This window comes from Nicoliella sp. ESL1113 (genome assembly GCF_058509245.1).
Genome location: NZ_CP196388.1, coordinates 287,784 through 403,126 on the forward strand (window position 1 = coordinate 287,784; position 115,343 = coordinate 403,126).

The 115,343-nt window shown below is 37.8% G+C and carries 120 protein-coding genes, 5 tRNA genes, 1 pseudogene and 4 riboswitches (2 of these 130 cut by a window edge); of the genes and pseudogenes, 81 read left to right on the forward strand and 45 right to left on the reverse strand.

The features are described 5' to 3' along the window. From ACSYTJ_RS08060 to ACSYTJ_RS08075, 4 genes are all read left to right on the forward strand, one after another. Positions 1-729, forward strand: partial view of an NCS1 family transporter gene (locus ACSYTJ_RS08060; protein ID WP_491717522.1) — the 3' portion only. 633 nt of this gene lie to the left of the window's left edge; the window shows 729 of its 1,362 coding nt (coding positions 634-1,362); the start codon falls outside the window, past its left edge; its stop codon occupies positions 727-729. Positions 730-938: 209 nt separating this feature from the next. Beyond that, positions 939-1,415 (forward strand): FMN-binding protein, encoded by a 477-nt coding sequence (locus tag ACSYTJ_RS08065; protein WP_491717521.1) that lies wholly within the window; start codon positions 939-941, stop codon positions 1,413-1,415. Between the two features lie 3 nt (positions 1,416-1,418). Beyond that, positions 1,419-2,195 (forward strand): FAD:protein FMN transferase, encoded by a 777-nt coding sequence (locus ACSYTJ_RS08070; protein WP_491720308.1) that lies wholly within the window; start codon positions 1,419-1,421, stop codon positions 2,193-2,195. Beyond that, positions 2,182-3,453 carry a ferric reductase-like transmembrane domain-containing protein gene (locus ACSYTJ_RS08075; RefSeq protein ID WP_491720309.1) on the forward strand — a complete coding sequence of 424 codons (1,272 nt, stop codon included), beginning with the start codon at positions 2,182-2,184 and terminating at the stop codon, positions 3,451-3,453. The genes ACSYTJ_RS08070 and ACSYTJ_RS08075 overlap by 14 nt, the downstream gene beginning before the upstream one ends. 56 nt (positions 3,454-3,509) lie before the next feature. On the opposite strand, the gene ACSYTJ_RS08080 is transcribed toward ACSYTJ_RS08075, so the two are convergent. Next, positions 3,510-4,046 carry an NAD(P)H-dependent oxidoreductase gene (locus ACSYTJ_RS08080; protein ID WP_491720310.1) on the reverse strand — a complete coding sequence of 179 codons (537 nt, stop codon included), beginning with the start codon at positions 4,044-4,046 and terminating at the stop codon, positions 3,510-3,512. A gap of 149 nt (positions 4,047-4,195) precedes the next feature. On the opposite strand from ACSYTJ_RS08080, the gene ACSYTJ_RS08085 reads away from it, so the two are divergent. The 3 genes from ACSYTJ_RS08085 to ACSYTJ_RS08095 all read left to right on the forward strand — a co-directional run bounded on the left by ACSYTJ_RS08085 (position 4,196) and on the right by ACSYTJ_RS08095 (position 6,091). After that, positions 4,196-4,672, forward strand: a complete 477-nt coding sequence (locus ACSYTJ_RS08085; protein ID WP_491717517.1) for a hypothetical protein — start codon at positions 4,196-4,198, stop codon at positions 4,670-4,672. A 17-nt stretch (positions 4,673-4,689) separates the two neighbouring features. Next, on the forward strand, positions 4,690-4,956 hold the full coding sequence (locus ACSYTJ_RS08090; RefSeq protein ID WP_491717516.1) for a hypothetical protein: 267 nt from the start codon (positions 4,690-4,692) through the stop codon (positions 4,954-4,956). 97 nt (positions 4,957-5,053) lie between these two features. Next, a complete protein-coding gene (locus ACSYTJ_RS08095) occupies positions 5,054-6,091 on the forward strand; it encodes a zinc-binding dehydrogenase (RefSeq protein ID WP_491720311.1) in 1,038 nt (345 codons plus the stop codon). Between the two features lie 50 nt (positions 6,092-6,141). On the opposite strand, the gene lepA is transcribed toward ACSYTJ_RS08095, so the two are convergent. From lepA to ACSYTJ_RS08110, 3 genes are all read right to left on the reverse strand, one after another. Next, positions 6,142-7,935 carry a translation elongation factor 4 gene (gene lepA / locus ACSYTJ_RS08100; RefSeq protein WP_491720312.1) on the reverse strand — a complete coding sequence of 598 codons (1,794 nt, stop codon included), beginning with the start codon at positions 7,933-7,935 and terminating at the stop codon, positions 6,142-6,144. A gap of 310 nt (positions 7,936-8,245) precedes the next feature. Next, on the reverse strand, positions 8,246-9,520 hold the full coding sequence (gene glyA, locus ACSYTJ_RS08105) for a serine hydroxymethyltransferase (RefSeq protein WP_491720313.1): 1,275 nt from the start codon (positions 9,518-9,520) through the stop codon (positions 8,246-8,248). A gap of 334 nt (positions 9,521-9,854) precedes the next feature. After that, positions 9,855-10,529, reverse strand: a complete 675-nt coding sequence (locus ACSYTJ_RS08110) for a YoaK family protein (RefSeq protein WP_491720314.1) — start codon at positions 10,527-10,529, stop codon at positions 9,855-9,857. Between the two features lie 239 nt (positions 10,530-10,768). On the opposite strand from ACSYTJ_RS08110, the gene ACSYTJ_RS08115 reads away from it, so the two are divergent. Genes ACSYTJ_RS08115 through ACSYTJ_RS08125 form a run of 3 tightly spaced genes read left to right on the forward strand, consistent with a single transcriptional unit; the run spans position 10,769 to position 12,766 of the window. Beyond that, positions 10,769-11,527, forward strand: coding sequence for a hypothetical protein (locus ACSYTJ_RS08115; protein ID WP_491717511.1), 759 nt, complete (start codon positions 10,769-10,771; stop codon positions 11,525-11,527). A 43-nt stretch (positions 11,528-11,570) separates the two neighbouring features. Then, positions 11,571-12,425 carry a hypothetical protein gene (locus ACSYTJ_RS08120; RefSeq protein WP_491720315.1) on the forward strand — a complete coding sequence of 285 codons (855 nt, stop codon included), beginning with the start codon at positions 11,571-11,573 and terminating at the stop codon, positions 12,423-12,425. Positions 12,426-12,439: 14 nt separating this feature from the next. Then, on the forward strand, positions 12,440-12,766 hold the full coding sequence (locus ACSYTJ_RS08125; RefSeq protein ID WP_491720316.1) for a hypothetical protein: 327 nt from the start codon (positions 12,440-12,442) through the stop codon (positions 12,764-12,766). Between the two features lie 89 nt (positions 12,767-12,855). Here the strand turns inward: ACSYTJ_RS08125 and ACSYTJ_RS08130 are convergent, their stop codons facing one another. Next, a complete protein-coding gene (locus ACSYTJ_RS08130) occupies positions 12,856-15,186 on the reverse strand; it encodes an MMPL family transporter (RefSeq protein WP_491720317.1) in 2,331 nt (776 codons plus the stop codon). A 123-nt stretch (positions 15,187-15,309) separates the two neighbouring features. Between ACSYTJ_RS08130 and ACSYTJ_RS08135 the strand changes: the two genes are divergently transcribed. The 8 genes from ACSYTJ_RS08135 to ACSYTJ_RS08170 all read left to right on the forward strand — a co-directional run bounded on the left by ACSYTJ_RS08135 (position 15,310) and on the right by ACSYTJ_RS08170 (position 24,633). Next, positions 15,310-15,828: a TetR/AcrR family transcriptional regulator gene (locus ACSYTJ_RS08135; protein WP_491720318.1), complete on the forward strand. Its 519-nt coding sequence runs from the start codon at positions 15,310-15,312 to the stop codon at positions 15,826-15,828. A 90-nt stretch (positions 15,829-15,918) separates the two neighbouring features. Continuing rightward, positions 15,919-17,091 carry an aminotransferase class I/II-fold pyridoxal phosphate-dependent enzyme gene (locus tag ACSYTJ_RS08140; protein WP_491720319.1) on the forward strand — a complete coding sequence of 391 codons (1,173 nt, stop codon included), beginning with the start codon at positions 15,919-15,921 and terminating at the stop codon, positions 17,089-17,091. Positions 17,092-17,349: 258 nt separating this feature from the next. Further along, complete coding sequence (locus ACSYTJ_RS08145) at positions 17,350-18,789, forward strand: amino acid ABC transporter substrate-binding protein/permease (protein WP_491720320.1); 1,440 nt, start codon at positions 17,350-17,352, stop codon at positions 18,787-18,789. Then, on the forward strand, positions 18,786-19,514 hold the full coding sequence (locus tag ACSYTJ_RS08150) for an amino acid ABC transporter ATP-binding protein (RefSeq protein WP_491717504.1): 729 nt from the start codon (positions 18,786-18,788) through the stop codon (positions 19,512-19,514). The genes ACSYTJ_RS08145 and ACSYTJ_RS08150 overlap by 4 nt, the downstream gene beginning before the upstream one ends. A gap of 229 nt (positions 19,515-19,743) precedes the next feature. Continuing rightward, a riboswitch (TPP riboswitch) is annotated at positions 19,744-19,850 on the forward strand. Positions 19,851-19,951: 101 nt separating this feature from the next. Next, positions 19,952-21,256 carry a uracil-xanthine permease family protein gene (locus ACSYTJ_RS08155; RefSeq protein ID WP_491720321.1) on the forward strand — a complete coding sequence of 435 codons (1,305 nt, stop codon included), beginning with the start codon at positions 19,952-19,954 and terminating at the stop codon, positions 21,254-21,256. Positions 21,257-21,258: 2 nt separating this feature from the next. Continuing rightward, positions 21,259-22,392, forward strand: coding sequence for a LuxE/PaaK family acyltransferase (locus ACSYTJ_RS08160; protein ID WP_491717502.1), 1,134 nt, complete (start codon positions 21,259-21,261; stop codon positions 22,390-22,392). Further along, positions 22,385-23,857, forward strand: a complete 1,473-nt coding sequence (locus tag ACSYTJ_RS08165; RefSeq protein ID WP_491720322.1) for an acyl-CoA reductase — start codon at positions 22,385-22,387, stop codon at positions 23,855-23,857. The genes ACSYTJ_RS08160 and ACSYTJ_RS08165 overlap by 8 nt, the downstream gene beginning before the upstream one ends. Before the next feature lie 14 nt (positions 23,858-23,871). Then, on the forward strand, positions 23,872-24,633 hold the full coding sequence (locus ACSYTJ_RS08170; protein ID WP_491720323.1) for an SDR family oxidoreductase: 762 nt from the start codon (positions 23,872-23,874) through the stop codon (positions 24,631-24,633). Between the two features lie 60 nt (positions 24,634-24,693). Here ACSYTJ_RS08170 and ACSYTJ_RS08175 read toward each other — a convergent pair whose 3' ends face one another. Next, positions 24,694-25,743, reverse strand: a complete 1,050-nt coding sequence (locus ACSYTJ_RS08175; protein WP_491720324.1) for an NAD(P)-dependent alcohol dehydrogenase — start codon at positions 25,741-25,743, stop codon at positions 24,694-24,696. 228 nt (positions 25,744-25,971) lie between these two features. Here ACSYTJ_RS08175 and ACSYTJ_RS08180 point away from each other — a divergent pair, with 228 nt between their 5' ends. Further along, positions 25,972-27,303 carry an MFS transporter gene (locus tag ACSYTJ_RS08180; protein ID WP_491720325.1) on the forward strand — a complete coding sequence of 444 codons (1,332 nt, stop codon included), beginning with the start codon at positions 25,972-25,974 and terminating at the stop codon, positions 27,301-27,303. 110 nt (positions 27,304-27,413) lie between these two features. After that, positions 27,414-28,292 (forward strand): DMT family transporter, encoded by an 879-nt coding sequence (locus ACSYTJ_RS08185; RefSeq protein ID WP_491720326.1) that lies wholly within the window; start codon positions 27,414-27,416, stop codon positions 28,290-28,292. A gap of 41 nt (positions 28,293-28,333) precedes the next feature. Here ACSYTJ_RS08185 and ACSYTJ_RS08190 read toward each other — a convergent pair whose 3' ends face one another. From ACSYTJ_RS08190 to ACSYTJ_RS08200, 3 genes are all read right to left on the reverse strand, one after another. Continuing rightward, positions 28,334-29,185: an aldo/keto reductase gene (locus tag ACSYTJ_RS08190; RefSeq protein WP_491720327.1), complete on the reverse strand. Its 852-nt coding sequence runs from the start codon at positions 29,183-29,185 to the stop codon at positions 28,334-28,336. 17 nt (positions 29,186-29,202) lie between these two features. After that, positions 29,203-29,622: a flavodoxin family protein gene (locus ACSYTJ_RS08195; RefSeq protein WP_491717497.1), complete on the reverse strand. Its 420-nt coding sequence runs from the start codon at positions 29,620-29,622 to the stop codon at positions 29,203-29,205. 79 nt (positions 29,623-29,701) lie between these two features. Next, on the reverse strand, positions 29,702-30,088 hold the full coding sequence (locus ACSYTJ_RS08200) for a MerR family transcriptional regulator (RefSeq protein ID WP_491717496.1): 387 nt from the start codon (positions 30,086-30,088) through the stop codon (positions 29,702-29,704). A 148-nt stretch (positions 30,089-30,236) separates the two neighbouring features. Between ACSYTJ_RS08200 and ACSYTJ_RS08205 the strand changes: the two genes are divergently transcribed. The 3 genes from ACSYTJ_RS08205 (at position 30,237) to ACSYTJ_RS08215 (ending at position 33,699) form a co-directional block, all read left to right on the forward strand. Then, positions 30,237-31,565, forward strand: coding sequence for an MFS transporter (locus ACSYTJ_RS08205; RefSeq protein WP_491720328.1), 1,329 nt, complete (start codon positions 30,237-30,239; stop codon positions 31,563-31,565). 53 nt (positions 31,566-31,618) lie between these two features. After that, positions 31,619-32,218 carry an NAD(P)H-binding protein gene (locus tag ACSYTJ_RS08210; RefSeq protein ID WP_491720329.1) on the forward strand — a complete coding sequence of 200 codons (600 nt, stop codon included), beginning with the start codon at positions 31,619-31,621 and terminating at the stop codon, positions 32,216-32,218. A gap of 110 nt (positions 32,219-32,328) precedes the next feature. Beyond that, positions 32,329-33,699 carry a pectate lyase family protein gene (locus ACSYTJ_RS08215; RefSeq protein ID WP_491720330.1) on the forward strand — a complete coding sequence of 457 codons (1,371 nt, stop codon included), beginning with the start codon at positions 32,329-32,331 and terminating at the stop codon, positions 33,697-33,699. 78 nt (positions 33,700-33,777) lie between these two features. Here the strand turns inward: ACSYTJ_RS08215 and ACSYTJ_RS08220 are convergent, their stop codons facing one another. Further along, positions 33,778-34,185, reverse strand: a complete 408-nt coding sequence (locus tag ACSYTJ_RS08220) for a MerR family transcriptional regulator (RefSeq protein ID WP_491717492.1) — start codon at positions 34,183-34,185, stop codon at positions 33,778-33,780. Positions 34,186-34,447: 262 nt separating this feature from the next. On the opposite strand from ACSYTJ_RS08220, the gene ACSYTJ_RS08225 reads away from it, so the two are divergent. The 7 genes from ACSYTJ_RS08225 to ACSYTJ_RS08255 all read left to right on the forward strand — a co-directional run bounded on the left by ACSYTJ_RS08225 (position 34,448) and on the right by ACSYTJ_RS08255 (position 42,509). Beyond that, complete coding sequence (locus ACSYTJ_RS08225; RefSeq protein ID WP_491720331.1) at positions 34,448-36,178, forward strand: glycosyltransferase family 2 protein; 1,731 nt, start codon at positions 34,448-34,450, stop codon at positions 36,176-36,178. 87 nt (positions 36,179-36,265) lie between these two features. Beyond that, positions 36,266-36,553: a putative quinol monooxygenase gene (locus ACSYTJ_RS08230; protein ID WP_491720332.1), complete on the forward strand. Its 288-nt coding sequence runs from the start codon at positions 36,266-36,268 to the stop codon at positions 36,551-36,553. Positions 36,554-36,652: 99 nt separating this feature from the next. Further along, positions 36,653-37,951, forward strand: coding sequence for a Y-family DNA polymerase (locus tag ACSYTJ_RS08235; RefSeq protein WP_491720333.1), 1,299 nt, complete (start codon positions 36,653-36,655; stop codon positions 37,949-37,951). Positions 37,952-37,964: 13 nt separating this feature from the next. Then, on the forward strand, positions 37,965-38,342 hold the full coding sequence (locus ACSYTJ_RS08240) for a hypothetical protein (RefSeq protein WP_491720334.1): 378 nt from the start codon (positions 37,965-37,967) through the stop codon (positions 38,340-38,342). 555 nt (positions 38,343-38,897) lie between these two features. Continuing rightward, the gene (locus tag ACSYTJ_RS08245; RefSeq protein ID WP_491717487.1) at positions 38,898-39,122 is read left to right on the forward strand and encodes a transcriptional regulator; all 225 of its coding nucleotides are present in this window, start codon (positions 38,898-38,900) and stop codon (positions 39,120-39,122) included. A 65-nt stretch (positions 39,123-39,187) separates the two neighbouring features. Then, on the forward strand, positions 39,188-41,317 hold the full coding sequence (locus ACSYTJ_RS08250; RefSeq protein WP_491717486.1) for an AAA family ATPase: 2,130 nt from the start codon (positions 39,188-39,190) through the stop codon (positions 41,315-41,317). A gap of 142 nt (positions 41,318-41,459) precedes the next feature. Then, positions 41,460-42,509, forward strand: a complete 1,050-nt coding sequence (locus ACSYTJ_RS08255; RefSeq protein WP_491720335.1) for a hypothetical protein — start codon at positions 41,460-41,462, stop codon at positions 42,507-42,509. Here ACSYTJ_RS08255 and ACSYTJ_RS08260 read toward each other — a convergent pair. Next, the gene (locus tag ACSYTJ_RS08260) at positions 42,506-42,955 is read right to left on the reverse strand and encodes a hypothetical protein (protein ID WP_491720336.1); all 450 of its coding nucleotides are present in this window, start codon (positions 42,953-42,955) and stop codon (positions 42,506-42,508) included. The genes ACSYTJ_RS08255 and ACSYTJ_RS08260 overlap by 4 nt on opposite strands. Positions 42,956-43,193: 238 nt before the next feature. On the opposite strand from ACSYTJ_RS08260, the gene ACSYTJ_RS08265 reads away from it, so the two are divergent. After that, positions 43,194-43,799, forward strand: a complete 606-nt coding sequence (locus ACSYTJ_RS08265; RefSeq protein ID WP_491717483.1) for a zinc-ribbon domain-containing protein — start codon at positions 43,194-43,196, stop codon at positions 43,797-43,799. A 49-nt stretch (positions 43,800-43,848) separates the two neighbouring features. Here the strand turns inward: ACSYTJ_RS08265 and ACSYTJ_RS08270 are convergent, their stop codons facing one another. Next, positions 43,849-45,249 (reverse strand): FAD-binding oxidoreductase, encoded by a 1,401-nt coding sequence (locus tag ACSYTJ_RS08270; RefSeq protein ID WP_491720337.1) that lies wholly within the window; start codon positions 45,247-45,249, stop codon positions 43,849-43,851. Between the two features lie 155 nt (positions 45,250-45,404). Between ACSYTJ_RS08270 and ACSYTJ_RS08275 the strand changes: the two genes are divergently transcribed. Further along, positions 45,405-46,769 carry a glutamate--cysteine ligase gene (locus tag ACSYTJ_RS08275; RefSeq protein WP_491720338.1) on the forward strand — a complete coding sequence of 455 codons (1,365 nt, stop codon included), beginning with the start codon at positions 45,405-45,407 and terminating at the stop codon, positions 46,767-46,769. Between the two features lie 50 nt (positions 46,770-46,819). On the opposite strand, the gene ACSYTJ_RS08280 is transcribed toward ACSYTJ_RS08275, so the two are convergent. Next, complete coding sequence (locus ACSYTJ_RS08280; protein ID WP_491717481.1) at positions 46,820-47,743, reverse strand: AEC family transporter; 924 nt, start codon at positions 47,741-47,743, stop codon at positions 46,820-46,822. 46 nt (positions 47,744-47,789) lie between these two features. After that, positions 47,790-48,770 (reverse strand): ketopantoate reductase family protein, encoded by a 981-nt coding sequence (locus tag ACSYTJ_RS08285; protein ID WP_491717480.1) that lies wholly within the window; start codon positions 48,768-48,770, stop codon positions 47,790-47,792. Positions 48,771-48,885: 115 nt separating this feature from the next. On the opposite strand from ACSYTJ_RS08285, the gene ACSYTJ_RS08290 reads away from it, so the two are divergent. The 5 genes from ACSYTJ_RS08290 (at position 48,886) to ACSYTJ_RS08310 (ending at position 54,572) form a co-directional block, all read left to right on the forward strand. Next, positions 48,886-49,533 (forward strand): DNA-3-methyladenine glycosylase, encoded by a 648-nt coding sequence (locus ACSYTJ_RS08290; protein ID WP_491720339.1) that lies wholly within the window; start codon positions 48,886-48,888, stop codon positions 49,531-49,533. An 18-nt stretch (positions 49,534-49,551) separates the two neighbouring features. Continuing rightward, a complete protein-coding gene (locus tag ACSYTJ_RS08295; protein ID WP_491720340.1) occupies positions 49,552-50,691 on the forward strand; it encodes an exonuclease SbcCD subunit D in 1,140 nt (379 codons plus the stop codon). Continuing rightward, entirely contained in the window at positions 50,688-53,819 is a 3,132-nt protein-coding gene (locus ACSYTJ_RS08300; RefSeq protein WP_491720341.1) for an AAA family ATPase, read from the forward strand. The genes ACSYTJ_RS08295 and ACSYTJ_RS08300 overlap by 4 nt, the downstream gene beginning before the upstream one ends. Positions 53,820-53,823: 4 nt before the next feature. Continuing rightward, the gene (locus ACSYTJ_RS08305) at positions 53,824-53,970 is read left to right on the forward strand and encodes a hypothetical protein (RefSeq protein ID WP_491720342.1); all 147 of its coding nucleotides are present in this window, start codon (positions 53,824-53,826) and stop codon (positions 53,968-53,970) included. A 74-nt stretch (positions 53,971-54,044) separates the two neighbouring features. Continuing rightward, complete coding sequence (locus tag ACSYTJ_RS08310) at positions 54,045-54,572, forward strand: hypothetical protein (RefSeq protein WP_491720343.1); 528 nt, start codon at positions 54,045-54,047, stop codon at positions 54,570-54,572. Positions 54,573-54,719: 147 nt separating this feature from the next. Here the strand turns inward: ACSYTJ_RS08310 and ACSYTJ_RS08315 are convergent, their stop codons facing one another. Beyond that, positions 54,720-55,040 carry a hypothetical protein gene (locus ACSYTJ_RS08315; RefSeq protein ID WP_491717474.1) on the reverse strand — a complete coding sequence of 107 codons (321 nt, stop codon included), beginning with the start codon at positions 55,038-55,040 and terminating at the stop codon, positions 54,720-54,722. A gap of 249 nt (positions 55,041-55,289) precedes the next feature. Here ACSYTJ_RS08315 and ACSYTJ_RS08320 point away from each other — a divergent pair, with 249 nt between their 5' ends. From ACSYTJ_RS08320 to thiW, 6 genes are all read left to right on the forward strand, one after another. Beyond that, a complete protein-coding gene (locus tag ACSYTJ_RS08320; RefSeq protein WP_491720344.1) occupies positions 55,290-56,936 on the forward strand; it encodes a hypothetical protein in 1,647 nt (548 codons plus the stop codon). Between the two features lie 119 nt (positions 56,937-57,055). Further along, positions 57,056-57,349 (forward strand): hypothetical protein, encoded by a 294-nt coding sequence (locus ACSYTJ_RS08325; protein WP_491717472.1) that lies wholly within the window; start codon positions 57,056-57,058, stop codon positions 57,347-57,349. A gap of 111 nt (positions 57,350-57,460) precedes the next feature. Further along, complete coding sequence (locus ACSYTJ_RS08330; protein WP_491717471.1) at positions 57,461-58,648, forward strand: MFS transporter; 1,188 nt, start codon at positions 57,461-57,463, stop codon at positions 58,646-58,648. Positions 58,649-58,884: 236 nt separating this feature from the next. Next, positions 58,885-60,129: a M20/M25/M40 family metallo-hydrolase gene (locus ACSYTJ_RS08335; RefSeq protein ID WP_491720345.1), complete on the forward strand. Its 1,245-nt coding sequence runs from the start codon at positions 58,885-58,887 to the stop codon at positions 60,127-60,129. Positions 60,130-60,529: 400 nt separating this feature from the next. Further along, positions 60,530-61,159 (forward strand): deoxynucleoside kinase, encoded by a 630-nt coding sequence (locus ACSYTJ_RS08340; RefSeq protein ID WP_491717468.1) that lies wholly within the window; start codon positions 60,530-60,532, stop codon positions 61,157-61,159. 61 nt (positions 61,160-61,220) lie between these two features. After that, positions 61,221-61,313: riboswitch (TPP riboswitch) on the forward strand. 78 nt (positions 61,314-61,391) lie between these two features. Continuing rightward, positions 61,392-61,904, forward strand: a complete 513-nt coding sequence (gene thiW, locus ACSYTJ_RS08345) for an energy coupling factor transporter S component ThiW (RefSeq protein WP_491717467.1) — start codon at positions 61,392-61,394, stop codon at positions 61,902-61,904. A 77-nt stretch (positions 61,905-61,981) separates the two neighbouring features. On the opposite strand, the gene ACSYTJ_RS08350 is transcribed toward thiW, so the two are convergent. After that, the gene (locus ACSYTJ_RS08350) at positions 61,982-63,463 is read right to left on the reverse strand and encodes a NosD domain-containing protein (protein WP_491720346.1); all 1,482 of its coding nucleotides are present in this window, start codon (positions 63,461-63,463) and stop codon (positions 61,982-61,984) included. Positions 63,464-63,498: 35 nt separating this feature from the next. Then, on the reverse strand, positions 63,499-63,681 hold the full coding sequence (locus ACSYTJ_RS08355) for a hypothetical protein (RefSeq protein WP_491720347.1): 183 nt from the start codon (positions 63,679-63,681) through the stop codon (positions 63,499-63,501). A gap of 361 nt (positions 63,682-64,042) precedes the next feature. Between ACSYTJ_RS08355 and ACSYTJ_RS08360 the strand changes: the two genes are divergently transcribed. From ACSYTJ_RS08360 to thiD, 8 genes are all read left to right on the forward strand, one after another. Then, positions 64,043-65,128, forward strand: a complete 1,086-nt coding sequence (locus ACSYTJ_RS08360; protein WP_491717465.1) for an ABC transporter ATP-binding protein — start codon at positions 64,043-64,045, stop codon at positions 65,126-65,128. Next, complete coding sequence (locus tag ACSYTJ_RS08365; protein ID WP_491717464.1) at positions 65,121-66,083, forward strand: carbohydrate ABC transporter permease; 963 nt, start codon at positions 65,121-65,123, stop codon at positions 66,081-66,083. The genes ACSYTJ_RS08360 and ACSYTJ_RS08365 overlap by 8 nt, the downstream gene beginning before the upstream one ends. After that, on the forward strand, positions 66,083-66,931 hold the full coding sequence (locus tag ACSYTJ_RS08370) for a carbohydrate ABC transporter permease (protein ID WP_491717463.1): 849 nt from the start codon (positions 66,083-66,085) through the stop codon (positions 66,929-66,931). Before ACSYTJ_RS08365 ends, ACSYTJ_RS08370 begins: the two co-directional genes overlap by 1 nt. An 11-nt stretch (positions 66,932-66,942) precedes the next feature. Continuing rightward, positions 66,943-68,307 carry an ABC transporter substrate-binding protein gene (locus ACSYTJ_RS08375; RefSeq protein ID WP_491717462.1) on the forward strand — a complete coding sequence of 455 codons (1,365 nt, stop codon included), beginning with the start codon at positions 66,943-66,945 and terminating at the stop codon, positions 68,305-68,307. Between the two features lie 16 nt (positions 68,308-68,323). Further along, a complete protein-coding gene (locus tag ACSYTJ_RS08380) occupies positions 68,324-69,022 on the forward strand; it encodes a glycerophosphodiester phosphodiesterase family protein (protein ID WP_491720348.1) in 699 nt (232 codons plus the stop codon). Between the two features lie 141 nt (positions 69,023-69,163). Beyond that, the gene (locus ACSYTJ_RS08385; RefSeq protein WP_491720349.1) at positions 69,164-69,847 is read left to right on the forward strand and encodes a C39 family peptidase; all 684 of its coding nucleotides are present in this window, start codon (positions 69,164-69,166) and stop codon (positions 69,845-69,847) included. Between the two features lie 190 nt (positions 69,848-70,037). Next, positions 70,038-70,535: a hypothetical protein gene (locus ACSYTJ_RS08390; protein ID WP_491720350.1), complete on the forward strand. Its 498-nt coding sequence runs from the start codon at positions 70,038-70,040 to the stop codon at positions 70,533-70,535. Between the two features lie 208 nt (positions 70,536-70,743). Then, positions 70,744-71,556: a bifunctional hydroxymethylpyrimidine kinase/phosphomethylpyrimidine kinase gene (thiD, locus tag ACSYTJ_RS08395; protein WP_491717671.1), complete on the forward strand. Its 813-nt coding sequence runs from the start codon at positions 70,744-70,746 to the stop codon at positions 71,554-71,556. A gap of 34 nt (positions 71,557-71,590) precedes the next feature. Here thiD and ACSYTJ_RS08400 read toward each other — a convergent pair whose 3' ends face one another. Beyond that, positions 71,591-72,121 carry a hypothetical protein gene (locus ACSYTJ_RS08400; protein ID WP_491720351.1) on the reverse strand — a complete coding sequence of 177 codons (531 nt, stop codon included), beginning with the start codon at positions 72,119-72,121 and terminating at the stop codon, positions 71,591-71,593. A gap of 49 nt (positions 72,122-72,170) precedes the next feature. Further along, on the reverse strand, positions 72,171-72,659 hold the full coding sequence (locus ACSYTJ_RS08405; protein ID WP_491720352.1) for a hypothetical protein: 489 nt from the start codon (positions 72,657-72,659) through the stop codon (positions 72,171-72,173). Between the two features lie 269 nt (positions 72,660-72,928). Between ACSYTJ_RS08405 and ACSYTJ_RS08410 the strand changes: the two genes are divergently transcribed. The 4 genes from ACSYTJ_RS08410 to ACSYTJ_RS08425 all read left to right on the forward strand — a co-directional run bounded on the left by ACSYTJ_RS08410 (position 72,929) and on the right by ACSYTJ_RS08425 (position 75,830). Beyond that, entirely contained in the window at positions 72,929-73,990 is a 1,062-nt protein-coding gene (locus ACSYTJ_RS08410; protein ID WP_491720353.1) for a C39 family peptidase, read from the forward strand. Positions 73,991-74,125: 135 nt separating this feature from the next. After that, positions 74,126-74,419, forward strand: coding sequence for an ArsR/SmtB family transcription factor (locus ACSYTJ_RS08415; protein ID WP_491717455.1), 294 nt, complete (start codon positions 74,126-74,128; stop codon positions 74,417-74,419). Between the two features lie 324 nt (positions 74,420-74,743). Further along, positions 74,744-75,175 (forward strand): hypothetical protein, encoded by a 432-nt coding sequence (locus tag ACSYTJ_RS08420; RefSeq protein ID WP_491720354.1) that lies wholly within the window; start codon positions 74,744-74,746, stop codon positions 75,173-75,175. Positions 75,176-75,185: 10 nt separating this feature from the next. Beyond that, entirely contained in the window at positions 75,186-75,830 is a 645-nt protein-coding gene (locus tag ACSYTJ_RS08425; protein WP_491720355.1) for a class I SAM-dependent methyltransferase, read from the forward strand. 27 nt (positions 75,831-75,857) lie between these two features. On the opposite strand, the gene ACSYTJ_RS08430 is transcribed toward ACSYTJ_RS08425, so the two are convergent. Further along, entirely contained in the window at positions 75,858-76,658 is an 801-nt protein-coding gene (locus ACSYTJ_RS08430) for a DUF1003 domain-containing protein (RefSeq protein ID WP_491717452.1), read from the reverse strand. A 452-nt stretch (positions 76,659-77,110) separates the two neighbouring features. Between ACSYTJ_RS08430 and brnQ the strand changes: the two genes are divergently transcribed. Together brnQ and ACSYTJ_RS08440 are read left to right on the forward strand one after the other, a co-directional pair. Continuing rightward, positions 77,111-78,475, forward strand: coding sequence for a branched-chain amino acid transport system II carrier protein (gene brnQ / locus ACSYTJ_RS08435; RefSeq protein WP_491717451.1), 1,365 nt, complete (start codon positions 77,111-77,113; stop codon positions 78,473-78,475). A 43-nt stretch (positions 78,476-78,518) separates the two neighbouring features. Further along, positions 78,519-79,001 (forward strand): thioredoxin domain-containing protein, encoded by a 483-nt coding sequence (locus ACSYTJ_RS08440; protein WP_491717450.1) that lies wholly within the window; start codon positions 78,519-78,521, stop codon positions 78,999-79,001. A gap of 46 nt (positions 79,002-79,047) precedes the next feature. Here the strand turns inward: ACSYTJ_RS08440 and ACSYTJ_RS08445 are convergent, their stop codons facing one another. Next, the gene (locus ACSYTJ_RS08445; protein WP_491720356.1) at positions 79,048-80,448 is read right to left on the reverse strand and encodes an MFS transporter; all 1,401 of its coding nucleotides are present in this window, start codon (positions 80,446-80,448) and stop codon (positions 79,048-79,050) included. 128 nt (positions 80,449-80,576) lie between these two features. Between ACSYTJ_RS08445 and ACSYTJ_RS08450 the strand changes: the two genes are divergently transcribed. The 3 genes from ACSYTJ_RS08450 (at position 80,577) to ACSYTJ_RS08460 (ending at position 82,264) form a co-directional block, all read left to right on the forward strand. After that, on the forward strand, positions 80,577-80,957 hold the full coding sequence (locus ACSYTJ_RS08450; RefSeq protein ID WP_491717448.1) for a hypothetical protein: 381 nt from the start codon (positions 80,577-80,579) through the stop codon (positions 80,955-80,957). A gap of 112 nt (positions 80,958-81,069) precedes the next feature. Beyond that, entirely contained in the window at positions 81,070-81,732 is a 663-nt protein-coding gene (locus ACSYTJ_RS08455; RefSeq protein ID WP_491720357.1) for a nitroreductase, read from the forward strand. A 19-nt stretch (positions 81,733-81,751) separates the two neighbouring features. Further along, on the forward strand, positions 81,752-82,264 hold the full coding sequence (locus ACSYTJ_RS08460; RefSeq protein WP_491720358.1) for a type 1 glutamine amidotransferase domain-containing protein: 513 nt from the start codon (positions 81,752-81,754) through the stop codon (positions 82,262-82,264). A gap of 67 nt (positions 82,265-82,331) precedes the next feature. Here the strand turns inward: ACSYTJ_RS08460 and ACSYTJ_RS08465 are convergent, their stop codons facing one another. The 3 genes from ACSYTJ_RS08465 to ACSYTJ_RS08475 all read right to left on the reverse strand — a co-directional run bounded on the left by ACSYTJ_RS08465 (position 82,332) and on the right by ACSYTJ_RS08475 (position 84,339). After that, positions 82,332-82,916, reverse strand: a complete 585-nt coding sequence (locus tag ACSYTJ_RS08465; RefSeq protein ID WP_491717445.1) for an ECF transporter S component — start codon at positions 82,914-82,916, stop codon at positions 82,332-82,334. Next, the gene (locus tag ACSYTJ_RS08470; RefSeq protein ID WP_491717444.1) at positions 82,913-83,617 is read right to left on the reverse strand and encodes a TenA family protein; all 705 of its coding nucleotides are present in this window, start codon (positions 83,615-83,617) and stop codon (positions 82,913-82,915) included. Before ACSYTJ_RS08470 ends, ACSYTJ_RS08465 begins: the two co-directional genes overlap by 4 nt. Before the next feature lie 159 nt (positions 83,618-83,776). Then, a riboswitch (TPP riboswitch) is annotated at positions 83,777-83,871 on the reverse strand. Positions 83,872-83,928: 57 nt separating this feature from the next. Beyond that, positions 83,929-84,339, reverse strand: coding sequence for a hypothetical protein (locus ACSYTJ_RS08475; protein WP_491720359.1), 411 nt, complete (start codon positions 84,337-84,339; stop codon positions 83,929-83,931). A 207-nt stretch (positions 84,340-84,546) separates the two neighbouring features. Between ACSYTJ_RS08475 and ACSYTJ_RS08480 the strand changes: the two genes are divergently transcribed. Continuing rightward, positions 84,547-85,491 carry a phosphoglycerate dehydrogenase gene (locus ACSYTJ_RS08480; RefSeq protein ID WP_491720360.1) on the forward strand — a complete coding sequence of 315 codons (945 nt, stop codon included), beginning with the start codon at positions 84,547-84,549 and terminating at the stop codon, positions 85,489-85,491. An 89-nt stretch (positions 85,492-85,580) separates the two neighbouring features. Here the strand turns inward: ACSYTJ_RS08480 and spxB are convergent, their stop codons facing one another. Further along, on the reverse strand, positions 85,581-87,401 hold the full coding sequence (gene spxB / locus ACSYTJ_RS08485; protein ID WP_491717441.1) for a pyruvate oxidase: 1,821 nt from the start codon (positions 87,399-87,401) through the stop codon (positions 85,581-85,583). A gap of 128 nt (positions 87,402-87,529) precedes the next feature. Between spxB and ACSYTJ_RS08490 the strand changes: the two genes are divergently transcribed. Then, on the forward strand, positions 87,530-88,174 hold the full coding sequence (locus ACSYTJ_RS08490; protein ID WP_491720361.1) for an HAD family hydrolase: 645 nt from the start codon (positions 87,530-87,532) through the stop codon (positions 88,172-88,174). A 160-nt stretch (positions 88,175-88,334) separates the two neighbouring features. On the opposite strand, the gene ACSYTJ_RS08495 is transcribed toward ACSYTJ_RS08490, so the two are convergent. Then, positions 88,335-88,793: a hypothetical protein gene (locus ACSYTJ_RS08495; RefSeq protein ID WP_491720362.1), complete on the reverse strand. Its 459-nt coding sequence runs from the start codon at positions 88,791-88,793 to the stop codon at positions 88,335-88,337. 99 nt (positions 88,794-88,892) lie between these two features. Between ACSYTJ_RS08495 and ACSYTJ_RS08500 the strand changes: the two genes are divergently transcribed. The 4 genes from ACSYTJ_RS08500 to tenA all read left to right on the forward strand — a co-directional run bounded on the left by ACSYTJ_RS08500 (position 88,893) and on the right by tenA (position 92,449). Next, complete coding sequence (locus ACSYTJ_RS08500; protein WP_491720363.1) at positions 88,893-89,306, forward strand: acyl-CoA thioesterase; 414 nt, start codon at positions 88,893-88,895, stop codon at positions 89,304-89,306. Positions 89,307-89,339: 33 nt separating this feature from the next. Continuing rightward, positions 89,340-90,245 (forward strand): lysylphosphatidylglycerol synthase domain-containing protein, encoded by a 906-nt coding sequence (locus tag ACSYTJ_RS08505; protein WP_491720454.1) that lies wholly within the window; start codon positions 89,340-89,342, stop codon positions 90,243-90,245. 78 nt (positions 90,246-90,323) lie between these two features. Continuing rightward, positions 90,324-90,419: riboswitch (TPP riboswitch) on the forward strand. Between the two features lie 84 nt (positions 90,420-90,503). Further along, complete coding sequence (locus ACSYTJ_RS08510) at positions 90,504-91,781, forward strand: acetylornithine deacetylase (RefSeq protein WP_491720364.1); 1,278 nt, start codon at positions 90,504-90,506, stop codon at positions 91,779-91,781. After that, on the forward strand, positions 91,781-92,449 hold the full coding sequence (gene tenA, locus ACSYTJ_RS08515) for a thiaminase II (protein WP_491720365.1): 669 nt from the start codon (positions 91,781-91,783) through the stop codon (positions 92,447-92,449). The genes ACSYTJ_RS08510 and tenA overlap by 1 nt, the downstream gene beginning before the upstream one ends. Before the next feature lie 40 nt (positions 92,450-92,489). Here the strand turns inward: tenA and ACSYTJ_RS08520 are convergent, their stop codons facing one another. Then, on the reverse strand, positions 92,490-93,053 hold the full coding sequence (locus ACSYTJ_RS08520; RefSeq protein ID WP_491717435.1) for a hypothetical protein: 564 nt from the start codon (positions 93,051-93,053) through the stop codon (positions 92,490-92,492). A gap of 168 nt (positions 93,054-93,221) precedes the next feature. Here ACSYTJ_RS08520 and ACSYTJ_RS08525 point away from each other — a divergent pair, with 168 nt between their 5' ends. Next, on the forward strand, positions 93,222-93,893 hold the full coding sequence (locus ACSYTJ_RS08525) for a DUF6198 family protein (RefSeq protein ID WP_491720366.1): 672 nt from the start codon (positions 93,222-93,224) through the stop codon (positions 93,891-93,893). A gap of 27 nt (positions 93,894-93,920) precedes the next feature. Here the strand turns inward: ACSYTJ_RS08525 and ACSYTJ_RS08530 are convergent, their stop codons facing one another. Further along, positions 93,921-94,433: a hypothetical protein gene (locus ACSYTJ_RS08530; protein ID WP_491720367.1), complete on the reverse strand. Its 513-nt coding sequence runs from the start codon at positions 94,431-94,433 to the stop codon at positions 93,921-93,923. 173 nt (positions 94,434-94,606) lie between these two features. On the opposite strand from ACSYTJ_RS08530, the gene ACSYTJ_RS08535 reads away from it, so the two are divergent. The 8 genes from ACSYTJ_RS08535 (at position 94,607) to ACSYTJ_RS08570 (ending at position 97,776) form a co-directional block, all read left to right on the forward strand. Further along, the gene (locus ACSYTJ_RS08535; protein WP_491720368.1) at positions 94,607-96,151 is read left to right on the forward strand and encodes a hypothetical protein; all 1,545 of its coding nucleotides are present in this window, start codon (positions 94,607-94,609) and stop codon (positions 96,149-96,151) included. 158 nt (positions 96,152-96,309) lie between these two features. After that, positions 96,310-96,392: transfer RNA gene (locus ACSYTJ_RS08540), tRNA-Tyr, on the forward strand. A gap of 7 nt (positions 96,393-96,399) precedes the next feature. Further along, positions 96,400-96,470: transfer RNA gene (locus ACSYTJ_RS08545), tRNA-Trp, on the forward strand. A 16-nt stretch (positions 96,471-96,486) separates the two neighbouring features. Next, positions 96,487-96,559 (forward strand) — tRNA-His (locus tag ACSYTJ_RS08550). Positions 96,560-96,562: 3 nt separating this feature from the next. Then, a tRNA-Lys gene (locus tag ACSYTJ_RS08555) sits at positions 96,563-96,634 on the forward strand. Between the two features lie 6 nt (positions 96,635-96,640). Next, a tRNA-Gln gene (locus ACSYTJ_RS08560) sits at positions 96,641-96,712 on the forward strand. Between the two features lie 68 nt (positions 96,713-96,780). Next, positions 96,781-97,521 carry a hypothetical protein gene (locus tag ACSYTJ_RS08565; protein WP_491720369.1) on the forward strand — a complete coding sequence of 247 codons (741 nt, stop codon included), beginning with the start codon at positions 96,781-96,783 and terminating at the stop codon, positions 97,519-97,521. A 105-nt stretch (positions 97,522-97,626) separates the two neighbouring features. Further along, positions 97,627-97,776 (forward strand): hypothetical protein, encoded by a 150-nt coding sequence (locus ACSYTJ_RS08570; RefSeq protein ID WP_491720370.1) that lies wholly within the window; start codon positions 97,627-97,629, stop codon positions 97,774-97,776. Positions 97,777-97,817: 41 nt separating this feature from the next. Here ACSYTJ_RS08570 and ACSYTJ_RS08575 read toward each other — a convergent pair whose 3' ends face one another. Both ACSYTJ_RS08575 and ACSYTJ_RS08580 read right to left on the reverse strand, forming a co-directional pair. Beyond that, positions 97,818-98,387, reverse strand: a complete 570-nt coding sequence (locus tag ACSYTJ_RS08575) for a hypothetical protein (protein ID WP_491720371.1) — start codon at positions 98,385-98,387, stop codon at positions 97,818-97,820. A 97-nt stretch (positions 98,388-98,484) separates the two neighbouring features. Continuing rightward, positions 98,485-99,840 (reverse strand): glutamate--cysteine ligase, encoded by a 1,356-nt coding sequence (locus tag ACSYTJ_RS08580; protein WP_491720372.1) that lies wholly within the window; start codon positions 99,838-99,840, stop codon positions 98,485-98,487. Positions 99,841-100,004: 164 nt separating this feature from the next. Between ACSYTJ_RS08580 and ACSYTJ_RS08585 the strand changes: the two genes are divergently transcribed. The 5 genes from ACSYTJ_RS08585 (at position 100,005) to ACSYTJ_RS08605 (ending at position 102,695) form a co-directional block, all read left to right on the forward strand. Next, entirely contained in the window at positions 100,005-100,322 is a 318-nt protein-coding gene (locus ACSYTJ_RS08585) for a PadR family transcriptional regulator (RefSeq protein WP_491720373.1), read from the forward strand. After that, positions 100,315-100,935: a DUF1700 domain-containing protein gene (locus tag ACSYTJ_RS08590; RefSeq protein WP_491720374.1), complete on the forward strand. Its 621-nt coding sequence runs from the start codon at positions 100,315-100,317 to the stop codon at positions 100,933-100,935. The genes ACSYTJ_RS08585 and ACSYTJ_RS08590 overlap by 8 nt, the downstream gene beginning before the upstream one ends. Further along, on the forward strand, positions 100,935-101,936 hold the full coding sequence (locus ACSYTJ_RS08595; protein ID WP_491720375.1) for a DUF4097 family beta strand repeat-containing protein: 1,002 nt from the start codon (positions 100,935-100,937) through the stop codon (positions 101,934-101,936). Before ACSYTJ_RS08590 ends, ACSYTJ_RS08595 begins: the two co-directional genes overlap by 1 nt. Before the next feature lie 71 nt (positions 101,937-102,007). Next, a complete protein-coding gene (locus tag ACSYTJ_RS08600; protein WP_491720376.1) occupies positions 102,008-102,529 on the forward strand; it encodes a GNAT family N-acetyltransferase in 522 nt (173 codons plus the stop codon). A gap of 1 nt (position 102,530) precedes the next feature. After that, positions 102,531-102,695, forward strand: a complete 165-nt coding sequence (locus tag ACSYTJ_RS08605) for a hypothetical protein (protein ID WP_491719405.1) — start codon at positions 102,531-102,533, stop codon at positions 102,693-102,695. Between the two features lie 70 nt (positions 102,696-102,765). Here the strand turns inward: ACSYTJ_RS08605 and ACSYTJ_RS08610 are convergent, their stop codons facing one another. Beyond that, positions 102,766-103,392, reverse strand: coding sequence for a DapH/DapD/GlmU-related protein (locus ACSYTJ_RS08610; RefSeq protein ID WP_491717422.1), 627 nt, complete (start codon positions 103,390-103,392; stop codon positions 102,766-102,768). A gap of 278 nt (positions 103,393-103,670) precedes the next feature. Next, positions 103,671-104,711, reverse strand: a complete 1,041-nt coding sequence (locus ACSYTJ_RS08615; protein ID WP_491720377.1) for a PTS sugar transporter subunit IIC — start codon at positions 104,709-104,711, stop codon at positions 103,671-103,673. A 160-nt stretch (positions 104,712-104,871) separates the two neighbouring features. Between ACSYTJ_RS08615 and ACSYTJ_RS08620 the strand changes: the two genes are divergently transcribed. Then, positions 104,872-105,123, forward strand: coding sequence for a hypothetical protein (locus tag ACSYTJ_RS08620; protein WP_491717420.1), 252 nt, complete (start codon positions 104,872-104,874; stop codon positions 105,121-105,123). Between the two features lie 324 nt (positions 105,124-105,447). Here ACSYTJ_RS08620 and ACSYTJ_RS08625 read toward each other — a convergent pair whose 3' ends face one another. From ACSYTJ_RS08625 to ACSYTJ_RS08685, 13 genes and pseudogenes are all read right to left on the reverse strand, one after another. Next, positions 105,448-105,936 carry a hypothetical protein gene (locus ACSYTJ_RS08625; protein ID WP_491720378.1) on the reverse strand — a complete coding sequence of 163 codons (489 nt, stop codon included), beginning with the start codon at positions 105,934-105,936 and terminating at the stop codon, positions 105,448-105,450. Positions 105,937-106,231: 295 nt separating this feature from the next. Further along, positions 106,232-106,678, reverse strand: a complete 447-nt coding sequence (locus ACSYTJ_RS08630) for a helix-turn-helix domain-containing protein (protein ID WP_491720379.1) — start codon at positions 106,676-106,678, stop codon at positions 106,232-106,234. Then, a complete protein-coding gene (locus tag ACSYTJ_RS08635) occupies positions 106,659-106,955 on the reverse strand; it encodes a hypothetical protein (RefSeq protein WP_491720380.1) in 297 nt (98 codons plus the stop codon). The genes ACSYTJ_RS08630 and ACSYTJ_RS08635 overlap by 20 nt, the downstream gene beginning before the upstream one ends. An 81-nt stretch (positions 106,956-107,036) precedes the next feature. Next, on the reverse strand, positions 107,037-107,534 hold the full coding sequence (locus tag ACSYTJ_RS08640) for a hypothetical protein (RefSeq protein WP_491720381.1): 498 nt from the start codon (positions 107,532-107,534) through the stop codon (positions 107,037-107,039). Between the two features lie 164 nt (positions 107,535-107,698). Continuing rightward, positions 107,699-108,526 (reverse strand): GH25 family lysozyme, encoded by an 828-nt coding sequence (locus ACSYTJ_RS08645; RefSeq protein ID WP_491720382.1) that lies wholly within the window; start codon positions 108,524-108,526, stop codon positions 107,699-107,701. Further along, entirely contained in the window at positions 108,523-109,101 is a 579-nt protein-coding gene (locus tag ACSYTJ_RS08650; RefSeq protein WP_491720383.1) for a hypothetical protein, read from the reverse strand. The genes ACSYTJ_RS08645 and ACSYTJ_RS08650 overlap by 4 nt, the downstream gene beginning before the upstream one ends. Next, positions 109,098-109,511: a hypothetical protein gene (locus tag ACSYTJ_RS08655; protein WP_491720384.1), complete on the reverse strand. Its 414-nt coding sequence runs from the start codon at positions 109,509-109,511 to the stop codon at positions 109,098-109,100. The genes ACSYTJ_RS08650 and ACSYTJ_RS08655 overlap by 4 nt, the downstream gene beginning before the upstream one ends. 4 nt (positions 109,512-109,515) lie before the next feature. After that, a pseudogene (locus ACSYTJ_RS08660) lies at positions 109,516-109,947 on the reverse strand (DUF1003 domain-containing protein); the annotation flags it as partial. 129 nt (positions 109,948-110,076) lie between these two features. Then, positions 110,077-112,179, reverse strand: a complete 2,103-nt coding sequence (locus tag ACSYTJ_RS08665) for a hypothetical protein (protein WP_491720385.1) — start codon at positions 112,177-112,179, stop codon at positions 110,077-110,079. An 11-nt stretch (positions 112,180-112,190) separates the two neighbouring features. Next, positions 112,191-112,457 (reverse strand): XkdX family protein, encoded by a 267-nt coding sequence (locus ACSYTJ_RS08670; RefSeq protein ID WP_491720386.1) that lies wholly within the window; start codon positions 112,455-112,457, stop codon positions 112,191-112,193. 12 nt (positions 112,458-112,469) lie between these two features. Beyond that, complete coding sequence (locus ACSYTJ_RS08675) at positions 112,470-112,808, reverse strand: hypothetical protein (protein WP_491720387.1); 339 nt, start codon at positions 112,806-112,808, stop codon at positions 112,470-112,472. Next, a complete protein-coding gene (locus ACSYTJ_RS08680) occupies positions 112,777-113,826 on the reverse strand; it encodes an RNA-directed DNA polymerase (RefSeq protein WP_491720388.1) in 1,050 nt (349 codons plus the stop codon). Before ACSYTJ_RS08680 ends, ACSYTJ_RS08675 begins: the two co-directional genes overlap by 32 nt. Positions 113,827-114,104: 278 nt before the next feature. Beyond that, positions 114,105-115,343, reverse strand: partial view of a hypothetical protein gene (locus ACSYTJ_RS08685; RefSeq protein WP_491720389.1) — the 3' portion only. The gene runs 1,026 nt beyond the window's last position; 1,239 of the gene's 2,265 nt are visible here — the last part of the coding sequence; its start codon lies off the right edge, out of view — the gene reads right to left on this strand; its stop codon occupies positions 114,105-114,107.

Below are 115,343 nucleotides of genomic sequence, written 5' to 3' on the forward strand. Positions count from 1 at the left end.
GCTAAGGGTTCTTGGGGATTAACGTTCTTTGGCTTTATCGTTGCATTCTTAGGTAACTATACAGCGATCTTTGAATCGGCTGCTGATTACTCTAGAGAGTTAAAGCCAGGGCTTAGTAATGGAAAAAGAGGGATTTTATACTTTTTGCCAATTGCATTTTCATATGGGATTACCCTATTAACTGGGGCAATGTTGGCAGCCGTTACTAAAATTTCTAGTCCCGTAAACGCGATGGCACAAATTTTTAATAACAACTTAATCACAATCTTTGTTTCGATCTTCATTGTTTTAGGAGTAATTACAACGAATGCGGTTGCTAATATTATCCCACCAACCTACGTGTTGACTTCCATCTTCAAACTACCTAAGAAATTATCGTTAGCAATCATTACCTTATTATCAGTGTTTACCTTTCCATGGTTGTTGGTTAAGGACTCATCATCAGCTGGTTTAACGATGTTTATCCATGCTTACTCGATTTTCTTAGGACCAATGACAGCGATTATTTTGATCGAATACTATATTGAAAGAAAACAAGTCGTTGATCTCAAGGAATTGTACAGTAATCAATTGAGAAAGAATAACTGGCGTGCATTTGCAGCATTATTTATTGGGGCCATCGTTGCCTTAGTTCAGTTTGATCTTTCATGGTTGATCGGGTTCTTTGTATCAGCATTGGTATACCTATTTCTTAACAGAAATCGCCAGGCAGCTGTTAATAATCAATAGTTAATGATTCAAAAATTAACAATCTGATTGCTCTTACTCATTTTATAATTTGATTAACATATTTAAATCGTAGCTTAAAAAAAACGAACTGTTTTAGACGGTTCGTTTTTTTTTAGTGAAAAGTTATACTTAATTTTAGCAATAATTAACTTTTAAAGATTACAATGTAAGTATTATTAAAATGAAATCTAATTTAGGAGTTGACCGATATGTTAAAAAAAATAAGCGTTTTATTAATATCAATCGCCGTTTTATTGGCGGTAGTGATCGAAGGCTATACCGTCTTTTTCGATAAGAAGAACCAAACAGCGGCTACTAATGGCCAGTCACAAACCGTTAGTCAGAATAACACCAGTAGCCAAAGCGCCGGCAGTGCTAGTAATTCTAGCAGCGCTAACAGTGGGAAGTTCAAAAACGGGACCTACACTGGGGCATCGACCGAAACACAATACGGTGATGTTCAAGTGCAAATTAAGGTGCAAAATGGCAAAATTAGTCAAGTAACCGTCCTAAAGCATCCTGAGGGTGGCAAGTCTAGTGAAATTAATGAACAAGCGATTCCAATCTATACTAAGGAAGCTTTACAACAACAAAGTGCTGAGATTAGTCAGGTCTCTGGGGCAACCGTCACTTACGGTGGCTTCACCGGATCCCTTCAAGACGCAATTACAAAAGCGGAGAAATAAAATATGGAAACTAAGATTAAATCAGTCGTAATTGAATCAATGACGATTCCATTTGTGATTAGCATTGCGGGCAGCGATGAAGCAGTCCTGCAAGCCCAACTTCAAAAGTTAATGCAGCCCGTGAAGTTAGAATTAGAACGGATTAATCAACGTTACTCGACTTACTTAGCAGATTCGTTAGTAAGTAACTTTAGGAATGGTCAAGATGAGCTTTTAAACCAAGATGCAGAGTTTAAGTCTGTTTATGAAGCCTGCCTAAAGGCGCAACGCGACACCAACGGCTACTTTAATCCGTTCGATGATGCTAAGCGCTTCGAACCACTCGGCTACGTTAAGGGGTGGGCGATCGAAATGATATTTCAAAAGTTGATCCGCCCCTGCTTGGATTTACCGACTGTAAGCGGAGTGTGTTTCAACGGCGGTGGGGATTTACAATTTGCCAGTAGCGGTGATTTTAAATGGAATATTGGGATTGAAGATCCTACAGATCTGACAGAGTTAGTTGCTAGTTATCAATTGGCGAATGGTGGGATGGCAACTTCCGGTTACAGTAAACGGGGCCACCATATCCGCATTAACGGAGTAGCTGATTTACTGCAGGTCACCGTATTTGCTGATTCGTTGACCCGTTCTGACGTCTGGGCGACCGCCGGTTTGGCGGCAGGCGCAGCGGCGTTTCGGGAACTAATTCGCAAGCACCGCTTGACGGGCTGTTTTTTAGATCAAGCGCATCACTTAAGTTACTTTAATGGAGGAGAAATAATTGATGTTAAACAATAATCGATACCTGTTAGGGCTATCATGGATGGTAGCCATCGTTTTGATTCCCTTTCCGTTTGTTCAAACGCTGAGTGCGGGACTCCCGGCGTTATATAATCATGATAAAACGATGATCTTATTTGGGACGATCGCTTATTCGTGGATGCTGCTTTCGATGTATATTTCAACGCGGCCCAAGTGGTTGGACCGGTTGATCAGACTCCCCAATGCGTACATGATCCACGGAATCATTAGTTTAGCTGCGATCGTGTTGGCGTACCTGCATAAAAGCAACCTACAATCGGACGGCCTGATCAAATTAACTGGTGATTGGGCGTTATACCTATTCATCGGGTTGGCTATTTACTCAATGGTGTTCATGGCGGGCTGGTTAACCAGTCGGCTGCCGATTCTGTTATGGATCAAAAAGCACTTGGAGCACATTTTCAAACACGAAGTCTCAGTTTTAATCCACCGTTTAAACGTCGTCGCAACTGGGTTGGTATTCATCCACGTCCTTTTGATCCCCTACATTCGCCAGATTGTTCCATTTACGGTGTTATTCGTGGCGGCATCATTATTTGTATTTGGCTCGTATGCAATGACGTTCGTTCATAAAAAACGGGCCACTGCTACTTTGGTTGATAATGTTGAGATTAAGCCGAACGTAAGACAGTTGACGATCCAATCTAAGCACCATTTAAATATTTATCCAGGTGACTTTGTGTTTGCCTCATTTCCAGAAATTCGATTCATGAAGGAACCGCACCCATTTTCGATCGTCAACGCGCCAGATGATAGTAATAAGATTGTTTTAGCCATTCGGGGCGACGGTGATTTTACCCAAGAATTAGCTCAGGTGCCACTGGATGCGAAAGTCGTGATCAACGGCGGTTTTGGGATGTATCAGTCGATTATTAATGAAAACCATCCCGATAACCTGTTGATTGTTGCGGGGGGAATTGGGATCGTACCGTTACTTTCAGTGGTGGATGGGAATCCGAACCTCAATACGACCGTTTTTTACAACGCCAGCCATGAAAATAACCTATTATATCCAGAAAAATTTAAACAATGGCAAAAGCGGAATAATTTCCAATCGTTCCAACAGGTCGGGCGGTTCAACCAGACTGAAATCGCAGCGCATTTACCTAAGGATAAGCATAAAACGGTCGTTTTGATCGGGGGGCCTGATAAGATGGGCAGTTATTGGATTAAGAGTTTGCAGCAGTTAGGGATTCGCCGCTCGAAAATATATTACGAAAAATTTTCATGGTAATAAAACAACCAGCCATAATTGGCTGGTTGTTTTATTATCGTTTGATTTTAGGGACTCTAATTATCCTCATTTTTTACGTATTCAACGTATTCTTTGGCCCGCTTCTCTAATTGATCATCACTCAAGTTTTGCATAACGCCGGTGGTAATGAATGGTTTAGTGAACTTAGCGTCAACGAAATTACTGGTGGCCATAAATGGTGCCAAGATCTCATCGATAGTGTGGCCGAATGCCCCGTATTGATGGTATTTGTCATCTGGGGAACCAGCGGAGACTGCGATCGACATTTGCTTGCCGCGCAGTGAATCGCCATCTGATCCATATGCCCAACCGTATAGAAGGACTAGGTCTTCCCATTTCTTTAGTAGACTGGGCGAGCTATACCAGTATAGTGGGAATTGAAAGATAATGCGGTCGTGTTCTTCGACTAGCTTTTGTTCGTATTCAACGTCAATGTTACCATCTGGATAAACGGCATACTCGTCTCTAACCGTTACGTTCGGCACGTCCTGGGATTTTAGCTCCTCAAGCAACCGTTTATTTACGCGTGATTCTGCAATATTGGGATGAAATAATAGGATTAATGTTTTCATTATTAATCAACCTTTCCAAAAATTTTATTAGCTACCTACTATTAAACCATTGATAGTAGGGTGTAAGGCAAGTAAAATGCATTAAAAATGTTTTTATCCCTAAATCCTGATATGCTAAGGTTAATTAATTAATAAGGGATGACATTAAAATGAAACTATTTATTGCGTGGTTAGGGTTCTTAGGAGACTGGTTGTTATTTGTGTTCCCGCTCTTTCAAGGGATCTTAGACGTCACAGAGGGTAGCGAGATGTTAACAAAGGGTAACGCCACTGGCAAAAAACGGAGTGCACGTTTCGCCAGTCTAATGTGGCTATTGCCACCCATTAAAATTATGCTGGAAAGAAAACGGTTTCGGCAAATTTCCAGGGCGGCTTTGAACCACAATGTAGACTTTGATAAGGTTTATCGGAAACTAAACCTTGCGACCGCATGGGTCTATGTTTCACTAGCTGGGGTGTTAAACGGCGTCGTTGCGACGGAAGATCTGTTAGAACAATACGGCTATGGTGATAATTGGTGGCTTTTGTTAGGCGCTAGTTTCTTGATCATTTTTAGTGGAATCCAAGTTATTAGATACTATGCTAGCCCTGATCGCAAGCAACGCTTTTTTGATGAACTCAATTAATAACGGGGGCTGTACAGATGATCAATTTTTCAAAAACGGAGGCGCTGGTATTAAGCAACGCGTGTCGCGCCTTTAAGCAGACGATGCCAGCTGATAATCAACGGGGCCGTTCCGAGTTAGATCGCATCAGTGATCGGTTACTTGCCAAACAGAATCTCAATTCACTTGGGACGGATTTTACGCTGCTCAAATTGGCGTTAAAAAATTACCGTAAAATCGTTCAATCCACCAACGAATTAACATATATCAATAACCTTATAGTTCGCTTTAAAGACCGTTGTTAAGCGGTTTGTCAGGAGCGATATGTTTGACTTTTGAATAGTGAGCTTATATCCTTTAAAAAGAAACCGAATCTTTTTAAATTTAAAGGGGCCCTAAAATATGAGACAAACTCGATTTGTAAAAGCAGGTAAAGTAGAAGTTAAAGACGTTGAAAAACCGCAAATTGAAAAGGATGACGACGTGATTTTGCACGTTGTACAAGCCTGTGTCTGTGGATCTGATCTGTGGGCATATCGGGGGCTAGATAAAAAAGAACCAAACTCATTGAATGGTGGTCATGAAGCCATTGGGGTGGTTGAATCAGTGGGGAAGGATATCACCACTGTGAAGCTCGGTGATTTTGTGATCGCACCATTTACCCATGGTTGTGGCCACTGTGCTGCCTGTCGGGCCGGCTTTGATGGCAATTGTCAAAACCACGATGATAACTTCAGTCGTGGTTACCAATCCGAATACGTTCGTTACCAACACGCTAACTGGGCGTTGGTAAAGGTTCCTGGCAAGCCAGAAGACTACAGTCAAGGAATGTTGAATTCCTTCTTATCACTCTCCGATGTAATGGCCACTGGTTTTCACGCTGCTAAGACGGCAAACGTTCAAACCGGTGATACCGTAGTGGTTGTCGGTGATGGTGCCGTGGGCTTATGTGGTGTTATCTCAGCGCAACTATTGGGTGCTAAGCGGATCATTGCCATGAGTCGCCATGCTGATCGCCAAGCGCTGGCTAAGGAATTTGGCGCTACCGACGTAGTTGCTGAACGTGGTGATGAAGCCGTGGCTAAGGTCATGGAACTCACCCACAATGCTGGTGCTGATGCCGTGCTTGAATGTGTGGGAAGTGAATTATCCACGAATACCGCATTAAAAGTGGCTCGTCCAGGCGCTCACGTGGGCCGGGTCGGCTTACCACACGGGAACGTAGAATTCCCATTGGCATTTGGGAAGAACGTGGCCCTATCAGGTGGGGTCGCTTCCGTTACCACTTATGACAAGGGTGGCTTATTACAAGCGGTCTTGGATGGGCAGATCAACCCCGGTAAGGTCTTCACTAACAGCTATAATATTGATGACGTTGATGATGCCTATAAGGCAATGGCAGAAAGAAAGGCCATTAAATCAGTTGTGACGACTGATTAATCATCATATATATAATAAAAAGAGGATGCCAGATGGCATCCTCTTTTTAGTTAGTCGTTTAAATTTAAGATACTGTTAAAGACCGACTGTGGTAATTCGATATTGCTTTTGGCAGCTTGACGTTTATTAACGCTTTGCCTCCGCAACAGCGCTTGTTTTTTAGAAACACTGTACTTATTGCCATTCACGGCAGCATTTTTTCTTAACGGTGGAATATCAACGCGGGCAATGACGCGTCCTTCGACAACTGCCTGGGCAGGCATGGGATAGAGGCGTCTTGGAATCGTATACTTTAGTTTATGCACTAATTCCTTGGTTTGAGTGGGTGCATCACTGCGGTGCGTAATAAATGTAAGTGCATCGACCCGTGAGTAGTTAATTTGTACTTCTACTTTCACGATGTCAGCCATTTCATAACCAGCTAGCGTGGTATTGAGGGATGCATAGCCATGGGAGACGGATTTGAGCTTATTAAAGAAATCATAGGCAATCTCAGATAACGGCATTTGATAGCTCAATTCTACTAAGGAGCCTTGGTTACCCATATCAACGAAAACACCCTTATGTTGATCAGCTAGTTTCATGACGGCATTTAATTCCTGCTCGTTAGTCGTGATGACGGCCCTTACAATTGGCTCCTCAACGAATTCGACTTTTTCGAAATCTGGAAACTGGACTGGATTGTCCACGATCATTGGTGCGGCTTGGCCTTTTAAGTGAACCCGATACGTCACGTTTGGCGCAGTGGTTAAAACTGCGATCCCAAATTCATCTTGGAGGCGTTCTCTAATAATTTGGAGGTGAAAGATTCCTAAAAATCCGCCACGAAACCCAGGACCGAGCGCATCAGAAACTTCAGGTGTTAATTGTAATGAAGAATCATTGAGTGCGAGCTTGTTCAGTGCTTCGGCTAGTTCGTTATAATCACCCTGGGGGTAAATCCCGGCGTACACCATTGGTTCGGCAGGTTTATATCCAGGAAGGGGATGGTCAGTGGGCCTTTGTTTATTCGTAAGTGTATCACCAACTCTGACTAGGTGGGGATCCTTGAGGCCAGTCGCGATGTAACCGACATCACCAGCCGATAATTCACGGCTAGCGATTCTGGTGGGTGAAAAGATGCCAATTTCCTTAGCAAGCAAATTTTGATGATTAGCCATTAGGAATAGTGATTGATTAGGTTTAACGCTCCCATCGATAATTCTGATCGATGCAATCACCCCTTTAAAACTATCGTATTCAGAATCAAATACCAACGCCTTAAGCGGTTTATTAATATTCCCATTTGGGGCCGGTAAAAAATGAACAATGGCTTCTAAGACCGCATGGACTCCCTGACCGATTTTAGCGGATATTTGTAAAATTTTGTCGCTAGTGAAGTTTGCATCTAACTCCATTAATTGGTTAGTAGTCATTTCAATTTGTGCATTGGGACTATCGACCTTGTTAATGACAGGTAATATTTTAAGACCCGCTTTAACTGCGAGGTGGTAATTAGCAACCGTTTGCGCTTGAATCCCCTGGGTCTCATCCACTAGTAAGATCACACCGTCACTAGCGGAGAGGCTTTTGGCAACTTCGTAGTTAAAGTCAACGTGTCCAGGGGTATCGATGAAGTTCAGTTCATAATCCTGACCATTATCAGCATGGTATTGATTACGGACGGTTCTTGATTTGACAGTAACACCATGGGCTTGTTCGACCTGCATGTCATCTAACAATTGGTCCTTACGATTTCTAGCAGCCACCGTTTGTGTTAACTCCATGATGCGATCTGCCAGGGTCGATTTACCATGGTCTATATGGGCAATGATTGAAAAGTTTCTAATATTTGATTGTTTCATTATTATTTCTCCATTCTATTTCTTAGTTTCCAGTAATTAGAATGGCTGTATTTTGGATTGGCCATTCAATTAGAATGTCCAACCGACTAGTAAAATTTTACGCATGATTTCACCTCATTAATTATAGTAGTTTTATTCTTAAATCTTATCATAATGGAACTGGATTTACTAACGAATGAGAAGTGAAATGTTAATTTAATTAACAAAAAGGCTTTTATTTACAATTAGTTAGTGGTAAACTTATTTTTGCGAAGAAATAGATATAGTAATAAAAAGCTCCTTCATCATCATTGATGAGGGAGCTTTCTTATTATCGATCAATTGGATGTTCGTCAACCAATTGTTGCACTTGTTTTTGGGCATTACTTAAAATCGATTCATTGTGGGGGTTTTCTAAGATGCTAACGATAATTTTAGCGACCTTAGCAGCATCTGCTTCGTTAAAGTGGCGACTTGTAATGGTTGGCGTTCCGATTCGAATTCCTTCCATAGTATCTCCGGATTCTAATGGGAGAAGTTCCTTGTTGGTTGCAATTCCTGCTTTGTATAGTAATTCAGCAGCTTGATCACCAGTCATGTGGATGGCGTTTAAATCCAGTGTCATTTCATGGTTTTCTGTTCCTCCTGAAACTACTCTGATCAGTTCACTTTGGTTGAATACATCTGCCATTGCTTTGGCGTTCTTAATAATTTGTTTGGCATAGTCTTTGAATTCTGGTTGAAGTGCTTCTTGATAAGCAATTGCCTTTGCAGCAATAACATGCTCTAGTGATCCACTTTGCGAGATTGGAAAGACTGCGTTATCTAATTGATCGGCATACTTAGCCTTAGCTAAGATCATTCCTCCCCTTGGACCACGAAGCGTTTTATGGGTGGTAGAGGTAACTACATCAGCCACTTCAACTGGATTGGGGTGGACACCAGCGGCAACTAATCCGGCAATATGAGCCATATCGACCATTAGGTAGGCACCAACTTCATCAGCAATCTTTCTGAATTGAGTCCAATCAATGATGTGACTGTAAGCAGATGCTCCGGCAATGATTAATTTAGGTTTAACTTCCCGCGCGATTTGTGCGATTTGATCATAGTCAAGTAACTCAGTTTCTGGGTCAACACCGTAGAAGTATGAGTGGTATAACTGTCCTGAAAAATTATGCTTTTGACCATGCGTGAAGTGGCCTCCAGCATGTTCACTCATTGCCAAAATTTTGTCTCCTGGGTTCAAGAATGCTGCATAAACAGCTTGGTTAGCTTGGGTTCCTGAGTGTGGATTAACGTTGGCATATTCTGCATGGAAAAGTTTTTTAGCTCTTTTCCTAGCAACGTTATCAACGATGTCAATTGCTTCGTTACCAGTGTAAACCCGTTTTTGAGGGTATCCAACGGCATACTTATTAGTTAAGATTGAACCTTGCGCTGCTCTTACTGCCTTTGAAGCAATGTTTTCTGAAGCAATTAATTCAATCACATTGTCTTGACGACGGTTTTCCATTTGAATGGCATCCCAAATTTCTGGATCTTGATCTGAAAAATCATACATAGTTGCTGAAGCTTCTGGGTCTTTAGTTTTATAATTGAACATAATTATTCCTCCTAAATTAGACAAAAAAGACGTCCTTGTACTTTTGTACAAGGGCGTCTTTAACACTGTTCCACCTTATTTTATATCAAGCTCACACTTGATACCTCTGAGTCTTAATGCGCATTAAGATATCGATTTCTATTCAAGTTAATTCTTGACTGCCTTCACCCAATACCCAGACATTCCATTTCACCTAACTGAATGTTCGCTAAACTGAGCTAATTGAATTACTACTTTCAAGTTGCCATTAGAATAAACCAAAAAAATATGGATGTCAAACATAAATTGAAAAAATATTTGTTCAAAAATTGAATCCTATTTTTATAACAAGGACTTAATCCTTTTCTGGTAAGGATTTATGATCATATATTTTGACGATAATTAAAATTAAAAATAATGGAATTAGGGTAAGCAAAATGGAAAATTGATCAGCCAATCTGGTCATTAGACTCATGGTGATCGCGCCACCAATAAAACTTAAAATAACTATACAGGTATCTAAAAAGAGTTGCTTAGCAGCTGAATCATGGTCCAAGATGGTCAGATATAAAGTGTTAGAAACTTTACTGAGGTTTCCAGTCATCATTAGGGGGTTAAACGCTTTTCCTCGCAACAGTTTAAATTCCTGTAGATGAGCCGCCGCAGACATATCCAATAAACCAATCGTAATTAAATTAGGGGACCATGGAGCCGTAAGTCCGGTAATAAGGAGCAGTACGGCTTCATACTGAATAATTAATTTTTTGCGGTAATTTTCATCTGGAAAGTGTCTTTGAATGAACTTGACAACGATAATGCCAAAGATAAACAAAGCAATTGCAAAGCATAATCTAAATACGGGATAAAAGTTCAACCGGCCTAAATTAATGCTTAACAAGATGATGTTTCCGGTCTGTAAACCAGCAAACACCCCTCCATGCTCAATATAAGTATATGCATCAATGCTGCCACTGATGACAGCTAATAAAGAAGCGATGATGGGAGTCTCGAAACTATTTTTGAATTTCATGATCTCTACTTTCTTTAAATATTTATAATTTCATTTTATCACATAATGGCTTGCTTTTGATGAAGAGTAATTTAATGATTTAAGGTTAGCTTTTTGGAAAAAGCCAGTGATAGCAAGTGATTCCACGATTATGACAAATTTAGTGGAGCTAATCGAAAAGCTGGTTAAGAATTGATAGACTGAACATAGTAAATAATTTTGATATTTAATTTGAAAACTTTTCTAGGGGGGACATGCAAATGAAATTAGAATCACAAGACGATATCAATAAGCAGCTCGCTGCTAATAACAAGCAGCTGTTGGACGCTAAAAACTTATTACATCAAAAAATTGCTAAATTATCCCAAAAAGTTGATAACGCCAAAGTTATGAAACAGCGTCTTATTTCTGAAATCAGCAGTACCATCATTAACATCAATGGCGGAAAAATTTTTGCAATTGATAAAGATGGTAATAAATCAGATATTACGGATGCTTTGGCTGATCATGAATCAACACCTGAAAGTCCGAAGGGGATGGTGGTTAAAAATTACGCTGGCAGCGAACTCGTTAAATACTTAGTTAATCAAATACTACTGCGGGCCCGCGGAAATGAGATTCAATTATTGATTAACTATCAACACATTAAGGAATTAGACTCAAAGTATGACAAGCTCTTTAAAGATAGCGTAAAGCAGTTGTACCTAAATGTGAATAAGGATACCGAGAGCGAATATATCGATGATATTTTAGCACCCACGATATTTGATGATCCTAGTTATGAACAGCACATCAAGCCGACATTGAAATATATCTACAAAGTGATGTATAACGAGGCCACGCGCCTACATAACTATGGCAAGGACTTATTATTATCAGGGATTTATTTAGTTAAGGCAAAACACTATGCCCCAGATTACGTGGCTAAGATGTTTCGGACACCATTTTTGCAAAAGCATCCAGAAATTAACATTGCCCAAATTACTAGTGAAGCCCAAGCCTGGTTAGCGATTAAATGATGATTGTAAAAATGAAAAGCAGTAATATTATGGAGGTGCAATTATGATTGACAATTCGTTCAATTTAATTTTAGATGTTGATTTCAGTTTTCAAATCCCACTATCTGATTTACCACGGGATGATAACCAGATCGATTGCGTTTATTTTCAAAATGATGGGCATGAACAAAGGGTGGCAATCGATCAAGTCGGCAACGGTAAGTTAACGCCATCATTAGCGAGTGCTTTGAATTTAGCTGCTTATTCCCCAATGGTGTTAACGGTAACCAATAGCGGGAAGTTGATCGTTACTAGTGGTGCTGGTCAACTAGCTAATGACGTTCAAAGGTTAGCGACTAAGTATGGGGTTTCAAATCCGCACCCCGCGCACTACTTTACAACGGCAATCGAAGTGGCGTGGTATTTTCTAGGTCGTTCTGAAATGTCATTTTCGAAGTTGACTCTGTTATTGTACCTCTCCTACGCCCACTTTTTAGTTTTGAATAACGAGCCTAACGAGCGGTTATTTAACGTCGCCCTAGTTGCTACGATCAATGGTCCATGGTGTATTGATTATGAATTAAATTCTGCGATCAAGCGGCGTGGTGAAAATTCCGTAATTCATAAGATGGATTTTGAATGTACTGGCGTTCATTTTGATGGAAAGGTGCAAAGGACTTTGGATTTCATTTGGGCGACCTATGGTCAATTTAGTTATAGGCAGCTAAAAGAGCTAGCTTTACGGGATGGGGTTTGTGAATTTGCGTTCAACGATTTAAATGCAAAGGCCTCTGCCCAGGGATTTGAAATTTCTGATGTTGTATTATTGCAAAGGTATCAAAAGGCCCCTTTTTTTGATAAGGACAACATGCCCAAGGATGATTGCTTAAACGGTGATATTACTGATTTATTTTCATAGATGGAGGACAATAAATGACAGAAAAACAGGATTTTAAACGGTTAAAGTTAGAGAATGCATACCTAGTTGAACAAAATAAAAAGTTAATGGAACAAGAAAAGTTATTGAACCAATCAATGATGTCGATCGCTAAGGATGTTTTGCGGATTAAACAAATTAAGGCCCGTTGCAATGGTGAGGTTAGACGTGCGCTAGTAATTTTAAAAAATGATGCAATTGATGATAATGATATCGATGCCTTGGCCGATCATGAGTCAGAACTGTTAAACATCAAGGGGAAAAACTTTAATGGTTATGCTGGGGGTGCCCTGGTCACCTATTTGGCAAAGCAGGGCCATTGATCGATTAGGACTAATTAAATAGCAAATTAAAAATCATCCCGAGCGGATTTACGCTGGGGATGATTTTTTAGATTGATTTAATGTTTGAACTACGATTGTTTATTTTGACCGGGAAAGACCCAGTTAGCCTTACCAAATAATTTAATCATGGATGGCACGATGATTAATCTAACCAGGAAGGCATCGAAGAAGATCCCGAACGCCAAAGATAAGCCAAGCGACTTGATCGTGGTATTGCTTGAGAGTGCAAAACTACCAAAGACGGCGATCATGATCAAAGCAGCGGTGATAATTACGGGACCACTGCTCTTTAAGCCGACCATAACTGAATGGGCATTGTCCCCAGTTTTTAGATATTCTTCACGGGTTCTAGAGACCATGAACACCTCGTAATCCATTGCGAGTCCAAATAAGATCCCAATGAAAATGACAGGGAGGAAAGATAGGATCGGCGCCCCCTTACTAATGCCTAGAATCGATTTGAACATCCCTTCTTGAATAGTAAGCGTCGTCAACCCGAACGAAGCTAATAACGAAAGGCCGAAACCAAGCATTGCTACTAACGGAATTAAGAATGATTTGAACATTAACATTAGTAAGATGAAGGCCAAGACGATGACGATTCCTGCAAAAAGCGGGGTCGCAGCGTTTAATTTATCAGTGGTATCAATGTTAACAGCGTTCGTCCCGGTTAAGATGATCTTAGTGCCAGCCTCTTTTTGGACGGTCTTTGAATATGCTTTGACCCGATTGGTCAGTGCTTGCGTTTGCACAGCTTCGGCCCCATGCTTTGGAATTAGGATGAACATTGCGTATTTATGGTTCTTGCTAATTTGGGCGGGGATGCGTGCGATTGCCTTCTTTTTAGCCTCAGCTTGAGCCTGTTTTTGGTATTCGGCAGCATATTGTTGAGCTAATTGTTGTTGCTTTGTTTGATCAGTTGCAAGCGTGGGGTCGCTTTGAACGGCAGCTTGCACCTTTGCTTGGACCGCCGCTGTAATTTGTTGTTTGACCTTAGCTTGATAAGCGGGCTGTTTCATCTCGCGGACGGCCTTTTGATTAACAACTGGGACGATCATTTTAGCACCGTCCATTGCTTTGACCTTATTAGTAATTTGCTGAAGCGTTTTTTCCTGTTCGGCCTTAGATTGGTCCTGGTTCAATTCGACCACCCCAATTAATGGGGCGTTGATTCCTTCGCCAAATTGATCTGAGATAATGTCATATGCTTGTCTTTGCGTATTTTGCTTAGGTAGTGAACCGTTATAAGGCATCCCCAGTCGCATGTTGCGAGCGGGAAGGGCCATTGCTACCAAGATGACAATGCTGACCAATGCCGTAACAAGCGGGAATTTAGTAATCATTTTTACAAATATCCCAGGCTGCTCGGATGGTTGTTGACGCTGCGCTGGTGCTGGTTTAATGAACTTGCTGAGCAACGAGATCAAGGCTGGCAAGAACGTAATTGCTGATAAAATAGCGAACGCCACGGCAATTGCTGAGGCCAATCCCATCTGGGTCAAAAAGTCCATTCCAATGATGCTAAGCCCGGCCACGGCAATGATAACGGTCACCCCGGCAAAGATAACGGAGCCACCGGCAGTGGCAATGGCAATCCCCAATGCTTGATCTGGGGCATGCTCCTTTAGTTCATCACGATAACGGTGGACAATAAAGAGGGCGTAATCAATTCCTACTGCTAGACTAAGCATTGTTGCAAGGGTTTGGGCAACGTTGACGATGGTAAAAAACGATGTCCCAATCGTAACAAGCAACACGCCAGAGAGCAAGCCAACAATGGCACTGATAATTGGAAACCCAGCCGTAATAAAGGAGCGAAAGAGGATCAATAAAAGGATAAACGCAATTATAATTCCAATGATTTCTGATGAACCACCAATTTCAAATGGTGTGATCTGCACAGTCCCATCGTATGCGATCTTGGTCTGGGCGTGGTTGCTTACGGCTTTGAACTGCTTTTCGACGGCTTTGATCTGAGCTTGGCTAACCAATTTGGCATCTTTATCAAACGTTACCGTTACATAAGTAGTGGATTGGTCCTTGCTGACCAATTTGTTAGAGTATGGATTTTCGACACTCTTGATGCCCTTTTCAGCTTTTATATTCTTCATTGCAGCTTCAATTTGACGTTTGAGGGCCTTTTGATTTACGCCGTGTTTTTGGTCGTTTTTAATTACGACCTTCATAGTACCGGCGTTCACATCTTGGTTGAACTCGTGTTTCAATGTGGATTGCACATTGGTGGATGGTAATCCCTTGATCGTAAAGTTTTGATTATAATTAGCACCTAGTTTGCTGACTCCAGTGATAAATATCACTAGCACGAATAACCATACTAATAGTGACTTGAATTTATTATGGAATGACCATTGGCCCAATTTGTTAAGCTTTTGATTCATTTTACCTACCTCTTTCTCAGATTTAATTGATAAAATAATTATAAGATAGACAAAAGTCATGTAAAATGGACAATATAGTGATAGTGCACAAAAAATAAACACAGGAGTAAAAATGTACAAAACATGGCGGACTTTAGAAAACAACGAACCAATTTAATTATCTTTCAAGCGTTGAATAACATGCTTGAAAACGAATCATTTACTAATATTACGGTTAATCAGATTGCTAAAAATTCATTAATTCATCGCAATACTTTTTATCATCATTTTGAAGATAAATACGATTTATTGCATCAATTTATTTTATTTGCAATAGATAATGCTAGTTCTGGAATTGATCAATCTGGATTTAGTAGCCAACCGTTTCATGTGATTCATGAACTATACATTTACAATGATTCTTACCAGCGATTGTTCAACTTACAAAGTCGCGATGAAGAATTTATGCAGATCTTTTCATCAACGTTCGTTGAAATTTTTGTGCAAGGGCGTAACGACGTTGATAATATTTGGACGATGGGTAAAATTTCGGCGATTATGACTTGGAATCGCTTGAATGGAAACCGTTACAACATGTTTGCTGATTATATTTTATTAGATCAAATTTTTACGACCCACCAATTTCCAAAAATTAGTAATTAAATATTTATACTAATCATTTGAAATTATTAAAATACGATGTTAAAATAATTAGAAAGATTATTAGTATTACTCTAAAACGAGGGGAAAATAATGATGGATTTAAAACAATTTATTAGTAAAAGTGCGAACGGAATTCAGCCAGATTTAATTTCTAGCTTTAATAGCCAAGTTGCTGGAATCAAGGGTTTGATCCCACTTACATTAGGTGAACCAGATTTTAATACTCCAGAACATGTTAAAGAAGCTGCGATTCAAGCGATTGAACAAAATGAAAGTCACTACTCTAATCCGCAGGGGATTTTTGCACTTAGAGAAGCGGCAGCCAATTATGTTCATGATAAATATGGTTTGAATTACGATCCAGAGACTGAGGTACTAGCTACGTCTGGGGTGAGTGAAGCGTTGCTGTGTACCTTTTTAGCAATTATTAACGCTGGCGATGAGGTAATCTTACCAACGCCAGCATTTCCAGTTTATGAATCTGTTATCAAGCTACCAGGTGGAAAGCCAGTCTATGTTGATACCTCTAATGACGGCTTTAAACTAACGCCTGCTAAGTTGGAAAAGACCTTAAAGGAACACGGTGACAAGGTCAAAGCCCTGTTATTGAATTATCCAAGTAACCCAACGGGAGTTACTTACAGTGAAGATGAACTTAGCGCTTTAGCTGAAGTAATTAAAAAGTATGATATTTTAGTGATCAGTGATGAAATTTATAGTGAGTTAACTTACGACCACGCTCATTTTTCATTCGCTAAACTCCTTCCTGAGCAAACGATTACTTACAATGGCTTGTCTAAGTCCCATGCGATGACAGGTTGGCGAGTTGGGGTAGTGTTTGCAAAGCCCGCAATTTTATCAGAAATATTGAAGATGCACATGTTCGCTAGTTTCTGTCTTACTGCTAATGCTCAATATGCAGCCATCGAGGCATTTAATAATGGACGCGACGATGCTGAACCAATGAAAAAGGTTTATGAACAAAGACGTGATCTAGTTGTCAACGGTCTTAAAGAAGTTGGGATCAATAGTCCCACCCCAGAGGGGGCCTTTTATATCTTCGCTTCAATTCCTGATTCATACAAGACTGATAGTATGCAATTCTGTCTTGACTTAGCGAATGAAGCGCACGTAGGGGTCGTTCCTGGAGTTGGCTTTGGACCTGGTGGTGAAAATAGCTTTAGATTAAGCTATGCTGCTAGTACGGAAGAGCTAGAGGAAGCTGTAAAACGGATTCAGAATTTTGTGAAAAATCATGAATAAACATCAATAAATAGATAAGTAACCATTTGGGATATTTTGACTAAATGGTTACTTTTTTATAATATTTACAAAAAAATAGTAAAATTTAAAAACCGCGCTAAATCAATGTTGGAAGCGATTTATTTATGCAAAACCGCTATTTTTATGTGAGATGATGTAACACGAAATATATACAAATCTTAAAAAAACTGCTAAAATATAATTAATGAAAATTAAAAATGTGTAACCTATTGATGGGTACACGAAGGGGATATTGTCATGAAAAAATTAAAGGGGTTCTTCGGTGCAATGGTAATAGCGCTGTTTGCGTTATTGATTGGTACTGGCTTTTCAAGTCAGACTGCCCATGCAGAAAAGACCTATCAAATTGGGACGGATGTTACATTTCCTCCGTTTGAATTTGCTAATGATCAAAACAAGTATGTCGGAATCGACATTGATTTGATGAAGGCAATTGCTAAGGATCAGGGCTTTAAGGTAAATATTAAACCAATTGGTTTTAATGCTGCGGTTCAAGCAACCCAGTCAGGACAAATTGATGGTGTGATCGCTGGGATGAATATTACTCCAGAACGTGCACAGACCTTTGATTTTTCCAATCCTTACTACAAGTCTGGTGTTGTAATGGCTGTTAAGCAGGGGGGGAGCGTTAAAGACCTTAATCAACTCCGTGGTAAAAGAGTTGCCGTTAAGACGGGGACTTCCGGAGCTGCGTATGCTAACAGCATCAAGAATAAATATGGCTTTAAGGTGGTTACCTTTGATGATTCTAGTAACATGTACCAAGATGTGTTAACTGGAAATTCGGCTGCCTGTTTTGAAGATGAACCAGTTATGAAGTACAGTATCAAGCAAGGCACGAAACTTTCAATCGTTACTAAGCCTGCTGATAGTGGTTCATATGGTTTTGCCGTTGATAAGGGTAAGAACAAGGTATTGCTTGCTAAGTTCAACAAGGGACTTGCTAACCTCCAAAAGAACGGTGAATATAAAAAGATTGTTGATCACTACCTAGAAAGCAAGGGAACCAATGCTGGTTCTAGTGACCATACCTTCTTGGGAATCCTTAAGCAAAACAAGGGCTTCCTTTGGAACGGGTTCTTACAAACACTTTGGTTAAGTATCGTTTCGATCTTCTTTGCAACATTATTTGGAGTAATCGTGGGACTATTGGGTGTATTGCCTTACAAGTTCTTCCAAGACCTATCTAGTACCATTATCTATATTTTCCGTGGGTTACCATTACTAGTGTTGGCACTATTCATTTACACCGGGATTCCAACTTTAACTGGAACTAAGATTCCAGCGTTCATTGCCGGGGTCGTCACCTTAATGTTCAATGAAGGAGCCTATATTGCGGCCTTCGTTCGTGGGGGGATTAATTCCGTTGACAGTGGTCAAATGGAAGCAGCTCGGAGTTTAGGACTGCCATTCTCCAAGTCGATGTTTAAGGTTATTCTTCCACAGGGAATTAAGTTAATCATTCCATCATTCATTAACCAATTTATTATCACTTTGAAGGATACTTCAATCCTATCAATTATTGGAATTCTAGAATTAACCCAAACTGGTAAAATTATTATCGCAAGAAACCTTGAAGGATTTAAGGTCTGGACAATTGTTGCTTTGATTTACTTAATCGTGATCACGCTGTTGACCTGGTTATCTAAATGGGGTGAAAGGAGAACTAGATTATGATTAAAGTAGACGTTAAAAACCTAGTCAAGAACTACGGGAGCAACCACGTTTTAAAGAACGTTGACTTTCAAGTTCAAAAAAACGAAGTGGTCGTAATTATCGGACCATCCGGATCTGGGAAAAGTACGTTATTAAGAACCTTGAATAAGTTGGAAGAACCAACCTCTGGTTCCGTAATCATTGATGGGAAGGACATCGCAGACCCAAAGACCGATATGAATAAGGTTCGTGAAAACATCGGGATGGTGTTCCAACATTTCAACCTCTTTAACAATCTTTCAGTTGGTGACAACATCATGTTAGCACCAGTTGAGTTAAAGAAGGAAACTAAGGAAGAAGCTGCTGAACAAGCCAAGAAACTCTTGGAAGTTGTTAACCTTTCCCAAAAATTTGATGCAAAGGTGCAATCACTTTCTGGTGGTCAAAAACAACGGATCGCCATTGCCCGTGCTTTAGCCATGAAGCCAGACATCATGTTATTTGACGAACCCACCAGTGCCCTTGATCCAGAAATGGTTGGTGATGTTTTGCAAGTAATGAAGCGTTTGGCTAAGGATGGAATGACAATGGTGGTCGTAACCCATGAAATGGGCTTTGCCCGTGAAGTTGCGGACCGCGTGGTCTTTGTTGATGACGGTAAGATTTTGGAATCAGGAACGCCTGAAGAAATCTTTGATCATCCTAAAAATGCCAGATTACAATCATTCTTGGAAAAAGTGCTATAAAAAATAAATAATGAAATAACCATCTTTCGGATTGCGAGGGATGGTTATTTTTTTATGCTTTGATAACAATTTAGATGATGGCTGAACCAACGCTTTATGGGGCGGATTGTTTAGCTCACTAAAAATAAAATAACTTTTTTGTTACTATAATATCCACTATTTTTTGAAACATTTATCTAAAAATGTCACTTTTGCTTGTTGTTTGATTATGCTATACTCAAATTACTTAATTAACTGCAAGGGGAGCCGTTCGGCTGAGACTAGGTTAATCATGACCTTGACCCTAATGAACCTGATCTGGTTAGTACCAGCGTAGGAATGCAGCGGATATTTATGAAAACTATCCAATTCTTTTTGTGGTGCAAACTATCCAATTTTTTGTTGTGAATTGGGTTCTCAGTTTAATTAAGCCAAAATGCTTAAGGAGAGATGTTTTCATGAATAATGAACAGGAAAAGCAAAGTTTGGATCCCGCAAACTTAAAATGGGGGCAAACGTTTCTTGCAAGTATTCAACATATTTTTGTTTCAAATGTATGGTTAGATCCAATTTTTGTGGCTTCAACAGCTGGGTTATCACTGAGCTTATCGACTAATTTAGTTAATGCAATTTTTATTGCATCTGGGTTAGTAACGATTATTCAAGCCACTAAGTTAGTTCGCCTTCCAATTGTGCAGGGACCATCCGCAGCTTTTGATGCGTTGATGATCAATGCTGGAAAAACGGGGACGTTACCCGCAGCTGGCGGATCGATTTTACTAAGTGCGATCTTAGCCTTCTTTTTAGCGGTTACTGGTTTATTGTCCAAGTTAACTAAATGGCTTCGACCAGCAATCACTGGAACGATTATCTTTTTAGTGGGGGTCTCATTAGCTAGTTTTACACTAGCGGAATTTTTAGGTGGGGACCCGACTGCAGCATCATTTGCATCACCCAAGACCTTATTCGTAGCAATTGTAACCGCAGGAATCGTAGTCTTTTTATCGATTTTTGGAAAGGGTGCTTGGCATCGCTATTCATTTTTAATTGCATTGGTAGCTGGTGATCTGATTGCAGGATTGACTGGCATGATCAATCTATCAGCGGTTGGTTCTAAGCCACTGTTCGGTTTACCACACATCCTTCCTTATGGGATGTTGAAGTTTAATTGGACCATCTTCTTAACGTTCTTCATTGCCTACTGTGTGGCGATTATTGAGGCATTGGGAGTATATGAAGCATCGGCTGATGTAACTAATACTAAGGTGGACCAAAAGAGAATGGAAAAGGGAATTGCTGGTGAAGCAGCGGGATCAATCTTGTCATCACTAATTGGTGGGTTCCCAACCACAGCATTTGCTCAAAACTTAGGAGTAATGAAGCTGACTGGCATTCATTCTAGAAAACCAATCCTACTAGCTGGTAGTTTGTTAGTGGTATTAGGCTTTATTCCAAAGCTAGGGGCCTTTTTATCTTTGACTCCCGCTCCAGTAATTGGTGGGATGTTCCTACCAGCAGCGGCCACGTTAATTACAACTGGTTTTAATATTTTAAAACGTGCTGAAAATAATGATACGAATAACTTAATTATTGGTTTATCGATTATGCTTGCAATCGGGATTCCAGCTTATGCTTCTGGCTATACGGGAGCATTAAAGCCATTATTAACTAATAACATTTTATTAGGAGCAATTTCTTCAGTTGTTCTTCACATTATCCTAGTGGCAATTCCTAAAGCATTTAAAAAGCAGGAGGCGGAATAGCAATGGTGCTATCAACAGTTGAAATTCAAAGAGAAGTTTTAGCGTTTATTGATCAATATGCAGTTGCTGATGCGAACGAAAGCGCAGGTGCGTTTAACGAATTAGCGCTTAAAATATTTAACTATCAATTTGAAAATAACTTACCGTTTAAAAAATATGCCAAGAGTCAAAGAAAGACCCCGTTGTTAGTGCGGGATTGGACTGAAATTCCATTGATGCCAATTCAGGGTTATAAACGATTGACCTTATCTGCCACCCCGATTACGGATGATGAACCCGTGTTTATGTCGAGTGGAACGACCGATCCAACCCATCGGAGTCGTAATTATCACCCCACTTTTAAAACTTGGGATGCTTCGATGCGCTTTCCGTTCAAGAAATTTGTAATGCCTGATCATGATAAAATGCGGATCATTGGTCTATTTCCAGGTGAAGATATCAACCCTAATTCTTCACTGTCCAGATACGTTAGTAAGGCAGTCGAATTTTTTGGTGATGAGCAAAGTAAAATCTATGTGGATGAATCACAAATGGATTTTGCTGGCATTATTGCGGCCTTGCAAGCATCAATTAAGGCCAATCAACCAGTAATGTTACTGGGGGCCAGTTTTTCATATGTTCACTTATTAGACTACCTGAAGCAAAACGATTTACATTTCCAGTTACCAACCGATAGTCGGCTGTTTGATACTGGTGGTTTCAAGGGACAGTCCAGAAGTGTCGAATTTCAAACGTTGATGCAAGAAATCGAAGATACGTTTGGCATCGATCGTGATCACTATATTAACATGTATGGGATGACTGAAGTTTGTTCACAATGCTATGACCAAAACATTTATGATTTATATCATGATCAATCAATTAACTACGATAAGGCTGCGCCAGCATGGGTGCGGATCCAAATTTTAGATCCAGATCAATTAACGCCGGTTAAAAATGGTCAGGTCGGGCTAATTGCATATTACGATCTTTCGAATTGGAATTCCTGTGTGGGAATCTTAACCGAAGATATGGGTGTGCAAGATGAAGCAGGCTTTAAATTGTTAGGCCGGGTCAAGGGCGCTGAAGCTAAGGGGTGTTCGATCGCGGTCGACCAACTACTGGCTTCTAATCAAGCTGGTGATCAAATTGACTAAGGATCCCATTCAAATCATCCCGATTGACCTGTTTAGCCTTCCTCGTGAGGTGCAACCAGTTAATTTTAATTACTATTCAATTTCGGATGGTAATACGACATATTCTTTCCGTTATCCTGAGTTGACCGCTGCTGAAATTGCGCAGACTGCTCGGATAATTAAGCACCACCAACATAGTTACCTAACTAAATTAACGCTTGCTGAGATCATTAATGTAATTGATCAGGCGGTGCAAAAATGGACCGACCCAGAATACGAGCAGCGCAAATTGGCAATTAAATTGATTCCTAAAATCACTGGCTATAATTCAGAAACGGTGTTATTAGAAATTAAGCGCTTTGTTCGGTTGTTTAGGAAAAAAGAGCTTTTGAGATTCGTTGATACTGAATTGGATCAACCAGGGATTTTAGATGAATTTCATCCCCAAAGAAGTGGTAGCAACACGAAAGCATTTGGCCCTGACGGCATTTTTCATGTCTTTTCTGGTAACATCCCAGCGCTGCAATTGTGGCCATTGGTCATGGGGCTCTTAGTTAAATCAGCTAATTTGGGCAAAACGTCGCTTGCCGAACCACTGTTTCCAATCCTGTTCATGCAATCGATTGCTAGTGTTGATGCGCACATGGCTGAATGTGTTTCAATCTTGCCATGGCACGGGGGCAACACTCAACTAGAGCAAGCCGCCATTAATAATACGGATGCGACGATCGTTTATGGTTCTAATCAAGCCGTTGATAGCATTCGGCAAATGGTGCCCACTGACAAGAAATTTTTACACTATGGCTATAAGATTAGTTTTTCAATGGTCGGGAAAGAAGCGCTGACTCCTGAATATTATCGCGAGACCACACATAAGGCTGTCGAAGATGTTGCCGTTTATGATCAACAAAGTTGTCTTTCTGCCCAAACTATTTTTGTGGAAAGCGGCGGGGCAATTAGTCCGCGGTTATTCGCTAGGGTAATTGCCAACGAGTTGGCGGACTATCAACAAAAACGGCCGCGCGCCCAACTAACGAATGAAGAGGCGGCTGCGATTAATCGACTGCGCAATGAGTGTCAAATAACGCAAATTCAAAATGGATCCGTAGAGGTAATTAGTAGTGCCCATAGTACCGATTGGACAGTCATATATCACGAAGAACCTGGGTTCGCTAATTCACCATTGAATCGGACGGTGCACATTTTTCAGATCGATGACTTAGCAGCTGTTACTAAGTATTTAGATGGCTATCATTCATTTCTGCAAAGTTGTGGGGTGGCGGTAGCCCCCACGCGCCTTTTTGAAATTGCTGATCAATTAGGCCGAATTGGGGTCGATCGAATTTCAGCACTGGGTGAAATGACTAGAGCTAAGCCTGGTTGGCATCACGATGGCGGCTTTAACCTGTTGAGCCTACTGCATTTCGTGGATATCGAAAGAAGTGCAGAGGACCTAGCAGAACGATACGATCCAGATGTTGAGTAGGGGGAACTTAAATAATGTTACTGAAGAATAAGGTGGCTGTCATAACTGGAAGTAGCCGTGGAATTGGTGCGGCAATTGCCAAACAGTTTGCTGAAGAGGGCGCGATTGTCGTCATTAACTACTTGCATAATCGGCAACGGGCCGAACAGGTCGTAGCTGATATTAGAGCAAATGGTGGCAACGGCGTCGCAATTCAAGCGGACGTTCGGGATGCTAAATCGGTTGCTGCGATGTTTGCGTTAATTAAAGATCAATTTGATGAGGTTGATATCGTTGTGAATAACGCTTTGAATCACTACGTTTTTAATCCCAAGACCAGAAAGACCAGTGCGTCAATTGATTGGCAGGATTATCAATCGCAAATTGATGGGAGTCTAAAGGGGTCCTTTAATATTTGCCATTCTGCGATTCCGATGATGAGCCATAGTGGCCGCATTATCAATATGGTCAGCAATTTAATTGAATCACCATTGATTCCATATCACGACTATATTACGGCTAAAAGTGCGCTACTGGGCTTCACTAGATCCCTGGCTGCTGAAGTTGGAAACCTTGGAATTTTGGTCAATGCGATTGCGCCCGGGTTGACCTATCCAACTGATTCCAGTATTGAAACGCAAAATGATGTTCGTGAATCGATCATTAACATGACACCGACTGGCAGATTAACGGTACCAAAGGATATTGCAGGAACCGCTACTTTCTTAGCATCTAACTTGGCTAGTAACATAACTGGTCAATGCTTATACGTTGATGGTGGCTTAGTAATGCATTAAAAAGCTAAATAAAACAAGCCCGAGTAATTTTCTACTCGGGCTTGTTTTTTTATGGTCTAACTATTTCAATGTGTCCATATCGATCACAAAACGATATTTAACGTCACTTTTTAAAATCCGTTCATACGCGGTTGGCACGTCGTCAATGCTAATCATTTCAATCTTAGCCTTAATATTATGTTTTCCCGCAAAATCCAGCATTTCCTTAGTTTCTGGAATCCCGCCCACATTGGATGCAGCGATTTCCTTGCCACCGTTAAATAGCGCTGGCATATGAAACGACTGGGCCTCGGTGGAAATCCCAACGTAGACTAAGGCGCCGTGGACCCTTAATAGTGCAATATATTGATCAGGTTCAATCGGCATTGCAAGGGTGTTTAGAATCAAGTCGAAATGCTCCTTAAGATCAGCGAAGGTTTGAGGATCGGACGTCAGCCGATACTCATCAGCACCGAGTTGTTTGGCTTCAGCTTCCTTACTAGCAGAATGGCCCAACACGGTCACGTGCGCCCCTAGTGCATGGGCAAATTGCACGGCAATATGGCCTAAGCCACCTAAGCCCATAATAGCAACCCGACTTCCCTTTTTGACGTTCCAACGCTTTAGGGGTGAATAGGTCGTGATTCCAGCACACAACAGCGGAGCAGTCGTTGCTAAATCCAGATTATTAGGCAACTTAATTGCAAAATGATCCTTAACAACGATCGATTGACTATAGCCCCCCTTAGTGATGCTACCATCATTATCCTTGGAGTTGAAAACGATAATGACCCCTTGCTCACAAAATTGTTCTTCACCAGCTAGGCAGTACTGACATTTTCCGCATGAATTGACAAAGCAGCCGACCCCAACATGATCACCGATCTTTAGGTCGGTAACAGCACTGCCGATTTTAGAAACGATTCCAACAATTTCATGGCCGGGAACCATTGGAAATTGACTGTTACCGAAGACGTCATCAACAATGTGAATATCGGAGTGGCAAATTCCACAGTATTTAATGTCGATTGCAACGTCATCTGGCCGTAAGTCGCGACGCTCGATCGTGGTGTGTTCAAATGATGAGTAATTGGAGTTTTTGGCTGCTAGTGCTTTTACTTTAGTTGTCATTTTTTATTTCTCCCTTGTTCTAATCTGTTTTTATGTGCATTTACATTTTTAATGGTTAGTGGGCCGTTAATTGCACTAACTTTTGATGGTCATCAAGGCCAGCTCCCTTCTTTATTGATAACGATACACTTTAAACTTAGCTTTAAGTCAACCGAAAATTAATCCTTGTCTTAAAGCGGGCTTTAAGAATTATGATATGGTTACAAATTAAATCAGGAGTTGATTCAATTGAAAAACAATCAAAAGTTTGGCATCGTGCTACCGATCGTTTTAATTAGCTATTTTATTATCATATTAGATACTTCGATGGTCTTTGCTAGTACGGTAAAGATCGCAAATGATCTGCACATGAACGCAGGCATGATTGCATGGATCACCAATATCTATGCGTTAATGTTTGGGAGTCTCTTATTGCTAGGGGGGAGATTAGGGGATCTATACGGTCGCAAACGGCTCTTTTTACTGGGACTGATAACGTTTAGTATCGGTTCGTTGCTAGTGGGGGTTGCCCCCTCAGCCCCCATTTTAATTTTGATGCGGGCATTTCAGGGGATTGGCGCCGCCATTTTAGCCCCCACTTCGTTGGCCTTGTTGTTGGATACCTATCGGGATGGTCAACGGGCTAGGGCAATTGCCTATTATGGGATAATTGCTGGTCTAGGAGCTAGCGTGGGGCTAGTGATGGGTGGTTTAATCTCGACGTTTACATCATGGCGGTATGGCTTTTTGATCAACGTTCCCGTTGGAATCATCCTAATTATGATGACGATCAAGTTCGTGCCTAGTTCGGCACCTACTAATAAGCAGCCCCTAGATTATCTCGGCGCTTTTTTGTCGGTCCTGGGCTTTTTGGCTCTGGTATATAGTATCGATGGCGGCATTGGCAAAGTCCAATCAGCTGTGCTGGCGGTATTTATAATCGCATTGTTCTTGATCAGGGAGGCCAAAACCGACTACCCAATAATGCCACTGCAACTATTTACTGATCCGGAACGGTTTTCAGCGTATGTTGCGCGTTTTTTCTACATCGGGGTAATGATTTGTTACTTTTTCTTGGTGCCCCAGGTCATGCAACGCTACTATGGATTTACCCCATTAATGGCTGCGGTTGGCTTTTTGCCAGAAACGATCCCCCAATTCATTTTTGGCTATGTTCAATCCAAATTAGCGAATCATTTTAAAAATGCCACCATTTTATTATGGGGGACCATTATAACCGCTATTGGCGTTGGCCTAGGGTGGCTGATCGGCCTTCAAGCGGGGTATTTACTCAGTGTTGCGATGCCAATGGTGGTGATTGGAATTGGTCAGGGGCTTTCGTATGGTCCATTGACCGCATCTGGTGTCGCCAACACCAGCCCCGAGATTGCGGGGGCGGCGTCTAGTGCGGTCAACGTCTTTCACCAGATTGGGAGCTCTGTCGTTTTGTCAGTCGTGATTGCGCTAACGGCTAGTAACCATTCGCCATTGCGTGCGTATCATGAACAAACGATCCTAATGAGTATTCTAATTTTAATTCCATTAGTAATGGCCATTAATATTAAAAGGCTGAACCGCTAGTTTTGCGGATTGCCTTCGTTTCCGACCACTGATTTCACCATTCATGATTTTAACGATTTAGAATATTTTGATATACTAAATTAGGTTAAAACTAAAAATGGAGGGATCAAATGAACAGAAAAAATCTGTTTTTATTAATAATTTCAATTGTGGCCATTTCAGTTGCTGCCATCCTAGTGAAGCTGACCAGTGCACCAGCAACGGTCATTAGTATGTATCGGATGTACTTAGCGTGTCTGTTGTTATTGCCATTCGTGTGGCTTCATCGCAGTGACTTAAAAAAATTATCATTCTTACAATGGCTGTACCTAGCGATTGCGGGGAGCTTTTTGGGGATGCACTTTGGACTGTGGTTTCAGTCGTTAAAGTATACCTCAGTAACGAGTTCAACGATTATTTTATCATTACAACCAATTGTGGCCCTGGTGGGTGGCTTCATTGTTTATAAGGAACGGACGAACTTAAAGACCGTTGGAACGATCGTATTATCAATTATTGGGGTGGTGATCGTTAGTTCCACCGATTTGGGAACCAACAATTCAACCGCGTTAATTGGTGATTTAATGGCGTTCGTAAGTGTGATCGCATTAGTAACTTACTTGTTGATTGGCCAGGCAAATGTGAAGGGGATTTCGTTTTGGGTTTATAGTTTTATCGTCTTTTTATTTGCCGGAATTGCCCTGAACGGCTTTAATTTGATTGCCAAGGTGCCACTAGTTGGGTATAGTCGATTTGACTGGTTAATGTTTTTATCACTAGCAATCTTCCCAACGGTTGCCCACGTCATCTACAATTACCTTTTGAACTACGTTAATACCACTACGATCTCAATTAGCACCCTCGGTGAGCCAGTCGGGGCGACCATCCTAGCGGTGATCCTTTTAGGCGAGCGGATAACGCTCATTCAAGTGCTTGGTGGCATCATCGTTATCATCGGGGTCTTTTTATTTCTTAAGCAACAAAATAGTCAATCTGAATTAGCAGAATAATAAAAGCAGTTGCCAACTTAACATCGGCAACTGCTTTTTAATTAGCGCTTAAAACTAGCGATTCTTCTAATTTGCTCTGGATCGGCGTGGTCAAAGAATTGACTCACGTTGGTATCTAATTTCTTAATTTGATCCATTTCATCATTACTCAATTCAAAGTCTAAGACGTTGATGTTTTCAGCCATCCGACTGGGTTTAACTGACTTAGCCAATGGGATGATGTTTCTTTGGAATAGCCATCTTAAGACGACCTGCCCGACTGACTTATCGTGGGCAGCCCCGATTGATTGCAAAACGGGGTTTTCAAAGAGGTGGTTGCGGCCTTCAGCAAATGGAGCCCACGCTTCAACTTGAATGCCCTCGGATTGTAAGAATGCCACTTGATCATTATTTTGGAAGAACGGGTTAACTTCAACTTGGTTGACGGCCGGCTTCACATCATTGAATTCGATTAAATTGGTAATCTGGGCGTTATTAAAGTTCGAAACCCCAATATATCTGACCTTACCAGCCTTTTGAGCATCTTCCATTGCCCGCCAAGCAGCAAAGACATCGTTGTATGGTTGGTGGATCAATAGTAAGTCGAGGTAGTCGAGGTTTAACTTCTGCAGGGATTTATCAATCGCACCGGCCGCGCGGTCAACGGTAACGTCTGAGACCCATAGTTTGGTGGTAATGAATAACTCATCGCGGGTAACCAATCCAGCATCGATAACTTCCTGGATGGCTTCTCCGACCCCAACTTCATTTTGGTAGGAAGCGGCAGTATCAATTAAGCGGTAGCCAGCCTTTACGGCATCGATCACTGCGGCCTTAGCATCTGATTGGTCTGGGACTTGGAAGACCCCGAACCCTAATTTTGGTATTTCGTTTTGAATTTTCTTTTCTGACATTTTAAAAATTCCTCCTGTTAGTTGTGAGCAACTTGGACTAATTGCATATTAAAGCGTCGGGCAACGTGTTCCCAGACATGTTTGATGTGGGGGATGGCATCTGAAGGCTCCATCCCGTCAATGACGAGTGAGAGTTTTTTACCTGCAAACGGGTTGTTAGGCCCCATTACCTGGGTCATTCGGTCGATTAAAATTTTCATGTATGCCGACATTGACGACCAATAGACGGGGGTACCAACGATGATGGCATCCGCTTTCGCCACTTTTTGGCAAATTTCCTGAAATTGATCGCCAGGTCTTTGTTCCTGACCAAGCGGATAGATCAAGTAATCCACTAGGTTGACGGTTTCATAATTACTAATGTGCAGTTGTTGTTTGACCAGCGTTTCCGTTAAACCATGGGGATCCTTACTGGCGTTAATAAATAGTTGATGCATTGCGAAAACTCCTTTCATTTAGGATAGTTGCTATTTTAAACCTTTAAGTCGACTTGAATGCAAATGATTATACTTAGAATTACTCTAAATGTTTTAAATTATTTTTTTCATACTGCAGCAGGTGGGTACCGTAGCGTTCAATTTTATTGTGTAGGTAGTCACGGGTTTGGGTCAATTCGTTAATTTGTTGGTTGATTTTGTCCTCTTGGGCTTTTAGGATGGCCTTGCGTTTTTCGATCGAGCTATCACCCTTAAGGATCAAGCTGGTGTATTGCTTTAGCGTCGGGATCGAAATGTCCGCCCTTCTTAATGCAATAATAAAGTGAATCCATTCTTCATTGAATTGTGTGAAATTACGGTAACCATTTTGATCTCGTGGTACGGGTGGCATTACCTGTTCTTTTTCCCAGAACCGAATCGTCGCCTTATCAACATGGTACTTTTTACTAACCTCGTTTATGTTCATTTATAACACCTCAATTAAGTTTTAATCTTATTTTATTCCTTAAAGTGAACTTGAATGCAAGGATTTGAAATTAAAAATTAGTGCTTGCATTCAAGCAGACTTTAAGGTTTAAAATGTCCACATACTTAATTGATGGAGGACAATGATAATGAAAACGAAAAGCAAATTTGGCATCACTTTGCCAATTATATTGATTAGCTACTTTTTAATTTTACTTGATAATTCAGTGGTGTTTACAAGTACGGTCAAAATCGCTACTGATTTAAATATGACTAAGGCCGATGTGAGCTGGATCACTAACATCTACGCATTGATGTTTGGGAGTTTGCTACTGTTGGGCGGTCGGTTAGGTGATTTGTACGGTCGGAAGTTACTCCTTATTATCGGGATTGCAATTTTTACCCTCGGGTCGTTACTAGTCGGCAGCGCCACTTCTGGACCAATGATTATTTTAATGCGCGCCTTTCAAGGAATCGGTTCTGCAATTTTAGCACCGACAACGCTTGCGTTGCTGTTGGATAGCTATCAGGGGGAGACACGCCAAAAAGCAATCTCTTATTACGGAGTGACTGCTGGAATTGGTGCTAGTATTGGAATTATTGTTGGTGGGGTAATTACGACGTATATTTCATGGCGCTGGGGCTTTTACATCAACGTGCCAATTGGAATCGCGCTCATTATTTTATCCGTTATTTTTCTACCAAGCAGCACCACTAGGAAAGCGCACTTAGATTACTTAGGCTCATTCCTATCCGTAATTGGGCTATTCTTGTTAGTTTATAGCATTAACGGGGCTAGTTATCGCCTCTTGGCATTTGTTTTTGCAATCGTAGTATTAGCAATGTTTGGCATCGTAGAAAAGCGTAGGGCCAATCCATTACTACCATTTAAACTCTTCCAAGATCCTGAAAGAAGATGGGCCTATACCGCCCGCTTTTTATTTGCAGGGATCGCCATTGCTTATTTCTTCTTGGTGCCGCAAACGCTTCAACAAGTGTACGGCTACACGCCATTAATGTCGGCACTGGCGTTTATGCCCGAAACGATTCCGCAATTTATCGCTGGGTTGTTTCAATCCAAGTTGTCAGAAAAAGTTGCTAATAGCACCTTGTTATTGATTGGAGTCACGATTACCGTTTGCGGGGTCATTTTACAACTGTTAATTGGCTTACAACACGGCTACTGGTTAGGAATTGCCGTTCCAATGGTTATTTTTGGAATCGGTCAAGGACTAGCATTTGGTCCGTTAACATCTGCGGGGGTGGCCCATGCTGATGATGAAATTGCTGGTGCAGCTTCGAGTGCGGTCAATGTCTTTCACCAACTAGGTTCATCTGTGATCTTATCATTGGTGGTAGCGTTATCAACGAGTTTATCGACTCCGATTGCACAATATCACCATGAGTTTGTAATGATTAGTTTGATTGGAATTTTAACTTTAATTGCAGCTATTTTCGTTAAAAAAGTATCGCGTTAAAGTTGACTTAAAGTTCACTTTAACGCCTATAATGTGGTTAATGAGGTGATAAAGTGAAAAAGATACTAATTGTTGGTGCAACGGGTTCACTAGGTCGGACACTAACGAATCAATTAATTAATAATGATGATTATCAACTGACGCTGTTTGCGCGTTCTGCTTCAAGCTTAAAGCTAGCTGCTAGTAATGTTAGGCTAGTCGATGGCGATGTCTTGAACGCCACTGATTTAGAAGCGGCATTCAAGGATCAAGATGCCGCGTTCGTGGCGCTAAGTGGTCCGATGGCAAAGCTAGCGACTGCAGTAGTGACAGCAGCTAAAAAGGCGCGGCTTGCCAAATTGGTCTTTATTAGTTCGATGGGAATCTATAACGAAATTCCGGCATCCGTTGGGGCAAATGGGAATTTAAAGCACAATCCGTTTTTGCAACAATATCGCGATGCTGCTGATATCGTTGCTGCCAGTGGCTTGAATTACACCGTCATTCGGCCGGGCTGGTTCGATAATGGTCCCGATAACTATGAAGTAACGGCTCAAGACCAACCATTTGGTGGTCACGACGTTTCTAGAAATGCAATTGCTGATTTAGTAAAGCGGTTGCTTGATGATTATGAATTATATGCAAGGACTAGTATCGGCATCAATAGGCCTTAATCTAAAGGGGTTCCAGCGAATTTATTTTGCTGGAACCCCTTTATTTTGTTATTGATTGGGCGTATATTTGTAGCGGTAATAAAACAATAAAGTTAGGGAGCGATAAATTTATGCAAAAATTTTCCAAAAAAATGACGGTGCTATTTTCAGCACTCGTCTTAGGTGGTTTCAGTGTTCAACCAATTTTAACGAACGCCAAAACGGTGCATCATCATTCAGTCAAAGTAAAGCACAGTAAGAAACAGGAGCACCATGCTAATAAGAGTAAGGAAAATAAGCATAAATCTAGTCAGAATAAACAAACCAATAAAAAAAGCCAAAAGCAAGCACAAGGACAAAATAATCAAAATGTAAATACCGTTTCGGGTGCAGTGGGCTACGGATCTAAGGCTACCGGGGGCACCAATGCAACGAGTGCCAATACATTTCACGTAAGTAATATGCAGGAACTAAGAGCAGCCTTGTCATCTAAGGTTAGTGGTCCTAGAAAAGTCTATATTGATAGCAATATTGACGGGAATAGTGGCAATACAGAAGCTAGTTATGCTCAAGGAACGGGCTATGACTTAAATGCTTACCTAACTGCTTATAATCCAGCTACTTATGGAAAGACCAAGCCATCAGGGACCCAAGAACAAGCCCGCCAAAAGGCCGAAGATAATCAGGGCAAAAACGTTAAGGTAGCTGTTCCTAGCGACACTACGATTATTGGTGCGAATGGGGTCACACTTTCAAACATCAATTTCATGGTCGAAAGTAACAATGTAATCCTCCAAAATCTACACATGATTGCGCCAGTTGACTTCTTCCCTCAATGGGATCCAACTGATGGAAGCACTGGAAATTGGAATTCTCAATACGACGCCGTTTCTTTGAAGGGTGCCACCAATGTTTGGTTGACCCATGATCATTTTGAAGATGGCAGTACTTCCGATGCGAATGCCGCTACTTACTATGGGCGGCAATACCAACAACATGACGGCTTGGTTGACATTACCGATGGTTCAGATTATGTGACTGCGAACTACAATATCTTCGCTGATCACGATAAGACGATGTTGATCGGTAGTTCAGACAGCGATACCAGCGATAGTGGCAAGCTCCATGTAACGATTGCTGATAATTACTTCTTGAACGATATCCAAAGAATGCCACGGGTAAGATATGGAGTAGTGGACGTTGTTAATAATTACTATCAAAATGATGGTTCCAGTGCTTATAAGTTTAGTTATGCCATTGGTTCTGGATATAAGTCCACAATTCTAGCCCGCAATAATGTGGTTGATGCTAGTGGAATTGAAAGTCATCACTTTGTTGAAAATGACGGTGGTAATAATTTAACTAGTATTGGGAACGTCTTTAATGGCCAAACGCTTGCTACGACGCAGGGGAATGATAGTGCTGTTAATGATAATGTGACTGCAATTAGTACAGATCAAGTTAAAAATAACGTTTTGAACAATAGTGGAACTAGTAAATAATAAGGATTAATATTAAATCAAAATAACGGAGCTTAGGAATTCCTAAGCCCCGTTATTTTTGATTTTATAGTCCTAAACTTATTTGTCTTTAGAATTGCTGTTTCTCTCTAATTCCCGAAGCTCTTTTTCGGCCTCAAGCATATGATCATCAAAATGACTGATTTTATATGTTAGGTGATCAATGGCTGCTTGAATGTCATCCCGTTTTTCTTCCATAATCTCTTTTTGTTGCTTTAATAGATTAAGCTGTTCTTGCTCACTATCTTGGACTTGGTCGAATAGGTAAATATAATGCTTTAAAGTATCAATTTCCATTCCAGCGGCCCGCATTGTTTTTGCAAAGTTGATGCGTCGAATTAAGTGTTCATCAAAGTTACGAACTCCTGAATGATTTCGCTCAACTGATGGAATGATATGCTCCTTTTCATAATAACGAATGGTCGATGCTGGCACCTTAGTAATTTCACTTACTTGTTTAATATTCATAATCTGCTTCCTTTCTTTATTGTCAATAATACTCTTTAAACCTAACTTTAAGTCAACTTAAAAACAATGAATACTTTAAAGTGCGTGATTGAACCAATAATAAAAATAAATAATAAAGGCTAATTATTTAACAGTGTTAGCATAAATGATTAAAATTATAATAGTAATTTTTAGTTTGATGGTTCAGCATGATTATATACTACATAAAATAATAATCACCGAATTCAAATATTTATATTAATGATTGGAGGAGGTGCTTTCTTTGAATGAGGCACATTTACCCGTTAAATTAAACTTTAAACGGATTAGTTATGAAGATTTAAGCGGTAAGTTATATTGGACCATTATGACTTCATGGTTATTAATAATGACGGTTTTTGAATACTACACCATTTTAGACGGAATCATTCCTAATTTTAAGAGCCATAAACCCATAATGGCAATGTTATTAATTCTGAATCAAATATTTGTGGCGATTTTCTTTTATTATGGTTTGTCTAATTTATTTTTACCTCTATTTTACATGCGGGTGAAAAGGTTTGCGGTCGATCGCGAAAAGTATATTCAGTCAAAACCATTTCCGAGTGGTTTTAACCCACGGGTCCAGTTATTATACACGACTTATAATGATTTTATTCCATATGCTTTGAATCAATGCCTACAACAGACCTATGAAAATGTTCAGGCGGTCATTTTGGATAATTCGACTGAGCAAAAATACATTGATGAAATCGCTCAATTCGTTAAGGTTCATCCGTATGTTAAATGGGTCCGTGATGTTCCTAATTACCATGCTAAAGCTGGTAACTTGGATAACTATCTTTGCAATGAGGGGAAGGGGACTTATGATTATTTCGTGATTTTAGACAGTGATGAATTACTGGAACCCACCTTTGTAGAAAAGGCGCTTAAGTATTTTTTGTACAATCCCAATTTGGGGGTTCTGCAGGCTAATCACATTAGTGGACGGAATGAAAATAGCTTTATGCGAATGTTTTCTAACTCTGGAAATACTTTTTGGCCCGTTCAGAATACGGTTCGAAGCCTATATTCAGGAGTGAGAACCACTAATATTCAAAGTAAACAGCGGCAACCAAAAATAGTTAAAAATGGTGATACCGTTTGTATCGAACTGGGGCATGGTGTGATGTTTAGTAGAGAATGCTTTGATGATATTGGTAAAATGCCATTCATGGTGGCAGAGGATCTATGTACGTCTTTTGAGGTGTTGCTTAAGGGATGGGACATTGAATTTGCGATTGCGCTTTATGGGAATGAAGAGTTCCCAGTAAATTCGGCCGCATTAATGGTTAGATCCAGTAAGTTTTGTTCTGCTAATTTCCAATTCATGCGGGTCTATGGAATGCGACTATGGAAGACTAAACTTTTTACGAGGCGTCAGAAATTAGATTTATTAACCTTTACTTTGTCAACGCCGATTTTCGCTTTTGAATACATTAGTTTGATTTTATGTAGTATTATCCTACCACTAGGCCATGCGCAAATGGGTTACCAATCGTTTATGGTAGTTCCAACACTAGTTTGTTATTTTAGTCAGATGTTACCCGATGCGATTTTTGAATTACAAATGGGAATGAAGTTATCCAAGGTTGTTAATTATGAATTTCAAACGGCACTACTATATGGATCAATGTATTATCTTACCGTGCGGTGCACCTATTTAGCATTGATTGGGAAACCCGCAAAGTTTAACGTAACCCCTAAGGAAAATGAACGATTTACACTTTGGGATGCATTAAAATTAAACGGTTCGGGAATGATATTTTCGATTATCACCATCTTAGCTAGCATTCTGTGTTCAAGTAGTTCGTGGGTGTTACTATCCTTTTTGCCAGGTTGTTTGGGTTTTATTATGACAATGAAGTCTAATTACCAAAATAATGATGATAAAAAGAAAATGGCACTTTTAACACGTGCTAACCATGATGCATTGACTGATGGAAGCAAGAAAGCGGTCCCTTGGACAACGTAGTTAAAGGGTTTCAATTGAGCGCTTAATGGTAATTTTGATTAATGAATATTGAATTATGATAAAATGGATTTGAGGAGATGAAGATTAATGATTGTTGTAAACGTTAGAATTACGATTGATCCCGCTAAGCGTGCTGAATACCTACCCTTTATTAATGATTTGGTTACTAAGTCATTAAATGATGCAGGTAATTTAGCCTATGGGCATTATCAAGATCAAAATGATGAGAATCAGTATTTAATTTTGGAACACTGGCAAGATCAAGCGAGCTTGGATTCTCATTTGAAGACGCCCCATTTAATTAACTTTAAGGATCATATTGCAGAATATGTTACCAAACAACCAGAATTATTATTTTTAAATTCACAACAATAAAAATTTCAACGGTCGCCAGCTTTTTATGGCGGCCGTTTTAATTTTGATTGCATTTAAGAACATTTGTTCGTATAATATGGATGAAAGGAGGGGAAAGCGATGGACTACAGCAAAGAACCGCATGGTGTTTTTATGGTAATTGATAATAAATCATTCTATGCGAGCGTTGAGAGTGTTAAATTGGGCTTAAATCCAATGAAATCAATATTAGTGGTGTTATCAGAAAATGATAATACCAATGGTGGATTAATTTTAGCAACTTCTCCAATGGCTAAAAAACTATATCACCTTAAAAATGTGGATCGTAAACGTGATTTACCCCATGATAGTCGAATGATTATCGTTCCCCCACGGATGAATTTATATATCGAAAAAAATCTGGCGGTGAATAATATCTTTCAGCGATTTGCAGCAGAACCAGACGTTTACCCCTATTCGATCGATGAGTCTATTATTGATATGACTAAGTCATGGCACTTATTTGGCAAGACCCATCAAGAAGTTGCTAGACGAATTCAGTTAGCGGTTAAGGCTGAATTGGGACTCTATACCACCGTTGGGATTGGTGAAAATCCAATGCAGGCTAAGTTGGCATTGGACATTTTGGCAAAGCATGATTATGAAATGATTGGTGAGTTGAGTTATGAAACATTTGGTCAAATGATTTGGCCGATTAAACAATTAAGTTCTGTGTGGAGCATTGGCAAAAGAACTGCTAAGCATTTAAATGATATTGGAATTGAGTCGATGTATGAACTAGCACACACGGATCCATATTACTTACAACAAGAATTTGGTGTGCTCGGAGGACAGCTATTTGCATTGGCTAACGGAATTGATCGAGCCCAATTAGATCAAATAGTAAAAACAAAGGCTAGTAGTGTTGGAAATTCACAAGTTTTAGCTCACGATTATCATCGCTCCGAAGACATCAAGGTTGTAATTAAGGAAATTGGGGAGCAAGTTGCATCCAGATTACGTCATCAAAAGAAACAGGCAACCAAGGTTTATCTACACGTAGGATTTAGTTATGCCGCCCAAGCAGATGGATTAGGGACTGGGTTTGCGCATTCTCAAAAAATTGATGTGACTGACAATACTAATGAATTAATTGGTTATTTATTACGAATGTTTGATAAGTATTGGAATGGTGAAAGTGTTCGGAATATTGCAATTAATTATGGTGGGTTAGTTGATGGATTTAGTGAACAAATGAACCTATTCGATTCACTAGATTCGCAGGTTAAGCACCATGATTTAGAAAGGGTAGTTGATGATATTCGGGATAAATTTGGAGTGAATTCAATTATGCATCCCTATGATTTAAAACGGGGAGCTACTCGAAAATCAAGAAGTAAACTAGTAGGTGGTCATAATGGTGGTAATGCTTTTAAGTAGGAAGGAGTATTAAATGATTAAGCATCCAGTAAGTGATGAAGTAGCGCAAAAGTTTATTGATAATGATTTTCATGATCGAGGGATGATGAAATGGCAGGGGTTTATGTTGAGTGACCATACTGCCTATATTGAAAATGAAAAGCATTCAAATGCATTGGTAACTCGTCGTCAACAATCAATTAATGTTATTCGAGACTTGATTATAAAATCGATTGATGAACACTTATTAGTAATCATTCAAGTTAACTCCTTAGAGAATAGTTCCCCCTTTGAATTTCGGGGTCAAATCAAGGGAGTTCAGTCTGAGCAATTGTTTATCCATACTAATAACGGAATTGAATCTTTTGCATTAGAACTAATTCGCAATATTAGGACTAGTTTAAATATGTGATACTTTTTTGAATTTGGTTTACAATTAGATAAGCGGATTAATTCAAAGAGAGGTGAATTTCGATGAGAAGGTATATACTATTGTCAATAGCACTGATTTCACCCTTTGTATCTTTATTTTTATTTTTTACTGCAAGGGTGGATTACAAGAACTATTATTATCTAAAGCATCTATACCCAGGTGATTTAGTGTCCCAAAATATTGGGACTCCATCGGAGAATGTTTTGAAAATGTGGGTGTCATTATTTTTTGCAGTTGTATTAATAATCATCTTTATCGTGTCACTTGTTAAATATTTAAAAATGAATTACGTTAAATAGCCTAATATGACAGTCTTTAATTTGAAGACTGTTTTTTTATTAAAAAAAATCATTTTTATGAGCTTTATATTTGTGTTATACGAAATAAGTGATATATTAGTATATGTAAATTAATTATAAACAAAAGCTAATAAAAAATATAATCAATTTACGAGAAAAAATTTAATAATTGCTGATTTACACTTGTGTTATGTGTGAAATATGTTATTGTATAGTCGAATCGAGGCGGATAATTATGAAAATAAATATCAAAGCATATCTAGACGATAATAAACTATCAATTTACCGGGTTGCAAAAGAGTCCGGCTATGGATACACAACACTGCATAAATCATTTAATAAGCATCAATCAAGTGCAACTTCTATAAATATTAGAGACTTGAATGCAATCGCTAGCGTTCAGCACCTAAAGATGTGGCAAGTTCTCAAAATTCTTGAGGAAAGTTATCTGAAAATGTAATCAGCAATTAAAACATTGTAAATTTAAATTAAAAATTAATTTTATATGAAATGAGGAATGTTTTTATGGCTAGATTTTCAAATGATCCATTCTCAAATGATGGATTTGACGATATTTTTAATCAATTTTTTAACAATCATAATGATGGTGATGTACAACGCCGTTACTCAGTTAATGGACAGGAATTAACTCCTGAACAATTCGCGGAATTACAAAAAAGCGGTCAACTAGGTCAACAACCACAACAAGGTGGTAAAGATTCTAAGGGAAGTATCCTTGATAAATTAGGAACTAACTTAACTCAAGAAGCTCGTGACAAGAAATTAGATCCTGTTATTGGTCGTGAAAAAGAAATTCAAGAAACTGCTGAGGTACTTTCACGTAGAATTAAAAATAACCCTGTACTAGTTGGTGATGCAGGAGTTGGTAAAACTGCGGTGGTTGAAGGATTAGCTCAATCAATTGTTAAGGGTGATGTCCCTGCTGCAATTAAAAATAAGGAAATTATTAGTATTGATATTTCTGGCCTTGAGGCGGGAACTCAATACCGTGGTAGTTTTGAACAAAACATTCAAAACCTAATCAAAGAAGTTAAGGCAAGGGGTAATGTCATCCTATTCTTTGATGAAATCCATCAAATTTTAGGAGCCGGAAATGCTGGAGATGAAAGTGGGTCGAAGGGCTTAGCTGATATTATTAAACCAGCTTTATCTCGTGGTGAAATCTCTATTATTGGGGCAACGACTCAAGATGAATATAGAAACACAATCATGAAGGATGCAGCTTTAGCACGTCGGTTTAATGAAGTACAAGTTAAGGCACCTTCAGATGAAATCACTTTCAGAATTTTGGAAGGAATTCGTCCACTATACGAAAAGCACCACAATGTTGAACTACCAGATAAGGTTTTAAAGGCTGCGATTGACTTTTCTAATCAATACATCCCACAAAGACACTTACCAGATAAGGCGATTGATTTAATTGATATGACTGCTGCTCATTTAGCTGCTCAACACCCAGTGGTTGATCAAAAGCAAATTGAAGCAGATATCAAGAAGGAAACCACCGCTAAACAAGCTGCTGCTGATAAGGAAGACTATGAAGATGCATTGAAACATCAAAATAAGATTGAATCTTTGAAGGAACAACTAGATAATAGTAGTGATGAAAAGAAGGTTACCGCTAGTGTCGATGATGTTGCTAAATCTGTTGAAAGATTAACGGGGATTCCAGTTGCTAAGATGGGTTCAAGCGACATTGAAAGATTAAAGACAATGGATTCTAGACTTCGTGGTAAGGTCATTGGCCAAGATGAAGCCGTTGAAGATGTTGCTCGTGCGATTCGGCGGAATCGGGCTGGATTTGACGAAGGCAATCGTCCAATTGGTAGTTTCTTATTCGTTGGGCCTACTGGTGTTGGTAAGACTGAATTAGCAAAGCAATTAGCTTTAGACATGTTCGGAAATAAGGGTGCAATCATTAGATTGGACATGTCTGAATACTCTGACACTACCGCTGTTTCAAAATTGATTGGTGCTAGTGCTGGGTACGTTGGTTACAATGACAATAATAATACTTTGACCGAAAAGGTACGGAGAAATCCTTATTCCATCGTATTATTAGATGAAATTGAAAAGGCTAATCCACAGGTCTTGACGCTCTTACTTCAAGTACTAGACGATGGGCGTTTGACTGATGCGCAGGGAAACACCGTTAACTTTAAGAATACCGTTATCATTGCTACTTCTAATGCTGGATTCGGAAATGAACAACTTACTGGTGATAAGCAAAAGGATGATGACATCTTAAAGAAGTTAGCACCTTACTTCAGACCAGAGTTCTTGAATAGATTTAATGCTATCGTTGAGTTCTCACACTTAACTAAGGAAGACTTGAAGAAGATCGTTAACTTAATGCTAGATGATGTTAATAAGACCTTGGCTAAGAAGGGAATGGATGTCCATGTCACCGACGATGCTAAGAATCTATTAATTGAACATGGTTATGATGAAGCGATGGGTGCACGTCCACTTCGGCGGGTCGTTGAACAACAAATTAGGGATAACATTACTGACTTTTATCTTGATCACATTGATGTTAAACACCTACTTGCATCCGTTAAAGATGGTAAGCTAGTTATCAGTGAAAGAACTGATGCTCAACCTAAGAAATCAACTGATAAGAATAATAAGTAATTAAGATTTAATTATTTTAAAAGGTACTGACTGTTAGTCAGTACCTTTTTTTACATACTACTGCGCATTTTTAATTAAAATGTAAAATGTTAAATCATTGAAAAGCGTATAATAAAGCGGTATACGTTTGGGAGATGAAGTAATGAAGCATATAAATGTGTGGTTGCTGTTTTTAATTGCAATTACTTTATTTATGGTAATTGATTGTCAGAATGTTTCTGCAATGACGATCCGAAATCAAAAGCAACCTGCTGTAACAAGGACAAACAAAGTAAAGGTGGTTGATAATCCTAATATCACAAGGCTAGTCCCAAGGGTCTATTCGAATGGTTATTATCCTAATTCTGGGCGAATCAACCATATGCGGGTTAATGGTGGCGTTAAAAAGGTAACGTTTTCAACTAGCTATTTTTTATCATATGATAATTCGGCCACGTGGGCTGCACCACAAAGTGCTGCTAGGGTAGGGCGGTATGTCTATGTGATGTATAACTATAATGGTAGTCCTGATGATCGACGTGATTTTATCGTAAGGTATGATACTAAAAAAATTAAGCGACATGGAATTCCCTTATCCCATAAAGATTCGAAACTAGATGGTGTAAAAGTAGGTCCAGTATTTAGAGGCGGGCATGGCCAGTCATTAGCTTATAATCCTAAGAATAAGCAGCTATGGTTTATTAACGTTGGGCGGGGCTCTTATTATCATGCGAGTGCAGAGCGATTAAGTATCAAGACCCTACGTCCGAACTACAAAATTAATTTTAAGTTTGCATATAACAGTAGCTTTATTGATAATACGCTTGCCTTTGATAAGCATGGTCGGGCGTATACCAATGTGAGAAGTGGGGGTGGAAACGTTGTGAAGGGAGCATATAAAATTTACTATGGATCCATTTCTACGCACCGCGTTCATTTTCGATTAGCTAGACGTGCGATTCGCCACGCAGCTGGTCCAATTCCACAGGGGATGGGATATAATCCAAAAAGTAATCGCCTTTATTTTGTATCAGATGGCTGTATTTTATCGATTCCTGCCAATAAAATTAATACCCTCAAAAGACAAGATATTAAATATGTTCATGTTAAAACTAATCGAGAATTTGAGGGAATTACATTTGATAGAAAAGGGCATGGATTACTATTGGCTATGCGACCAGCTGAATTAATGAAGGTTTCAGGAAGCTTTTAATTATTCTTGAAAATATCACAAATGGTGATGATTAAGTTGGTAGCATCGACAAAAGCGCTTAATTGAATAAAATCTACCCCTGGCAATCCATTTGCTGATTGAATTAGGTAAAGATTTTCTGGAACTAATTCGGTATCCCTAATTTGTTCGGCAACTTCATGGTTTCTTTGAACGTATTGACTTCTGTTTTGTCGATATAGTTCTAAGAAGAATTGATCGTTATTGAGTAACGTAAAATGAACGTTATTTTTATTCTCTTCTTGTTGTTCTGCGATTAGTTTTAATTCAAAGTGGGATTTGGATAACTTACCTTCTAGCGTAATGTTAATTTCGGGATCAGATTTTGATGGGTCAATCTCAATTTCCCTTATTCGAACTAAGCTAAATTTAGTATTCATTTCTGATTGAACGATTTTAGCCATTTCAAATCCAGTGATTTTAGTCATATTGATAAACATTCCTTTTTGAATTGATAAATTGATGTCATGACGTCATAAGCATTATAATAGCTTATAACCATGGGGATTGATGCTCTTTAGAACTGATTAGGTGAATCAAAATAGATGTTAAATCAGGCAAAATGTAAATGGGACAGGTATTTGGCCGGTCCCATTTATTTTATTGTTAGTATCTAGTATGAACATGTTATCATTAAAATAATAATAGTAATAATGAAGGTGAACGATGATGATTAAAAATAAAAGGTGTCCTGAATGTGGGACAACGGTAACGGCTAATGATATGGTCTGCCCTAACTGCGGTTTTAGTTTTAAAGCGGTGAAAGCAATTGGTGCGGGGAGTAATTTTACTAATCATGAAAATAATTACAATCTAAGTGTTAAGCTACCAGAGATTATCTCTAGTAGCTTAGATGAAGATATCCAAGTTGACCAAATTTCATCATATAAGAAGGCCATGGGTTTTTCTGATCGAATTGACAATATTGTTTTCGCTCAAAATTATAATCGAAAACAATCGTTGGCTTTAATATGGGACTTATTAGTTGCTAAGTCATACATATTATCGTTCGAAAAGAATGGCATCTTATTTATAGGCATTGGGGCCTCAGGCCAATTAACTGGAAAGAATGCATATTTAGATGATGCTGAAATTAAAGAATTTGATTTTAGATACGGGTTTGGGAAAAGGGTATTAACAATTCGTTCAACTAGGGGCGTATTAAAAATGACTTGTCCCTTAACGATTAAACACAATACATTTCAAAAGAAAAATTTAGTAAATTTAGCTGAATTAACTGATCAATACAATACTTGGATTGATGAAAAATAACAGGATTATATAATTGAAAAAGCCACGATGATGAAGTGGCTTTTTTAATTTAGTTAATTTTTTGTTTTGGATTTAAAATGTGCATTGGATCTAATAGTGATTTAATCTGTTGTTGAAGGTAGTCAACGTTAGCGCCAAGTTGAATTCGAGTCCATTGATTTTTTAACAATCCCACTGAATATTCCCCAGTAATGGTACCATTTAGTTCGATTGTCTTTTGGTAAAGTTTTTCAACTGCCATAATCACATCATCAGGAATTTTAGGCGCATCTTTAGACCAACCAATAATCGGATGGACTGTTCCATCACCAGCATATGCGGATGTAAAAAGATTGACGGATAATTCAGTCCTTAGCTTGTTTGCATAATCCATTAGGGTAGTAAATTGGCTTAGTGGGACGGTTAAGTCAGACATAAAAAATTGACTATTTTTATCGGAATAAATTGCCGGGAACATCGCCATCGCTATTCCAGCAATCTTTTTAGCTTCATTCGGATTAGAACTAACTTGAATTTTTTTACCATCATACTGCTCAAAAATATTTGTGAGCATTTTTTCGGCTTCTTCGTTACTGCCATCAATTTTAACGATCAACATGGTTTGTCCATCCTTGGTGTATTGGGATCCGTTTAATTTATCCATTGCTGTAAGGATGTTGACATCGAAAGCCTGCATTAATGAAGGATATACGCCTGATTTTCTCACTGCAGTGGCGACTGCATTTAAGGTCGATAGATCCTTGAATACTGCTGAGCCAGCCACTGTTCTTCCCAATGGAATGGGAAATAACTTCACGGTAATCTCAGTTACAATTCCAAGGGTGCCCTCAGAACCAACGAATAAGTGGGTTAAATCATATCCAAATGAATTTTTATGGGTTTCGGTCCCAACATGAATCTCGCGGCCATCAGCTAATACAACGGTGAGCGCTAATACTGAATCCTTAGTTGTTCCATAGCGAAGGGCACTGGCACCACCTGCATTGGTGTTTGTATTTCCACCAATCGATGAGAACGTCCTTGAACCTGGATCAGGAGCATATAACATTCCGACCTTAGCAGCTTCCTTATTTAATTCATTATTAATTACCCCTGGTTGGACAACTGCAATTTGATCATTTGCATCAACTTTTATAATTTGATTCATCTTAGCAGTTGAGATCATAATTCCGTTTTCAACAGCATTGGAACCAGAAACAACGCTAGAACCAGTGGTCTTTGGGATAACTGGGAGGTGGTACTTTCGAGCAACGCTCAATACGTTTTTGACATCATCTGTATTAGATACGTTCACCAGTGCAATTAAATGATTATTGGTGGATACCAATCCATCAGAATCACTGCTTTGTGCCTTGAGTTTATCTGCATCGGTAATTATTTCAGAATCAGCAACGCTACTTTTTAAATCGTTGATAACATCACTTTTTGAAAAAGCTTTAAAAATTCCCATAATGTTCCTCCTAAAAACTAATTATACTTTAATTTTAATGCTTTTTTGATTTTGCACAATCAATATGCTCACATTGATAGCTATCAATTGTAAGTCTTTGTTATCTGTTATAAAATTTACCTAATATATTTATTATATGAAAGTCGGTGAAGCAAATGTTTAATGAAATTGGAGACGCAATTATTAAAAATCAGTTAGTAGCTGAAGCTGCTAAAATTGGAACCGGAATCGAAGTAGAACGTGATCGAATTGATGAAAATGGTCATCTAAGTCAGGCACCATATCCAAAAAACATTGGAAATGAGGCTAGTAACCCCTGGATCACCAATGATTTTTTGGAAACGATGTCTGAGGTGGTTACGCCACCTGCTAAGGATGATTTAGATACGCTCCACTATTCGTACGCAATTACATTAGTCCTTAGAAAGGCGCTTGCTAAGGGAGAGTTATTGTGGCCATTGTCAATGCCTCCTGTATTGCCTACTGTAAAGGATGAATCATTATTAGCGAAAGCGAGCCCTAAGAAGCGAAAGTATATCGAGGGTTTGTATCATCGTTATGGAGTTTCTAGACAAACGCCCAGCGGTGTTCACATTAACGTAAGTTTAGCTCCGCAATTGATTGATTTTTTGTTACATCACTTTAGTGACAAGTTTAATAGCAATGTCGATGTTCAAAACTATGTGTATCCAATCGTTGCGCAGGGATTTATTAAATATCGGTGGCTATTGACCTACCTATTTGGGGCTAGCCCAGTTGCTCAAGCTAACTATTTTGAAAATGGTGAGGGGCCTAGTCATCCGATTCGAAGCATTCGGCAAAGTAGTTATGGGTACCCAACTTCTTTTGCGGTTGATTATTCAAGTGTTGAAAAATATGCTGAAAAAATTATGAATGCTGTTAATGATGGTAAGATCATGTCAATTGCTGAATTTTACGGTGCGGTGCGGTTCAAGGGTAGTAAGGACTTGAACGAATTAGTTGAAAAGGGAATTAAATACTTAGAATTAAGAATGTTTGATTTAGATCCCACTACTGACGTTGCTTTGAGAACTACGACGTTGAGGTTTGTTCGACTATTAATGATGTATTTTGTGATGGTCAATCCAGTGAGTGCTGATGCTAACGTTGAAGCCGAATTGAAAAAAGCCCAGTTAATGAACGAGCATGTGGCAACCGAAAATCCTGCTAATAAGTGTGAATATGAAAATGAGGCACGTGAATTTATTGCTAATTTACGCCAATTTGTTAACTACTTGGAATTAGGCCCTGAGTATTTGGAAGTGCTTGATAGTGTGCAAGATAAGATTGATGATCCTAATCATACCCTTAATGGTTACTTAGTTACTAAAATTAAGGACGGATCCTTACTAGATTTTGGAATTCAAAAAGCAAAGCAATACCAAGAAGACGGCCTAGAAGCTGATTATTCCTTCGATGGATTCAAGGGGACTGACGGCAATGTTGATATCCATGAATTAAAACAAGGGTTATTCGATGGAAATTGGCAACCGAAATAAAAAAATCCCACTACTTGATAAAAGTAGTGGGATTTTTAAGCAATTCAGTTTTAGATACCTCTAATTAACATAATTGCTGCTAATGTGAAAATGGAAATAACGGTTGAGAAAAAGAGCGTAGAAACCATTTCTTGTTCAGCAACATGGTATTGATTAGCAAAAGTTGTAATAATTGCAGCACTTGGGATTCCAGTTGTAACTAAAATTTGAGTCATTACTGGTTGATTAGTATTTGTAAGGGTCATTAACAAGAACATGATGATTGGAACAATGATCAACTTTAGAAATACATTTTTAGCAACATTGAACGACATACTTGGCTTGAGTCGTTGTAGAATAATTCCTGATGAGAATAACGCCATACCACTCGTCGTCCCACCAAGAACGGTAAATACCCTAGCCCAGACTGGATCGATAGTAAAGCCTAGTAATACCAAGATAGAAGCAATAATGGGTGCAAAAACAACAGGTTTCTTAAATGCAGCAGCAAAGTGGCTGAGATAGTTAGTATCGCCACTTTTATCCATTGAAATTAAGATGATAGTAACAGGCATTTGAAATAGATTCAAAATAATTCCACCAAATGAGATAATGAGGGCACTTTCCTTTGGAAATACTGCTCCCAAAATGATTGGACCCACATAAACGATTGATGGACCATTAATTGCCAATGCTCTAATCCCAGCAATACTAATTGGTCTTTTAAGTAGATAGTGTGAAATGGCAAATGTGATTATATATCCACCAATCATGGCAACCATTACCCAAAAACCGACTGCAAGGTTATCAATGATTGTAGCACTTTTGATCGAGATGATGCTTCCAAATAAACTGAACGGAAGTGCATAGCCCAATATAAATGAATTGAACTTAGTGGCATCGTTTAAGTCGAATTTTTTTCGATAGGAAGCATAATACCCAACCAATAAGGTTACAATAATAGGACAAAGAGCACTAACTACTTTATTTAACATAATAATTTCCTCCTGTGTTGAACATTAGATTTTTTCAGAATATTAATTAGCTATTCTGGACATGTTCAACATAGGATGCAAGGTCAAAGTTTCCGGCAAATTCTGCAAGGTGAACTAAGTTACGTAAGAAATCATGAGTTGAAGCTTCATAGTGATACTTAACACCTAAATCATAGATGTAACCATTGATGTAATCAACTTCGGTTGGCCGCCCCTTTGAAAAGTCTTGGTACATTGATGGATAGTGAAGGGGATTTCCAACTTCACTAACGTACTTAACCGTTTCCCATTCATCTTCACGAGTCCCTAATAGTTTAATGTTTGCTCTTTCACAAACATCGTATGCTTCGTTAATTAATTGACGGGATAACTTTTCAGCAGTTGGTGATTGAATGAATTCACCCATTGGAATCTTCATCATCGTACAGAGGGTGTTAACAACTGAGTTAAAGATGATCTTTGATAATAAAGTCCCCATAAAGTTAGTGGTTAACGTTGGGTTTAAGTTCGCTTTTTGAAAATCATCCATAATTTGATGGGTAGTATCGTCAGGCTTTTCAGTTTGGTTAGCGAAGTGCATTGAACCCGCACCAGGCTTACCAATAAAATCAACATCCCCAGGCTTGTTAAGAACGGTTCCGATTAGAGCAGTTCCACCGATCACCTTATCTTCGGCGAAGTATTTATCGAACTTTTCGATATGCCCCATTCCGTTCATTCCACTAACGACGTATTGCTTGTCTGTGAAGAAATGAGCACATCTTTCTAACATCTCAGACAAGCCCATCTGCTTAGTAAATACTATGTATGCATCAGGATTGCCCTTATATTCTTCAGGGAAGTAAATATTAACTGGAACTAAATGGCGTCCTTGACCGTCTCTTGAGACATAAACGCCACCTTGTTCCTTAATCTTGTTTACTTCTGGTTCCCAATCATCGACAAAGTCAACTGGAAAACCAGCCTCCTGTAGTAAAACACCGATTCTTAATCCCATGGCTCCAGCGCCTAAAACTGTATATTTCATAAAAGTCACTCCAATCTAATTGATTTTTAATAATTCTATCACTTTCAAATTAAATTGCAACCTTTTTATTAGAATGAACTTTATATATAATAATTAAATAACGGAGGAATTGGTTATGAAATCTAATCAAATTGATTTAGTTAAGCACTTTTTTGGCGATCGGCCGACAGAGGCGATCACTGAAGATTGTCTGGGGCGTAAGTTAATTTATAACGGGCCATTTGGTATGGTTTCCGTATATATTGTTGAAGCTGAGGCGTACCTTGGTGAAAATGATTCTACTGCACACGCTTATCAAGGGCGAAGGACGGCTTCTGTTGAACCGCTATATGGTGAACCTGGAACTGTCTATATTTATTCCATTCACGGACGGTATTTATTTGACGTGGTTACCCAACAAAAGGACGTTCCACAGGGGATTTTGATTCGTGCTGGAGAACCATGTTCTGGAATCGATATTATGAATAAGAATCGAGCTAAACACGGCAAGGACTTAACCAATGGCCCAGGCAAGTTGATGGAAGCATTTGGAATTCAAGATATGAAAATGAACCAGTTATTTGTAAATGATTGTCCCATCAAAATCGATCTAAATGATCGAAAAATGCCGCAAAAGATAGGAACGGGTGCTAGAATTGGAGTTAACCAAAACGGTCCCTCCGCTAAGTTACCGCTTAGGTTTTATGTCGCTGGCAATCCATATGTTTCTGGAATGTTAAAGCGGGATGTTTTACCTAATAACGGTTGGCAAAAAAATAAATAAATTAAGGAGAATTGATCAATGCGATTATTACACACTGCAGATTGGCATATCGGAAGGCGTTTGCATGGATTTGATCTAGAAGCAGAACAGCGCAATGCGTTTGCTCAAATTGAACAAATTGCAAGGGATGAGAAAGTTGACGGCATTATAATTGCTGGTGATTTATACGATCGTAGTTTACCATCAGAACAATCAGTTCAATTGTTGAACCAAATGTTGAAAAAGTTGAACCTAACCGATCAGCTCCCGATTTACGCAATTTCAGGAAATCATGATAGTGCAACACGTTTATCGACGGGTAGTGAATGGTTCAGAGATACTAATCTGTATATCAATACTAAGGTGGCTCAGGCTTTTTCCCCAATCGAGTTTTCAGACGTGCAGTTATTTTTATTACCCTTTTTTGAACCGTTTGAAGTCCGTCAATATTTTAACGATGATTCAATTCAACATGTTGACCAAGCTTTCGCTGCAATTATTGATGAGATGAAAAAAAGTTTTGCACCTAATAAAAAACACGTCTTAGTTTCCCACTTCTTTGCTGCGGGTAGTGCGACCACTGATTCTGAGACTCGGTTAACCGTGGGGGGCTTAGCAGCAGTTCCGACTGCAATGCTTACCGATTTTGATTATGTAGCATTAGGCCATCTTCATGGGAAGGATGCAATTCATGAAGCGCGGATTCAATATAGTGGGTCTCCTGTTAAATTTTCGCTGTCTGAAGCTAATCAACAAAAGGGAATATTTATCGTTGATACAAATGATGTAACCAACCGTCAATTCTTTCCAATTTCACCATTGCATGATGTTAAACAGTTAACTGAATCTTTTGAAACATTAATGGATCCTAATTACTATCAAGATATAAATCGGGATGATTACATTGGGATTAGCATTACTAATCAAAATCAAATTGCAAATATGATGGCGCAGTTACGGAAAATTTACCCCAAAATTATTGAACTAAAACGTCAAAATGGTTATGAGATGGCCTTTAAATATAGCGGTGAAAGTGCTAAACAGATTAGATCCGCCGATCCGTTAGAATTGATGAAGCGATTCTATCGTAAAATAGCTAAGCAGGAATTAACTGAGAATCAGTTGAAGTGGGCCCAAGCGGCCCTTAAGGATGTTCAAAATGGGGGTAAGGATAAATGAAACCATTAACTTTAAGATTAAAAAATTTTGGACCATATGAAGATGAATTGATTGATTTTACCCAACTGAATAAATCATTACTTTTTTTAATCTCGGGACCAACTGGTAGCGGAAAAACGACCATTTTTGATGCAATTACATTTGCACTCTATGGTGCTGGCGCTAGTGATGATCGCTCTGTTGAGCAAATGCGTTCTGATTTTGCTAATCCTAATTTAGAGACTTCTGTTGATTTTAAATTTGAGCATCAAGGAACGGTGTATTTAGTTCATCGCGAACCAAAACAGTTACGAAATAAGAAACGTGGAGACGGACAAAAAGAATACGGAGCGCTAGGGCGCTTAAAAATTTTTGAAAATGGTATTGAAAAAGCCGAGATTACTAAGCTACAACAAATTAACCTCAAATTAAACGACGTATTACAGATTAATCGCCAACAATTCATTCAAATTATTCTATTACCACAAGGAGATTTTAAAAATTTCTTAGATGCTGATAGTGCTGATAAAGAAACCGTCTTACGGCGGATTTTTAAGACGCAATTATATCAAAAATGGGGGGATAATTTAAAAGAACGATTAAAGGTTGAAGCTAATCAGAATAAAGAATGGGAATTAGCGATTGAAAAGGACCTTAGTAGTATTGATTGGCAAACTGCTGATAGTGAATTTCAGGAACTAAGTTTTGGACAAAAAATTGAAATTTTGAAGCAGCAAAGGACATCTGAATTGGGGAAACTTAATGATGATGAAGTTAAAATGCACAATGCGCAGTCGGATTATGATGGTTTAAATCAGAAAATAAATGCTGCCAAAAAAATTAATGAACAGATTGAAGAATTAAATGATTATGAACAACAAAGAGTAGCCCTGTATGCCAAAAAAGCTGCTTTTATTCAAATAGAACAGCAAATTAGTGAATTGGAATGGGCTAAGAATCAACAACCTACCAATCAAAGAATCAAAGAAATGAAAGATCAGATTGATAATTTAAACCTGAAATTGGCTAGCGTAGATCAAGAACTAACAACGAAAAAGCAAGCACGAGCAACGCTTGATTCTGAAAGCCAGGAATTAGCTAATGATTTGCAAGATCAAAAAAGACGAACTGATCAGCTTTCCATTTATAAACAACAAAGGCCACTTTTTGAAAAGCACCAATTGAAACAAAACGAGCTAAAATCAGCTTTGGCAGAAGCAACAAAAATCCAATCAAAGATTGATGAATTATCCGATCAGCAAAAAGATTTAACTCAAAAAAGGCAAGCTAATGCTGAAAAAACAAGTAAATTAAATACATTAAGGGAAGATCAACTCCGAATTGAAAATCGAATTAACCAATTAAAGCCGCTTGTTCCAAGAGTTGCGCAGTTAAATGCCCAAATTAACGATTTAAATCGTTTACAAAATGAACTCGACCATAATCAATCTCAAATTAAAGTTGCGCATACCAATGTTCAAAATTTAAAAGCCCATTACGAAGCATTGAATAATGATTTTATAACTAATCAAATCTTAGTTCTTTCTAGCAAACTAAAGGATGGGGTTCCCTGTCCGGTTTGTGGTAGTATTCAACATCCTCGTCCCGCTGAAGATGTTGAAAATAAAAATATTACTGAAGAGTTAGTGAATATTGCTAATGATGAGTACCATCAAGCTGAGCAGAAATTGACCGAACTTAAATCTAAGGTAAGCGAGCAAAGTGGTCAGGTTGCTAAGCAAAATGATGCTATTGAAAAGATTAAAAATGGAATAATTAGTGAAACTAGTCGGCTGACTACAATCCAGAATACTATCACTGGAACCGAGTTAGATACTGTAATCAATGAACAATTAAGGACAGCCCATCAATCCCTTAATACCAATCTTGAACAGATACAGGAATTAGATCAATTAACTAAATTGGATTCTAAAATGCAAATAGAGCTTTTACAATTAAATGATGAGTATGATGAATTTGTGCAATCTAAAAATCAAAGTGATATGGAAATTCAAACTATTCGAACGCAATTAATTGATATTAATAGTAGTATGCCTAATGAAATTAAGGATTTAGATTCATTGGATGCTAAAGTAAGTGAATTAAAAATTGCCATTGATGATTATCAAAACAAAGTTAATCAGCTTAATCAAAGAAAAACTGATAATCGTGAATCAATCGTTTCATTAGAAACACAATTAAAAAAACTGCAAGATGATGTTGATGGTTTAAAAAAGGATTACCAAAGTAAAAAAGCGTATTTGGATGCGCAAATTTTAAAATATTTTAAGGATAATGATTATGACAAATTCATTCATTTATTAAGCCAGGTAGATGAATTAAGTATGTTACAAGCAAGGGTTACCAAATATCACCGTGACGTTGATTTGGTCGAAAATAACATCGTTACTTATCGAAAGCTAGTGGGGAATCAAAAAACCGTTGATTTGATTCAAGCGAATGCAAAGTTAACCCATTTAAATCAGATTGTAGTTGATTTAAAGAATCAATATCAGCAAAAACGGGATGCCTTTAACTTAAATGACACGCTTTTAAATCAAGTTATTAATAGCTATAACCAAATTGGTAGCCAAGCACAAAAACTAAATGAATTAACCCTTCTTTCCGAAACTGTCAATGGGAAGGGGGATGCTAAGTTAAGCTTAGAACGATATGTATTAAGAGCTCAACTAGTAGAAATTTTATTAGTAGCGAACCAATATCTGGATGAACTAAGCTCGAATCGCTATCGATTAAATTTACATGAAGGAATCGGTGCTAGTCAAAAAGATACGGGCCTTGAAATTGATGTTTTTGATGATAATGTTGGTCAATCACGTGGGGTTAGTACGTTATCCGGGGGCGAAAGTTTTATTGCGTCTTTGAGTCTGGCATTAGCATTAGGAGAAGTCATTCAAAATGAGTCTGGTGGAATTAGTATTGACACCTTATTTATTGACGAAGGATTTGGTTCTTTGGATCGCGAAACATTGCAGACAGCAATGGAAGCACTTGCAAATATTGAATCTTCAGACAGAACGATTGGGATTATTAGCCACGTTGCCACTCTTCAAGAACAAATTCCAGTTCAACTAAGGGTAACACCGCTAGGGCAGGGACGTAGTAAAACTAACGTTGTTATCCCGTAAGGAGATGAATACTATTAAATTACTACTTTTCTTTAGGCAACAATTGCATGGCTATACGTTAGATAACCGAACATTATGGTTATTGACGGGGACGATCTTAATTGCTTCGATTGTTACGATCATCATTATTTTATTAAGGAATCGAAAATAGGCATTAATTTGTAACTACATTGAAACACTATTATTTAATGATTAGGATTAGAATATAATGGGGTGATTATATTAATGAAAACTAAATTGATGTTAACTGTACTTGGAATGTCCATTTTATTAGCAGGATGTTCGAGTGAGAGTAGTGACGGTCAATTTTCTGGCCACTCAAAGGGGATTACAGTTGCAGTTAATCGTTCTAAAAAAGAGGCTAAAAGTCAGTCTGAAAGAAATAATAATATGCTTAGGACTGCTGATTATCAAAAAATTGATTCCGCAACGATTCAAAATGCGTTGAATAAAGATCAAATTGCTAGTGCCAAGGCGCAGATTGCCAATAAAAAATTGATTATCAATGGAGCGGTTAAAACCATTGGTAAGGTTAAGGATAACCAAAAATCAATGGTTATTACTTCTAAAGATCAAACATACCTAGTATATGGAAAACCAGTTGTTTTCAATAAGATTAAGCTAGGTGATCATGTTAAAATTTATGGGAATGGATTAGCTTTAATGAATAGTAAAGCTAGTGAGTTTGGGATTAGCTCTGAAAATATTAATAGCAAGACCCTACTTTTTGATGCTAATCAAATTAATAAATAAGTGATTTTATCTCCACTATTCTATGTATAAAATCCTTAATCCATACTTTGACTTTATGGATTAAGGATTTTTTGGTGAATATTTAATCATATTTTAAATGACTTTGTTCGCATTAACTTTTTTCAACATCAGTGGACCACTGAGAGGTTATTTTTCCTCGTAATTTTTAAATGATAGATACAATTGCATAATTGGGAACTTGATAATCGGAATCCCAACGGTAATTAAAATTATAAACATGCCCTCTAGTAATAATGGCTTATTAGTAAGAAATTTAACATGCACACTCCACAGGGCGATAAAGGCAATCGTTAGGATTAATGTTCCTAATAATTGGGCTTTCCAGAAGATCCAATTAAATTTTTGTATTTGATCAAAGCTATACCAACCGATGATGAGGTGAGAAAAACCAGCAGTTAACCAGATTGCTGAAGCAACAACGCACAGATTGATTATAAACATCCTCATAATCATTCCCCCTTAAATTTACAATTTTTTTACATTTCATTGATTTAATTATAGTATGGATAATTGTATAATTAAATGATTGAGTTAAAAATAATGAAAGGAATCAATAACTTGCGATTAAAAAGTGGTTATCCATACATAATAATACTAATAATTGCATTAGTGATTTTGTACCCGCAAGTGCATTCACATGCTTTTATTTATGGAGTAGATTCTGCGTTTCATATGAATCGATTCTATGATACAGCAATGCAAATAAAAACGGGTCAATATAGTTATTTTCAATCTTTTTTTGGCTTTCAACAATCTGGTCGTGTTGTCAATGCTCTTTATGGTCCCTTATTTGCTTATTTTAATGGATTGCTATTGTTATTAGCAAAGACTTGGTATCGTTACCAAATTTTAAGTTCCTTCCTAGTTTTATTTATTAGCGGTAGTTTGATGTATCGTTTAGCAGTTAAAAATAATATTAAGAACTATGTTGGGATTTTTATTGCGGTAATTTATATGATGTCTGATCCAGTAATGGCGTGGATCGTTGGACAACAATTTACTGGATGGGGAGCAGCTATTTTGCCGCTATCTTTATTAATGGGCACTGAAATGGTTCGTAAAAGGCGAATATCAGTTATTAGATTAGCAATTGCAATGGCACTTTTATTACAGATCCATGTTATGACATCACTGATGGCAGCGTTAGCCTTGATTCCATTTTTCTTTGCAGCTTTGTATTTATCAACACAGCGCCTAAAGTTGATTTATCAGTTATTGTTATCCATTGGTTTAACACTAATATTAACTGCAAATGTTTGGGGTGGAATGTTAGAATTATCAACCTCTAATAATTTGTTACCAGTTGCACCTGGGATTAATGTAAGTGTTACTGCACCACGGATAGCTGGTCAATCACAGGCAGTATTGGCAAGTGCTGCTAGTACAGGGGTTGGTTCTGGTTTAAATACGCTTGGTGTTAGTGCAGCGTTTTTATTTATTTTAATATCGATTGGTTTATACTTAGTGTTTAATTTTAAGCGGGTGCAGGGTTTAGTATGGTTAGTTACGGGAAATGGAATTTTATTTTTGTGGATCGCTTCAGATTACTTTCCGTGGCACCATTTAGCGGATTGGATTCCTTCCGTTGACTATATCCAATTTCCATCACGATTTTTGGTAGTTGCAACGGTCTTATTATTACTAGCGTTTGGGATGTGCTTATCTAATCTGAATCATTCTATTATCGTTAATTGTGGTAAAGTTATTTTTGCAGTTTTTATTCTTATAACTTTCAATCGAAATGTGAACCATGAAATTCAAAACGGAGTGAATACCTATCGGTCCAAGCAAGTGGTATTACCAGATCGTAATTTAACGGTTAGCCCCGATAAGCCTGCTAAACTTAGAGCCATGTTTAATGATGATAATTTATCTGATGCCATTAACGCTTTTAATAAACCCACTCCTGATTACCTACCGTTTTTTGTTAAGATTAGTCCAGATCAGTATTGGGTGTACCATCCATATCACCTTTATAAATCACAAATTTTGACTAATCTATCCGTTCAAGATAAAAAAACTAAACAGAAGATGGCACCCATTAAAAAAACTGTAAACAATAATGCGCTAGATATTTCTTGGACCAATCCACTGGATCATAAGTGGTGGGTTTCCATTCCAGTTATCAAGTATGCTAATACGATAGTAGAAATGAATGGCAAGAAGGTAAGCGTTGATACATCAACGATCGGTAAAATATTTATTGATTCTAAGCCAGGAATTAATCATGCTAAAATTTATTATCAACCAACCACATGGTTCAACATGGCAGTGTTGATGATGGGATTCGGTTGGGTGGTTTTGATTGGTTATCTAATTTTGAATTGGATCAAAAATTATTAAAAAAAAATAAAAATAATTCAAAATTAGATTGATTCTAATCAAAAAATTTTGTAATATATGAAATAAATGAGCCATATTCATTTGAAATGTTACTGACATAGAAAGGTTGGTATTTAATTATGAAGTTAAAGGATTTTAAATCACACATTATTAAAATGATTGGAACCCCTCTCAAATTTAAACGGACCAAGAATAATTTTTTAATTATTTCTACTAATTCTGGAATTATTAACGACAATTCACATACTTTACTTACGATTAACATGAATAAAAAAAATAAATTTACAATTATTGAAAAATTGAGTAATGACATTAGCGAATACATGGCAATTGTTCAATTAGTCGTCATGTTTGCTGATACAGAACCAAGTGATCGAGAAGATGTTACTAAAAATATGAAACTAGTTAATTAGTTCCTAGTGGTTAAATTAAAAGCCAGCCTAACTTAAGGCTGGCTTTTTTAGTTTAAAATAACTGTGATATACTAACTTTCGTTACTTAATTTTAGAAAGCGGGCCTTAATAATGAAAAAAGTCGAATACTGGCGAAGAAATTTAAACGTGTTGTGGTTCGGTAATTTTATTGCTGGTATCGGGTTTAGTTCTATCAGTCCCTTTATTGCACTGTTTATTGGTCAATTGGGGCATTATGGTAATGAACAAGTATCTTTGCTAAGTGGATTGGCTTTTGCAGCCCCATTTATTGTAAAAATGTTTGTGTCTCCGCTGTGGGGAATATTAGCTGATCGGTATGGCAGAAAGCCAATGTTGTTAAGGGCATCATTAGGGATGGCCATTGTGATCGGTTCGATGAGTTTGGTCACTAATGCGTATGAGCTAATTGGTTTAAGGTTGTTACAGGGGGTTTTTGCAGGATTTATTAGTAATGCAATTGCATTAGTTGCCGCAGAAACACCATCTGAGCATATTGGTCAAGCTTCTGGTAAGATATCGACTGGAAATGTATCTGGAACTTTAATTGGACCATTGATTGGTGGTTTGATAGCAACTAGTTTTGGCTATCGATTTACGTTTTTAATTACGGGTCTTGCAATGCTATTAGCATTCTTACTTAGTTTATTTTTGGTGCATGAACATTTTAAACCGATTGCTAAGGGTGCCAATGAGAAAAGTCCTCATTTCTTACAGGGCATTTCAACAGCTAAGGTAATCATTGCGATGTTTTTAACGACCTTATTTGTTCAGGCCACTAATAACTCTATTTCCCCAATTTTAAGCTTGTACGTTAAACAACTACTACCTACTTCCACATCAATAGCCTTATTTGCAGGGGCTATTCAATCAATTAACGGAATTACGATGATCTTAACTGCCCCATTCTTTGGTAGGCTCGGCGATAAAATTGGTGCTAATAAAGTATTGATGTTTGGATTATTCTTTGCCACGGGGGTGTTCTTAGCTACTTCGTTAACCCAAAACATTTGGGAACTAGGCATCTGTCGTCTTTTAGTGGGGGTATCAGATGCCGCATTACTGCCAATGGTTCAAGCAATGTTAGCAAAAAGCAGTCCAAAGGATAGGATCAGTCAGGTATTTAGTTGGAACCAGAGTTTTCAAGCCGCTGGTAACGTGTCTGGACCGATGATTGGTTCTTCAGTAGTATTATTTGGTGGCTATCGAGGTGTTTTTATCGCAACAGCAATCATAGCTAGTGTTAATTTATTAATAGTTCGTAAACTTAGTAATGGTTAAATGGTTATTCAAATTTAATGATAAGTTTTTTACCTTTAATTTACTAAAAATTTACAGTAATTATTGTATAATAATAAATGATTTAATTTAATCCCCTGGGGCGTAGACTTTTTGGTTTACGTCCCCTTTTTGATTGCTAAAGAATTGACATTTAATATAACGAGACTAGAATATTAGCTAATAATTATGCAATATTATGTTTTTTAATCATTATGGATGGAAGGGGTGATGATTGCGTGGAACAAAGAGAGCAACTAGATATTCTTAAACACTTAGTTAACACTAATACCGTTGCTGATAATGAGGCGATGATTGCTAAATATATCAAGGGCATTTTTGATAAGCATGGAATTAAGAACCAATTAGTCGATCAATTTTCTGGGAGAGCGAATTTGGTAGCTGAAATTGGGAATGGCCATGGCCCTAAGTTGGCTTTTGCAGGGCATGAAGATACCGTTCATCAGGGGAACGATAGCGATTGGCAAACGCCACCATTTGACGCAACGGTTAAGGATGGGGTTATATATGGCCGTGGAGTGACTGATATGAAGGGTGGTTTGGCTGCTCAAGTAATTGCAATGGTCATAATTGCAGATTCTAATGTTGAGCTAAATGGTACTTTAAGATTTATGGCAACGATTTCAGAAGAATTGACGCAAGGCGGTGCGCATTTATTAAGTGAAAAGGGGTATGTTGACGATTTAAATGCGATGATAATTGGGGAGCCGACTGGTGTACCAATTAAAGATCTTCACAGCTATTTTAATAGTGGTGGTAATAATACGAACTCTGAAAATCTAAATTTGTTAAGCGGCTCTTCGCATTTTGAACAACACTTTATCGTCGATGCGCATAAGGGAGCATTAATTTATAAAATTGAGAGCTTTGGTAAGGCTGCCCATAGTTCTACTCCTAAGTTAGGAGTTAGTGCAATTGATAATTTATTTGAATATCGTGTTGCTGAACACAAACTATTTGATAGTTTGAAATCGTCAGACGATGATTTAGGATCAACTATATATACTCCAGATATTTTTGTTGGTGGCAAGCAAGTAAATAGTATTCCTGACTATGCTTATCAAGAGGTAATGGTTCGGACGATTCCGCAATTATCTAATGATCAGATTATTAGTAAACTAAGAACGTTAGTTAATTTATTTAACCAACAGTTAAATTTCAAATTAAAGTTAACGGTTGAATTTAGTGGCGATCCTGTCAAAAGCAATTCCAATGCTGAGATCATAAAAATTGCAAGGCAATTTGCGAATAATGATTTAGCGGAGCAGTTATCATTACCCTTAATGCAAATTTCAATGGGGACCGATGGCTCTCAATACAAGAAGCGCAACCCAAATTTGGACCTAATTGTTTTAGGGCCCGGTAATAACACTGCGCACCAAGCAAATGAATGGATGGATCTAGATTCATATTATCGATTCATTAAATTATATTATGATATTGCTGTAGCATACTTAAAGTAGTTTATGATTGGAAGAAAGTAAATAAGATATGAATGAGATGGAAGCTAAACATCACGCTAACTTAATACTTAAGCGATTGCAACCTTGGTTCAAAGGTCTTTTTAATACTAGATATCGTTTAATTTTGGTAAATGATCAATATGATCGTTGCTATAATTTTTATATGGAAATTAGCCGAAATCAAACGCTTACTAGGGTGGTTCCACTTCATGAAATTGATGATTACGACATGAATGCGTTGTTTTTAATTTTAAGATTTTTAAATCAAGAGTGTCACCTGTCGATTGAGTTTCGTAATTTCACAGCTCAAGAGGTAATCATTTTGAAACACTACTTCCACTAGGATATTATTAAACTGATTTGATATAATGGAAATAACTATTTAATGGGGGTGATCTTAATGATTACATTAGCTGGTACAGTTGGTTCTGGTAAAACATCATTAGCGCAGAAGCTAGCAGAACATTTAGATACGGATGCTTTTTTGGAACCCGTTGAAAGTAATCCAATTTTACCAAAGTTTTATGCAAATCCAAAAAAGTATGGTTTTCTTTTACAAATTTATTTTTTGAATAAACGATTGGAAATGATTAAAAAGGCGCAGACTCATCATAACAATGTTTTAGATCGTTCAATTTATGAAGACTCCGTTTTTACAGATGTTAACTATAAATTGGGTAATATTAACTTAACTGAAAAGAACGTTTATGATAGCCTTTTGAACAATATGATGCAAGAAATACCAAATTCCAACCGTAAGAAAAAACCAGACTTATTGGTTTTCATTGATATTGATATTAATCACCAATTAGAGCATATTAAACGGCGGGGCCGTGAGTTTGAACAGGTTAATAATAATCAACATTTATTGGATTACTATCAAAAATTACAGTTAGCATATCAACGTTGGTATGATAGTTATCGTGAAAGTCCTAAAATGAAGATTAATGGTAATCGTTATGATTATGTTAATAATCCTGATGATTTAACTGAAGTACTTAGACAGATTGAATATCACGTTGTTAAATAATTAGTTTTGACTAATTTTATGCATTATAGTAGTATTGATTACGTTATAATAATTTAAAGTATAAATATTAATGGGGTGCCGATTGTTGGCTGAGATTATACCCATGAACCTGATCCAGGTAATGCTGGCGATAGGGATTAATCATAATTCAACCATAATAATCTCTATCTATTTAGATAGGGATTTTTTATTTTGGGACACTGTTATTTATTTATACACAGGAGGATGAAGAATGGGTCAACAAAATCGAATTCAAAAGGTAACGATTTTGGCAATTATGATTGCATTGGATTTTGTGCTATCACCGATTTTCAGAATTGAAGGGATGGCACCAATGTCTAGTGTCTTAAACGTTACTGCTGCAGTAATGATGGGGCCAGTTTATGCAACGGTTATGGCAGTCGTGTGTGCATTGATGAGAATGTTATTTTTAGGAATCCCACCATTAGCATTTACTGGGGCTGTCTTTGGAGCATTCTTAGCTGGAATATTATACTTATATAAGCGTAATACCTGGATGGCAATTATTGGGGAAGTAATTGGCACTGGGTTAATTGGCTCACTAGCATCATATCCAGTAATGGTTTGGTATACCGGTACACATAGTCAATTGTTTTGGTTTGTATTTACACCTCGCTTTTTTGGTGGGGCAATTTCAGGATCAATCATTGCATACTTGATTCTCCTTAAGTTAGTAAAAACAAATCAATTTAAAAGGATTCAACGGTTATTCTTCAAAAATTAATTGCATTAAAAATTAAAAGCGTAGCTATGTCATTCATAGCTACGCTTTTTTGATGCTATTTAATTTGGTGTCTACCATTAATTGACAATTGGAATATTGACATTGGTATGGTTATTACCATTTTGAAATTCATCATTGTTAATTGAATAGAGCACCTTGTTATTACTTGCATTTCCGTTGATAACAACCTTGGAGTTTGATGTAGCTCCGTCAATTGTATCTAATTTAATCGTGTTATTATTGCCCCCCATAATTAACTCACGGGTGGCCTCAGATTCTTGTTCTGAAGTGAGGTGATTTCCTTGAAGGACATTATTATTTCCTGAGATGTAAACATCTCCGATTTTTTTATCAAAGCCCTTTGGATTGTCCTTATCACCACGAATATAAATCGAGTTATTAGATAGGGTGTTATAGTTCCCAGTAATATAGATTGCCCGACTATAGTATGATTGAATGTTATTGTTTGAAATCATAACATGATCACCGTTATTAACTTCAACATTGGTGAATCCATCTGGATAAATGTTGTTATTGGAGATATTTGCAGCATATGGATTGTCTAATTTAACAGAAATACCACCAGGTTGAGCACCGATAAAGTTATTAACAATTTTAGCTTGCTGTGACGCTCCTAGCAATTGGACACCATTGGTCAACTCTGAAATCCAGTTATCTCTGATATCTGGAGTATCGGCACCATTTAAGGTAATTCCGTAGGTAGCGTTTTTCATTGCTATATCATGAATTTTTAACCCATCAGAATCTTGTGGACCGCTTATTAGCGTTTGAATGCTGTTAGGATTATTACTACCGATCATATTGAGATGGTCAATTTCGATTCCGCTGATTCGAGGTGACTTGTTAGCAACCCCAATTTGAATCCCCGTCGTGTTACCATCAGCGATGATTAATCGACTACCACCCCCTGTAACCAACGTACCGTTTTGAGAATCAACATTAGAACGTAATCCCGCATTGATTCCTTTGATGCGAACATGGTTACTATCAATAACTACTGGTGTTTTAAGATAAAAGTCACCATTTGGAATTAAAATGGTTCCACCAGAAGATGGCATCTGGGAAATAATCTTGTTAATGATTGCTCCAGAATCAGTATTGGTATCGCCGCTTTTAACGCCGTAATCAGTTAATTTGTAGTAAACATCAGATAGGGCATCTTTACCATTTTGACCAGGATCACCCTTTGGGCCTTGAGCACCAGTGTCACCCTTTGCCCCATTTGCTCCAGTATCTCCCTTTACTCCTGGAGTACTCGTCCCAGCAGCACCGATGTCCCCCTTAGGGCCTTGTAGACCAGTTGCACCGATGTCTCCCTTAGGGCCTTGTAGACCAGTTGCACCGATGTCCCCCTTAGGGCCTTGTAGACCAGCAGTACCAGTGTCACCCTTAGGCCCCTGTAGTCCAGTAGCCCCGGTATCACCCTTAGGACCTTGTAGTCCAGCAGCCCCAGTATCACCCTTAGGCCCCTGTTGACCAGTCGCACCAGTGTTACCCTTAGCGCCTTGTTTACCTGTATCTCCCTTAGGTCCCTTCAAAAGTTTGATATTGGGGTGGTTATGTCGGGCTTTTTTTACCTTCTTTTGCTTATGATTTTTTTAACAGCTTTTTTAGCTGATTTTTTAGGTTCTTTCTTACTGTTTTTATGGGTTGCAGCATTAACGGAATCACCGTTACTATTTAAAGTGCCTCCAAACATTAAGAATGCAGTGGTTGTTGCTAACAATGTAATTATTTTTTTGACATTATTATTCAATCGCTGTGTTCCTCCATTTTTCATAATTAGTATGTATTGATCAATACATACTAATTATACTATTATTATAATTTAAAAGATATAATTATCTTTAATATTATTTAAACAATTGCTAACACTGTAGTACAATTTTGGATCAATTTATTAAATAAACAATACTTAATTTAAACTATTATATTAATAATAATTAGCCGTTCTTTTACCAAAAATTTACATAATTGGTTCTAAAATTAATTTTTGCGCATTTATTTTTACAAAAAAAACACATTTGTTTTACAACTTATCTAAATTAGAATGTTATTCTTGAAATCGTTAAGAAAAGTTAATGAATTTAACAATTCCATAAGGATAGGTGAGAATATTGTCAATTCAACTAAAGCATCTTGAAAAGAAATACGAAGGATCAGATACACCAGTTTTAGAAAATGTTTCTGCGCACATCGAAGATAATGAATTTTTTGCAATCGTTGGACCATCAGGTTGTGGGAAAAGTACATTACTTAGAATGATTGCGGGAATTATTCCCATCACTTCAGGAAGCCTGTATTTAAACGGTGAGGTCGCAAACGACTTAGAACCAAAGGATCGGAAATTATCAATGGTATTTCAAAGCTATGCTTTATACCCATTTTTATCTGTTTTTGATAACGTTGCGTTTGGCCTAAAGGCTCGTAAGCAACCAAAAGAAGAAATTAAAAAACGGGTTGAAAAAGCATTATCATTAGTCAACCTTAATGACTACAAGGATCGTAAGCCAAAGGATCTATCAGGTGGTCAAAGACAACGGGTAGCATTAGCACGTGCAATTGCCAATGAATCTAAAATTTGTTTGATGGATGAACCACTATCAAACCTTGATGCCCAATTAAGAGCTAAGATGAGAATTGAATTGAAAGAACTACAACGGAAATTAGGTTTAACTGTGATTTACGTTACCCATGATCAAGTGGAAGCAATGACGATGGCTGATCATGTAATGGTTCTTAACAACCACCATGTTCAACAAATCGATACACCACTAGGTGTGTACCAACAACCAGCAAATGAATTCGTTGCTTCATTCTTTGGAACGCCACAAATTAACTTAATTAGTGCTACTTATGAAAAGGGTTCCCTTAAGATGGATGAAGACTTCATTTTGGATACTGATGATTCATTAATCGAAGGCCACAAGTACAAGGTTGGAATCAGACCTAACCAAGTTAATATCAAAATTGATGTTAACAATGGAAACGCACAAGTAGTCAATGTATCACAACTTGGTGATCGGACCATGGTCGAAGCATTATTGGGGAACCAACAAGAAATTAGAATCGTTTTAAACGGTCAAGTTGATATTCGCCCACAACAATTTATTCAAATCGAAGGTGCAAATGGATACTTCGTTTTCGATGCTGATGATCGCAGCTTAGTGAGCGTTAAGAAGGGAGTTTTATTAAATGCTTAAGTCGTTTGAAGGAAATAATTTTAATAATGATGATGAAGTTAATAATTCTAAGACTTCCGAAACTTCAACTACTAAAAAAGCATTAAAAAAGCACAGTGATGCTTTATATGCCATCTTATTCTTGGGGCCTTCGATCTTATTGCTAGGGGTATTTGTTTTTTATCCAATGCTCAAGACCTTATATATGAGTTTGTTCTTGACTAATAACTTTGGGCAAACGACCATCTTTGTGGGGTTGAATAATTACATCTCACTGCTGAAATCAGCATCGTTCATTTCTAGTTTATTATCAACGTTTGTTTACGTGATTGCAGTCATGATTTTGACCATTGTTTTTGGTTTAGCATTAGCAGTTTTTGCAAATCAAAAGCTTCGTGGGATTCAGTTCTTTAGAACGATTTTCTCATCAACGATGGGGGTTTCAGTTTCCGTTGCAGCGATCTTCTTCCTATTTGTTTTCAACCCCACAAGTGGATTGTTAAATCAATTTGCAGGATTGGTACATTTACCACAACTAAATTGGATGACAGATCCTAATCTAGCAATGATTACCGTTATTGTCTCGACCGTTTGGATGAACCTTGGATTTACGTTCTTAGTTTTATTTGGAGCTTTACAAGCCGTTCCTCAGTCACTTTATGATGCAGCAGATATCGAAGGGGCATCTAAGCCATACCAATTATTTAAAATTACCATTCCAATGATTTCACCATCACTCTTTTTCGTCGGGATCGTTACGTTGATCGGGGCTTTCAAGAGTTTTGGGTTGATTGATTTAATGACGGCCGGGGGACCTAATAACGCCACTAACCTTTTGGTTTATAGAATCTATCAAGATGCATTCTTAAATGGTAACTATAGCCAAGCAAGTACTGAATCAATCGTATTGACCATTATCATTGCGGTTATGACCATTATTCAATTTAAAGTCTTAGAAAAGCGGGTGAACTACTAATGGATGTTGCAAATAATAGTCAAACAGACAGTAAACGCAAATTTAAGATTAGTAATGTTTTTCAATATTTACTTTTGATTATTTTAGCTTTGATCGTGATTGGGCCATTTCTATTAGGCCTTTGGACTAGTTTTCTACCTACTGATAGTATTACAAAGGGGTCATTAGCTGGTAAATTAACTTTTGATAACTACGCTACTGCGATTAATACAACTCCAGTGCTTAGATACCTATTAAATAGTTTTGTTGTTTCAGTAATTAGAACAATTGGCGAAGTCTTCTTCTGTTCACTAGCTGCATACGCATTTGTGTTTCTTAAATTCAAAGGTCGGAACTTCCTTTTCTTTGTTTTCTTAGCAACCATGATGCTACCATTTGAAGCTGAAGTAATTCCCAATTTCATGACTGTTAAGTCAATGAACCTATTGAACACTTACTCAGTAATGATCATTCCATTTTTGACATCAGCATTTGGGACCTTTATGTTAAGACAAGCATTCCTCCAAATGCCTAAGGATTTAAAGGAAGAATCAGATATTGAAGGCTTATCACACCTTCAATACTACTGGCACGTTGTATTACCATACTCTAAGATTTCATTATTAACCCTGGCAGCTTATAGCTTCTTATCGAGTTGGAATGAATATCTATGGCCAATGTTAACCACTTTTAGTGATAAATACAGAACCGTTCAAGCTGGTTTGAGACAAATGCAATCCACTGAAACATTTAATAACTGGGGAATGATCATGGCTAGTGCCGTTATCGTAGTTATTCCTACACTTATTATCCTATTCGCTGGTCAACATTTCTTTAAGTCTGGCTTAAACGATGGATCTGTAAAATAAGGAGGATTAACATGAAAAAGCGGTTATGGATCATAGGAGTTATTGGAGTTATTTTACTAGCCATCTTCGGAGTAATGGCTAGTTCCAATTCAAGTGCAGATGAGTCTGCTCAATCTGGAAATAGAACCAAGATTATTTTCTGGCACGAAATGACTGGAGCTGGTGCAGCTCAAATTCAACAATTTGCCGATAATTTTAACAAAAAGCAAACCAAGTATGAAGTTATCCCTGAGTATGAAGGAAGTTATAACCAAGCGATTCAAAAGGTATTACAAACTCACGGTACGAATGCTTCACCTGCAATCTTCCAATCAATGGACGTTTCAACTGGTCAAATGAGAAATGCAAACATCACGACGCCAGTTCAAAAGTTTATTGATCAAGATAAGTATGATATGAGCAAGATTATGCCCGCTGCACGTGCTTTTTACAGTAAGGGTGGCGAACAATTATCAATGCCATTCAATACTTCACAACCAACGTTATTCTATAATAAGGCAGTTTTTCGTAAGTATGGGGTAAAAGACTTACCAGTTGATCCTTCTTACGATGATATTGAAAAAGCGGCTAAAGAACTTACTGAAAAATCTAAGGGGGCCGTTAAAGGGGCAACCGTAGATGCTTATGGTTGGTACTTTGAAGAATTCATGGCTAATAGTGGTCAATCCCTTGCCAATGAAGAAGATGGTCATACTGGTTTCCCAACCAAGGTAAACTTTACGAACCAAGCAACCGTTAATGCAATGAACTGGCTTCAAAGTATGAATAAAAACGGTTCATTCATTAGCTTTGGCTCAGGAAGTACCTCAGCTTCAAACGAAATTGCTTCATTCCTTTCAGGAAAGCTTGGCATTATGCTACAATCTTCTGCATCAATGGGTCAATTACAATCTGCTTCCAAACCTGGTGACTTAGGTGTAACATACTACCCAAGACCAAATGGCCAAAAGGCGAATGGGGTTGCAATTGGTGGTGCTTCGATTTGGATTTCAAATGATAAGGATTCTACTACCCAACAGGGAGCATGGGAATTCATTAAATATCTAATGGAACCTGAAAATCAAGCTGACTGGCAAAAAGCAACTGGTTACATTGCCCTTAACAAGGATTCACAAAATGAACCAGTGTTGAAGGAACTTTACAAGCAACGTCCTGAATCACAAGTTCCAAGCAACCAACTTGCCAGAACTAAGCCTAACGCTACTAACTCAGGAATTTTAATGGAAGGGTTAGTTCAAATGCGGACCATTACGCAAAACGCAATGCAACAAATTTATGCTGGCCGAAATGTTAATGATGCATTGAAAGATGCTGAAAACCAATTTAATTCATATTTAGCACAGCATAATAAGGCTAACGGCTACACTAATAAATAGTAAAGAGGGAATTTAGATGAAAACAATGGTTTTTGCCCATCGTGGAATTCCAGTTCAAGAACCTGAAAACTCATTAAGTGGCTTTAAGTACTGTTTAGAAAACGGTGCCGCTGGGTTAGAGTTTGATATCCATTTAACTAAGGATAATGTTCCAGTCATCATGCATGATGAAAAAATTGATCGAACAACTGACGGTAGTGGATTGATCAATTCATATACCTATGAAGAATTAAGTCAATTTAAGCTTGCAAATGGTGAAAAGGTGCCAACCTTAGATGAATTTATTGAATTAGTTGAAAATAAGGATATCTGGTTGAATCTAGAGTTTAAAACCAATAAGATTCATTACCTGGGGATTGAAAAGATTGTTTTACAAAAGATGAATGCAGCGAAGCTTAAGCACCACGTCATCTATTCGTCCTTTAATATTGATAGTCTTCGTATTGCTAGAATGTTAGACGAAGACCAAGACTATAACTTTTTATTTGAAAAGAAGTTGAGTGATCCGCAACTTACCATGAAAAAGGAACATTTGAATGGTTTGCACCCCGGTTATTACATTCCAGGGCTTGAGGAACATGAAAGAATTTGGACGATTGATGATGCCGCTGAACAAGCTAAATTGTTTAAAGCAGGAGTGGCTGGTATCTTTACTAATGATTTTATTAGTGCTGAAGCATTAAAAAAGCAGCTCTTAACTGATTCAGTTCAATAATAGTTTGATTAATAACGATTCCTATTAATTTGGGATCGTTATTTTTTATGATAAAATAATTGCCAATAAATAGATTCCTGATATTACTTGGAGTAGTATAGGAAATACATCGTTCAATAATCTATTAGGTAGGCGTTTATTTTGAAAAAAAAGCAAAAACTATTAATTACATTCGGATTAGTGTTAATTACTGTCATTGCAATAACTAAAACCATCTCAATTAAAAGCAAGGGCCAAATTCCAGGAACTTATGTCAACGAACCATTTGAAATTAATGCCAACTCTGTTCAATTAAATGCTCCATATATCAGTCAAAAGGCGATTAAGGCATGGAATGGCTGTGAGGCAGCTAGTTTGTTAGCTGGATTGCAATCCAAGGGCGTCCTTTTAAAAACAGATTTACGAACTTTTTTGAAGCAAATGCCAAGAAGTAAGGACAATAATCCTTATAATGGATATGCAGGATCACCATATATCAAGCTGCAATCCAGCATTTTTCAATCAATCTTTCCCAAAGCACTTGCTAAGTGGGGGAATCGGTATCATTCCGTGAAGGATATTAGTGGTGCTTCTATAGATGAACTTAAGCATCAGGTCAAAATTGGCAATCCGGTTGTAACCTACATTGTTAGTTACTATTGGAAACCTAAGTTTCAGAAGTACTTTTGGGGAACTGGAATTACAAACAGTCACGTAGTATTGTTGGATGGATATGAAAAAGGGTACTATCATGTATCTGATCCAAACCGTGGCAAATATTGGGTTAAGGCTAATTTATTTGAACGCTCATATCAATATAAAAAATATGCTGTTGCAATTCAGTAAGGAATGACTGGGAATGGTCATTCTTTTTATTCCGACATTATTAGGTAAACCTAAAAAAATATTATGATATACCTTATATTGTGCCTCGTTTTATGTTATATTATTAGCGGTACCAGATTGTTTCTATCGATAGTTTGCTGATTTGTTAGTTAGCCATCTTGAATGGCTATGGATAGAGAGGATGATTAGAATGACAAAATCAATCTTAGCTGCTTTTGAAGATTGTGTTGATGTTAGTGCGGACGTACGTTCCGGTTTATCTAAAAACGTTTATTCATCAAAGTATTTGGGAATGTTCATGACAATGATCAATGATTTTGATAGTGGATATCGAGTGGTTGGCACTCAGTATTTTTTAGAAGATGTTGCAGCAAGGTACGCGCACAGTGATATCAACAATGAATCTGGAATTCGAAAAGGCTTGCTTGATTTGTTCGATCAATATTTTACTGACCGTCGAATAATCATTTTCGATTTGAATAAACCGTTTTTCCAAATGGTAGACCATTACTATTCTGATAACTTAGGCGGTCATTTTAAGCCTGCTAAGTATCGAAATTACGTTAATGGTTGTTTGCTAACCGATGCAATTAATTCTAATCAAGATCTTGAGTCAGCCATAAATAATTCCATTTTTCATGGGAATGCTAGTTGTCAGGATATTGAGGATCAATTAATTACGAATTAATTGAGGTCTTGAAATAAAAATGGGGGTAAAACTGATCGATTCATCAGTTTTACCCCCGTTTTTTATTATTAATTTAGAATCTTAAGATTATATTTTACGAACTAAAATATAAAATTAGTTTATAAATGAGACGATTGTTCGTATTTATAGTTGTTTAAAACGTTTAATTAGCATATAATGTTAGTAATTTAATGATAGGGGTGTTTTAATTATGAATCAATATCCACAAGCTTTAACTATTGCTGGTTCAGACAGTGATGGAAGTGCCGGAATGCAAGCAGATTTACACACTTTTCAAGCTTTAAAGGTACATGGAACGTCTGTGATTACAGCATGTGTTGCAGGAAACTCTTATGGAATTCATGATAGTGTTACAATGCCAACTTCATTTATTGCGAATGAATTTAAAGATTTGGCTGATGATTACCAAATTCGAGCATCAAAAACAGGGATGCTGAGTGATAGTGAATTAATCAACACGGTGGTTGAAAATTATACTAAGTATGATTTTGGACCACTGGTTGTTGATCCAGTAATCATTACTAAGCATGGCGCAATGCTTTTAGAACAAGAAGCATTCGATACTTTAAAAGAAAAACTGATTCCATTGGCAACAATAATCACTCCTAACTTTTATGAAGCCCAAAAGTTAGCTGAAATGGAAATTAACAGTAAGGACGACATGCTAACTGCTGCTAAAAAGCTTCGTGAAATGGGTGCTAAGAACGTAATGGTAAAGGGACGTCATGATAGTGACGATCAAGATGAAGTTACTGACTTAGTATTATTAGAAGATGGTAGCCATTTCTGGCTTACAGGGAAGTACTTTTCTACTGATCGTAAGAATGGAACTGGTGATACCCTTTCTGCTGGAATTACTGCAGAATTGGCTAAGGGGACTGCGATCGAAGATGCGATTCGCATTGCTAAAGCATATGTTGATCGTGCGATTCAAAATGAAATTTTAGTAGGTCATAAATATGGTCCAATTAACCATTGGGCAACTGATGATATTAAATAAAAAAAGATGATGACCATTATGGTCATCATCTTTTTTATTTAGCAATGGTGGAACTAGGCCGATTACCAAAATCTAGCGAATCGCCAATCCCCATTCCAATTATTGAAACTTTTGTAAGATCTTTTTGAGCATTAACGTTTCCTCTAATTTTTCTTAAATTATCGGAAAGCTTATTTCCATCGTCACACTGGAAACTATGATTAATGTTTTTATAGAAAATACGGTTAAATTTAAGATAAAACATAGCATTTGCCCTAGCATCATTTGTTGATTTAGCAGCATCACGATCAGAATATACACTAAGTTGACTTCCTAGATCACTTAAAGAGCTAGGTCTACCATCTTTAATTAGTGCATTGATTAAGCTAGTCTTAGTAGATTGACTCAATAGTTTCATGTACTGGTTAACTTGGTAGTTAAAATACTTTTTGTTTTTAACTCCAGCATTATTAGTAACTCTGGCGGTTGCATCAGCACGTCCGTTGATCGTTGGTGATACGAAAAAACTAAATGCGCCAGTCAATAATACGGATGTCAATATAGTTTTGACAAATATTTTTTTCATTTTTAAAACCCCTTTAATTATTTTAGCTTCCGATATTAACATTTAAATTTTAAAAACTAATTATGAAGAAAACAACAATCGAAACGATGACAATAGCAATTGATTTTAAGTTAAAGGTTGCATTATGAACATTTTCCTTAGAAATGTAAGCATTTTGGTAATGATTAACTTTTTTATTATTTTCCTGAATAGCAGTATTTAAGTCACTAGTTTGATCTTCCACTTTTTGCTTTTTATTAATCCATTTACGAAGGGTCGCATCTTTCGAATTTTTCTTATTAAATACTTGCTTGTAGTGATAGTTAACAATGATTTTATCGTGTTTTGCAGCAGTTAAAGCCTTAGAGAGCTCCTTTTGCTTCTTGAGTAATGGTGGCAATATTTTATTAACAGTTGAATTATTATCCTGATAATTTTGTGAAAGTGCCTGTGAAACAGCATCATAACCGATCCTCGTTGCAAATAATACAATAATAATTAAAACCAATTTAATTAGCATCTTGAATGAAAAGATTGATCGAATGCTTTCATTTTTCATAATTATACCCTCTTGTAATCATTAATTTCAATTCTCAATTATACGCTGAAGTGGAATTAGTTTTAACCAATATGCTCAAAACTAAAGTCTTGCTTAAGCGATTGTTTAGAGTAAAATATAATAAAAGTTATTTACTCTTATTGAGAAACGGAATTTTTCAAATGTTAAGGGTTTATATCATTTACGTTAAGAAAAAGTTAATTACCAGACTTACTTACTTGTTATTAGTATAATAAAGATATTAATTATTAAGGAAAGGGTTTAAAGTTATGAAAAATAAGACCAAAAAGATAATTGGTTCATTGCTTTTCTCAGGGATGCTAGGTTTTATGACGCTATCTGCTCCCTTAAAAACTAACGCAGATAATACTACTTCAGGAAGTAGTGCTGCCTCAAGTGTTATTTCTAGTTCAAGTAGCTCCAGTAGTAGTGGATCAAGTAGTGCAGCTAGCAGTGCTAGTTTTAGTTCAGCTAGTTCTACTTCATCTAGTTCGCAGGCTAGCAGCACTAGTTCTTCATCTAGTAGTACCTCTTCAAGCAGTAACAGTAATAAAGTAACTTATACGGTTAAGACAGTTAATAACTATGTAATGAGAGTTATTAATAATGATTCTGTTAAAATTTGGGACACACCATACACATCTTCAAGTAAGGTAAGCAATAGAACTACTAATTTGAAGGGTAAATTGATTAAAATCATTCAAACAGCCAGTGGTTCTGATGGAAGTCTCTATTACCATATTACTTATCAAGGTCAAGATTTGGGTTGGATTTACAAGAGTTACTTAAGCTACACTGATGATTATGAAATGCCATATGTATATACTAGTCAGCTTTACCCCATTTATGCACCAAGTGGATGTGAAGCGGCAGCTTTGAAGATGGCATTAAGTACCAAGGGTGAAGCACTTAACATCCCACTAGATAAATTCATTAACTTAATTCCAAGAAGTTCTGACCCTAACAAAGGTTATAAAAACGATCCTTTTACTAAGGGTGCTGGAGCAACTATTTACCCTAATGCATTAGCTAATTTTGCTAAAAGATATGCTAGTGGATCAAAAGACATCACGAATACCAGCTTAAGCAATATTATTTCCAATGTTAAGCGGGGCAATCCGGTCGTGTTCGAAGGTTCTTGGAGAATGATCGTTAATTCTAAGTCCGATCACGTATTAGTGATTCTGGGTTACAAACCAGGTAAATTCTTAATCGCAGATCCTTACATGAGAAAGAATTCACCAAACAAGGTATTTTGGACTTCAACTAGTGATTTTCTAAAAATTTGGCATACTTCTAAACGTGGTAGCCGTGCAATGACTGTTATTTAATAATATGTCTTAGTTTATTTTTAGATTTTGTAATAAAATATTTTAAAATTAATAATAAAGAGACCAATAAATCGGTCTCTTTTTCATTTATATGCTAAAATAATATTATTAATATTATTGAAAGAGGGTTGTAGAGTGGATAACGATTATAATCAGAAATTATATCGAATCACTCGGGCGTTAAATCATCCTGTTCGAATTCAAATTTTATATTATCTATCTGAACACGGAAAAAGTAACGTTACGAATTTAGTTAATCAAGTGAATATTTCGCAACCAGCTGTTTCTAGACACTTGAGAATTTTATTTGATTCACAGTTGATTACCAGTAAGCAAAACGGTAAGGAAAAGGTTTATCAATTAACTGATAATCATGTCAAAGAACTGCTCCAAGTTCTTCATAATCATATTGAAGAACAAATTGATTAATCTTTTGCTTGAAAAATATATCAAAGTATGGTTATATATAACTATGATGATTTATTAAATAAAAAAAACTAATTACCAGGGCAATGGTAATTAGTATTATTATCTTGATTATAGTTCTGAAAACCAATTAACTTGCTTTTGGGGGCAGTAATTAAGTTATTTATACAGATGATTAGTTATTACGACAAACCAAGACGGTATTATTATACCATAATTTTATAATGTTTACCTAAAAGTCCGCAATTTTGCGGACTTTTTTGTTTTTTCTGATTTTATTATTAAACCATGATATTATTTAAGTAATAAGAATTGGAGGAATTATAAATGAAAATTGATTTTGATCTAAATCGCATAAAAGCACTACTCAATGAGAGTAAAGAATTACATAGTCAAGTTCGGATTTCTGATGATTTGATCGATCCTTTTGATCCTGAGATGCCTCATTTTAGAGTTGATGTTGATGGATGCTCTATTTTTGTTGGTAGTGATGAGGAAGATGAAAGTGTATTTACTTTTAAGGAGTTTGAATACCTTAAATCAATTAATTTTAACTTATTATCCAAAAATACTGAAAAACTTAATTTTGCTAAAAATATCCTTAGTAGTGAATTTGGAATTGAAATCGGTGAATTAAATGATGCTACTAAGTATGTAGATCAATTTAGCGAATCTGATGTTGTTAGTGGAATCTTACAAATGGTTGATGGCTTTGACTGGGTTCATCACTATGTAATGGCAAACGAAAAATTAATGTAGGAGCATTTAGATGGCTAGATCAAGAAGGGAACGTAAAAAAGGCAATCAACGATTCTCAGTTTCAATTAATGTTAATCTACCAACCGTATCATTAGTACTATTGATATTTTCGATAGTTGGTTTTTATATTGCTAATGATAGCTTGTTGATTATTTTAATTAGTTGGGGGATGTTGATCAGTGCCTTGATTTATTTAAATACATTTTGGCTAGGTGCAAAGGAGATTTTTGCTCAGCAGGTCGTTGATTTGAAAGTTAAACCTGATAGTTTAATTTTAATTCTTAATGGTAATTCTGAGCTCTTAATTGATCAAACCATCCAAAAATTAAAACAAAGTAGTATGGTTTCACTAGTTAACGAAAACTTTACGGAGCTACCATATGATAATGAATCATATGACTTTGTAATTGTAAATAATACATTTCAAGATATTAGACCACATGTGAAAAAAATGAAAGCTCTTCAAGAAGCAGCACGAGTGATAAAAAAAGGGGGACGGATATTGATTATTGAGCGGGGGTTGAATTCAAATCAATATCGTAGTTTTTTAAAACAGGCTGGTTTTAGTCGGATTTTAATTAAGAATGTTGGGCCCCTAGGTTGGTGGGCAGGACCTTGGTGTCCGACTAACGCCATTAAAGCTCAAAAATGGTAAAAAAAGGATGCAGATTAATCTGCATCCTTATTTTTTATCCTGGTCATTGTTATTTTGATTAGTGTTTTGATTTAATAGATCATTTTGACGCTTTTCTTCATTGAGCAATTCGATTCGTTCATTGTGAATGATGTCCAATTCATTCCTGATTTCGCCTAAAATTTCTAATTGCAGTTTTTCAATCTCAAAATTATGTGGCATTTGATTTTGATTTAATTGATCAAGTTTAGCATGCAGGATTCTTAATTCATTTTCTGACTTGATATTAACGTGGTAATCGTTATCTGCGCCTAAATGGTCACGGTGACTAGAACGATTTTGGCTCATCATGATGATTGGTGCCTGAATAGCAGAAATACAACTTAGTGCTAAGTTAAGTAAGATGAATGGATATGGATCAAAGTGAGCCCCAAATAGGTGGAACACATTGATGAACATCCAACTTAGTAAAAAGATGATAAAAGTTAGGATAAAGCTCCAGCTTCCACCGAACTTAGCAACTTGGTCAGCAACTTTTTGCCCAAATGTTTCTGAAGAATTAAGGGCTTTATTGATATCTCTAATTTGATAATCATTATCACGAATTGTTTTAGTTAATTTACGATCGATTTTTTCATTTCGGTGTTCATCATCGCGAATTAACTGATTCACCATTTCAACTTGGTACTTCAATAAGTGCTGATTACAAATAAAGTCACCATCGCTAGCTTTAGTGTAATCATGCTTAATATGACCAAGAATGGTTGAGTCGAGATCTTTTAGCAAACGCCCCTCATTTGATAGATATTCCTTGTTATCTACTAAACATTTTTTGACATTATTTTTCATTTTTTTCTCACCTAATATTATTGAATTATCACCATTGTAACACACATTAAATCTTTTTATGATTTCATTTTAAATGATTTAAATAAAAATTGTTGTTGACATTTGAAATATTTTAAATATAATTAGAAATATAAATTAAAGACCGATTAAAAGACAATGCGTGGAAGAGTAGCGGTTGGAATCAATTAAGTGAACCCTGTTAAGTGCGAAAGGGGATTGACGAATATCGTAAAAGTAATCCACAAGTCATAACCATGAATTAATTAGTGGTTATTGGGAGTGCGCCCATTACAGCAATGAAGTCTTGCTCTTTTTTGAGCAGTACTTTTGGAGCCTACTACTGTGAGGTAGTGGGGAAAATAGGTGGTACCACGTCTCGAGCGTCCTTAGTAAATATTTACTAAGGGCGTTTTTTTGTTGGTCATTGCATTTTATTCGAGGAGGAAATTAATATGAAAACAGATAAATTAAATGCAAAGCAATACATTATTTTAGCATCATTACTTTTTGGGTTATTCTTTGGGGCTGGGAACTTAATTTTCCCAATCTTCTTAGGACAGGCGAGTAGTACCAGTTGGCTCCCTGCAGCATTTGGCTTTTTAATTTCAGCAATTGTTTTACCGTTATTATCAATTTTAGCAATTAGTTATACTGAAAGTAGTAGTTTATATGATTTAGGGAAACCCGTTGGTCATTGGTTCGCGCTGATCTTTCTAGCAATCGTTCACTTGTCACTAGGGGTTTTGATTGCATCACCAAGAACAGCAACGGTTACTTTCTCAATGGGGGTTCAACCATTTTTGCCAAAGGCTGATTCGCACATTGCTTTGTTCATCTTTTCAATTTTCTTCTTTGGTTTAGCATATGCATTGGCTTATAACCAAACAAAAATTACCGAATACGTTGGAAAAATTTTGAACCCAATTTTCGTTATTATTTTAGCAGGGGTTTTCATCCTTGCATTCTTCATCAAGGGTGATTTAAGTCACATTAATTTATTACCAACCACTAACAACTCCGGAGCTAGCATGATCAATGGCTTCTTACAAGGTTATAATACAATGGATGCCGTTGCTGGGCTTGGGTTCGGGGTTACAATTATTGCCGCTCTTAAGCAATTTGGCTTGACCGATAAATTACAACGGTCTAAAGCAGTTGCTAAGGTTGGAGCCTTAACAATGGGCTTTGAAGGGCTTATCTATATTTTCTTAATTGCATTAGGAGCATCAAGCTTATCATACTTAAAGCCAGCAGCAGATGGTGGAACTGCGTTTACCCAAATCATGACCCACTATACTGGACTAGCTGGAGCTGGAATTTTAGCAGCCCTTACATTCTTAGCATGTATTACCACTGAAATTGGTTTGATTACATCCCTGGCTCAAGACTGGGGAGATCGTTTTCCAAAGCTAGGTTACCGTTTCTTCTTAACGATTGCAGCGCTTGGATCGTTCATCATTGCTAACTTTGGACTTGAACAAATTATTTTATATTCATCACCACTACTTAACTTTATCTACCCAATTGCAATCGCAATTATTATTTTAGGGTTACTTAACAAGTGGATTGGTAAGAACAAGATTATTTACAGAACGACGATCATCCTTACATTGATTCCTGCCATTTTAGATTTTATTCATAACTTACCACCATTTTTTGCTAAATTACCATTATTACAAGCAATTAATGGTTGGGCATTGAACACCATCCCACTATATAATGAAGGACTTGACTTTATTCCATTTATTGCGGTTGGCTTAATTTTAAGTATCATCTATGTTCAAATTACAAGCATTAAAGCTACGGAACAATCATAGTTATGTTAATATATAGGCAAATATAGGAATTGGAGTTGAGAATATGAGTTTAGATTTATCAGATAAGGATACGCTTACTTTTGGAGATGTTAACGCCCCCCACGAGGTAACGGTGATTACTAACATGGCATGTCCATTCTGTAGAAAGTGGTATGAAAACAATTTTGATAAATTACAATCTGAAGTTCAATCTGGCAAGCTTCTCGCCCACTTTAAATTTCTAGACAAGGATAAGCTAGATTTACAAGATGGTAATTTAGCACATGAATATATTGATTATTCAAATCCTGATCAAGCAATTGAATTTGTTAAAAAGGCTTTTGACATTCAACCAGAATGGCATCGGTTGCCAAAGGATGATGCGCAAGCATTTCTAACTGATCACTTTGCGATTCAAAAAGTAAATGATGCTGAATTCTTAGCAGCTGTTAAATCAAATATTGAATCAACTGATGTTCCAAGTGTTCCAACCATTATCTATGATGGTGATAAGCACTCTGATAGTAATTTTAATTTGCCTGATTAATATTAGTATATGAAAAGAATCCCGATTTATTTTATTCGGGATTCTTTTATTTTGTGGAGCGATTATTCTTCAATAGCCACCACAACATGATAGTAACGCTACCCATGATAATGGCAGCAATCCAATACGTAAAGTGCATGCCGAAAACGAACCAGTCATCATGACCAAATGGGTATGTTGTGATTTGATGGTTTGCCTTGAGGCTCATTCCAGAATAGAGCATTGAAGTAGCTAGTGATAGTCCGATCGCAAATCCGATGTTTCGACTGAGGGCTAAAATCGAACCAGCGATTCCCTGTTGATCCTTACTGGCGTGTTCCATCACCATTGGATTGTTTTGGAACAACCCGTTGGCGGTTGCGAATACGATGAATCCAAACAATAGAAACGCTAGTGACCAGGCTGGCTGAATAATTGCGAAAATTATTTCTGCGCCTACGAAAATGATGGATGCTCTAAATGACATGTGCACGGCACCATAGCGATCGCATAGAACGCCCCCTAAATAAGCGGTAAAGACGTTGACAATGGGGAGAATACTCATAATTAAACCCATTTTAGATGGTGAGAACTTAAGGGTGTTTTGGATGTAAAAGGGTAATAAGACGTTATTAAAGTAGATGATAATGTACATGAACATTAATGAAATAATACTAATCGTAAATCCTGGATTTTTAAATAGTTCAAGGGCCAGAATTGGTTCGGCAACGTGATTTTCGACCCAGATAAAAATGGCGATTAAGATGGCGGTGGTGATAAAGCCTGCGATGATAATGGGTTGGTTAAAACCGCTTTCTTGGCCAATGAATACAGCTAAGAAGAAAATCATAATTAATGTGGCTAAAATCGTGAAGCCTAGCCAATCAATATTGATTTGAGAGGCATGTTTGGTTTGCTTAGGGTATACGAAGTGCCCGAACCCAAATGCAATGATTCCAATTGGGACGTTGAATAAAAAGATCCAATTCCAATTGGCAATTGAGAGGATCAACCCAGCAACTGCGGGGCCTGCAATGTAGCCCAGTTGACCAATCGTGGTATTGATGCCCAGAGCACGCCCACGGATCTCAAAGGGAACTGAACTAGTAATGATACCGAGATTAGTGGCCATCGTCATTGATGCCCCAAGCCCCTGGAGTCCACGGGCAATTAATAAGACGACTAAGTTGGTGCTTAATCCACATAGTAATGAGCTCGCGGTAAATAAGAGGGTCCCGAGTTGAAAGATTTTAACCTTACTAGTTTGATCACCTAACTTACCAAAAAGAATCAACGACATACAGATTAAAATGAGGTAGGCAGAAGAAATCCATTCAGCTTGATTCATTGGAATGGCAAGATCTTTTGATATTTGTGGAAGGGCAGTATTGACGATACTCATATCGACAGTTCCTAAGAATGATACGATTGCAACTGCTAAAATAGTAAATAACGATTTACGGTTCATATAAAAATCCTTTCATTATGTAAAATTAAACCACTTTATATCATATCTAAAATTAGTTAAATTGAAAACTAATTTTTATTTTGGTTTAAAATATTATATTATAGACTTAAATGTCAGGAGTGATAGCTGTGATTCAATGGTACGTGAAGCCATTCAGTGAATTAACGTTAGCAGAAAACCAATCAATTCAAAATTTTATTGCTGTCAATGGTAATAATCTTGTTGATCGTAAAGCATACCATGTGTGGGCATGTGTTAATGGCCAAATGATTTCATATGTTCGGATCTATGATCTAGAGGGTGATTTAACATTCGATCGTTTACGGTTTAACAATTTAGTTGACCCTGAACGATTAGTTTATCGAGTCCTGGAAGTTGGGAGTCGGTTTTTTGATTGTCAATTTGCCAAAGTGGCAAAACCCTTTGATGAAAATCTGCTTAGTGTTTATGATCGAATTGGTTTTAAGGAACAAGATAATGGTTGGTTGAAGATGAGTTATTATCATTAATTTGATTGAAATTGATTTCGATTATTTTCTTCTATAATATAAATAAGCAAATCTTTTGAATTTGGGTTTTTGATGTGTTACTTTTTAGTAGTAAATTAAAGGAGGGATGAAATTGGTTGACGCAAAACAGGCGATTTTAAATCGCCGTGCGGTGAGGGCGTTTAAGCCAACGCCACTTAGTGACGAACAATTAACAGAGATTGTTAAAGTGGCGCAAAAAGCGCCTTCTTGGATTGATTCTCAACCTGGTCGGGTAGTGATTGCGACTGGTAATAAATTAGAAGCAATGCGTAAACGGCATCAGGAATTGAATGCTGATCCAAATGTCCACACTAACTCCGATGTTCCATTTATCCCGATTGCTGAGTGGGATGAGGAATCGCAATTCAATATGACCACTCGGGGGGCGACTGGGCCTAAGATCTTTGGTCCAGATAAGTGGAATCAAATGAAGAGTAGTCAATCTGCATTGCTTTTCAACGCCCCCGCAGTTGCCTATCTAACGTTGCCAAAACAATACACACCATGGTCATTATATGACTTAGGTGCATTTGGTGAAGCGATAATGGTTGCTGCTCAAGCGCTTGGGATTGATTCCATCCCTGCCTTTGAATTTATTAAATATCCAGACCTTTTACGCGAAGCATTATCGGTTTCAGATGATCGTGATTTTATTGTTGGGATTGGCCTTGGCTATGCCGATGATAATGACCCCATCAATCGGATCAATGCTCCGCGGATGGATTTAGATCACGTACTAAAAATTATTAAATAATATTTAGGAGGATTTAGTTATGAGTAAAGTTGCTGCAATTGTTACAAGTATGTATGAAGATGTTGAATTAACATCCCCTAAGAAAGCCTTAGAAGATGCTGGTAACCAAGTTGATATTGTTGAAAATGAAGCAAATGGAACCATTGAAGGTAAGCATGGCGACAAGCAAAACGTTGATAAATCAATTGATGATGCTAAAGTCGAAGATTACGATGCATTACTAGTTCCTGGTGGTTTCTCACCTGATCAACTTCGTGCAGATGACCGTTACGTTAATTTTGCTAAAAAGTTCTTATTGAGTGGCAAGCCAGTATTTGCGATTTGCCATGGTCCACAATTATTCATTCAAACGGGCTTAGTAAGTGAATTAACATTGACTGCATATGTAACTGTTATGCCTGATTTATACTATGCAGGTGGTAACGTTAAGGATGAACCCGTAGTGGTTGATGAAAAGCATAACTTAATTACTAGTCGGACTCCAGATGATTTAGATTACTTCAATAAAGCAATTGTGGATGCCTTAAAGTAATTGATAATTTAAAATCAAAATGACTGATCAGGATAAGTCCTGGTCAGTCATTTTTTAATTGATATAATTAATTGTTTGTTTTAACATCTGATTTTTCAAAAACGCGGTCAAATTGCATCGTAATCAATTTAACTAAGACGCCATCTAATAGGAGGCTTGAAATTGTAGAAACGATAAAAATGGCAATGACCATTGCTGGTTTGTAGCTACTGTATCCTGAAGTGAATAGCATGTATATAAATGCGATAAAGTTTGCGCCAAATGCACCTAATAAGCAACTAGTCCATGAAAATCGTTGGTAGTTATGTGGGAAGAAACCAAATTCATTCCCAAGTCCTTGAATCAATCCGAAGAAGATCGTGAGCGCTCCCCATTGTCCACCAAGGAACATTTCAAATGTAGCAGCAATCGTTTCACCGATGATACCAGCTCCCATGACAGGTACGAAATACATACTTAGTGGGGCAGCAATGAACCAAAGCCCTGTGAAAATACTGTCAACAAAGGGGCTTAATCCAACTGGCGTCAATGCCACTTTGGCGAAGTTATAGAGGGAGTTAACACCATAAGCATAGATAGTCCCACAGATAATCCCGACGAGTGTTACGATAATAATTTGTTGTAAATTCCAGTGTGGAGTTCTTAATTTCATAGTAAGTTACCTCGACATTGGTTTTCTAATACGTTTTTGTTCCAATCAGCCCAAGTGGTTTGCTTGAATGAAGCATCAAAGAAGTACCATTCGAACATACAGCTTCTTAAGAAGCTTTCCTTGATTTCAGCTAACTTTTCTGGGGAGCATTTTTCAGCTTCGCGGTCCATGACTGCTAAGAAACCATCTGATACTTGTTGATAATCATCACCTTCAAGACAGTCTAGCCAACCATGGAAGGGGTTGTCCTTAGTCACTTTGTTCGTACTAGCAAGGTACTTGATCAATTCTACATATACCCAGACCCCAGCTTCAAATGGTGCCAAAATTTCAATGGCATTTCTAGTTTTAATTGGGTCTAAAAGGTGGTGGGTGTATAAGTATGTGACTGGTTCCATCTTAGCAGTTTTGATGGTATCCCAATCTTCATCGGTCATCCCTTCGAAAACATCTTCATCGATTCCCAAGTGATCACTCAACAACTTAGCAAAATCTTTTTGATCGGTGAATTGATCGCTATAGATAATTAAGTATGCTTGGACGATCGTTTCAGTGTTACCGTATTGAAGGTCTTGAGAAACATAGTAATCCAATGCTTTTGGATCTAGATTGTTATCCAATACTCCTTGGATAAAATCACACTTTTTGATTGATTCTAGAAATGGTTGTGCTTCTTTGATTAATTCTTGTGAAAATGACATTTTATCAAACTCCCTACATTAATTGATTGTGTTTAACTGACGTTTGAAAATACTATTTTTATTAAATCAAAAAGGACCACTCCTATTCTTTTAATAGTTTGCGGTCCCTAGTCTTTTTAGTAGTAATAAAAATAGTATCTAACACGATCAATCGTGTAGACAATGACTAAGCGGTCTCCCTTCGTCAGTACTAACTGCATCAGGTTCCATGAGTACTTCTCAGCCGAATTTAATCAGCGCCCCAGACCACATATTTAATTTACGAGTTAATGATATTATTAAATGATACGAATGTCAAGATACTTTTTATTTTATAAGTGAACGGAATCAGTTTCATCCAAGTATTCTTCAACCATATCGTCGATGATTTTGAAAATGATTTCCTTATCTTGAACACTAACTGGAACGATGTGGATATTTTGCACATCATCCTTAGTAATTGATTCCAGGTTAATTGGTTGGTTTTCACTTTCTAAAACGACTTTATATAGTGCTTTTTGATCTTGTGATTTAAATTTTAATGATAAATTGATTTGTTTAAATAGTTTAATTAAATAGTCTGCCGTAGCGTAGTGATCATTGATGATATCAACGTAGTTAGTATTCAAAACACCGTGATGATCTGCTTGAAAGTAATTAGCGTAAGCTAAGGCTTCCTTGATATATTCACTTGGTAGCGTGTTATTAGTCAAGTTTGTCTTTAATTGTGTATATTGACTCATAATATTACCTCCCTTTTATTCTATGTATGCTATATGCTAAATTATTTATCCAGTATAGCTCATTCAATTTTAAAATTCAAACATTAAGACGGTTTAAGTTTAAAATTGGTTCGGTCTAATTTGAAATGTGGTTGCATGAAATTGTTTATCGCTGTACTTTTAAACGGTGACTGGATTATACTTTAAACATATGAAAGGATGATTGAAATGACTAAAAAAATATTGATTACACCAGCAATTAATCGTTTTGTGGGTCAAGAAATTAAGGATAAGGGTTTCGAACCAGTCGTTGTTGATGGTCAAGATGCTCAGTTAATTTTAGATAAAGCTAGTGATGTTGATGGAATTATTTTAATGGCAGATCCGTTTCCGAATTCGATGTTCGCTAAAATGCCGAATTTAAAGGTTTTAGCTCGACAAGGCGTGGGGTATGATAATGTTGATGCTAAGTTTGCTGCTGAAAACGGGGTTTGGGTTTCAAATACCCCTGGTGGAAATGCAGTGGAAGTGGCTGAAAATGCGATTGCCGATATGCTAATTTTATCTAAGCATTTATTTACGATTTCCACTAAAATGCGTGAGGGTGATAGCTCTTATGGTGAAAAGCAGATGGCAACACAAATTAGTGGGAAAACCCTTGGGATCGTTGGTTATGGTCATATTGGTCAACAAGTTGCTAAGATGGCATCTGGATTTGGGATGAACGTATTAATTTACAATCGGACGCCACGGGAAACTAAGTACGGTAAAATGGTTTCTTGGGATGAATTGTTCAAGCAGTCTGACTTTGTGTCACTTCACTTACCAGCAGTTCAGGGAACGATCGGGAGTGTTGCAAAGAAAGAATTTGACATGATGAAAGATTCAGCATACCTAGTTAACCTAGGGCGGGGGCCTTTGACTAACGAGAATGATATGGTCGATGCGCTTAAAAACCATCACATTGCTGGCGCTGCATTGGATGTTTTTGATAAGGAACCATTGCCAATGGATAGTCCCATCCGTCAATTAGACAATGTTTTTATTACACCACATTGTAGTGGGAACTCCGTTGAAGCTTGGAATGAAATGGCCCATGCAGCCTTGAACAATATTTTGAACGTATTTGCCGGTAAGCAACCAAATACACCAGTGAATGAAGTTAAAGATTAAATATATACAACAAAAGAGCTCTATGACGAATGATTATCGTCATAGAGCTCTTTTAAATTGCTATTAATTGTTCAAGAAAATAGCAAGAATTATAGTTCAACGTTAAATTCATCAAAGAATTCGGGTAATGTCTTAAGATTATCACCATTGTAACGTTTGAATAGTTCCTTTGGTGTATAGTGAACATCCGCAGGTTTATCGTCAAGGTACTTAGGACTAACGGATTCATCTAATTTACCATTAACGATGCTTAATTGAAGATCTTCAACTGGAAGGCCTCTTTGATTGCCAATTTCGACATCAACTAAAAATGGCTTGCCAGCCTTAACTGTGGCAGCTGCTTTTTCAAAAGCTGGTTTTAATTCAGAGACCTTAGTAACGGTTACTGCATCAATCCCAAATCCTTCTGCGACCTTTGCAAAGTCAATTGGTTCCAGATCCAATCCAAAGATTTGCATTGGGGCATCTTCTTGTTCCCCTTCAATAAAGCTGAGGTCATTGTTGGAGGTAACCACATTGATTACTGGAACCTTGTATTTTACAATGGTGGCAAGGTCTTGAAGCACCATTGCTAGGGCTCCATCACCAGCAATATTCCAAGATTGTCTATCTGGATATTCACGTTTTGCAGCGATTGCACCAGGGAGCCCACTCCCCATCGTTGCAAAGAGGGCAGAAATCACCCACTTGTTTTGCTTAGTAAGGTCGAGGTATCTAAAGGTATTGATAATGTTATCCCCAACATCAATTGAGAAGGAAGCATTATCATCTGCCACTTCATTGATCGCCTTATACATCTGGCCTGGTAATAATGGCGATGCATCTGAATTTTTCATGATTTCTAGATATTCTTTCCAGTTCTGCATGTCAGCGACAGCAGCCTTAAAGTAGTTCGTGTTAGCGACCTTAGTGCTTCTTTCAATTGCTTTTTCAATAAATTGGGTTGCATCTGACCAGATACCAAGGTCTAAGGTATGATGACGCCCTAACATACTACGATCGTTGTCAACTTGTACATAGGTAAATGGATGGCTAGCGTAGTAGGTGTTGGCAAATGGGAAGTCACCACCAATTGCGATCACAAGGTCTGCGACTGACATAATTTCATCTGCAGCCTTGGATGCAGCACGGTTAGCAGTTCCTAATAGGCCTTCGTAGTCTCTAGGAACCAATCCACTTGCTAATCCATCGATAATAATTGGAATTTGTAATTTTTTGGAAAGCTCAACTAACTTTTCGCCGCCATCCTTGATTCCACGACCAGCGTGGAAGACAGGACGTTTAGCTGATTTAACTAACGTCAAGAATTTGTCGACTTCTGAATCGGTTGCTTCAGGTTCTGGAGCAACCTTTTCATCACTTAAACTCGCTGAGGAGTACTTCTTTTCTGGAATCTGTTCATAACCAAAGTTATTAGGAATGACAACCACGGCCACACCATTGTTTTTATAAGCAGATTTGATTGCTTCATCGACCACGTGGGGGAGACTTTCGGGCGTCATCACAATTCGGTCATAGCATGCCACATCCCTAAAAACAGGGGTTTCAGGCATTTCTTGGAAGTAGTCATAGTTCATATTCGTATTAGGAACTTGTCCGACTAGCGCTAAAACGGGAGCATGATCAGCCTTCGCATCGTAAAGTCCGTTCAACAGGTTAACTGCACCAGGACCAGCTGAGCCAAATGCGACCCCAATCTTACCAGTCAATTTAGCATGGGCTGCGGCAGTAAGTGCTGCTACCTGCTCGTGGCGAACTTGAATGAAGTTAATATTTTTTTGTTCAATTTGTAACCCATCTAGTAATGAATTAATTGAACCACCAGGGTATCCATAAACGTCCTTTACGCCCCATGATTCGAGGACCTTTAAAAGGGCCACACTGGCCTTGATCGTTTTTTTATTTTCCATTAGATAATCCTCCTGATCCGAAATATAGTACAAAATTTTGATATACGTTCATTTTACCACTTTTCAATTTTTTATCATGTTATAACACCTTTTGATTTGTTATAGTATAATAACTAACGGGGTGATTTATGATGAAGTATAAAGCAGTAGTTTTTGATGTAGATGGGACTTTAATTGATAGTTTTCCACGCTATGCAGCAATTATGAAACTGATTACGCCTAAGTATGGAATTAAAGATATATCCGATGCTGAACTGCATGCGACGTTCCCATTAACTGCGGTCCAGACAATCGATTATCTGGGGATTCCCAGTCGATTTAGTAACCAAATGGCAATTGACTATACGATCGCAGCAGCTCAATTGAACCAAAAACCTGTTTTATATCCAGGGTTTGATGAATTTTTCCAACGGCTACAAGATAGTTATCCCGATGTGGCATTGGGAATCGTCACTTCTGGAAGTAATGAAGATATGCAAAGTTTAAAGGATCATTTTGCTTTTATGAAACAGGTATGGGTAATTGTGACATCCGATCGGTTACCTTATCATAAGCCTGCTCCAGAACCATTGTTATTTGCAATCGATCAAATGGGGGTTAGTCGCAACGAAACGTTGTATATTGGTGATTCTTTTACTGATGAGGGATGTGCTAAGAACGCACGGGTCGATTTTGGATTAGCTGGTTGGGGAGATATTGATCAAGAGCTAAGAAATGGTTATGCAAAGTACGATTTTAAAACTCCTCAAGAAATTTTGAAATATTTTTCCTGAAATGGTTGTAATTAGGACTCACTTCTGATAATATTATTAAGTATTCTTTTGAGTCGGTAGCTCAAGCAGAGCACTCGGTCCTTTTCCGAGAAGATGTTAGTTCAATCCTGGCCCGACTCATAATAAAAGCTGAGACAATTTGTCTCAGCTTTTTTCGTATTTAATTATTATTGTGATACTGTTCCAATAATCTTTTGACCTGGGTCTGGACTAATTTAGCGTCATTGCCAGAAACTTTATGTAATGTGATTTCATGGTTAGCGACCAGGTCTTGAATCTCATCATCATTGAGGGGCTTTTCATCATCACCGAGGGTAATCGAGTATAGTTGATTGCTTTTGGCACTGTCGTTAATTTTATCACGGAGCTGATCAATGATACTGAGTAAGAAATCATCATTATCAAATTGGTTAGCGATCAATTTAAGTCGTTCACTACTGGTCGGTCCATTACTGTAACGATTATTTAGATCATCATATACATTTTGATCAACTTGATTGGATGCCCATTCCAATTGATTAATAAAATTAAGCGCGTTATCAATATATTTAGAAGCGGTAATTGAATCCATTGCTGTAAAGTCAGCATTAACTTGAAAATTGGGTCTTGGCTCATTCATTGTAAGGACTCCCTTATTGCAATTTAATTTAATTATATCAAGAAATAGCTGGTTTATGATAAAATTACTATGGAATAATTTAGAGAAGAGGATATTAAAATGGTTAATCCATATTTTCATAAGGTACAATACTATGAAACTGATAAAATGAAAATTACTAGTCATACGAATTACATTCGGTTCATGGAAGAAGCGCGTAGTGATTTTTTGGAACAAATTGGGTGGGCCTATGATCAATTTGAAGCTAATCAAATTATATCGCCAGTGTCTAAGGTCGTTGCGGATTATAAAAAGACGACTACCTTTCCTGATGTAATTAAGATTGAGACCCGTGTTGCCAAGGTCAGTAAGCATCGGTTGGTATTAAGTTATCTAATGACGGTCAAGGACCAGCTAGTTTGTCGGGCTAGTAGCGAGCACTGCTTTTTAGACATAAATGGTAAGATTATCAACATTCAAAAGCAATTACCCGACTTTTATACTAGGTTAACAGAATTGGTTAATGATAACTAGAAAGTGGTGAGTTAGATTAAAATTATTGATAAGATTGCAGATGCTTTTTCTAGTTACTCTAACGTTATTAAACGGATTTATGTAGTATTGATTTTAGTTTTCGTGGTTTATTCGATCCACTCCATTTTTGAACAAATTTCTTGGCATAAGTTAGTACATGCTAGTCATTTACTTTCGATCGGCAGTTTAGCTACATTGATAATCTTAGGAGCGCTTTCGATCATCCCAATGATGATTTATGATTTTACTTATACTCGCAAGGTCAAAATGGATATTTCAATGCCAGAGTTGATCACCAGTAGTTATGTAATCAATACGTTCACAAACATCGGGGGATCTGGCGGATTGGTCGGGGCGAGCCTTAGGATCTTTTTATTCGGCAGCGTTCAGGAAAATAATAAAGAGACTGCTAAGATTGTTACTCAAATCGCCTTGTTCACGATGACGGGCTTAGTCGTTAATGATATTCTTGCAATACTGCTTAACATTGATCGCTTTGGAATGGAACCACTTTGGATTAAGGCAGTGTGCCTATTGTTCCCGCTTTATTTATTAGTTCCGTTCATTGCCAAAAACGATACATTGAATCGTCGCGATCTATTCCACCTCTTGATTGGCTCAACTTTGGAGTGGGTGTGTTGTTTAGCATTCTTTTTGAGTATCGGTTACTTCATGCACATTCATTTTGATGTACGAGCAGCTTACTTAGGGCTAGTCTTTGCTGGAATTGTGGGAGCGATGTCATTAATTCCTGGTGGAATCGGTTCATTTGAAGTCGCATTAACATTTGGTTTACAAAGAGCGGGGATTTCAACTGATATTATTGTAATTTGGGCCTTGATCTATCGGATCTGTTATTACTTCATCCCGTTTTTAATTGGAATGGTCATGTTGATATTTAAATACTTGAGTAGAAATCGCAACAAACTGATCAATTAGGGTGTCATTTTGATTGGACATTTTAGTTTGATTAAAAAGCAGCTTTAATTTATAATTAAGGCGTTAAAATTAAAAATAAACTGTCACTAGGGGAGCTATTTAGCTGAGAATTAATTTGACCCTTTGAACTTGAATCTGGTTAGCACCAGCGCAAGGAAGTGGCCCTTTGAAATTAGCTAATGGTTTGCGAATTTAGGGGGGATGCTTCTGTTTGAAGTATCTCCTTTTTATTATAGTGACAAATAGGGAGCTATTTTAATGGTAAATGATATTAAGACGTTGATTAACGATGTTGATCAAAATAAAGATCAGTTATTAGCAATATTAAGTAAGCTAGTGGCATTTCCCACTCCCGCTCCACCGGGCAGAAACTCAGATGATGCTCAGGCATTTGTTAGGGACTTTCTTGAACAAAATGGGTTTAATGTTGATCAATGGGATCTTTATCCTCATGATTCAATTGTTGTTGGGACGAAACCAGGATCTGATCAATACCAAAGTTTGATTTTAAATGGGCATATGGATGTAGCCTCGATTCAATCGGATGAAAAATGGCATTCAGATCCGTTCAAGATGGTCATTAATGATGATATAGTCATCGGTCGCGGGGTAGCAGATATGAAGGGTGCCCTTGCTGCAATGCTAATGGCAATTCAATTGTTGAATAAGTCTGGTCTAGAACTACCTGGTGAATTAAAATTCGAATCAGTTATTGGTGAAGAAAGTGGTGAAGCCGGAACTTGGGATGCAATCAAACATGGTCATAAAGCTGATTTTGCGATTGTCGGTGATATTAGTGATTTTCATATTCAAGGCCAAGGCGGAGTAATTACTGGTTGGATTACGATCAAAAGTGATCAAACGTTTCATGATGCTACTAGACGCCAGATGATGAATGCTGGTGGAAAGCTACGGGCTGCTAGCGCAATTGAAAAGATGGCAAAGGTAATTTCTGGTCTCAACGAGTTAGAAAGAGATTGGGCGGTCAATAAAAGTTATCCTGGAGTAGAACCTGGTTCTGATACGATTAATCCTGCTGTAATTGAAGGGGGTCGCAATGCCGCTTTTATTGCAGATGAATGTAGACTGTGGGTAACGGTTCATTTTTATCCAAATGAGGACTATCGAGATGTAATAAGAGAAGTTGAAGATCACATTGATCAAGTTGCCAAGGCAGACCTTTGGATGAAGAATCACATGCCCATTTATAAGTGGGGTGGCAAGTCAATGGTCGAAGAGCGTGGGGAAGTCTTTCCAGCCCTTGATCTTGATGCGAAATCAAAACCAGTTGAATTACTAAGAGATGCTCACTATCAAGTAACGAACGAACGACCAATAGTCGATGTTTCACCAAGTGTTACTGATGGGGGATGGTTCGGTCATGCTAATATTCCAGCTGCTATTTATGGACCAGGCACGATTGATGAAGCTCATTCTGTAGATGAATCACTAAAAATTGATGATTTAGTTCAATATACCAAAGTCTTACTTCAATTTATTTATGAATGGTTAAATACCAAAAAGGAGTCCAATTAATGAAATTTAGTGAACGGTTAGTAACAGAATTAAAACCTGTTTGGGAAGCCAATCATAACCATCCATTCGTAAAAGAACTAGCGGATGGAACATTACCAGTTGATAAGTTTAAATTTTATATGATTCAAGATTACATTTATTTAATTGATTATGCGAAGCTATTTGCTCTAGGAGCGCTCAAAGCTTCTGATTTAAAAGTAGAGGGAAAGTTTGCTGAGTTGCTCAGTTCTACTTTGAACACCGAAATGGGTTTGCATCGTAAATACGCTAGTGAATTTGGCATCAGCGAAGCAGAGTTAGAAAATACTCAACCGACTCCTGTAACTTTAAGTTATACAAATTATATGCTATCAGTTGGCCAAAGTGGGGGCTTAGATAAGGTCTTAGTTGCATTGTTACCATGTATGTGGAGTTATAATTTAATTGGCAAGCAGCTATTGAATACACCAGCAGCCAGCCATCCACTGTATTCGAATTGGGTATCAATGTATAGCGATGATGAGTACACGAACTTAACTAATTGGACGATTTCCTTATTAGATGAATTGGCATCTGGTAAGTCTGAGTCTGAATTATCAGAACTGAGCCAAATTTTTCTAAATACGACTCGTTATGAATATTTATTTTGGGACATGGCTTATTATCAACGCAATTGGCCAATGGCTTAATAAAAAAACGACTTTGATTAACTTCAAAGTCGTTTTTTTATTAGTGTTTATCTTTTCGCTCTTGATTATCATTTAGGTGGGTTTCCAACCAGTCAATGACCTCATGGTTATTTTTATGAATCAAGTCTTGGACTTCACCTCGATTTAAATGTTTGTGTTCCCTTATAAAATGATCGGTCTTATCAATTAATTCATTACTTTCGACTGGATGTGCAAATACATAATCGAACCAAGCCCAAAGGCTAAGGTATGCGATGATTGAAAATACGGCAACCAATGCATGGTTATTATTAATAACCGTTTCTAATGTATAGATCGTACCAATTACCAATAGGATCATTTTAACGTTACGTGTTTTTAAAACTACTGTAATATAACGATGCGCAAATCGGTATGTAAGTAACCAAGTTAAAATCCAAATGATATTGATCACTAATAAATCAATTACTGCCCATAACCCAGGTAGTGATGCGGACTTGCTATTAACTAATCCTGCAATTTTACTAATCAACATTGGCATTAGAATCATGATCTCGACTAGTAAACAAACAACAGTAATTATCTCTGCGCGCCCCTTGGGAATAAAACGTTTTTTATCTTTCATAATATAAGATACCCCTTTGATGTTATCATTTTTATTAAGAATAGCACAAATAATAAAATTGTCCACTTACCATTATTTTTATTATTTATAATTACTAATAAATAACTAATTATAAAATCATAAGATTAATTTCTGGTATAATTGTTACTTATAAATGGGGTGATTGAATTGAATCAAAATTATAATTCTTTTAAATTAAGAATGTTTGCATTGATCTTAGGACTTTTTGTTGATGCCTATGGGAATAGTCTGACGATTATGACTAATAATGGGAATGGAATCTGGACGGCGGTAGCAGTTGATTTTAATCAGTTGTTTGGGCTGTCAGTTGCATGGACGTTATTTATATTTGGAATCATTAATATTGTTTTGAATCAATTTTTAGTTAGGCGTATTGACTGGTGGCGAATCATTAGTGGCCTTATCTACATGGCCTTTTTCAGTTATTTTATTGATATTTTTAATAAATTTAACCTTGCCATGGGAATAACCAATTTGAATAAGTGGCTAAGCCTGTTAGTTTCAATTCTAGGAATTATTTTAATCGGGGCAGCGATTTCTGTATATCAACGTGCTAACATTCTCATGCATCCTAATGATGATACTACTAATATCTTACGATTTAAGTATTTTCACGGAAGTGCAATTAAAGCTCAGTTTGCAGATATGGGGTTTATTGCAATTATTATTTTCATATGTTCAGTTATTTTAAGAAGCATTGATTCAATCGGTATCATTACAATTATTGGATTCTTTCTTCTTGGCCCGATTATTCAATTTTCTGATAAATTGATTTTACCTAGGTTAAAACATAATTTTAGTAAAAATGATCAAATATAAAAGGAATGGATTTATCCATTCCTTTTATTATTTATTGAACCAATGTTGATAAGCAATTGCATTAATGAGAAGGTACAGTTCCATCCAGCTTAATTTATTTGCGTATTCTGGAAGTTCTTTATGCTCGATTAATTTTTTAACCGGTTCATCAATATTGTTAATATCATCAATAACTGCATTAGGAGTAAGTTGGTTATTGAAGTATTGCTGAATTGTTACATATTCTTTTAAGTTCGCTTTATTATCCTTGGGAGTGAGATGGAGTAGATCGGCACTTTGTAAATTTAAATCATCATCAAAGTTATTTAAAGCTGCTTGGTATTCCGAAATAAATTTATTATTTAAAACATTAAGATAATTTTCAATCCTTGATTGATCATCTTCACTAAAGGCATCCCGATTATCTTCTTTTGACCATAGTTCTAGAAAATGAGTGTATAGCAGAACGTCCTCATAATAATAATTTTTTGTTTCATTGTTTTTTTGAGCACTTTCGCTGATTGATCTAATTTTATTTAAAGCGGTTTGATTTGAATTCAAATTAAAAATCCTTTCGTATTGTATTTAAGTTATGTAGACATATCATAGTTCAACTTGTTTTTATATTATCATATTTTATAAAAATGATTACTATATTTAGCCTTATTCTCAAAAATAAAAAAATAAAATTAGGTAAATTACGAATATATATATTAACGGAGGTGTTAAACAATATGTTTAATAAAAATATAAATGAAAAAAAGAAATTACGAAAGGTAAAGAAGCGCTGGGTGGTATTTACTGTAGCATTAGCTTTTGCAACTACTTGTGGATATTCGATCAATTCAAACCAAACTGCTAATGCTGATTCTGCAAACACCCAAATTGATAATTCGATTGGAAACGCTAAAGATTTTGTGAATGCAATGAACAACGGTTCTCTAAAACAGATTAAGTTGTCAAACGATATCGATCTTAGCGAACTTAACTTAAATCAGCTTGTAAAAGACGGCTATGATGTATCTACTAAGACTAATCGAATTAGAATTCCAGGGCGTGAATTATTAATCGATTTAAATGGGCATCAGCTCAATTTTGGGATGCTTCAATTTAGAGTGAACCTAGAATCTGAAAATACCAATATTTCATTTTTTAATGGTAATTTGTTAGGAACGAATAAAAATGGATTGTTTAGCTTTGATATTATTATGGGGAATGAATTGCAAGTTCATTTAAATAATACTCAACTTTCTGGGACGCGGTTAGTTGAAAATGAAAATAATGAAGCTACATCCGAATCAACAGTTGCTGAATCATCAGCGTCTGCACCAAGCTCATCAAGCAGTGCGGCTGAATCGTCAGTATCAGAACCAATTGCATCGAGTAGTGCAGCTGAATCATCAGTGGCAGAACCAATTGCATCGAGTAGTGCAGCTGAATCATCAGTGGCAGAACCAATTGCATCGAGTAGTGCAGCTGAATCATCAGTGGCAGAACCAATTGCATCGAGTAGTGCAGTTGAGTCCTCAGTAGCAGAACCAATTGCATCGAGTAGTGCAGCTGAATCCTCAGTAGCAGAACCAATTGCATCGAGTAGTGCAGCTGAATCCTCAGTAGCAGAACCAATTGCATCGAGTAGTGCAGCTGAATCCTCAGTAGCAGAATCAATTGCATTGAGTAGTGCGGCTGAATCATCAGTGGCAGAATCAATTGCATCGAGTAGTGCGGCAAAATCATCATTGATAACTAGCTCACATAGTAGTGCATCGAAATCTTTGACCCCAAATTATTTTTTAAATAATATTCAAAGCGACAGTAACACTGGATATAAAAATAGTTATGGAATAATCAATTCATCCGCAAACAAAAATGATCAATCAAATGCTTCAAAATACAATGAAGATCACTTCCAAAAAGATAATAACTTAGGAAGTGTTAATAATGCGATTAATAATTCACAATCGATTGATAATGATTCAAAAAAGAAAACAGACATAAATAGTCAAAACACTAATCTAAAAAAATCAGAAATTAATAATGTTAAGAAAAATAAAAAAAGTAAGGCCATTAAGTATTTTAAAATTAAACACTTAAAGGCAGTCAAACTTTATAGTAATGCTAGTGGAAAGACGATTAATTTAAAAAATAGTAAGAAATTGAAAGCGAATAAAAAATATAAAATTTTGAAGCAACTAAAGAATCGAAATGGAAAGGTAGTTTATAAAACATCCTTAGGGTATTTGGTAACTAGTGCAAATAATTTAAGGCTAACTAGATAGGGATAAACTCCAGATAAATAGATTATCTGGATACATACAAGTAATTTGTTTGTTTTTACTTTAACTATATAATATATAAAACAAAAAAAGGTTGACTAATTAATGAGAATTAGGTATCATATTAATTGTTGTTTTGATATTTATATCAAACAGATTTCGGAGGGGTAGCGAAGTCTGGCTAAACGCGGCGGACTGTAAATCCGCTCCTTCGGGTTCGGTGGTTCGAATCCACTCCCCTCCATAGTTATAGGGATATAGTTCAAAGTTAGAATACCGGTCTCCAAAACCGTTGATGTGGGTTCAATTCCTACTATCCCTGTAATGATGAAGTCTTGGCGGTATTGGTGAAGTGGTTAACACATCGGTTTGTGGATCCGACACGCGTGGGTTCGATTCCCACATACCGCCCTCGAGTTGTTAGCTTAATTGTAAAGCCCTGGACTCTTTATTCAGGAGATGGTGGTTCATATCCATCACAACTCATATTATTGGGCTATAGCCAAGTGGTAAGGCAACGGGTTTTGATCCCGTGATGCGCTGGTTCGAACCCAGCTAGCCCAATCTTAAAAAAGCGACTAACGTAAACGTTAGTCGCTTTTTTCTTGTATAATTTTAGTAGGAGGTAAATTATGAACCCAAAAATAAAGAGAATCATCTTAGATACACTAATATATATTTTCATTTTCGGCATTTTTATTGTTGGACCACTGTTAATTTTACACATGATTTTCCCGAAGGAAACCTCTCCAGATATCTGGTTAACCTTTATCGGGAGTTACCTTGGCTCGATTGTTGCCGTTATCGGTACGGTAATCATTACGCGGATGCAGATCAAAACTGAACGGCTAGATAGCCTAAATAATTCATTATTCATTGAGCATTACCAGATGTTAAATTCATTGTTGAATGACCTTTATCACATTAAGAATGTTTCACTCGATTATGGAAGAAGGGTGAAGGTCATTAACCGCTATTTTGAACAAAACCATAATTTAGTTGAAATTGAGAAATATACCCAGAATTTTATCGATAGCTTCGATTCTAATCAATTTACTAGTTTTTATAGTTTTGCCAGGAATCGATTAATGTCATTAGATATTGATAGTAAAGCAATTGATAGGGTGGACAAAATTGATTCTGCGTTATTCAAAAGTAACCGCGACCTGGTGGTTGCCTACCGTAAAATTAGTAAATTCTTCAACGATGCGAAGGATAATCAGCAACTGAGTAATGATCTGATCGCTCAATTTAGCGGTGGTTTGAACGATGAAATCACTGCTCTCCGTGAAATTAAGCAGCTCTTGAATCAACTGGACAAGACGATTCAAGATATTCTAAGGAGTAATCACGACTCGATTATTTCAAAATAATGGGTGGAGCAGGGGAATTAATAGCATCCCTAAACATCCTGTTTCTTTTCTTTCATTTTAATATATACTAAAATAAGACTATTAAATAGATTGGGAGGCTTTAGTATGTGGGGAGTAATAATTACAATTGTCGCAATCATTTGCGCCACTTTAATTATCATTGATAAACATCACAGTAGGGATAAGCACGACGATTTACAGCAAAAAGTGGCAAAATTAGAACAAGAAGTAAACGATCTTAAAAATCAAAAATAATCAAAAAATCCTAAACCATAGAATTATGGTTTAGGATTTTTTTAGTTAGAACTGGCGTTACTAGTACTATCTTCATTTTTAAAATCATTATAGGCAGCCAACAGGTTCCCATTTGCAATCTTGTCCCGTAGTTCTTGATTATTTGCATTGAACCATTCTGATTGTGCAGCTTGAATATATTGTTGCGGAATTTGATTATTGGTAGCAATCTGATTAAACAACGCTTGGTCATTAGCAGCTTTTTGAAGTTCGCTTAACGGAGTGGTTTGAATAATCTTGATCACCTGAGGTTTGACCTCCGTTGGGACTTTTTGTTCCGCAATTTGTTCTCCCTGCTTTTTGATCACCTTATCCAATGTGGTATCGGTCTTTCGTTGTGTATTGCTGAGTTCATTAATTTGATGGCCAACGTTAAAGATGCCAATGACTATCAACACGGCAATAATTGCAGTGATCCATCTTCCATAGTGATGTTTTCGTTTCTTAGCATTTCGCGGATTACGTTGACGGGTATGGACTTCATCATTACCATCTGAATTGTCGGCTGAAATCGAACGCCGATAATTTCGGTGCAATTGTTCACGGATTTCTGGTTCATGATTTTGATTCATAGTAGATACTCCCATTGATAAAATTTGCTTACTATAATATCACGATAAATGAATGGTTTGTCGCAAAATTAAGAAATTTTAAATGATATTTTAGAATCTATTTCTGTGGTAACCAAGAACCATTGAATAAACCTTGTCTTAATTCAGCTGCTGAAATGTTGCCATCGTTTTGCTTAAACCCATCATAACTAAAATGCCCAGCTAGCGCATCTTTTTGGAAACGCTGGGCCTGCTTTAATCCGTATTCGAGGAGTGAATTATCCTTAACTTCATTCATTAATCGGCCACTGAGCGTCAAGGTTGGATCTTCGATTTTTGCAGTTACAGCATCGAGGACCTCTAAGTATTCAGGACCAAGGACTAGCTGGTTAGTAAACTTACGCAAACGACTAATCAGTTGACGCGCATCATCAACATATTCACAAACTTGATCTGGCTTTTCCATTGACACTCGTTCATTCATCTGGTCAGCATGGTCAAGTTGCTTGATAATATCACCATTCAACGTTTCACCATCGGTCATCAAGAAGTAGGCAACCAGAAGTCGAATAAACCGCAACGTGGTATCTTTGATTGCAACATCCACGGTGGGGTCAAGATCGAACATTCTTAACTCTAAGTACTTCACACCGTTTGTTTTTAAATCGGGAAGCTGCTTGCCACCACGAAAACGCACGGAACCGTGAAATTCGGATACCCCAGCAATTTTTCCGGACCGAAATGCTTCCATAATGCGATCGACGTAGTTATCAACACTTGAATAGTCAACATCGAATGAATCAATAAATCCAAAGTGACTCTGTCGAATGCTCCGAATCGGATGACTTGGACCACTATTTTGATCAAAGTAGTTCGCTTGAGCAACAGGGCTGGCACCAAACAAATAGGTCAGTAGCCAGCGGTATTTAATAAACCCCTGTGCAATTCGCGGATAAACATGATTACGGACCGTTACAATATTGGCATCCCCGTCATCAACGATACTATTCATCACCTCATCACTAATGCTTAAGTTAATATGCACTCCACAAGGTGCACCACGAGTAATTCCATACCGTTCACAAATGCTTTCAAAGTAGGCTTGCTTTTCTGGTGGTTCAATCGCTAGTAGTGATTTATCCTTTTGCTTTGGTAAAATAGCGGGCATTGAAAGCGGCCATAGTAGTTCACCCGTGGGGAGAACTTTTCTTAATACGTTCGTCAATGCTCCGTCAAATTGTAAGGTGTCATTAAGGTTGGCGGGGGGCGTCACAATTTCAGTCATCGATTCAAGGTAATCCTTGGTAATCCATGGATTTTTAAACGGACTCCCCGCGCCACTCGGGTGGGTGGTCAGCTTCATATTGCCACTCTTATCACAACGCATTCTCTCAATTTCGATTCCAGTTGAAATATTTAATAGCGTGTGAACAAGGCGCTGCTTAACAATTTGATTCCCGATTTTATTCAACAAGTTAATCACTTCCCTTTTTAATTTAAATCTTTTTAAATAATGCTTCTAATTTAAATTATAACTACAATACCACCATTTGACTCATAAATACATTTTTTTATCCATTTGGATTTTAAAAATAATACTATTCATCATATACCATATAATATTAGAGGGGCGATAACATGGCGATTAAAATTAGTACTGATTTGCTTGATGGTTGTGTACTGGGCCTGCTCAGCCATGAAGATTTCTATGGCTATGAGCTTACGAAACGGGTTCAAAAGTCAATAACGGTTTCCAACTCGACGATGTATCCAGTAATGAGGCGTTTAAATAAAGATGGATTGGTAACAACTTATGATCAGCCTTATAAGGGACGGAATCGTCGCTATTATAAAATCACCGATTTAAGGATTGAACATTTAAAAATGATTCGATCTGAATGGATTGATTTTAAAACGGGAATTAATGAATTAATAGGAAGTGATGAAATTGAATAGATATATTGAAGAGTTAAGAAAACTCCTGGGTCGGTTAGATGAGTCTGATTTGGTCGATAGTATTGATTACTACCAAAACTATTTAGCAGATGGGGGCTTCGATAGTTACGAAGATTGCGTTAAGGAACTAGGCAGTCCCAAAGCGTTGGCAAATAAAATCTTAGCAGATGACTATGTCAATACCGATACTGATAGTCGGATGGCCACCAGGAGGGAAACAAAGGGTAGTTCAACACCATCGATTTGGTTAATAATAATTGCGATCGTGGGCTCGCCAGTCTGGGTGCCATTAGTACTGGGGGCATCGCTCACAATCCTGGGCCTATTATTAGCAGCATTCGTCTTACTATTTGGGCTAGCTGTAATCATCTTTGCCGGAATCGTTACGTTCTTTGCGGTACTTTTCTGGGCACTTACCCACCTGTTGACCTTCTTTACAGTTAGCATCTTGTTGATTGGTGGGGGATTAATTGTTTTAGGAATCTCACTAATTTTAATTCCGTTTGCATTAATGTCTCACAAAGCGTTGGTCGGGGGGATCAAAAGGTTCAGCACTTGGCTTGCTCATAAGACGATTAAAAGAAACGATGCAGAAAAGCAGAAGAGGGGTTAATGATGAAAAAATTTACGATTACAGTATTAATATTGCTACTCTTTGGCATCTTGATCTCAGTATTTGGGCTTTCACGAGTTGGGTTCAACTGGCACAATTTACATAATGAATTCGTTTCAGTCAGTGAAAAATCATACGGTAAAGCATCTACCAAGCAGTTAGCCGCCTTTGATCGCATTCGGGTGACTGAAAAGGCACACGTCACTATTAAGCAGGGGGATAGCTATCAAGTCAGTGGTGCGGACGCCAACGGGTATCACACTAACTATGCGGTCCAAAACGGCGAGTTAGTAATTAGCGGTAGTAATAAGGAAAAGGGCGGTTTTAACATTATGGGTTGGACCACGCCCCAGTATAATGCCAAAATTACGATTACCATCCCTAAGGATAAGGCATTAAGCAGTTACCAGCAGGCAAATGTAAATTCTGATTTAGTGATGGATAATATTAAGATCACAAATAAGTTATCATTGACTGACATTAGTGATGTCACCTTGAATAAAGTTAGCGCCGAGGGAATTAACATTGATTCTGCAGATGGCGATATTAACGTTAAGAACAGTCATTTTAGTGGCAACAGTAGCATTGAAACTACTGATGGTGACATTAAGCTGACTTCCAACCAGTTCAACACTCTAAAGATTAGTTCAACGGATGGGGATATCAAGTTGAACAATAACACTACTAAAAACGGGATTAGTGAAGTCGGCAGCACTGATGGTGATGTTACTTTGGGTCAAAATAAGTGGGACGACTTAAAGGTTAGCAGCACTGATGGTAATGTTACATTCGACCACCAGGACGTTCAAAGCTCCATAAGCATTAAAACCGAGGATGGCGATATTGATGGGGTGGTTGATCGCACAGACAATGCTAAAATTAGTGCTCACGCAAGCGATGGTGACATCTCAATTGATAAGGGTTTGAAAGATACATTTGCTAATAAACCTTATCGGCTTGATTCAGTTGATGGAGATATCAAAATTAAATCTAATAATTAATCAAAAAGGGTGCATTATTGGCGGTTTTTAACTATAATATAAGGTATTAAGTCAATGGGAGGATTTATAACATGAACTTAGATGATGAAAATATCGATATTGAATTTAACGCCGCTACTAAATCAGATTTGCCATACATTGTGGATGTATATAACGAATCAATTCCAGGCAGAATGGCAACCGCAGATCTCGAACCAGTGTCAGTGGCTGATCGTGTTGATTGGTTCAGACAACATGATCCTAACCACCGTCCGTTATTAATAATTAATTACGACGATGACAGAGCTGGCTGGCTCAGTCTAAGCAGTTTCTACGGTCGGCCCGCCTATGAGGAAACAGTCGAAATCAGCATTTACATTAATAATCAATTTCAACACAAGGGCATCGGAAACGCGGCTGTGAACCACGCTGAAAAAATCGCTGCCCGCCTGGGTGTGAAAAATATCGTTGCATTTATCTTTGCTCATAATGATCCAAGCCTCCATTTATTCCATAAGAATGGTTATGAAGACTGGGGCCACATGCCTAACGTTGCCGTAATGGATGGTAAGCAACGGAGCTTAAATATTTTAGGCAAGCGGATCGTTGATTAGTATGAATAGTCAAACTCAAGCATTCTTAATCTTACTTTCATTAGCCATTTTAACGTGGTTGCTGATTTTCATTAACCATGATCCAGACAGCCGACGAGATCATCGGTTAATGGCAATTGCGATGACGGTGGCAGTTGTTATCTTTGGAATTGTTATATTAATATAAAAAGCAGGGCCAGGGGCTCTGCTTTTTAATATGTTAAAGGGAACGATAGTAACAAGTTCACTAAATCCTATTAATCATTAATATGTTTAGCAACAAATTCATCAATCGGTAATCTAAAGTCCAAGTAGTATTTTTCTAATTTTTCTCGCGACCAATCCCACCAGGCGATTTTTGCTAAGTCAGTCTTGATTTCATCAGGGAATCGATCCTTAATTTTCTTACCAGGAACCCCACCAACAATTGTGTATGGTTCAACATCATGGGTCACGACTGCACCAGCACCGATTACAGCACCATCACCAACGGTTAATCCGCTTTGGATCAATACACCGTGCCCAATCCAAACATCATTACCAATCTTAGTTCGGATTGCCTTACGCTTAGTTAGGTATTCTTGATCCTTAGGCTCAAACCCATAGGCACCACCGTTATAAGAAAAGATGTGCTGAGCGGCACGATCATAAGGATGATTAGTAGGGCCGATTCTTACCATTGCGGCAATACTATTAAACTTACCTAGATCTGTGTTTTGCATAAAACAATATTGACCAGTGTAATCATAGTCACCAAATGTACAGTTATCAATTAAGTTACTTTCACCAATTTCAATCCATTGACCGAACTGAGTATCCTTAATTTTACTATTTTCGCCAATTGTTGGATTATCCTTAGATAGTTTAGGAAAATTAATATGCATTTATTAGCACCTTCTTGTTTATAAATTATGTTAATTATAAGACGATTATACTAGAAATGATATCATTAACATGCTTATTTTTAAAATGGAAAATTTGAATTATAAATTTAACCATTAATATGATATTAAGTTGTTGTATTTAGAATTGACATTTTCCTATTAAATACAACTTCAGATAATAAATGTTATGTAAAGTAAATACAAATATCATTAATTCTCAATTCCCTAACTTGCTTTTAACAAAAACATTCCAACTGATTCAGTTGGAATGTTTTTCATTATTTATAATTTAAATAAAAATCATCAGCAGACATGTAATGGATTTTTGTCATAAAGATATACTTACTCAGGTAACCAATAACAATTGGTACGATCAAGAATGTAATAATAATGATCATAATTTCAGCACCGCCTTTAAGGGCGTTAATTGGGCCTACCAATCCAGCTGAACCAAATCCAGCACTTAAGGGCGTTCCCTTAATTTCAAAAAATGCACTAATTCCACCAGCGATTCCAGCATTAATGGCCAATGGCAATAATACTTTGGGCTTTTTTAAAACATTAGCCATTTGAATCTTAGGAGTTCCGATAAAGTGTGCAATACTGGTACCAAATGAATTAACTTTACTACCATAAATCGCTAATGCAATTGCGGCAGCAGTGATTCCAATATTTGCAGATCCTGACGCAATACCATTTAGTGATATTGCGGTAGCAACTCCTACTGAAGAAATGGGACTTAAGATTAGGATTGCAAAGATAATTCCAATTACAGTTCCCATTATAATTGGCTGCAGTTCAGTTGCAGATAATGCTAGATCACCAATTAATTTTGTAATCATTCGCACTGGTTTAAGGGTCAATAGACCAATACCACCAGCAATAATAATTAATAAAGTTGGTAATAATAAGACATTATAACTTCCGAGCCGTGGACTAATTAACTTAATTATAATCACCCCAATTGCAATGGTGAGCATAATGTTGATTACATCACCAGTTCCCTTTACAGAAAAGCCCCCTGCTGGACTAATCATCCAGTTACCAGCTCCCATCGCTCCAACTAATGCTAACGATGCACTTTCTAGTGGCTTCATTTTAAAATACATTGCGACACATAATCCAGAAATAGCTGGTAGCAGGACCATTGCAAATGAAACTAATGAATTGATAATTGATAAACTCGGAAAAAAGCGTTGAGCGTAATTAAGAATTTCATTTAACAGCGCTGCAGGCATTAGGGTAACCACTACTGCGATGCTGACACCGTTTAGGACGTTTAAAGTCCCCTCTTTAATTGCGTTTGCGTTTTTAATCATATATTAACTCCTTATTTTATATATTTTAATATCATACCATATTAAACATCTAATTAAAATCTAATACTAATTTAATTAATTTATCTTAGTGATTATTTTAAAGCCCTTTGAATCAACTGTGTTAAAATTAGGCTAATATTAATTAAGGAAGGTGAACTATGTGGATAAGCAAAAGTATGTTGAAGCACTAAAGCACGAATCACCTGATGTAGTATTGGGTAGCCTCATGGATGAACTTGGTTATCCTGATATTAACGGAATTGCGGATGCATGTGATGTTGCTCAATCAACTAGCAATCAAGATGATTTAGACCAAATCGAAACGAATCAACCGATGTTTTATAATTACAAATCACATCGTCTAGTAAATAAAGCTGATGTGTTAAATATTCTTAATCAGCTGAAAAAATAAAATAAGCACCTGATCAAAAGCAAATTGATCAGATGCTTATTTTATTTGTAAATTATTATTCAGTTTAATTGAACAACTTCGTATGATTATATAGCTATAAAGGCGAAGTCAATCACTGAGCGCGTCTCAGTAACAGACAATAAATCATCCAAATTGGCTTGTATATCACGGTTACTATATAATAGTAGGTGCTGATAGCAAGCGGTTTTAAGGGGTTTTATAAGCAAGTAAAAGGTTAGTTTTTTAGATTTAAGTATTCATATAATTTCATATGATGACTTGCAGGGGTAGTCATCTGGATAGTCACAAAAAGGGAAGCTAGTTTTAATCACTAGCTTCCCTTTTTCCGACAAATTTGGTCTTTATCCGCTTTCCATGAGTGCGTTGATCTACAGGTCTGACTAAGGCATCATCCCGATCACCGCTTCGATAGCGATTTCGGATTGTTGATGGTTTGATGCCATACTTGTAGCCAAGTTCATAGTAGTCAGTATCGTGTCCTTTAAACTGGATAACTTTCCGATGTCCAACTTGCCGAATTGGTCTTACCAAGTCATCGTCACGGTCTCCACCGTTGAAGTAGCGCGTCCGCAATGTTTCGACAGGAAGTTGATAGACATCAGCGATTTCTTGAAAGGTTGCTTCACGCCCCTTAAAGCCAATCGTGCCAACCGTTTTAATTGGCTGCACTACTCGGTCATCACGCAGACCTTGACTATAGTAGCGATAGTTTAGATTATCAACTCCGATGCTCTTGCCGTAGATACTGATGACCTGTGCCATACTGATAGCCTTGCCGTTAACTACTAGCATGTCATGCTCTGGATCACGCTTTTTTCTTCCGCTACGGATCAGTTCTGCGCCTCTTAGCCCTCGATAGTGTCTACTAGCTACTGTGGTAAGCGGAAGATGATACTTCTTTGATATTTGATCAAGGGATAGCCGTTCGCCTTCCACTTCAACAAAAATTTTGTTCGGAACTGGATCTGAAACTAGCTTTTCTCCACGTATACCTTGATTATAGCGATAGCGAATGGTATGAGCATCGATGCCAAACCGCTTACTGAGCTCAGCAAAAGTCATCAGCTTACCTTCGAACTCAACTTTCTTAGCCATCAACTACTACCCACTTGTCATCATCGTATACGAACTTAGCATCTTCTAGTGATTTTGCGTTAGTTACTTCAACGGTTTGAGATGCGTTATCAACCTTAAAATCAAGCGCTGGGGCGTTGTCTTTGAGCCAGTCTTGTACCTCTTCGTTACTATCGTTAGCATCATAGTTATCTAAGTATGCTTGTTTTTCTAGTTCTACTACTTCATCAAAGTTCTTCACGTTATCTTCTCCTTTATAGTACCGTGCTATCTTTTCTACTGTGATCCATGAAACGTTGTATGGATCGATACGCCCGTTCTTTACATCGCTGATATAGCCTTGGCTCTTGCCAGTCTGTTGGGCTATCTCATAGTTGGTTGGCTTTCGTGCCTTTAAAACGCTTAGCATCTTTTGAACTGAGTCGATGCTATCACCTCCTTTAGTGGTACTTAACAGCATCTAAGATGCCGTCGACTTCAGCGCCATCGATCAAGATGTACTCGTCATCTTTGGTCAAGATGTAGTAGCTATCTTCATCCTTGCCGATTAGGTCACCCGAGACTGGGGCATCTTCAAAGATAAATTGGTCTTGAATGCGGTTGAACTTGTCGCTGGATGCGTCAAAGTTGTGTTGCAAGCCTAGTAGTACGTTGATGGCTTGGCTTGGTGTGATAAGTCCGTGGTTCATGTTTTCCGAGATGTCCTTAAGTGCTGCATTAAATTGGTATTTTTCCATGATAATCTCTCCTTTGGTTTGCTTGATCTTTATTACAACTACAGCATACTACTTTTAAACGAAGTAATCAAGTATAAAAAATTATTTATTCATGATTGACTTAGGTACCCACATACTTAGGCCTCTGTCGATGTAACCAGTGAAAACATCGATCCCGATTTCGTCGAAGACTTCGGCTTCGTCAGCATCAAAGATGAACTTGACGAGAACCGCTCTTTCGGTTTCCTTTTCAACAATCGTGCCTTCTGCTGCGTACTGTACTGCGATGGCATCGCGTTTGCTACGATCTTCGGCAATCTTCCAAACAGGTACACAACCAACAAAGTCGCGGTCGAAACTGAAGTAACCTTTGTGAGCGTAGAAACGAACTTCGCTTACAAGGTCTTGCAACCATAGCTCTTTGAGCTTGTTGTAAGGGTAGACGTTCTTTTGGGTGTAATACTTCCAACTTACCTTAAGTGCGAGTGACATTGCCATCTGGTAGTCACCGTAGTCTTCCTTTAAATCTTTGGCGATAAAGACTGCTAGACTCATAACTCTTCTTCTTAAACGGTTTGCCTTACTTCTTCTTTTCATCATTTTAATTACTCCCTTTCCTTTACCTTGATTAAAGTATACTACGTTTAAACGAAGTATACAAGAGAAAACACTAAAAATTCAACTTTTTTCGAGCAAAAGAAAAAATCCTGCCACCAGTTAAGGTAGCAGGATTTTTAGACATTTATTGATTTAAAATCTATAAATTATTTAATTCTTTTAACTAAAGCCACACTAGCTGAGTAATAGTGCCCTTCAGTAGTAACAATGCGTGGATAAGAACCATCTAGAATGATATGCCCGAAAATGTTATATCCTTTGGAACGTTTCTTACCAGATTTATTTTTCAAGTGTTTATCAACGTATTGATTAATTTGAGACCTAACTTGAAATTGAGAACCAGATTGATAATAGTGTGGTTTGATTTTCACTTCTTTGCGTTTTGTTTCATAGCCAATCAATTTACTATCGTTGAAAAGGTAGTTAAAGTCAGTGCTAAGTCCATGACCGTTGTCAGTGTATTGCCAGATATCAGTATCGTCAACACCTGGTTGGCTAACGCCGTAATTAGCTATCCAAATAAGTGGTTTATGGTGAAGCACGTCCTTGTTGATACGTCCTTCTATGAACCAACTAGCAGGTCCGTAAACAACTAAATTATGCCATCCAGCATTGTAGACTGCGTCTAACCATTCATTGACTAGTCCAGTTGTGGATTGAGGAAGGCTTGCATCTTCTACATCGATCGCAACTGGAGTCGTTTTGTCGAGCTTAGCATCTCTTCTAACAAAGTAAAGAAAATATCCAGCTTGACTAGTGGCACTCACTCCACCAACCAGATAGTGATAAGCACCTACTTTTTCCATTACTTTAGAAGCATTATAAACTTGGAGTTCGGCGCTAGCGTTGTGATAGTTAGTAGCCTGGGACTCTTTAACAAAGACAAATCGAGCTCCTGCAGCACGCAATTGGTCCATGTAGGATTTAGTTGCACCTTGATAGCTCGATACGTCTGCGCCTTGCGTAAAGCTCATAATTTAGCCTCCTTATCAGCTTGCAGAATATTTTTGACTTCTGCTTGAACCATGCTTTTTAATTCATCTGAACTATTTTGGCTGGAGCTAACTGAACTTGAAACTGTAACGCTAGCGTTAGAAGTAGTGGCAGCTGAATCAGGAGCTGTATCAGCAGACAAGGCAGCTTTGATAGCTTCATCAGCAATATTAGTGGCCTTGGCTTCGCTAAAACCACCAAATTCTTTTTGAAAGTAGTCGATTGCAATATCTGCAGCATTGCTAATTTCGCTATTAGTTACGTTGATCGTTCTAGTTTTATGGTTCTCATTGTAACTAGCTACTGCAGATTGTACTCCACTAATGATTGCAGACTTTATTTCAGTTGTTGGAATATTAGGATTACGATTGACAGCATGGGCATAGTCCTTAGCAGTTCGTTGGATAAAGTCTAAGTCGGCAGCAGCGTTATCGTCAGCATGATGTTGACGATAAGTTTTTAAAGCTGCGCCAGCGATCGCAGCAACGATCCATGCTACAACCCCGACATGATTATCAGTAGTAATCCAATTGAATACTTCTATTAAATAATTCATTCTTTATCGCCCCTTAGTTTATCCTTTAGATAGTTAATGTCTTCTTCATTATCTTTGATGCGGTTTTCATGATCTTCAAGTGAATCATCATCGCGTTGGAGCTTCAGGTCATGTTTAATTAAATGTTTCTCATGCTCAGTATAATGTTCTTGTTCAGTCATTCTAAAGCCTTCGACCACCTGCTTAAATTCTTTAATTGCAGCTCCTAAGTTATCTAAATTAAGCTGTAATGAAACCATTTGCTTGTTATTGTTAGCATTTACTTCGCTAGCAATGCGCTTAACGTGTTCATCAGCAATCTTTTGTCGAGCCTTCTCATACTTATAGAAAGCTCCCCATATAGTTAAAGCTGCAATTAGTAGACCAGCAACTGCTTGCCATTCGGTCACATCGTAACCATCAAAATGCACACTATCACCCCTTTTTATCTAGTTGATCAACTTTTCTTTTGAGCTCTTGCAAGTCTTCGACAATCCCTGTTAACAGGTGAAAAGCATCTTCATTGCTTTCATAGGCATGGTCTTGCTTTTCCATCACTAAGTCTTGTTTCGCGTTGGATTGCATGTTGACCTTGCTGTCGTTGTCTGCTTTTAAATCACTACGATCACCTGCACGGTTTTGACTCATCATGATTATAGGGGCTTGGATTGCTGCAATCGTCGATAGAGCTAAGTTAAGCAAAATGAAGGGATATGGATCAAAGTTAGCGCCAAAAAGATGCACTACGTTAACTAGCATCCAAACCGCCAGAACAGCCACAAATACTAGGATAAAAGTCCAACTGCCTCCAAATTTAGCCACTTCATCAGCAATCCTGTCGCCAAAAGTGTAGTCGTCGTTTAGCTTGGCTTTATGATATTTAGACTTGCTCATCTTTTTTGCTCTTTCTGCTTTCTCTGAATCATGAATGTTAACGTGCTTACTATGTTCGTTCATGATTTTATCAAATCTTTTTTTGTCCATCGTTTATCTCCTCTATCCAGAATGCCAGACGGTGTCGCTGATTCGATACCACAAGATGCTTCCATCACTTTGCACAATAAACTGGCCACGGTAACTACCGTAACTGATTACGTAGATTGCTCCGCCTTTTTTAATCGTAAACGTTGGTAGTCCCCAAGCTTGCGAAAAGACAAGAATACTAATGTCGCTGGTTGCGTTATAGACTCCGATAGGCCAGGTATTGTACATGTCTAGCAGCCCCATGCCAGCAGCTAAATCTGCTTGTTTAGGAAAAATCATTTTAGCCCAAAGAGCTAGTTGGCTGTTGATCGCATTCGTGTCAGATTTATTTGCAATCGTCCCTAAAAAAGCGTCGAATATTCCTTGCAGGCCTTCGACATCTGAAGAATTAGCTTTGGTAGCAATCGCTGAACTAGTAGCAACTGAATATGCACTAAAATCAGACGAAGTTGTATAATCGCTCAAAGAACCTATCGTTGCAAAGCTAGCTAGCTGAGAATTAGTAGCATAGTTAGCCGCACTACTAATTGTCACAAAATTAGATAGTTGTGATGTTGTAGCAAAAGAGCTGAGTGAACCCACAAAGCTATTAACTGAATTGCTTAAATTGGTTAGACTAGCAGCGTCCGCTTTCATGCCGATTGCACTAGAATTGGCATTTGAATATGCATTGAAGTCAGAAGTGGTTGTGTAACTACTCAAAACATCAACGTTTACTAAACTAGATAATTGAGAGCTGGTAGCGTAATTTGACATGCTACTAATCGTTGCAAAGCTAGATAACTGTGAAGTTGTGGCAAGCCCTGCAATTTGGCTTGTAGTAGCGTAGCTAGATAGCTGCGATTGGGTAGCATAATTACTGGCTCCATTCAGCAAAGCTCTTACAGAACTATTTAAAGTATTGATTGAACCACTTAAATTAGTTACTGAACTACTTAAGTTATTTAAATCAGCAGTGCTGGCTTTTGTGCCAATCTCACTAGTGACAGCAGATGATAGTTCATTTACTTGCGATTGAGTTGCTAAACTTGACAGTGCATTATTCGTAGCAAAATTTGGTAGCCCACTAACCACTGAATTTACAGTTGCGTCGTTACTAGTAGCATACGAATTTAAAGCCGAACTTGCACTGGAGGCGACGTTGCTTAAGGCAGAAGCAGTGCTGCTAGCATCGTCACTACTTACAGATGAAAGGTAATCAATCGTGGCATAACTAGCTAAACTTGCTTGTAAATCGCCTTGCTTAACCGTGCCAGTTAAATCGTTAATTTTAGCAAAGCCAACTAATTGGTCAGCAAAACTGCTGGCAAGTTGGCTGGTAGTGACAAAGCTAGATAGTTGATCAAGTGGTACGTAGCTTTGTAGCTCAGTTCTTGATGGATAGTCAGACAGCATCGTTGCGTCAATTTTGCTTGATAACCGCAAGTCAGCTGAACTAGCGATTGATGATAAGGCAGAACTGTTAGTGCTTGATAAGGTAGCTAAATCAGTGCTTAAGACATAGTCGCTAAGCTGACTAGTTGTAGCATAGCTAGCAGCGTCCGAATAGCTGATTTTAGTTGCTAAACTTTCAGCTAAACTAGTTGCGACACCACTTAATTCAGAACTAGTCACATAGCTAGATAGCATAGTCACGTCTGCTTTTAGAGCGACTACGCTATCAGTGTAACTAACAGCACTCGAGAAACCGTTGTTGGCTTGTGGCATATGAGCAACTGCTTGTGAAACCACACTGTTTAAATCATCTTTAGTGATTATATCGGCACTAACAGCGTTCACTGATAGCTTCTGCAAAGCGTCCACGTTCATTTCTGCATGCAGGTCGCCAGTGGTATCAGCTACGCCAAGCAAGAACTCAGCGTCTGTTTTGGCAAAGATGAAGGCACTGGCTACCGTGAAGTTAGCAGTACTGGTAGCTTGGACTAGCGCATAGCCAGTGGTAAGTAGCGCAGTCGTCGGCTCAACCGTTTGTAGGTTAGTCCCTTCCACAGTGTTGATTTGGCGTAGTTCTGGATCGCTGTACTGGGACAGGTCGAAGTCGCTGAAGACTACCTTCGTGATTTCAACCGTCCCGTCAGCTTGAAACTTTGCCTTGCCTAAGTTAGTAAGCAACATAAAATCGCCCCCTAAGCTTGGTTTGAAGGCGATTGTTGTGGAGCTTGTGATTGTGGTGCAGCAGAAGATTGAGCTGTTTCTGAACTAGCAGGAGCTTGCGATTGCGTTGTGGCGCTAGCTGATTGAGCAGGTGCAGCACTTGGTGCTACGTAATCGTTAGCCGAAGGAAGTAACCCTTCATATTCTTCTTGCGTGATCCATCCGGCTTCTAAGAAGACTTTCAAGTCAGCAGTTGCATATAGTCCCATATCAGTATAGATTTTAACAGCATTGTACATAGCGATTCCTCCTTATTTATTAGCTAATTTAATCATAAGAGCAGCGTTAGCAGTGTTGGCTTGTTGCACTGATAGTTGTAACTTTGATAGTTGCCCCATCAGAGCAGCATTAGTGTTAGCGGTGTTTTGATTATCGTTAAAAAGCTGAGTGATGTTGTCATATTCTGGCGTTTTAGTTTCATCGACAACAGAAACCGTCTTGTCTTTACCGTCATCACCTTTGACAGTTTCTTCTTTTAAAAACACTCGCTTGCAACCGTAGTAATCGATATCGCCGATTTGAATCATTGGCATTTGAACGATCATCTCTAAAGCGTTGTTAGCGGTCATTCTTGCGTACATTTCTTGCATTTTTTAGTACCTCCTTACAGGTCCTTACAGAAATTTTCGGTTTGATTTGTTCGTTATAAAATTGGAAACTGTTGGAATTTTTGATCCAACCAAAGTAGCTAAGCATTGAGTGAGCATCGTTTTCGCTTGGGTGTGATTTCTTGCTAATTTTAGTAGCTTTGCGTCTTATTCTCAGAAAGTTACGTCTACGGATTGTAGTATGGTCACGGTAGAACTTGAAACCCAGAAAGTCTATCGGCCGACTAGCAACTTTAAAAACTTGCCAGTTGTCTTTAACCGCTAGCTTATCTTGGTTTAGTGACTGCTCAATCTTCAACTTCATCTTGTGGAGTTTCTTCTTGTTGTTGCCAAAAATAACGATATCGTCCATGTAACGAATATAGTGTTTAGCATGGTACTTTTCTTTGATAACATGGTCCAAACTTTCTAGATAGAAGTTAGCGAACCATTGCGAAGTATATAGGCCTAGTGGTAGTCCCACGTGATAGCAGTCGATGATACTGTACATTAGATTTAACAGTCGCTTATCCTTGAAACGGTTAGCAAGCTTAGTCTTCAGCACGTCATGGTCGATTGACTGGTAAAAGTGATGAACGTCCATCTTCAAACAATACTTCGTGAACTTGGTATCGTTACGCAACCATTTTTCAACCGCTTTCTTGCCAACCGCACCACCACGGCCTTTAACTGACGCTAGACAGTAGTAGTACATCGACTTATAAAAATACGGCTGTGCTACCGTTATCAGTGCCCAGTGGATAATTTGGTCTGGAAAGAATGGCGATGACGTGATTATGCGTTCTTTCCCACGCTCATGGATAACGACTTCACGGATATGTGAAGGCCGATACTCTTCAGAAAGCAACATATCTTGAATTTTCATGATGTATAGTTCACGATGGTTCAGGACCCGTTGTACATCTTTGCGACGCTTTTTGCCTTTAGCAGCTTGGCTGATCGCATAGTTGATCACTTCATAGTCAGCTACTTTTTCATACAAGTTTCCATATCTATGCATAACAAATCCTTTGCTTTATTATTAATCTTAACGACGTTCGATTGTCTACTAGCCGCTACCTTTACCGACGAATTTTGAGCAAGCGCTCAGCAGAACATAGTGCAATTTCTTTAGTCAAATCATTAATATTCAAGCGGGCACCGTCATTACCATTCGAATTAGAAAACGGGTAGTTGAGGTTGGAGTTGAACAGACCGTTGTTCGAGTTAGAACCATAACCGCAAGCACTATGAACCGCTATTATTTTTTAGCTGGGGGAGGGTTCCCCCAGACCCCCTCTAAGACAAGGCTTTCCTAATCAAGCGGGCACCGACAACACCAGACGAATAAGAAAACGGGCAGAAGAGGTCGGAGTAGAACAGACCGTAGTACGAGTAAGAACCATAACCGCCGACTACCATGGTGTAGTTAGTTCCGTTATCAGACCAAGTATAGCCATCGATAGCGCCTTCTGTGCTTGAAGTTTGCGTTCCAAGCGTAACCTCTGGATGATTAGAGTCATATCCGAACTGGGTAGTCCAGTTGCCGCTACCGTTCAATTGATAGCCAACTTGGTTATAAGGATAAGCGAACTGCGAGTTGGTATAGCTGTTAGCATCGTCACACACGAAGATGCTTTCAGAATTAATTCCGATTCCGTCAACGAATTGCCAGACGTTACAGTACATATCTTCGATGCCACGATAGCTCATGTGGTCGTTGTTACCTTTGGAACTGCCGACTAGACCGTCAGTCGTACCAGAAGTGGCATTCTCTGCATTGCCATACATGACTGATTTGGAGTTCAGTGTTGCAAATTCAATAATGAAAAGCACTTGGAGCATGTCCCAAACGTGGATATCTAACTGCTGATAACCTGTTCCGTTAGTTCTGGCTTGGCTTCTGAAGACATCGATCGTTTGGTTGACAGTTGGTGTGGTGCCACTTTTGCTTTGAAGGTTGCTGCCACTGACGGAGCCAGGATAAGCTCCCACATCAACATAGTTTAGTTCAGAACTGCTACCAAAATTATAGAAACATTTCGGTAGATACCAGCTACTATCTTGCTGAACTAGTGACGCTTGCCAAGTGTAGCCGCCGTTGTTACTAGTCTTCTTGATGTAGAACTTTGGAATTCGTACGAAAACGTTGCCTTGCGAGTCAGTTACACGTGACATCTGTCCCCAAATTGGCGTGTTGTCAAAGTCGTTCTGGTTGCCATTGATACCCGATTGCATACCGACAGCAGCGTCAGTGCGCGTTAGTTGCGAACTAGAGCTTCCATTCCAGCTAGCACCCCAGACGCTTTTGTTGATGTCAGTCCCAGGCACGAGAGCAGAATCGTAGCCAAGTGTGATAGTACAACCATCAAGGTAGATATTAGATACATACCCGCTGTAAGTTGAACTTTCAGTCACAACGGTTAGCGCTGGATCAACGGCACCGCTTAGAACCTGTGAACCCATGTTTTGGCTTTCGACTACGTTACGATAGATTTTGGTAACGTCGAAATTGAAAATGTTCTCGCCAGGCGTGAT

Coding starts and splice junctions, on each gene's coding strand:
- ACSYTJ_RS08065 (WP_491717521.1), top strand. CDS start 939: ATGTTAAAAAAAATAAGCGTTTTATTAATATCAATCGCCGTTTTATTG.
- ACSYTJ_RS08070 (WP_491720308.1), top strand. CDS start 1,419: ATGGAAACTAAGATTAAATCAGTCGTAATTGAATCAATGACGATTCCA.
- ACSYTJ_RS08075 (WP_491720309.1), top strand. CDS start 2,182: ATGTTAAACAATAATCGATACCTGTTAGGGCTATCATGGATGGTAGCC.
- ACSYTJ_RS08080 (WP_491720310.1), bottom strand. CDS start 4,046: ATGAAAACATTAATCCTATTATTTCATCCCAATATTGCAGAATCACGC.
- ACSYTJ_RS08085 (WP_491717517.1), top strand. CDS start 4,196: ATGAAACTATTTATTGCGTGGTTAGGGTTCTTAGGAGACTGGTTGTTA.
- ACSYTJ_RS08090 (WP_491717516.1), top strand. CDS start 4,690: ATGATCAATTTTTCAAAAACGGAGGCGCTGGTATTAAGCAACGCGTGT.
- ACSYTJ_RS08095 (WP_491720311.1), top strand. CDS start 5,054: ATGAGACAAACTCGATTTGTAAAAGCAGGTAAAGTAGAAGTTAAAGAC.
- lepA (WP_491720312.1), bottom strand. CDS start 7,935: ATGAAACAATCAAATATTAGAAACTTTTCAATCATTGCCCATATAGAC.
- glyA (WP_491720313.1), bottom strand. CDS start 9,520: ATGTTCAATTATAAAACTAAAGACCCAGAAGCTTCAGCAACTATGTAT.
- ACSYTJ_RS08110 (WP_491720314.1), bottom strand. CDS start 10,529: ATGAAATTCAAAAATAGTTTCGAGACTCCCATCATCGCTTCTTTATTA.
- ACSYTJ_RS08115 (WP_491717511.1), top strand. CDS start 10,769: ATGAAATTAGAATCACAAGACGATATCAATAAGCAGCTCGCTGCTAAT.
- ACSYTJ_RS08120 (WP_491720315.1), top strand. CDS start 11,571: ATGATTGACAATTCGTTCAATTTAATTTTAGATGTTGATTTCAGTTTT.
- ACSYTJ_RS08125 (WP_491720316.1), top strand. CDS start 12,440: ATGACAGAAAAACAGGATTTTAAACGGTTAAAGTTAGAGAATGCATAC.
- ACSYTJ_RS08130 (WP_491720317.1), bottom strand. CDS start 15,186: ATGAATCAAAAGCTTAACAAATTGGGCCAATGGTCATTCCATAATAAA.
- ACSYTJ_RS08135 (WP_491720318.1), top strand. CDS start 15,310: ATGGCGGACTTTAGAAAACAACGAACCAATTTAATTATCTTTCAAGCG.
- ACSYTJ_RS08140 (WP_491720319.1), top strand. CDS start 15,919: ATGATGGATTTAAAACAATTTATTAGTAAAAGTGCGAACGGAATTCAG.
- ACSYTJ_RS08145 (WP_491720320.1), top strand. CDS start 17,350: ATGAAAAAATTAAAGGGGTTCTTCGGTGCAATGGTAATAGCGCTGTTT.
- ACSYTJ_RS08150 (WP_491717504.1), top strand. CDS start 18,786: ATGATTAAAGTAGACGTTAAAAACCTAGTCAAGAACTACGGGAGCAAC.
- ACSYTJ_RS08155 (WP_491720321.1), top strand. CDS start 19,952: ATGAATAATGAACAGGAAAAGCAAAGTTTGGATCCCGCAAACTTAAAA.
- ACSYTJ_RS08160 (WP_491717502.1), top strand. CDS start 21,259: ATGGTGCTATCAACAGTTGAAATTCAAAGAGAAGTTTTAGCGTTTATT.
- ACSYTJ_RS08170 (WP_491720323.1), top strand. CDS start 23,872: ATGTTACTGAAGAATAAGGTGGCTGTCATAACTGGAAGTAGCCGTGGA.
- ACSYTJ_RS08175 (WP_491720324.1), bottom strand. CDS start 25,743: ATGACAACTAAAGTAAAAGCACTAGCAGCCAAAAACTCCAATTACTCA.
- ACSYTJ_RS08185 (WP_491720326.1), top strand. CDS start 27,414: ATGAACAGAAAAAATCTGTTTTTATTAATAATTTCAATTGTGGCCATT.
- ACSYTJ_RS08190 (WP_491720327.1), bottom strand. CDS start 29,185: ATGTCAGAAAAGAAAATTCAAAACGAAATACCAAAATTAGGGTTCGGG.
- ACSYTJ_RS08195 (WP_491717497.1), bottom strand. CDS start 29,622: ATGCATCAACTATTTATTAACGCCAGTAAGGATCCCCATGGTTTAACG.
- ACSYTJ_RS08200 (WP_491717496.1), bottom strand. CDS start 30,088: ATGAACATAAACGAGGTTAGTAAAAAGTACCATGTTGATAAGGCGACG.
- ACSYTJ_RS08205 (WP_491720328.1), top strand. CDS start 30,237: ATGAAAACGAAAAGCAAATTTGGCATCACTTTGCCAATTATATTGATT.
- ACSYTJ_RS08215 (WP_491720330.1), top strand. CDS start 32,329: ATGCAAAAATTTTCCAAAAAAATGACGGTGCTATTTTCAGCACTCGTC.
- ACSYTJ_RS08220 (WP_491717492.1), bottom strand. CDS start 34,185: ATGAATATTAAACAAGTAAGTGAAATTACTAAGGTGCCAGCATCGACC.
- ACSYTJ_RS08230 (WP_491720332.1), top strand. CDS start 36,266: ATGATTGTTGTAAACGTTAGAATTACGATTGATCCCGCTAAGCGTGCT.
- ACSYTJ_RS08235 (WP_491720333.1), top strand. CDS start 36,653: ATGGACTACAGCAAAGAACCGCATGGTGTTTTTATGGTAATTGATAAT.
- ACSYTJ_RS08240 (WP_491720334.1), top strand. CDS start 37,965: ATGATTAAGCATCCAGTAAGTGATGAAGTAGCGCAAAAGTTTATTGAT.
- ACSYTJ_RS08245 (WP_491717487.1), top strand. CDS start 38,898: ATGAAAATAAATATCAAAGCATATCTAGACGATAATAAACTATCAATT.
- ACSYTJ_RS08250 (WP_491717486.1), top strand. CDS start 39,188: ATGGCTAGATTTTCAAATGATCCATTCTCAAATGATGGATTTGACGAT.
- ACSYTJ_RS08255 (WP_491720335.1), top strand. CDS start 41,460: ATGAAGCATATAAATGTGTGGTTGCTGTTTTTAATTGCAATTACTTTA.
- ACSYTJ_RS08260 (WP_491720336.1), bottom strand. CDS start 42,955: ATGACTAAAATCACTGGATTTGAAATGGCTAAAATCGTTCAATCAGAA.
- ACSYTJ_RS08265 (WP_491717483.1), top strand. CDS start 43,194: ATGATGATTAAAAATAAAAGGTGTCCTGAATGTGGGACAACGGTAACG.
- ACSYTJ_RS08270 (WP_491720337.1), bottom strand. CDS start 45,249: ATGGGAATTTTTAAAGCTTTTTCAAAAAGTGATGTTATCAACGATTTA.
- ACSYTJ_RS08275 (WP_491720338.1), top strand. CDS start 45,405: ATGTTTAATGAAATTGGAGACGCAATTATTAAAAATCAGTTAGTAGCT.
- ACSYTJ_RS08280 (WP_491717481.1), bottom strand. CDS start 47,743: ATGTTAAATAAAGTAGTTAGTGCTCTTTGTCCTATTATTGTAACCTTA.
- ACSYTJ_RS08285 (WP_491717480.1), bottom strand. CDS start 48,770: ATGAAATATACAGTTTTAGGCGCTGGAGCCATGGGATTAAGAATCGGT.
- ACSYTJ_RS08290 (WP_491720339.1), top strand. CDS start 48,886: ATGAAATCTAATCAAATTGATTTAGTTAAGCACTTTTTTGGCGATCGG.
- ACSYTJ_RS08295 (WP_491720340.1), top strand. CDS start 49,552: ATGCGATTATTACACACTGCAGATTGGCATATCGGAAGGCGTTTGCAT.
- ACSYTJ_RS08300 (WP_491720341.1), top strand. CDS start 50,688: ATGAAACCATTAACTTTAAGATTAAAAAATTTTGGACCATATGAAGAT.
- ACSYTJ_RS08305 (WP_491720342.1), top strand. CDS start 53,824: ATGAATACTATTAAATTACTACTTTTCTTTAGGCAACAATTGCATGGC.
- ACSYTJ_RS08310 (WP_491720343.1), top strand. CDS start 54,045: ATGAAAACTAAATTGATGTTAACTGTACTTGGAATGTCCATTTTATTA.
- ACSYTJ_RS08315 (WP_491717474.1), bottom strand. CDS start 55,040: ATGAGGATGTTTATAATCAATCTGTGCGTTGTTGCTTCAGCAATCTGG.
- ACSYTJ_RS08320 (WP_491720344.1), top strand. CDS start 55,290: ATGCAAATAAAAACGGGTCAATATAGTTATTTTCAATCTTTTTTTGGC.
- ACSYTJ_RS08325 (WP_491717472.1), top strand. CDS start 57,056: ATGAAGTTAAAGGATTTTAAATCACACATTATTAAAATGATTGGAACC.
- ACSYTJ_RS08330 (WP_491717471.1), top strand. CDS start 57,461: ATGAAAAAAGTCGAATACTGGCGAAGAAATTTAAACGTGTTGTGGTTC.
- ACSYTJ_RS08340 (WP_491717468.1), top strand. CDS start 60,530: ATGATTACATTAGCTGGTACAGTTGGTTCTGGTAAAACATCATTAGCG.
- thiW (WP_491717467.1), top strand. CDS start 61,392: ATGGGTCAACAAAATCGAATTCAAAAGGTAACGATTTTGGCAATTATG.
- ACSYTJ_RS08365 (WP_491717464.1), top strand. CDS start 65,121: ATGCTTAAGTCGTTTGAAGGAAATAATTTTAATAATGATGATGAAGTT.
- ACSYTJ_RS08370 (WP_491717463.1), top strand. CDS start 66,083: ATGGATGTTGCAAATAATAGTCAAACAGACAGTAAACGCAAATTTAAG.
- ACSYTJ_RS08375 (WP_491717462.1), top strand. CDS start 66,943: ATGAAAAAGCGGTTATGGATCATAGGAGTTATTGGAGTTATTTTACTA.
- ACSYTJ_RS08380 (WP_491720348.1), top strand. CDS start 68,324: ATGAAAACAATGGTTTTTGCCCATCGTGGAATTCCAGTTCAAGAACCT.
- ACSYTJ_RS08390 (WP_491720350.1), top strand. CDS start 70,038: ATGACAAAATCAATCTTAGCTGCTTTTGAAGATTGTGTTGATGTTAGT.
- ACSYTJ_RS08400 (WP_491720351.1), bottom strand. CDS start 72,121: ATGAAAAAAATATTTGTCAAAACTATATTGACATCCGTATTATTGACT.
- ACSYTJ_RS08405 (WP_491720352.1), bottom strand. CDS start 72,659: ATGAAAAATGAAAGCATTCGATCAATCTTTTCATTCAAGATGCTAATT.
- ACSYTJ_RS08410 (WP_491720353.1), top strand. CDS start 72,929: ATGAAAAATAAGACCAAAAAGATAATTGGTTCATTGCTTTTCTCAGGG.
- ACSYTJ_RS08420 (WP_491720354.1), top strand. CDS start 74,744: ATGAAAATTGATTTTGATCTAAATCGCATAAAAGCACTACTCAATGAG.
- ACSYTJ_RS08425 (WP_491720355.1), top strand. CDS start 75,186: ATGGCTAGATCAAGAAGGGAACGTAAAAAAGGCAATCAACGATTCTCA.
- ACSYTJ_RS08430 (WP_491717452.1), bottom strand. CDS start 76,658: ATGAAAAATAATGTCAAAAAATGTTTAGTAGATAACAAGGAATATCTA.
- brnQ (WP_491717451.1), top strand. CDS start 77,111: ATGAAAACAGATAAATTAAATGCAAAGCAATACATTATTTTAGCATCA.
- ACSYTJ_RS08440 (WP_491717450.1), top strand. CDS start 78,519: ATGAGTTTAGATTTATCAGATAAGGATACGCTTACTTTTGGAGATGTT.
- ACSYTJ_RS08445 (WP_491720356.1), bottom strand. CDS start 80,448: ATGAACCGTAAATCGTTATTTACTATTTTAGCAGTTGCAATCGTATCA.
- ACSYTJ_RS08460 (WP_491720358.1), top strand. CDS start 81,752: ATGAGTAAAGTTGCTGCAATTGTTACAAGTATGTATGAAGATGTTGAA.
- ACSYTJ_RS08465 (WP_491717445.1), bottom strand. CDS start 82,916: ATGAAATTAAGAACTCCACACTGGAATTTACAACAAATTATTATCGTA.
- ACSYTJ_RS08470 (WP_491717444.1), bottom strand. CDS start 83,617: ATGTCATTTTCACAAGAATTAATCAAAGAAGCACAACCATTTCTAGAA.
- ACSYTJ_RS08475 (WP_491720359.1), bottom strand. CDS start 84,339: ATGAGTCAATATACACAATTAAAGACAAACTTGACTAATAACACGCTA.
- ACSYTJ_RS08480 (WP_491720360.1), top strand. CDS start 84,547: ATGACTAAAAAAATATTGATTACACCAGCAATTAATCGTTTTGTGGGT.
- spxB (WP_491717441.1), bottom strand. CDS start 87,401: ATGGAAAATAAAAAAACGATCAAGGCCAGTGTGGCCCTTTTAAAGGTC.
- ACSYTJ_RS08490 (WP_491720361.1), top strand. CDS start 87,530: ATGATGAAGTATAAAGCAGTAGTTTTTGATGTAGATGGGACTTTAATT.
- ACSYTJ_RS08495 (WP_491720362.1), bottom strand. CDS start 88,793: ATGAATGAGCCAAGACCCAATTTTCAAGTTAATGCTGACTTTACAGCA.
- ACSYTJ_RS08500 (WP_491720363.1), top strand. CDS start 88,893: ATGGTTAATCCATATTTTCATAAGGTACAATACTATGAAACTGATAAA.
- ACSYTJ_RS08510 (WP_491720364.1), top strand. CDS start 90,504: ATGGTAAATGATATTAAGACGTTGATTAACGATGTTGATCAAAATAAA.
- tenA (WP_491720365.1), top strand. CDS start 91,781: ATGAAATTTAGTGAACGGTTAGTAACAGAATTAAAACCTGTTTGGGAA.
- ACSYTJ_RS08520 (WP_491717435.1), bottom strand. CDS start 93,053: ATGAAAGATAAAAAACGTTTTATTCCCAAGGGGCGCGCAGAGATAATT.
- ACSYTJ_RS08535 (WP_491720368.1), top strand. CDS start 94,607: ATGTTTAATAAAAATATAAATGAAAAAAAGAAATTACGAAAGGTAAAG.
- ACSYTJ_RS08565 (WP_491720369.1), top strand. CDS start 96,781: ATGAACCCAAAAATAAAGAGAATCATCTTAGATACACTAATATATATT.
- ACSYTJ_RS08570 (WP_491720370.1), top strand. CDS start 97,627: ATGTGGGGAGTAATAATTACAATTGTCGCAATCATTTGCGCCACTTTA.
- ACSYTJ_RS08575 (WP_491720371.1), bottom strand. CDS start 98,387: ATGAATCAAAATCATGAACCAGAAATCCGTGAACAATTGCACCGAAAT.
- ACSYTJ_RS08585 (WP_491720373.1), top strand. CDS start 100,005: ATGGCGATTAAAATTAGTACTGATTTGCTTGATGGTTGTGTACTGGGC.
- ACSYTJ_RS08595 (WP_491720375.1), top strand. CDS start 100,935: ATGATGAAAAAATTTACGATTACAGTATTAATATTGCTACTCTTTGGC.
- ACSYTJ_RS08600 (WP_491720376.1), top strand. CDS start 102,008: ATGAACTTAGATGATGAAAATATCGATATTGAATTTAACGCCGCTACT.
- ACSYTJ_RS08605 (WP_491719405.1), top strand. CDS start 102,531: ATGAATAGTCAAACTCAAGCATTCTTAATCTTACTTTCATTAGCCATT.
- ACSYTJ_RS08610 (WP_491717422.1), bottom strand. CDS start 103,392: ATGCATATTAATTTTCCTAAACTATCTAAGGATAATCCAACAATTGGC.
- ACSYTJ_RS08615 (WP_491720377.1), bottom strand. CDS start 104,711: ATGATTAAAAACGCAAACGCAATTAAAGAGGGGACTTTAAACGTCCTA.
- ACSYTJ_RS08625 (WP_491720378.1), bottom strand. CDS start 105,936: ATGCTAGTAGTTAACGGCAAGGCTATCAGTATGGCACAGGTCATCAGT.
- ACSYTJ_RS08630 (WP_491720379.1), bottom strand. CDS start 106,678: ATGCTGTTAAGTACCACTAAAGGAGGTGATAGCATCGACTCAGTTCAA.
- ACSYTJ_RS08635 (WP_491720380.1), bottom strand. CDS start 106,955: ATGGAAAAATACCAATTTAATGCAGCACTTAAGGACATCTCGGAAAAC.
- ACSYTJ_RS08640 (WP_491720381.1), bottom strand. CDS start 107,534: ATGATGAAAAGAAGAAGTAAGGCAAACCGTTTAAGAAGAAGAGTTATG.
- ACSYTJ_RS08645 (WP_491720382.1), bottom strand. CDS start 108,526: ATGAGCTTTACGCAAGGCGCAGACGTATCGAGCTATCAAGGTGCAACT.
- ACSYTJ_RS08650 (WP_491720383.1), bottom strand. CDS start 109,101: ATGAATTATTTAATAGAAGTATTCAATTGGATTACTACTGATAATCAT.
- ACSYTJ_RS08665 (WP_491720385.1), bottom strand. CDS start 112,179: ATGTTGCTTACTAACTTAGGCAAGGCAAAGTTTCAAGCTGACGGGACG.
- ACSYTJ_RS08670 (WP_491720386.1), bottom strand. CDS start 112,457: ATGTACAATGCTGTTAAAATCTATACTGATATGGGACTATATGCAACT.
- ACSYTJ_RS08675 (WP_491720387.1), bottom strand. CDS start 112,808: ATGCAAGAAATGTACGCAAGAATGACCGCTAACAACGCTTTAGAGATG.
- ACSYTJ_RS08680 (WP_491720388.1), bottom strand. CDS start 113,826: ATGCATAGATATGGAAACTTGTATGAAAAAGTAGCTGACTATGAAGTG.